The sequence below is a fragment of the Enterobacter vonholyi genome, assembly GCF_008364555.1.
GTDB classification, from domain to species: Bacteria; Pseudomonadota; Gammaproteobacteria; order Enterobacterales; family Enterobacteriaceae; genus Enterobacter; species Enterobacter vonholyi.
This window is the reverse complement of record NZ_VTUC01000011.1, coordinates 1-99,757: the sequence shown is the minus strand read 5'-3', so window position 1 is coordinate 99,757 and position 99,757 is coordinate 1. Positions and strand designations below refer to the sequence as shown.

The following is a 99,757-nucleotide window of genomic DNA, read 5'->3' as shown; positions in this document are numbered from 1 at the left end:
AGCGTTCAATCTGAGCCATGATCAAACTCTTCAATTTAAGTTTGATGCTCGTGAATTAAACTTCGTAATGAATTACGCATGTTCACTCAGAGACTTGGTATTCATTTTTCGTCTTGCGACGTTAAGAATCCATGTCACTTTGAGTGCCCACACAGATTGTCTGATAAATTGTTAAAGAGCAGTGCAACGCGGCTTTCGCTCACCGTTGCGAGGTCCCGTATATTACGTTTTCCTCGTTCAGAGTCAAGTGATTATTTTCGCTTTTCTCTGCTGGGGTTCATCTCTGAACCCCGCTAACCCGGCGGCCTGTAAGCCGTTGTTCCGTGTCAGTGGAGGCGCATTATAGGGAGTTCTCAGACGTTGACAACCCCTCTTTTAAAAAAAACTTTCAACCGTCTCTTTTTTGCTCAAAACCGTGCTATAGCGCCAGTTTTTCGAGCGTTTCAAAGCCATAACGGCGTAAAACGGGTAAAAGTTGCTCAGTCTCTTTCGTGATAGCCATACAAAACGCGATATTCGCATCGGTAGATTTCGCATCCGGCGCTTCGTGTTCCAGCAGCCAGGCAGTACGACGAGCGATAGCCGCACCCGAATCCACCAGGCGCGTCCCCTCCGGTAACACCTCCAATAACTCTTCCTGTAATAGCGGGAAGTGGGTACAGCCCAGCACAACGGTATCCGGAGGTTCGGGCATCCGCAGCCACGGACGAAGAATACGACGCAGCTCGTCGAGTGATACCGCCTTTCCATGCAGCTTCGCTTCGGCCATCTCCACCAGCTCGGCCGAGCCCAGCATCGCAATCTGACATTCGTTAGCAAAACGGTCGATCAGCTCGCGGGTATAAGGACGCTTTACCGTGCCTCGCGTTGCCAGCAAACCCACTATGCCGTTCGCCGTCAGACGCGCGGCAGGCTTTATTGCAGGGACGACGCCCACAACCGGGAACTGGAATTTTTCACGCAGGGCGGGAAGAGAAACGGTGCTCGCCGTATTACAGGCGATGACGGCCAGCGCAAGGGGATAGCGTTTTTGTACCGCAGTGACGATTTCAACTACACGCTCAACAATAAAATCTTCGCTCTTTTCCCCATACGGGAAAGCGACGTTATCGAAGGCGTAGATGTAATGGAGATCCGGCAGGAGATGCCGAATCTCATCATAGACCGAAAGCCCACCGACGCCGGAATCAAACACCAGCACGGTGGGACGCGGATTAGAAGGTGTAGCTGCCAGACAAGGTGTATTCCCGTCCTGCAGTTTGGTAGCCATAAACTGTCTCGTAATCTTTATCGAACAGGTTGGCTATTTTACCACGAACTGTAAGGTGTGAGGTGACAGGATACGAAACTGCGACATCCCACAGGCTTACACCGCCCATTTTCACGCGTTCTGACGAATAGGTGTCAGGATCAATCGCGACATCATAGCGGGTGCCCAGATAACGGTAGGCAAGGTTCCAGTCGAGATCCCATACCTGCCAGTCAAGCTGGTACTTAACCTGCTGCTTAGAACGGCGGGCCAGTACTTCGTTGGTTTTGGCATTACGCGGGTCGACATAATCATAGGAAATCTGATGTCCGACCGGGCCAGTATCGAACTGTGCCGTCGCTTCCACACCTTTAATACGTGCTTCGTCGACGTTGTAGTAACGATACGTATGCGGATCGCTGTTAATAAGATTATCAATGTCATTGCGATAGCCGGTGATACGCCAGTTGACCGGTCCCGTCAGACCTTCAAAGCCCCCTTCCCACTGTTTACTCTCCTCCGGTTTGAGGTCCGGATTACCGTAAGAAGCGCTGTGGATCTGGCTCATGGTTGGTGCTTTAAATGCGGTACCGTAGGAGGCAATCACGCGATAGCCATCCACAAACTCCCACGCCGCGCTGGTTTGCCATGTGCCATGGTTACCAAAGTTGGAGTTGTCGTCATTACGCGCCGCCGCTTCCAGCGTCACGCTGCTGAACTGCTGCATTGCCGAAACAAACACGCCGGTATTGCGTTGCTCGTAACCTTTATCCAGGTAGCCCGTTCCGGCCTGCGTCTTCTGCTTTAGCCAGTCCAGACCTGCGCCAATGTTGCCGTGACCGACCTCCACGGTATTGAGCCATTGGGTGGTGTACTGCTTCACGTCATCCATGGTGGCGGAATCAGCGTAACGCCCTTTCTTCGGATCATAGTTCTGATCTTTACTGCGACCGTAACCCGCGACCAGCTGTGACTGGAAAATCCCCTGGTTGTAACGCAGACCGGTATCCCAGTTCTGGCTATAGAGCTGGCGAGTATCAGGTCGTCCATCCACCATAAAGTTGTCGTCGTAGTGATCGTAACCGTCGTACGCGGTGCGGTTGTCATAACCAAAGCCACGGAAAAAGCCGCTCACGCTGTCGGTAATCTGCTGTTCCACAGAGCCGTACAGCGATTTACTCATAAAGCCATCGCGGTCCGGCTGGCGCGGAGCATCTTTGGCATCAATATCAAAACCACGGGTATAGGTGTAGTTACCCGCCATGGTGATTTTGGTTTTATCCAGCACCTGCTGGAAAGCGCCGTCATAGGTCTGATAACCCTTAGAGCCGACGCCCGCTGAGATTTCCGCACCCGGCTTGTCACGTCCGGTGATGATGTTGATCACGCCGCCAATCGCATCGGAGCCATACAGGGCCGAACGCGGACCACGGATGTACTCAATACGCTGAATCAGCGAGGTCGGGATTTGGCTCAGATCGGGAACGTTGCTGATCCCGGCGTTATTCAAAGGAATACCGTCAATCAGCACCAGCACATGGCGAGATTCCGTTCCGCGAATAAAAGTCGAAGAGTTCGAGCCCATTCCACCGCTTTGCGCGATATCCACGCCAGGCAGACGTGACATGATTTCCACCACGCTTCTGGCCTGCCAGCGTTCAATATCTTCGCGCGTCACCACGGACGTCGGTGCCAGAACAGTTTTTGCCGGTTGTTCAAAACGATTTGCCGTCACCACCAACGAGTCTGCGCTATCCTGCGCCCAGCCCGAAAATGCCGTGACGGACAACGCCGTCAACAGCGATACTTTTTTAATCATTGTTAAAGCATCCACAATATAAGAAGGATGCCGCAGGCCTCATCGATAGCACGCGATGATGAAACCAAATGCGACGTGATCCCGGCAGGTCTTCGGGCTAGGTGGCTATATAAGGATGAAGACTTCCCATTTTCACAGTGTCTACAACGCTCATCCCGCCAGTCTTTACCGCTGCGCGTCAGCTCCAGATTTACACTGGATTCCCTTTTCACTCTCAGGAGACCGGAAACAGAATGCTACAATTAGACACGTATGGATGTCCAGACAGCTATTGGCCATTAAATCTGGACATCCCCTGAACAATGCCTACAATCGCCGCGTAATTCTTTATCACTCAGGACGCATCATGACCCCAGAACACCTCCCGACAGAACAGTACGACGCGCAGCTGGCAGAAAAAGTTGTCCGCCTGCAAAGTATGATGACGCCTTTCAACGCGCCCGTTCCCGAGGTGTTCCGCTCTCCAGTCAGCCACTACCGCATGCGCGCCGAATTCCGCATCTGGCACGACGGTGACGACCTGTACCACATCATTTTCGATCAGCAGACGAAGTCCCGTATCCGCGTGGACAGCTTCCCGGCAGCGAGTGAGCTTATCAACCAGCTGATGACGCTGATAATGGACGGCGTGCGCAACAATCCGATGCTGCGTAACAAGCTGTTCCAGATTGACTACCTGACCACGCAAAGCAATCAGGCGATTGTTTCCCTGCTGTACCACAAAGCCCTGAACGACGAGTGGCGCGAGCAGGCAGAAGCGCTGCGCGATGCGCTACGGGCGCAGAACATCAACGTTCACCTGATTGGCCGGGCGACAAAAACCAAAATCATGCTGGATCAGGACTACGTAGACGAGCGCCTGCCTGTGGCGGGTAAAGAGATGGTTTATCGTCAGGTGGAAAACAGCTTCACCCAGCCGAATGCCGCGATGAACGTGCAGATGCTGGAGTGGGCGCTGAAGGCGACAGAAGGGTCAACGGGCGATCTGCTTGAGCTCTACTGCGGTAACGGCAACTTCTCGCTGGCGCTGGCGCATAATTTCGACCGCGTCCTCGCAACGGAAATCGCCAAACCGTCGGTTGCCGCCGCGCAGTACAATATTGCCGCCAACCATATCGACAACGTGCAGATCATTCGAATGGCCGCAGAAGAATTCACGCAGGCAATGAACGGCGTACGCCAGTTTAACCGTCTGGAAGGGATCGATCTGAAGAGCTACCAGTGTGAGACGATTTTTGTCGACCCGCCGCGCAGTGGCCTGGACAGCGAAACCGAGAAGATGGTGCAGGCGTACCCGCGTATTTTGTACATCTCCTGTAATCCGGAGACCCTGTGCAAGAACCTGGAAACGTTAGGCCAGACGCACAAGGTTGAACGTCTGGCACTGTTCGATCAGTTCCCGTATACGCACCATATGGAGTGCGGCGTACTTCTGACGGCTAAGTAAATATCCGGCATTTTTGGCAGGTGGAGCTTCGCTTACCTGCCCTACAAAATTCTCTACTCCGGTAACTGGCTCTTGCGGCTACGCATGCGCGAGCCAATCCAGAACACCAGCGCCACAGACAGTACCGCAGGGAAGAAGTTAGAGCCGATATCCGGATACTCCGCGCGAACCACGGTGCTATACAGCAATACGCCCAGAATAAAGCAGGCAGCGGCCAGCCCCGGTAACCCCACCGGCATGGTGCGGTTCAGGTAACGTTGATGCAGGCAGTAAACCGTCAGCACCAGCGCTATAAGCGGGAAAATCGAAAATGGAACGATTGAGCTAAAAATAGCGGCAAACGTACCATTAATGGATAAGCCAGCGATCAATGCCAGCAACAGCGTCCCTTTATCCTGACCTGACTGTTTCATTACTCACCTTCACTCTTCGGTTTGATGTGCCAGTTTCTCTTGCTCACGGCGATACCAGTAGTACGCGCCTTTGGAGATCATCCTGAGCTGCAATACCAGTCGCTCTTCAAGCTGCTTGCGTTGTTCAATGCTGACGTCCAGCGCTTCGGCACCCGCGCTGAACACTATCGTCACCATCGCCTCAGCCTGTGCTTCAGTAAAGGCACGCGGCATATGGTTTTCGAGTTCAAGATAGTCGGCAAGTTCCGCGATGAAGTGCTGAATTTCACGCGCGACGGCGGCACGAAACGCCGCCGACGTGCCCGAACGTTCGCGCAGAAGCAGACGAAACGCGTTGGGGTTATTGCCGATAAATTCCATAAATGTCGACACGGAGGTACGGATCACGCTGCCCCCTTTGGCGATACGCTGACGCGCCTGGCGCATCAGCTGACGCAGCATCAGACCGCTCTCGTCGACCATGGTCAGGCCCAGTTCATCCACATCACGGAAATGACGATAGAAGGACGTTGGCGCAATCCCGGCCTCGCGTGCGACTTCGCGCAGGCTCAAACTGGCAAAACTCCGCTCAGCACTCAGTTGACTGAATGCGGCTTCCACCAGCGAACGCCGGGTTTTCTCTTTTTGTTGTGCTCTTACGCCCATCACGATAGTTGAATCCTTCCAAAGGCCTGATGGCACTATACCAGAGAATAAAATTAATCTGTTTGTCTGGCTTTGTGAATGATTGTTTACGTGCGGTTTGTGCTCCACTGCCGGAAAAAAGCACAACGATAATTGGGTTACTCCGGCAATGATGTTATGATTCTGTTGCTTTTATGTATAAGAACAGGTAAGCCTTACCATGCCACATTCCTACGATTACGACGCAATAGTTATTGGTTCCGGCCCCGGCGGCGAAGGTGCTGCTATGGGTCTGGTGAAACAGGGAGCCAGAGTAGCGGTCATCGAGCGCTACCATAATGTCGGCGGCGGTTGCACCCACTGGGGGACCATCCCTTCGAAAGCCCTCCGCCACGCCGTTAGCCGCATTATCGAATTTAACCAGAACCCTCTTTACAGCGACCACTCCCGACTTCTTCGTTCCTCTTTTGCTGACATCCTGAATCACGCGGATACCGTTATTAACCAGCAGACACGCATGCGTCAGGGATTTTATGAGCGTAACCACTGTGAAATTTTGCAGGGCAACGCGCATTTTGTGGATGAACACACCCTGGCACTCGAATGCCACGACGGTTCGGTTGAAACCATCACGGCTGAAAAATTTGTTATCGCCTGCGGTTCACGCCCGTACCATCCCGCCGACGTCGATTTCTCGCACCCGCGCGTCTACGACAGCGATTCGATTCTGAGCCTGCACCATGAACCCCGCCACGTCATTATTTATGGCGCAGGGGTCATTGGTTGCGAATATGCGTCGATCTTCCGCGGGATGGACGTCAAAGTTGACCTGATCAACACCCGCGACCGCCTGCTGGCGTTCCTCGATCAGGAGATGTCGGACTCCCTCTCCTACCACTTCTGGAACAGCGGCGTGGTGATTCGCCACAACGAAGAGTATGAGAAAATTGAAGGCTGTGACGACGGGGTGATCATGCACCTGAAGTCAGGCAAGAAGCTGAAAGCAGACTGCCTGCTGTACGCCAACGGCCGTACCGGCAACACCGACTCCCTGCAGCTGGAAAACATCGGGCTTGAGACCGACAGCCGTGGTCAGCTCAAGGTCAACAGCATGTATCAGACCGCCCTGCCGCACGTCTACGCGGTTGGCGACGTGATTGGCTACCCGAGCCTGGCCTCTGCCGCCTACGATCAGGGCCGAATTGCCGCTCAGGCGCTGGTGAAGGGTGAAGCAACGGCGCACCTGATTGAAGATATTCCGACGGGCATCTATACCATCCCGGAAATCAGTTCAGTCGGGAAAACCGAGCAGCAGCTAACGTCAATGAAGGTGCCTTACGAGGTGGGTCGTGCGCAGTTTAAACATCTGGCGCGGGCGCAAATCGTGGGGATGAGCGTGGGAACGCTGAAGATCCTCTTCCATCGCGAGACGAAAGAGATCCTCGGTATTCACTGCTTTGGTGAACGCGCGGCGGAAATCATTCATATCGGCCAGGCGATAATGGAGCAGAAAGGCGGTGGTAACACCATTGAATACTTTGTTAACACCACCTTTAACTACCCGACCATGGCGGAAGCCTATCGGGTAGCTGCGCTGAACGGCTTAAACCGCCTGTTTTAACGCGCTGTCGAAATGGCCATCCATCGAACCACGGATGGCCTCTGCCAGCTGCTCATAGCGGCTGCGCAGCGGTGAACCCGGACGATAAACCAGGCCAATCGTACGACGCGGTTCCGGCTTAATGCACGGCAGATAGACCACGCCATCACGTTTACGCTCGTGCGGCACCGCCAGCGCGGGCAGAAGCGTAATACCGCTTCCCGCCGCCACCATATTACGCAGCGTTTCCAGACTGGTTGCCCGGAAATGGGTATCTTCATCGGCACCCGCTTCGAAGCAGAAGCCCATAGCCTGGTCGCGCAGGCAGTGGCCATCTTCCAGCATCAGCAGCTTTTCACCGGCCAGATCGGCCATCGGCACGCGATCGCGGTTCGCCCACGGGTGATCTTCATAGATCGCCAGCATCATTGGCTCATCGAACAGCGGCACTTCAATAAAGGCTTCACTCTCTTTTACCAGTGCCAGAATGGCGCAGTCGAGCTTGCCGCTGTCCAGCTGCGCCAGCAGCTGATGGGTTTGCGCTTCGTGCAGGTACATTTCGAGTTTCGGGAACGTCTGGTGCAGCATCGGAATGATGTGCGGCAACAGGTACGGGCCAACGGTTGGGATCAGGCCAATATGCAGCGGGCCGGACATTGCCTCCCCCTGCTGGCTTGCCATTTCCTTGAGCACTTTGACCTCGCGCAGCACGGTGCGCGCCTGATCCACCAGCAGAAGACCTGCCTGTGTGAACAGAACCTTACGGCTGGTGCGCTCCAGCAGCATCACGCCCAGCTCGTCTTCCAGCTTGCGGATCTGGCCGCTCAGCGTGGGCTGGCTGACGTGGCAGGAGTCTGCCGCGCGGCGAAAGTGACGATGCTCGGCTAACGCTACCAGGTATTCAAGATCACGAATATTCATTATTCATCCTCCGTCGCCACGATAGTTCATGGCGATAGATAGCATAGCAACGAACGATTATCCCTATCAAGCATTCTGTTGAATAATACACCATATAGACGAGGCGGCACGTGTTTGACCCTTGACGTCCCCGCACCGTCCGCGAGTTTCTCTCAAAACTCGAACAACTAAAGCCAACGTGAACTTTTGCGGACCCCGTGGTCCGCTTTTTTTTGCGTAAAAAAGGCCGGATATAAAAACAAAATGGCAACCGAAGCGATCATTTTTAATGTTTACTCCCTTTTCCCCATACTTTTTCATAAGCATCTCTTATCTGACGCAATGCGAATTAAATTTCGTAAATTGCCCACATTTATTCGTTTGCTGAACCGTTTTCGCAGCAATTGACGACGGGGGTTTTACGTGGCTTTATAAAGGGAGATGACAAAATAATGTCCAGAAAATTTTTGCCTGGGCATAAACAAAAATGATGGGGTGACTGGGTTTTTATGAACGAACAATATTCCGCGTTGCGTAGTAATGTCAGTATGCTCGGCAAAGTGCTTGGAGATACCATCAAAGACGCGTTGGGGGAGAACATCCTCGACCGCGTTGAAACCATCCGCAAGCTGTCTAAATCTTCCCGTGCCGGTAACGAGGCCAGTCGTCAGGAGCTGCTCACCACCTTGCAGAACCTCTCTAACGATGAGCTGCTGCCCGTTGCGCGCGCATTCAGCCAGTTCCTGAACCTGGCCAATACCGCTGAGCAATACCACAGCATTTCGCCGAATGGCGAAGCGGCAAGCAACCCGGAAGTCATTGCCCGCACCCTGCGTAAACTGAAAGACCAGCCAGACCTCAACGAGGCCACCATCAAAAAAGCGGTAGAGTCGCTTTCGCTGGAGCTGGTGCTGACCGCACACCCAACCGAAATTACCCGTCGCACCCTGATCCACAAAATGGTGGAAGTGAACAACTGTCTGAAGCAGTTGGATAATAAAGACATTGCCGACTACGAACGCAACCAGCTGATGCGCCGTCTGCGCCAGCTTATTGCCCAGTCCTGGCACACCGATGAAATTCGTAAGCATCGCCCAAGCCCGGTGGACGAAGCTAAATGGGGCTTTGCGGTGGTGGAAAACAGCCTGTGGGAAGGGGTGCCGAACTACCTGCGCGAGCTGAACGAACAGCTGGAAGAGAACCTTGGCTACCGCCTGCCGGTCGATTTCGTTCCGGTCCGCTTCACCTCCTGGATGGGCGGCGACCGCGACGGCAACCCGAACGTGACCGCGGAAATTACCCGTCACGTCCTGCTGCTGAGCCGCTGGAAAGCGACCGACCTGTTCCTGAAAGACATTCAGGTGCTGATCTCCGAGCTGTCGATGGTTGAAGCGACGCCGGAACTACGCGCGCTGGCAGGTGAAGAGGGTGCCAGCGAACCGTACCGTTTCCTGATGAAAAAACTGCGCGGTCAGCTGATGGCCACTCAGGCGTGGCTGGAAGCGCGTCTGAAAGGTCAGCGCCTGCCAAAACCAGAAGGCCTGCTCAGCCAGAACGAACAGCTCTGGGAGCCGCTGTACGCCTGTTATAAATCACTCCAGGCCTGCGGGATGGGCATCATCGCTAACGGCGAACTGCTCGACACCCTGCGCCGCGTGAAGTGTTTCGGCGTGCCGCTGGTGCGTATCGACGTACGTCAGGAAAGTACCCGCCATACCGAAGCGCTGGGCGAGCTGACCCGCTACCTCGGCATCGGCGACTATGAAAGCTGGTCCGAAGCCGACAAACAGGCCTTCCTGATCCGCGAGCTGAACTCGAAGCGCCCTCTGCTGCCGCGCAACTGGGAGCCAAGCAACGAAACCCGCGAGGTGCTCAACACCTGTAAAGCGATCGTGGACGCACCGAAAGGATCGGTGGCCGCCTATGTGATCTCAATGGCGAAGACCCCTTCCGACGTGCTGGGCGTTCACCTTCTGCTGAAAGAAGCGGGAATCGACTACGCCCTGCCGGTCGCCCCGCTGTTTGAGACCCTCGACGACCTGAATAACGCCAACGACGTCATGACCCAGCTGCTGAATATCGACTGGTACCGCGGCTTTATCCAGGGCAAACAGATGGTGATGATCGGCTATTCCGACTCCGCGAAAGATGCAGGCGTGATGGCGGCATCCTGGGCGCAGTATCAGGCGCAGGACGCCCTGATCAAAACCTGCGAGAAAGCCGGTATCGAGCTGACCCTGTTCCACGGACGCGGTGGCTCAATTGGCCGTGGCGGCGCACCTGCACATGCAGCCCTTCTGTCACAGCCGCCGGGAAGCCTGAAAGGCGGCCTGCGCGTCACCGAGCAGGGCGAGATGATCCGCTTCAAATACGGTCTGCCGGAAGTGACCATCAGCAGCCTGTCGCTTTATACCAGCGCTATCCTGGAAGCAAACCTGCTGCCGCCGCCGGAGCCGAAAGCGTCCTGGTGCCATATCATGGACGAGCTGTCTGACATCTCCTGCGATCTGTACCGCGGCTACGTACGTGAAAACAAAGATTTCGTTCCTTACTTCCGCTCGGCCACGCCTGAGCAGGAGCTGGGTAAACTGCCGCTGGGCTCACGTCCTGCGAAGCGTCGCCCAACCGGTGGCGTAGAGTCTCTGCGCGCGATCCCGTGGATCTTCGCCTGGACGCAAAACCGTTTGATGCTGCCCGCCTGGCTGGGTGCCGGTGCCGCGCTGCAAAAAGTGGTGGAAGACGGCAAACAGAGCGAGCTGGAGACCATGTGTCGCGACTGGCCATTCTTCTCTACCCGTCTGGGCATGCTGGAGATGGTCTTCTCGAAAGCTGACCTGTGGCTGGCGGAATACTACGATCAGCGTCTGGTGAAACCTGAGCTGTGGGCGCTGGGCAAAGAGCTGCGCGAACTGCTGGAAGGCGACATCAAAGTGGTTCTGGACATCGCCAACGACTCACACCTGATGGCGGACCTGCCGTGGATTGCCGAGTCTATTCAACTGCGTAACATTTACACCGACCCGCTGAACGTCCTGCAGGCAGAGCTGCTGCACCGTTCGCGTCTGGCGGAAGAAGAAGGGAAAGAGCCGGATCCGCGTGTTGAACAGGCGCTGATGGTGACGATTGCGGGCGTTGCGGCGGGTATGCGTAACACCGGCTAATGCTTTACGCCCGGCGGCGCTGCGCTTGCACGGGCCTACGATAAGTAGGCCGGGTAAGCGTTAGCGCCACCCGGCAATACCTGGTATCAACACCATGCACCACGACATTACCTACATCCTGAATGACCTGATCAACGGCACAACGCCGCTGCATGAGGTGCATTTTGCAAACCCCGCGACCTCCGCCCCCGAACTTGCCTTGCAGGTCGATTTTCCACGTCTGGAGATCGCGATCGAAGGATCTATGAAAGACCTGGCTGGCTGCGTATTACAGCAGGGGGATGTTTTATACGTCCCGGCTGGCGGCTGGAATAATCCACAATGGCAAGCCCCCGCAACAACGCTGAGCATCCTGTTTGGCAAACAGCAGCTTGGGTTTAGCCTTATACACTGGGATGGCGTAGACGTTCGTAACCTGGCAAAGCAGAACGTTGCCCGCCGTGGTCCGCGTATTGGATCGCTACTCTTACAGACGCTTCATGAAATACAGATGCAGCCCCATGAGCAACAAACCGCGCGGCTGATTATCGCCAGCCTGCTTAGCCACTGCGTCGACCTGCTGGGTAGCCAGATCCAAACCGCCTCCCGCAGTCAGGCTTTATTTGAAGCGATTCGGGTCTATATTGACGAACACTACGCCACCCCGCTTACCCGGGAATCCGTCGCGCAGGCTTTTTATATCTCCCCAAACTACCTGTCGCATCTGTTTCAGAAAACGGGCGCAGTGGGTTTCAATGAATACCTGACGCATACCCGGCTGGAACACGCTCGCCAGTTGCTGAAAGGGTATGATTTAAAAGTGAAAGAGGTGGCGCATGCCTGCGGATTTGTTGACAGCAACTATTTCTGCCGGTTATTTCGCAAGAACACGGAGCGTTCGCCTTCAGAATACCGTCGCCAGTATCACAGCCAGCTCACCGGGAAGACCGCTAGTCCAGAATGACCTGAGTATGCTGCGGAGCGGCTAATATCTTACGCACCGCCCCCATCACCTTTTGTGGATCACGTAAAAAGGCGCTAATACCGCACTTCACGTAGCGCGCATTCTCGAAACGCTCACTGCCCGCCAGTTCTATATCGGTAATCAGCAATACGACATCGGCACGCTGAATGTCGTCTTCCGTAAGCTCGCTCTCGATGCCCAGCGCTCCCTGCGTCTCGATGTTAACACTCCACCTCTCCTGCTGGCAGAGCTTGTCCAGCCGTTCGGCAGCCATATAGGTATGCGCGACGCCACTGACGCACGCGGTCACCGCCACCAGATGACGTCCCGTTATCACTGTCATATTCAGCCTCCCAGGGTAACATTGAAACCTTCTCGCTCTGCCCGTTGACGCATCGCTGACACCTCATCTTCTGTCGGAGGGATAACTTGCCGCATGCCCCACTTCTGTCCCAGCAGACGGTATTTTGGCTCCCCATACTGATGAAAGGGCAATAAATGCAGCTGTCGTATTCCTGAAGGTAGCAGGAAATCCAGTACGCGCGTCATGTTCGTTTCGTTGAGCGTATAGCCCGGAATAAGCGGCACGCGGGGAATCACGTTTATCCCGTCAGCCACCAGCTGGCGGAAATTATCCAGCACTCTGGGAAGATTCATTACCACAATCGATTGGGCCAGATCCGCGTCCATGATCTTCAAATCAAACAGCACTTCATCACACTGGCGAGCCAGCGGCATTAATCGGGACAAAGGGGCATCGCCTGCCGTTTCGATGGCCGTATGCACGCCGAATCGACGCAGCCTTTGTAGTAGCCGTGTCGCGAAAGGTGCCTGCAGCAATACTTCCCCACCCGAAAGCGTCACTCCGCCTCCCGAGGAACGAAAGAATACATCGTCTTTCATGACCTCTTTTTCCAGCTCATCCAGCGTAACGTCCCGCCCGATAGGCTCAAATGCGCCGGAGGGGCACTCATCAACGTCCCGTAAACAGGGGGCGCAGTTAAGACATTTACTCTCTCTGCGCACCATCTCGATTTTCGGCGAAATCGACTCTGGATTCGCACACCACGGACAGCGGTGAGGGCAGCCTTTAAAAAAGACAACCGTACGGATGCCGCGTCCGTCATTCAATGAGTAGCGCTGAATATTGAAAATACGCGCCACCTCGGCGCGCGCTTCAACCACGTCACAGCTGATGCGCTGTGCGGCGGATAATGTCATCCTGGATCTCCTTCGATAACTCAACAAAGAAGGCGCTGTAGCCAGCAACGCGTACCACCAGCCCGGCAAAATCCTGTGGACGCTGTTGCGCTTCACGCAATGTCTCCGCGTTCACCACGTTGAATTGGATATGCTGCAACTTAAGCTGGGTGAAAGCGCGAAGGAAATCAGCCAGCTTTTGCAGCCCGGCATCGCCTTCCAGCGTCGCAGGGGTAAATTTAACGTTTAGCAGCGTACCGTTAGATAGCAGATAGTTATCCAGCTTGCTTACCGATTTAAGTACCGCCGTTGGGCCCTGCATATCTTGCCCAAGCATCGGCGAAAGCCCACCGTCTGCCAGCTGTTCGCCGGCAAAGCGGCCATCGGGCGTGGCCCCCACCACCGCCCCGAGCGGCACGTGTGCCGACACGGTATAAGACCCCGGAGTGAAGTGCCCGCCGCGCGGGTTCCGGTATTTTTCGACCTCTTTACAGTAATGGCGCAGCAGTTCAGCGCTGATGTTGTCGACATCATCGATATCATTGCCGTATTTTTCGAAGCGATTAATCAACCGTGCGCGGATTTTTTTGCCCTCTGGCGTGGCAAAGTTAGCGTTCAATACGGCTAATAGCTCATCAAAACTTAAGCGATGCTGTTCAAAAACCAGCCCTTTCAGGGCGTGCAGTGAATCACTCAGATTGGCTATCCCGATCCCCTGAACGCCAGAAAAGTTATAGCGCGCGCCACCCTCGGTAATATCTTTCCCTGATTCCAGACAATCGCTTATGAATGAAGAGAGTAACGGCACCGGTGCCCAGTCGCGATGGCCGATATCGCAGATATTGCTCCCCTCAACCATTAGCGCAATATAGTGGTTAATTTTGGCGCGGATATGGTCCAGCAGGCCTTCATAACTCAGCGCTGCGTTACCTTCGTTCTCCTGCATCGCGATTTCCATTACCTTCAGCAGGTTAAACATCGCGATATCATGCAGACCGTAGGTTTTACCCGGAATCGACAGTTCTACACAGCCAACCACCGCGTAGTCGCGCGCGTCTTCCAGCGACACCCCCCGATTAAGGAAAGCAGGCACCACCACTTCATCATTGAAAATCTGCGGGATACCGGTGCCCAGGCGGATCGTCTCCGCCGTTTTAAGCAGGAAAGCTCGGTCGATAAGTTCGTTAACCCGTACGCCGAGGTTCGGCTGCGGAAGCTGAACCCTCTGGTAAGCATCCAGGCACAGGAAGGAAAGTACATTCACTGCGCTCCGACCGCTCTCCGTTAAGCCGCCCAACAACGCGGTATAACCCGTCGGAAAACCAGCAAAATAACGTGCGCTACTGGTCGAACGTAAAAGCACCACGTCATTGCATTTCACCCACAGCGATTCCAGTAGCTCTTTCAGAAATTCGGGATCGTCCCCCTGCGAGAGTGAAGCCTGATAAAACGGCAACATATACTGGTCGAAGCGCCCGATAGAAAGCGAGCTGGCGTTAGATTCGTATTGCAAAATGACGTTCATATACCAGAACAGCTGACACGCCTGCCAGAACGTTTGCGGCTTATGCTGCGCGTTATGACGCGAGATTTCGGCAATCTTACATAGTTCTTCACGCCGTGAAGCTTCATCACAGCCGGACGCAAGCCTTTCAGCCAGCGCGGCATAGCGCAGAATATGACGCTGGGAGGCTTCCAGCAGAATCAGCGCGGCGGCATAGAACGTGTTCTGCGCATCGCGGGCGCAGTGTTCGCGCAATTCCTCCACCAGCACACCCAGGCCATTATTGAGCAGGCGCGGATAATCAATAATGATATGCCCCTGCCCTTTGTCCGTCTGATTGACGCTGAAAATTTGCGTCCCCACGGCGGCTTTCACCTCATCCGTCATCTGGCTGTTGATGAAATCCTTCATCGACCGTTTTTCCCAGTAGGGATACAGCACGTCACGGTAGATCTGCTTATCCGCTTCGCCGATCTCGAAGCGGTCCTGCGGGCGTGTGGAAAACTGGTCCAGCTCCTTAAGCAGCCAGTACGGATCCATCTCAGGAGACATAATGCCCGCGCGCGGTTTAACGGTCCGGTTTCCCGCAATCAGTTCCTCATCACGAATCGCGATGTTCACATGGTCCAGAATGTACGCCGTGGCTTTTGCTCGCCTGAGGATAACCGGCTCGCCCTCCGTCTGCTGATGGCTGGCGGTATAGAGCAAAGCACGCTCAAGCGAGATTTCACGTGGACTGGCAAAAAGAGCGTCTTTCAAACGCTGGGTACGATTCGTCATGAGGGAACTCCTGTAACGGAAAACGAGCCCGCCCCTAAGGGCGGGAAAGCGTCAGGCGGTTTGCGCCAGGTGGGCATCAATTTTGTTCATGATGGCGTCAGCGCGTTTTACCGCGTCGCTGATATTGACGCGTACAATGGTTTTCCCGGCAAAGCGCTCTTCGAACTTAATGCCAATATCTTTGGTCAGGATCACCATATCTGCGGCGGCAACGTCTTCTGCCGTCAGTTCGTTCTCCAGGCCAATCGACCCCTGCGTTTCAACCTTCACTTCCCAACCTTTAGCTTTGGCGGCACTTTCCAACGCTTCGGCCGCCATGTAGGTATGAGCAACGCCTGACGGACATGCTGTTACTGCAATAATTCGGGTCATGTTCTCTTCCTCACTCAGTTAATTTCGAAATCCAGATCCAGGTCGTCCTCTTTTTCCACGACCTGTTTTGCATTCTTGCGGGCAATACTCTTCAGCACGTTAACGCTAATGGCCGTCACCACAGCCCCCACGGCAACCGCCGCGATGTAGCCGATTTTGCCCTCCACCACAGGGAGAACGATGAGCCCGCCCCAGCCGGCATAGCATTGCGCGCCCATCACGGCGGCCGTCACTGCGCCAGATGCGGAACCCAGCATGATGGAGGGAATGACACGCAGAGGATCGGCTGCGGCGAACGGAATGGCCCCTTCGGTGACCCCCACGCAGCCCATCACTAATGCGGCCTTACCCGCTTCACGCTCTTCACCGGTAAAATTCTTGCGATTAATCAGCGTCGCCAGGCCTAATCCCAGCGGTGGCACACAGATACCGACTGCCGCAATCGCCACCACGGTGTAGACGCCCTGTGCAACGCAGATCAGCATGAAGGCATAGGCGACTTTATTAATCGGGCCGCCCATGTCGAAGGCCAGCATCAACCCCATGATGACGGCCAACACTACGATGCTGCCCTGCTGCATCCCTTGCAGCCACTGGGTTAAGCCCGTCGTCAACGCGCCAACTGGTTCACCCAGACCCCACATCATGATGCCTGCGGTAACAAAGGTGCCGATGATAGGGATGATGAAGATAGGCATGACGGATCGCAGCACTTTCGGGACCGGCAGTTTTTTCAGATACCAGACGACAATCCCGCCGAGGATCCCGGCAATAATGGCGCCGAAGAAACCCGCACCGAAGCTGTTACCGACCCACGCGGCAATAGCGCAAGGCGCCAGCGCTGCGCGCTCGGCAATGGAATAGCCAATATAGGCGGCCAGGAAAGGCACCATCAGCGTCAACCCTGCTACGCCGATATCGAATAGCTTTTTGAGGTTGGGATCGGTTGCTGCATCCGGGACCGCACCCTTGCCGTACAGCATGACCGAGACCGCCAGCAAAATACCGCCTGCGACCACGAACGGGATCATGTGTGATACCCCGGTCATCAGATGCTGCCGCGTGTTCTTGAGAATATGCACCAACTCTTTCATATGTCGCTCCTGGCCTAAAACCATAAAGATGTTGTGGCAAACAATAGGCAATCAGGAAGACGGCTAACAGGAGACAAAAAGGCCATTTACTGGATTTTTGTAATGTCGAAATAAAAATGAGATCCGCCTCCACATTTCTGATCAATGGTACGCATAAGACAAAACACCACAACCTGTGAGTCAAATCTCACTTTTCACGTGATATTACATTTGTCCAGCTTTTGGCAGATTTGTCACATGGCGCGCGTCATCAACACACTCGTATGCTGTTGCCCAATGAATGAGGATTGATTTCAGGAGTGTGTATGGCTCTCGTAGTGGAATTTACCTGTGAATTACCCAACGGTGTTCACGCGCGTCCGGCAAGTCATGTGGAGACGCTGTGCAATACGTTTATCTCGCAAATCGAATGGCACAACCTGCGCACAGACCGTAAAGGGAATGCCAAGAGCGCACTGGCACTTATTGGTACCGATACGCTGGCAGGCGACGCCTGTCGTCTGGTGATCCATGGTGAAGATGAGCAGAACGCCCATCAACATCTGGAACAATGGCTCCGGGAAGAATTTCCACACTGTGATGCGCCGCTCGCAGAAGCCATCAATACTGGGCGCGATCCGCTGCCAGAATCTCTCGCACGCCTTAATCCAACGCTCTTTCGCGCCCTGCCTGTGTGCAGCGGTAGTGCCCAGGGCGTGCTGACGTTGCTGACCTCGCTGGATCTCAATGCACTGACGGATTTACCCGACGGGAAAAGCGTGGAAGATGAACAGTCAGCGCTGGACAACGGACTCACCCTGCTGGTGAAAAACATTGAACTTCGTGCGCTGGACAGCGACAGCACCGCCAGCGCAATTCTCGACGCGCACAGATCTCTGGCGACGGATACCTCTCTGCATCAGCATCTTCTTGCTGGCGTGAGCCAGGGGCTAAGCTGCGCGCAAGCGATAATCGCCACAGCCAACCATTTCTGCGATGCGTTCTCTCGCTCCAGCAGCAGCTACTTACAGGAACGTGTGCTGGATGTGCGCGATGTTTGCTATCAACTTTTACAACAAATTTATGGTGAACAACGCTTTCCGGCACCGGGACAACTCACTCAGCCGAGCGTCTGCCTTGCCGACGACCTCACGCCCGGCCAGTTCCTGGAACTCGATAAAACTTTGCTTAAGGGGCTACTGCTAAAAAGCGGTGGAACAACCTCGCACACCGTTATTCTTGCACGCTCCTTTAATATTCCGACACTAGTGGGCGTCGACAGCGAAAGCCTGCTGCAGTGGCGCAATAAGCCCGTATTTATCGATGGCAATGCCGGTGCGGTCGTGGTCAATGCCAGCGATGCGGTAACACGCTACTACCGACAGGAAGCACGGGTACAACAGGCACTACGCGAGCAGCAGGGCATCTGGCTTGACCGGGAAGCCAGAACCGCAGACGGCCTGCGCGTTGAGATTGCCGCTAACATCGCCCATGCGGTGGAAGCGCAGGCAGCATTTGCGAACGGCGCCGAAGGCGTTGGCCTGTTTCGCACCGAAATGCTTTATATGGACCGCAGCAGCGCGCCCGGTGAAAACGAGCTCTACAACATTTTCTGCCAGGCGCTGGAAAGCGCAAACGGGCGCAGCATCATCGTGCGGACCATGGATATCGGCGGCGATAAACCGGTGGAGTATCTGAATATCCCGGCCGAAAATAACCCGTTCCTCGGCTACCGCGCCGTACGTATTTACGAAGAATATGCAGTGCTTTTCTCCACCCAGCTTCGGGCGATCCTGCGCGCCTCTGCTCACGGCAGCCTGAAGATAATGATCCCGATGATCTCTTCCATGGAAGAGATCCTGTGGGTGAAAGAGAAACTTGCCGAAGCGAAACAACAGCTCCGCGCGGAACATACTCCGTTTGATGAGAAAATCCCGCTCGGCATCATGCTGGAAGTGCCTTCTGTAATGTTTATCATCGATCAGTGCTGCGAAGAGATTGATTTCTTTAGCATCGGTAGCAATGACCTGACGCAGTATCTGCTGGCCGTTGACCGCGACAACGCCAAAGTCACACGCCATTACAACAGCCTTAACCCGGCCTTCCTGCGGGCGCTGGATTACGCGGTGCAAGCCGTCCATCGCCAGGGTAAATGGATTGGCCTGTGCGGCGAACTGGGTGCAAAAGGTTCGGTGTTGCCATTGCTGGTGGGTCTGGGTCTGGATGAGCTGAGCATGGGGTCGCCCGCCATTCCGGCAACCAAAGCGCGCCTGGCACAGCTTGATAGCCGCGCCTGCCGCCAGTTGCTGAATCAGGCTATGGCGTGTCGCACTTCGCTTGAAGTGGAACACCTGCTGGCGCAGTTCCGCATGAATCAGCAGGACACACCGCTGGTCACACCACGCTGCATTTCACTGGACAATGACTGGAACAGCAAAGAAGAGGTCATGAAAGGAATGACCGATAACCTGCTGCTTGCAGGACGTTGCCGCTACCCCCGCAAGCTGGAGGCCGATCTGTGGGCGCGCGAAGCCGTCTTCTCCACCGGGCTCGGCTTTAGCTTTGCCATTCCGCACTGCAAATCGGAGCACATTGAGCAATCCACCATTAGCGTTGCACGCCTGAAAGCCCCCGTCACGTGGGGGGATGAAGAAGCACAATTCATCATCATGCTGACGCTGAACAAACATGCCGCGGGCGATCAGCATATGCGTATTTTTTCCCGCCTGGCACGCCGCATCATGCATGAAGATTTCCGCAACGCGCTGGTTAACGCCAGCTCCGGGGAGTCGATTGCTTCCCTGCTACAACACGAATTAGAACTGTAAAACGAGGAAGAGTGATGGAACTGTACCTGGATACCGCCAACGTGGCGGAAGTTGAACGCCTGACGCGCATTTTTCCCATAGCGGGCGTCACCACCAACCCGAGCATCATCGCCGCCAGCCGTGAATCCATTTGGGACGTGCTGCCGCGCCTGCAAAAAGCCATCGGGCCAGAAGGCACGCTGTTTGCTCAAACCATGAGCCGCGATGCCGAAGGCATGGTGGAGGAAGCCAAACGTTTGAGTAACGCCATCCCGGAAATTGTGGTGAAAATCCCGGTGACGGCTGAGGGGCTCATCGCGATTAAAGCATTGAAAAAAGAGGGGATAACCACGCTGGGAACCGCCGTTTACAGCGCGGCGCAGGGCTTGCTTGCCGCACTGACAGGCGCGAAATATGTCGCGCCGTACGTAAACCGCGTTGACGCTCAGGGCGGTGACGGCATTCGCATGGTCCAGGAGCTGCAATCCCTGCTGGAACTGCACGCGCCGGAAAGCAAAGTGCTGGCCGCCAGCTTCAAAACGCCGCGTCAGGCGCTGGACTGCTTGTTGACAGGATGCGAGGCAATCACGCTTCCCTTAGACGTAGCGCAACAAATGCTCGGCACGCCAGCGGTAGAGTCAGCCGTAGAGAAGTTCGAGCAAGACTGGAAAAACGCGTTTGGTAGCCTCAATCTCTAAGGGAGAACTGTTATGGACCGTATCATTCAATCGCCGGGAAAATATATCCAGGGCGCTGATGTGCTTACCCGTCTCGGCGACTATCTGAAACCCCTGGCCAATCGCTGGCTGGTTGTCGGCGATAAATTTGTGCTGGGTTTTGCCGAAGAGACCCTGCGTCAGAGTTTTAAAAATGCGGAACTCTATGCCGAAATAGCGCCATTTGGCGGCGAGTGTTCACAAAATGAAATCGATCGCCTGAAAAAACTGGCCGACGGCGCCGACTGCCTGGCAGTCCTGGGCATCGGCGGCGGTAAAACGCTGGATACCGCCAAAGCGCTGGCTCACTTTATGGACGTGCCCGTCGCCATTGCACCGACTATTGCCTCCACCGATGCGCCGTGCAGCGCCCTTTCCGTTATCTACACCGATAGCGGCGAGTTCGATCGCTACCTGATGCTGCCGCACAACCCGAACATGGTCATTGTGGATACCAAAGTGGTAGCAGGTGCGCCGGCACGTCTGCTGGCCGCCGGGATTGGCGATGCGCTGGCGACCTGGTTTGAAGCACGCGCCTGCTCGCGCAGCGGTGCGACCACCATGGCGGGCGGCAAATGTACGCAGGCTGCTCTCGCGCTGGCCGAGCTGTGCTACAACACGCTGATTGAAGAGGGTGAAAAGGCCATGCTTGCAGCGGAACAGCATGTAGTAACACCGGCGCTGGAACGCATTATCGAAGCCAACACCTATCTTAGCGGCGTAGGATTTGAAAGCGGCGGACTGGCGGCGGCACACGCTATTCATAACGGTATGACGGCGGTACCGGACGCGCACCACTTCTATCACGGTGAAAAAGTGGCGTTTGGTACGCTGACGCAGCTGGTGCTGGAAAACGCGCCGGTAGAAGAAATAGAGACCGTCGCGGCGCTTTGCCACAGCGTTGGGCTGCCGATTACGCTGGCACAGCTAAATATTAAAGAAGATATTCCGGCCAAAATGCGGCTGATCGCAGAGGCGTCCTGTGCGGAAGGAGAAACCATCCACAATATGCCTGGCGGCGTGTCGCCGGATCAGGTTTACGCGGCGCTGCTGGTGGCTGACCAGTATGGGCAGCGGTTCCTGCAGGAGTGGGAGTAACTGGCATGAATAAAAATCCCCGCATCGGCGGGGATTTTTTTGCCCGTAAGCCGGGTAAGGCGTAGCCGCCACCCGGCACAAGGGTTACTTCACGTCAAACCGGTCCAGATCCATCACCCTCGCCCATGCTGCAACGAAGTCGCGGACAAACTTCTCGTGTGCATCATCACTGGCATAAACCTCTGCCAGCGCGCGCAGGACGGCGTTTGAACCGAAGACCAGATCGGCGCGGGTGGCGGTATATTTCACTTCACCGCTGGCGCGATCGCTTCCGGCAAACAGCTCATTAGATTCGTCGGTCGCCTTCCACTGGGTATTCATGTCCAGCAGGTTCACGAAGAAATCATTGCTCAGCACGCCTTCGCGGTTGGTGAACACGCCGTTCTTACTGCCATCAAAGTTGGCACCCAGCACGCGCAGGCCGCCGATCAGCACCGTCAGCTCCGGTGCGGTCAGCGTCAGCTGTTGGGCTTTATCAATAAGCAGGGATTCCGTCGTGGACACATCCACCTGCGCACGATAGTTGCGGAAGCCGTCAGCAACCGGTTCGAGCAGGTTAAACATCTCGATATCCGTCTGATCCTGACGCGCATCCACGCGGCCCGGCGTAAACGGAACGTTGACGTAAACGCCTGCCGCTTTTGCGGCCTGCTCAACGCCTACCACGCCCGCCAGCACGATAATGTCGGCCAGAGAGGCTTTGTTGGTGGTGCGCTGGATAGCTTCCAGAGCCGGCAGCGCACGAACCGCTGCGGCGTTCACGTCCCAGTCACGCTGAGGAGCAAGCGCCAGACGCGCACCGTTGGCGCCGCCACGCTTATCGCCACCGCGGAAGGTCGATGCCGACGCCCAGGCCACAGAAACCAGCTCGCTCACAGAGAGGCCAGAGGCCGCAATTTCCGCCTTCAGGCTTTCAATGTCCTCTTTGGTAGGTTTGAATACCGCCTCCGGCAGCGGGTCCTGCCAGATCAGATCTTCTTTCGGTACTTCCGGGCCGAGGTAACGCGATTTTGGTCCCATATCGCGGTGGGTCAATTTGAACCACGCGCGCGCGAAGGCTTCGTTAAAGGCCTGCGGGTCGTTCAGGAAGCGGCGGGAAATCTTTTCGAATTCCGGGTCAAAACGCAGTGTCAGGTCGGTAACCAGCATCGTTGGCTTACGTTTTTTGGATGGGTCGAACGGGTCAGGCATGATTTCCGGCGCATCCACGGCTTCAAACTGAATCGCTCCCGCCGGGCTGCGGGTCTGTACCCATTCGAATTTGAACAGGTTCTCGAAGAAGTAGTTGCTCCACTGGGTCGGGGTTTGTGACCAGATGACTTCCAGACCGGAGGTAATGGCATCAGCGCCCACGCCCGTGCCGAGCGTGCTCGCCCAGCCGAGGCCCTGCGCTTCAATCGGTGAGGCTTCCGGGTCAGTACCCACATGGGTGGCTTCACCCGCGCCGTGGGTTTTGCCGAGGGTATGGCCGCCTGCAATCAGCGCCACGGTCTCTTCGTCGTTCATACCCATGTTGCCAAAGGTGGCGCGAATCGCTGCCGCCGCTGACAGCGGTTCGCCGCTGGCGTTTGGCCCTTCCGGATTGACGTAGATCAGGCCCATTTCGGTGGCAGCCAGCGGACGCTTCGCCAGCGCTTCCGGGTCACGGTGGGTCAGCCAGGCTTTCTCATCACCCCAGTTCACGTCCAGGTCCGGTTCCCAGACGTCTTCACGTCCGGCACCAAAACCAAAGGTGCGGAAACCCGAGTTTTCCAGCGCCACGTTACCCGCGAGGATAAACAGGTCAGCCCAGGAAATTTTTTGACCGTATTTTTTCTTGATGGGCCACAGCAGACGGCGCGCCTTATCCAGGCTTACGTTATCCGGCCAGGAGTTCAGCGGCGCAAAGCGCTGTTGACCGCGTCCAGCCCCACCGCGTCCGTCAACGGAGCGATAGGTACCCGCGCCGTGCCAGGCCATACGGATAAACAAGCCCGCATAGCTGCCCCAGTCGGCAGGCCACCACGGTTGAGAGTCGGTTAAGAGTGCTTTGAGGTCGCCTTTAAGGGCGGAGTAATCAAGTTTGCTGAATTCTTTGCGGTAGTCGAAGTCTTCACCCAGCGGGTTCGAACGATTGGAATGTTGGTTAAGAAGATCGATGCGGAGTTGTTTTGGCCACCAGTCGCGGCTGCCTGTACCTGCGCCCGCGCTGTGATCGACGCCGCCCTGGTGGAACGGGCATTTGCCGACTGATGCCGCTTTATTGGTCTCGTCTGACGTGCTCATCGCTATGCTCCCTTTTACAGTGTTACCGTTACGATATACACCACTAGCAATAAGTTATAGTTGAATTAATCCACAGATTCGATAGCTGATACCTTTTAACTTTTTGACCTATTAAAAAGCCCTCAATATAAGAGGGCTTTTGGTGTTTTACGCGGGGCGAACGCCCAGGGTATGGCAAATGGCGTAGCTCATCTCCGCGCGATTTAACGTGTAGAAGTGGAAATCTTTTACTCCTTCACGGCTTAAAATTTTCACCATGTCCATCGCGATATTAGCCCCCACCAGCTTGCGGGTTTCCGGGTCATCGTCCAGCCCTTCGTACATTTTGGACATCCACAGCGGAATACGGACATTGGTCATATCAGCGAATTTCTTCGCCTGCTTGAAGTTAGAGACCGGCAGAATACCCGGGATAATTTCAACGTCGATGCCCGCGGAGACGCAGCGGTCACGGAAGCGCAGATAGCTTTCGACATCGAAGAAGAACTGGGTAATGGCGCGATTCGCGCCGGCGTCCACTTTACGCTTGAGGTTAAGCAGATCGGCCTGGGCGCTTTTCGCTTCCGGATGCACCTCAGGATAAGCGGCAACGGAGATATCAAAATCAGCCACGTCTTTCAGCAGCGCGACCAGATCGGCGGCATACATGTCCGGCTTACCGCTGCCCGGCGGCAGATCACCGCGCAGTGCGACAATATGACGGATGCCGTTATTCCAGTAATCCTGGGCGATAGCCCGTAACTCGTCGCGGGTCGCGTCAATACAGGTGAGGTGCGGCGCAGCTTCCAGACCGGTACGATCTTTGATGCCTTTGATAATGCTGTGCGTACGATCGCGCTCGCCGGAGTTAGCGCCGTAAGTCACGGAAACGAACTTCGGCTTCAGGCTGCTGAGACGATCGATAGAGCTCCACAGGGTTTGCTCCATTTCACTGGTGCGCGGCGGGAAAAATTCAAAAGAGACGTTAATCTGACCGTTTACTTCGGCCAGGCTCTGATTCAGTGCTTCCCGCTGGTTGGCGTGAAAAAAGCTCATACCTTACCTCTATCAATCACATGTCGTTGTCTGTTGTCTTGTGAACTTCTATACGTTTAGACGTCCAGATGTAAAAATGACGGAAAAGCAGAGGGACGTCAACATAAATAATCAACAATAACGGTGAGGTTTGCTCAGACAAGATGAAGAAAGTTCATGATGGGGAGTGAGACATCCCCTGCCCAGGACCTTACTGCCCTTTGGGTAAAGGGGAAAAGACCGCACCAGGCAGTCTTCTCCCTATGGGGTGTTCGGTGCGGTTTTAATGCCAGCAGAAGTGATGCACAACCTGGGTAATCAGTTCACGGGTTGGCTTGATGAAGCGGGTTTCCAGATATTCATCCGGCTGGTGCGCCTGGTTGATGGAGCCGGGGCCCAGGACCAGCGTAGGGCAAAGCGTCTGAATAAACGGCGCTTCGGTGCAGTAGTTCACCACGTCGGTTTTCTCACCGAGCAGCTTTTCCACCACCTCAACCAGCTGATGGTCCGGCGGGCATTCGTAACCCGGGATCGGCGGATGCAGTTCGGAGACCGTCAGGCGGCCCGGCCAGCGCTCGCTCACCGGGGCCAGCGCCTCATTCAGCAGGCCGTCGAGATCGCTGAGGGTCATACCCGGCAGCGGGCGGATGTCCATATGCAGTTCGCAGCAGGCGCAGATACGGTTCGAGGCATCGCCGCCGTGCAGGCTGCCGAGGTTCAGAGTCGGATACGGCACGGTGAACGCGTCATAGTGATAGCGCTCTTTCAGATCGTCGCGCAGGGCCATGATGCGACCGATGGCGTCATGCATCAGCTCAATGGCGTTCACGCCGCGCGCCGGGTCGCTGGAGTGGCCAGACTGGCCGAGCACGCGCACGGCCGTAGAGATATGGCCTTTGTGCGCGCGAATAGGTTGCAACGACGTCGGCTCGCCGATGATCGCGCAATCCGGGCGAATCGACGTGTTTTCAGAAAAGTAGCGCGCGCCCGCCATGCTGGTCTCTTCATCAGCGGTCGCCAGAATGTAGAGCGGTTTTTTCAGCTTCGTCACGTCCACGTCACGCAGCGCGTCGAGGATAAAGGCGAAGAAGCCTTTCATGTCGGCGGTGCCCAAACCGTAGAGCTTGTTGTCGTGCTCGGTCAGGGTGAACGGATCGCGCGTCCAGCGGCCATCGTCAAACGGGACGGTGTCGGTATGACCGGCCAGCAGCAGGCCGCCCGCACCGGTTCCGGTGCTGGCGAGCAGGTTAAATTTGTGGCGGGTTCCGGGAACGGGCTGAACCTCAACATTAAACCCAAGATCGCTAAACCAACCCGCCAGCAGATTGATTAAAGACTCATTGCTCTGATCCAGCGCTTCTTCCGTTGCGCTGATGGACGGTGTGGCAATCAGGGCGCGGTAGATCTCGATAAATGGCGGTAAGTTCATTTTCATTGTTGACACACCTTAGGTCGTGATAGTATCAATATTCATGCAATAAATGTGAATAAAAATACATTAACGTTGAGCATAAAGGAACCCGATGTTGAATACGCTGATTGTAGGCGCTAGCGGTTATGCGGGCGCAGAGCTTGTAAGCTACGTGAATCGCCATCCACATATGACCATAACCGCTTTGACCGTGTCAGCGCAAAGCAATGATGCAGGAAAGTTAATTTCCGATTTGCATCCGCAGCTTAAGGGCCTGGTCGATCTGCCGCTGCAGCCCATGTCTGACATCAGCGAGTTTACCGACGGCGTCGACGTGGTGTTTTTAGCCACCGCGCACGAGGTCAGCCACGACCTGGCGCCGCAGTTCCTGGCGGCTGGGTGCGTGGTCTTCGACCTCTCCGGCGCGTTCCGCGTTAATGATGGCGCGTTCTACGAAAAATATTACGGTTTCACCCATCAGCATCCGGATCTGCTGGAAAAAGCGGTGTACGGCCTGGCGGAGTGGAGCGCAGACAAACTGAAAGAAGCTGACCTGATTGCCGTTCCGGGCTGCTACCCGACTGCGGCGCAGCTTTCCCTGAAGCCGCTGATCGACGCAGGCCTGCTGGATCTGAGCCAGTGGCCGGTGATCAACGCCACCAGCGGCGTGAGCGGTGCAGGCCGCAAGGCGGCGATCTCCAACAGCTTCTGCGAAGTGAGCCTTCAGCCGTATGGCGTGTTTAATCACCGTCATCACCCTGAAATCACGACGCATCTGGGCGCGGACGTCATTTTCACCCCGCACCTGGGCAGCTTCCCGCGTGGGATCCTCGAAACCATCACCTGCCGCCTGAAACCGGGCGTGACCAAAGAGCAGGTGAACGAGGCCTTCACGCAGGCGTATGCGGACAAACCGCTGGTGCGCCTGTACGACAAAGGCGTGCCGGCGCTGAAAAACGTGGTCGGTCTGCCGTTCTGCGATATCGGCTTTGCCGTTCAAGGTGAGCATCTCATCGTGGTGGCCGCAGAAGATAACTTACTGAAAGGCGCTGCCGCACAGGCAATGCAGTGTGCAAATATTCGTTTCGGTTTCCCGGAAACGCAGGCTCTTATTTAAGGTGTGATGATGAACCCATTAATTATCAAACTCGGTGGTGTACTGCTGGATAGCGAAGAAGCGCTGGAGCGTCTGTTTACCGCGCTGGTGAACTATCGCGAGTCACATCAACGTCCGCTGGTGATTGTGCACGGCGGCGGCTGCGTGGTGGATGAGCTGATGAAAGGGCTCAACCTGCCGGTGAAAAAGAAAAACGGCCTGCGCGTGACGCCTGCTGACCAGATTGACATCATTACCGGCGCGCTGGCGGGTACGGCGAACAAAACGCTGCTGGCGTGGGCGAAGAAACACCACATCGCGTCCGTTGGCCTCTATCTGGGCGATGGCGACAGCGTAAAAGTGACCCAGCTCGACGAAGAGCTCGGCCACGTTGGACTGGCGCAGCCTGGTTCGCCTAAGCTGATTAATACGCTGCTGGAAGGGGGTTTCCTGCCGGTGGTGAGCTCAATCGGCGTGACCGAAGAGGGCGAGCTGATGAACGTCAACGCTGACCAGGCAGCAACCGCGCTCGCGGCAACGCTGGGCGCGGATCTGATCCTTCTCTCCGACGTGAGCGGCATTCTGGACGGAAAAGGCCAGCGCATCGCAGAAATGACGGCAGAGAAAGCCGAGCAGCTGATTGCGCAGGGCATCATCACCGACGGCATGATCGTCAAAGTGAACGCCGCGCTGGATGCCGCGCGCACGCTGGGCCGCCCGGTGGATATCGCCTCCTGGCGTCACGCTGAACAACTGCCTGCGCTGTTCAACGGCACGCCGATTGGCACGCGTATTCTGGCGTAATCGATTTAACGTTTTGTAGGCCCGGTAAGCGCAGCGCCACCGGGCAATGAAATTCAAAGATATTAAGGAAGCATGTTATGGCACTTTGGGGTGGGCGTTTTACACAGGCAGCGGATCAGCGGTTCAAACAGTTCAACGACTCTTTGCGCTTCGACTACCGCCTGGCCGAACAGGATATTGTCGGCTCTGTGGCCTGGTCCAAAGCGCTGGTGACGGTTGGCGTACTGACCGCAGACGAACAATTACAGCTGGAAGAAGCGCTGAATAATCTGCTGGAAGAGGTGCGTCTTAACCCGCAGCAGATCCTCGAAAGCGATGCTGAAGATATTCACAGCTGGGTGGAAGGCAAACTTATCGACAAGGTCGGCCAGCTGGGCAAAAAGCTGCACACCGGACGCAGCCGTAACGACCAGGTCGCCACCGATCTGAAGCTGTGGTGTAAAGATACCGTTGGCGAACTGCTGGCGGCTAATCGTCAGCTGCAGAGCGCACTGGTGGAGACCGCGCAGAACAACCAGGACGCGGTGATGCCGGGTTATACCCACCTGCAGCGCGCCCAGCCGGTGACCTTTGCGCACTGGTGTCTGGCCTACGTCGAGATGCTGGCGCGTGATGAAAGCCGTCTGCAGGACACCCTTAAACGTCTGGACGTCAGCCCGCTGGGCAGCGGCGCGCTGGCCGGAACCGCTTACGAAATCGACCGTGAACAGCTGGCAGGCTGGCTGGGCTTTGCCTCCGCCACCCGTAACAGCCTGGACAGCGTGTCTGACCGCGACCACGTGCTGGAGCTGCTCTCCAATGCCTCGATCGGGATGGTGCATCTGTCGCGCTTTGCCGAAGACCTGATCTTCTTTAACTCTGGCGAAGCGGGCTTCGTCGAGCTGTCCGACCGCGTGACCTCAGGCTCATCCCTGATGCCGCAGAAGAAAAACCCGGACGCGCTGGAGCTAATTCGCGGTAAATGTGGCCGCGTGCAGGGCGCGCTGACCGGCATGATGATGACCCTGAAAGGGCTGCCTCTGGCGTATAACAAAGACATGCAGGAAGACAAAGAAGGATTGTTCGACGCGCTCGACACCTGGCTGGACTGTCTGCATATGGGCGCGCTGGTGCTGGACGGCATTCAGGTGAAACGTCCACGGTGCCAGGAAGCGGCGCAGCAGGGCTATGCGAACTCTACCGAACTGGCGGATTATCTGGTGGCGAAAGGCGTACCTTTCCGTGAAGCGCACCATATTGTGGGTGAAGCGGTAGTGGAAGCTATTCGTCAGGGTAAACCGCTGGAAGATCTGGCGCTGGCCGACCTGCAGAAGTTCAGCGCGGTTATCGGGGATGATGTGTATCCGATTCTTGCGCTGCAGTCTTGCCTGGATAAACGTGCCGCGAAAGGCGGCGTGTCGCCTAAGCAGGTGGCGCAGGCGATAGCGGATGCGAAAAACCGTTTGGTTTAATCTGTCCTGACTGGTGCCCTCTCCCCCTATGCGGGGAGAGGGCCAGGGTGACGAGTTACAGCAGCTTAGCCAGACGGTTGATGTCGGACTGAATGGCTCCTGCGGTGACATCGCGCCCGGCGCCAGGACCGCGGATCACCAGCGGGTTATCGCGATACCAGCGGCTTTCGATGGCGAAGACGTTATCGCACGGCAGCAGCGCCGCCAGCGGATGCTCAGGACGCACCGCCTCGACGCCGACTCGCGCTTTTCCGTTAGCCTCAAAACGCGCCACATAGCGCAGTACCAGCCCCATCTCGTTCGCCGCTTCCAGACGCTGAACCATCTGCTCGTTAAGCTCTTCACCATTTTCAAAGAAATGGTCCACAGAACCTTCTTCACAGCCGGCAGGCACCAGTGATTCGACGCGTACGGAATCCGGTTCGATGTCGTAACCAGCTTCACGCGCCAGGATTACCAGCTTACGCATCACGTCTTTACCGGAAAGGTCAACGCGCGGATCGGGTTCCGTTAAGCCCTGCTGCCACGCCTGATCCACCAGGTCGGTGAACGGTACGGTGCCGTCAAACTGCAGGAACAGCCAGGAGAGCGTGCCGGAGAAGATACCGCTCAGCGCCAGAATGCTGTCGCCGCTTTCAATCAGGTCACGCACGGTGTGGTTAACCGGCAGGCCCGCGCCCACGGTGGCGTTATACAGCCAGTGACGGCCAGTTTTTTCAAACGCGTCGTGGATCTGACGGTATTTATCGGTGCTGCTCGCCCCCGCCAGCTTGTTGGCGCTGATGACGTGGAAACCGTGGCTGGCGAAATCAAGGTACTGATCGGCAAGCTGTTCGCTGGCGGTAACGTCCAGCACCACCAGATCGTCATACGGGTGCGCACGCATCCACAGGAACAACGACTCTTCATCCTGCTCAACCGCTTCATCGTTAAAGAAGGCAAGCGCGCGGCTGGCGTCCAGCCCTTCGTAGTTCAGCAGGCTGCGGCGACTGTCTACCACGCCCGCAAGAATAAATTCAAACCCGGTACGCGCCGAGAGCGTCACCTGTTCGCGGGCAAACAGCTCAAGCCAGCGGGAACCGATATTACCTTTCCCGAACAGCACCAGGCCGATGCGTTTTTCCGCGCGGAACAGGGAGGTATGCAGACCCTGAATCAGGCTTTCGGTTGGCCCTTTGCGCAGAACGGCAACCAGGCTGATGCCCTCTTCCGACTGCCAGGTGAACTCCACCGGCTGCCCTTTCAGTTGCTGCCAGAAGCGGTGGCAGTGCAGAGGGTTACGGGTGACGCCCGCGCCCACCATCGCCACCAGCGCCAGCCCCTGACGCAGGCGAAGTTCGCCCGGCAGGCCTGCTTCATCCAGAATTTTCAGCGCGCTGTCCGCCACTTCTGCGGTATAGCAGAACTGCAGCAGCTGGCGGTCATTGTGAACACCCACGGCCAGCGGACGCACCTGAGCACGTTTCAGGATCGTGTCGATCTCTTTATGCGCCAGCTTGAAGTCCTGCCCCGCAGGCACCTGGAACTCAATCAGGCAGATGTCGTCATGACTGGTGACAATACGTGCCCCGGTACCGGACGCCAGCACGCGCTCAATGCGCGTGGAGCCTTGATCCGGGGTGTAACTGCAGCGCAGCTGGAGGTCGATATCGCTGCCGGAAACCGGCTGCAGCGTGCGCGCGTGCAGTACCGGCGCCGCCAGACGGGCCAGTTCACTGGCTTCATCCAGGCGCAGCAGCGGCAGCAGACAGGCATCCTTAACTTTACGCGGGTCCGCGCTGTAAACACCGGCCACGTCGCTCCAGATGGTGACGCGGGACACGCCCGCCAGGGCACCAATCTGCGTTGCCGAGTAGTCCGATCCGTTACGGCCCAGCAGCACGGTTTCGCCCGCGTTGCTGCGGCTGATAAAGCCGGTGACGACAATACGTTTGCCCGGGTGCTGCACCAGCAGCTGCTGCAGCAGCGGGTAGGACAACCCTTCATCCACCTGCGGCTGCGCGGCGCGTTCGGCGCGCAGGAAATCACGCGCGTCGAGCCAGGCCGCTTCCACGCCCAGGTGTTGCAGCACGGCGGCCATCAGGCGTGCGGACCACACTTCACCGTGGCCCACCACTTCGGCATACACCGCATCGGTAATACCGCTGTCCAGCAGGGCAGCCAGACGCTCAAGGTCATGGGTGAAGGCACCGATCAGCCCGTCCGCCACGTCCGCAGGCAGCAGGCCGGCAATCAGCTCGCTCTGGTAACGACGTAAGGACTGTTGCACCTGATGCGCAGAAAGGCGATCGGTCTGGCTCAGTTTCAGCCAGCTAATCAACTGGTTGGTGGTACTGCCCGCTGCCGAGACAACCATCATGTCACCCGGCTGTGAATATTCCGTCATGATCCCTGCAACGCGCAGGTAACATTTCACATCAGCAAGACTACTACCACCAAACTTGTGCAGCTGACGACCCTTCGCCCCTGCCTGCGCTATCACACTCATGATTACCCCTTGGCTGCGATCCGGAAGCCATTTTCCAGATCGGCAATTAAATCTTCAGAATCTTCAATGCCGGTTGAGATACGCAGCAGCGTCTCAGAAATCCCGGCGGCGGCACGTGCTTCCGGTGCCATACCTGCGTGCGTCATGGTTGCGGCGTGGGAGATCAAGCTTTCAACCCCACCTAAGGATTCCGCCAGCGTAAACAATGACAGCCCGCTCAGGAAGCGACGCAGCGTTTGCTCGTCACCATCCAGTTCAAAACTTAACATCGCGCCAAACCCTTTCTGCTGGCGCGCGGCAATCTCGTGCCCCTGATTTTCCGGCAGCGACGGGTGATAAAGCTTTTTCACCAGCGGCTGGGTTTTCAGGAAATCGACAATCGCCTGGGCATTGCGCTGCGCTACGTCCATGCGCGGCGAAAGCGTGCGGATGCCGCGCAACAGCAGATAGCTGTCGAAGGCGCCCGCGGTGACGCCAATGTTATTGGCCCACCATGCCAGTTCGGTGACAACATCCGGATCTTTGGCAATCACCACGCCTGCCACCACGTCAGAATGGCCGTTCAGATATTTAGTGCATGAATGCAATACCAGATCGGCACCCAGTGCGAGTGGGTTCTGAAGGGCCGGACTGAGGAACGTATTATCCACTACACTTATCGCTCCCGCATCCCTTGCGAGCTGACAAATTTTCGCAATATCGACAACGCGCAACAATGGATTACTTGGACTTTCCACCAGAACCAGCTTTGGTTTCTCTGCCAGAGCCTGTTTCAGCGCCTGTTCGTCGTTTTGATCGACAAACAGCACGCGATAGCAGCCGCGTTTTGCCAGGCTATCAAACAGGCGATAGCTGCCGCCGTAGCAATCGTGTGGGGCAACCAGCAGATCGCCCGGTTTCAGGAACACGGTGGTCACCAGGTGAATGGCGGACATCCCGGTATTGGTTAATACTGCCCCTGCGCCCCCTTCCAGTTCCGCAAGCGCGCGCTGGGTCACGTCACGCGTAGGGTTGCCACGACGCGAGTAATCATGCGCGCGGGGTTCATTAAATCCGGTGAAGTTGTAGGTACTGGAAAGATGAATCGGCGGGACAACGCAGCCGTACTGCTCGTCATCATTTAATCCGCTACGCACTGCAATAGTGGCCTGTTTACGCGTCATGGTGAGGGCTTCCTGGCGAATGAGGTGAAAAGTCAGGCACCAGAGTAAACATTGAAAGTATGGACGTCAATACATCTGGACATCTAAACTTCTTTGCGTATAGATTGAGCAATGCGCAAATAGCCGTTAAAATTATATGCTTTAGTGCACGCTGCAGCGGCAATATCCGTGCCACGGTATCGTCTCTACGGTAAACTAGACAAGATTGCGGTTCAAAACGGGTGGTTACAGGTTTTGCACCTTTAGATAAATGACTGAGAGGATTAAAGGTATCTCATGGCTGAATGGAGCGGCGAATATATCAGCCCATACGCTGAGCACGGTAAGAAGAGTGAGCAAGTAAAGAAAATTACGGTTTCCATTCCTCTGAAGGTGTTGAAGATCCTCACCGATGAACGTACGCGTCGTCAGGTGAACAACCTGCGCCACGCGACCAACAGCGAACTGCTGTGCGAAGCGTTTCTGCATGCGTTTACCGGTCAACCGTTGCCGAACGATGAAGATCTGCGCAAAGAGCGTAGTGATGAAATCCCGGAAGAGGCGAAGGTGATCATGCGTGAACTGGGTATTGACCCGGAGACGTGGGAATACTGAGAAGCGGATACAAAAAAGGCACCTTGCGGTGCCTTTTTTTCGGGAAACTTATTTAGCGCCCGGGATGCTGAAACGCTTGTTGAAGCGGTCAACACGGCCACCGGTTGCAACGTCACGCTGCTTACCAGTGTAGAACGGGTGGCATTTGCCGCACACGTCCAGGTTCAGATCGTGACCCACGGTAGAGCGGATCTGGATAGAGTTACCGCAAGAACAGTTTGCAGTAATCATTTCGTATTTCGGGTGAATATCTTTTTTCATGGGAGAACCTCAGTTAAGGCCGCGTCGCTCTTCCAGCCCTAACGCCAGACACCACGCGATGTTGATTGTAAGTTCTTTGGCGTAAAGTACACCAAAGGCGGCGAATCATACAGAATTTGACCAACGTATGCAAACTGATCCGCACGCCGCTTTTACTAATGTGTATACTAACGCGCCACTTTTCAAGTCAGGAAGATTCGATGCCCGTCGCTCACGTTGCCCTGCCCGTTCCGCTTCCCCGCACCTTTGACTATCTCCTGCCCGACAGCATGAGCGCCAAAGCGGGCTGCCGCGTGACCGTGCCGTTTGGCAAACAGCAGCGCGTGGGGATCGTCGTCTCCGTCAGCGATAAAAGCGAGCTACCGCTTAATGAGCTGAAATCAGTCGTTGAGGTGCTGGACAGCGAGCCGGTTTACTCCACCAGCATATGGCGACTGCTGCTGTGGGCGGCGGATTATTATCATCACCCGATCGGCGACGTCCTGTTCCACGCTCTGCCAATTATGCTGCGTCAGGGCAAGAGCGCCAGCCATGCGCCAATGTGGTACTGGTTTGCCACGGAGGAAGGCCAGGCCGTCGACATCAACAGCCTGAAGCGCTCGCAGAAGCAGCAGCAGGCGCTGGCGGCGCTGCGTCAGGGGAAAATCTGGCGGCATCAGGTCGACGAGCTTGAGGTCAGCGAAACGGCGCTACAGGCATTAAGAAAGAAAGGGCTAAGCGAACTGGCCAGCGAAGCGCCTGCTCTGAACGACTGGCGGGAGAGTTTCTCCGTTTCAGGTGATCGCCTGCGTCTGAATACCGAACAGGCCACCGCGGTAGGCGCGATTCATAGCGCCTCCGATCGTTTCTCTGCCTGGCTGCTGGCGGGGGTCACCGGTTCCGGCAAGACCGAAGTCTACCTGAGCGTGCTGGAAAACGTGCTCGCTCAGGGGAAACAGGCGTTGGTGATGGTGCCGGAAATTGGCCTGACGCCGCAAACCATCGCCCGATTCCGCGAACGCTTTAACGCACCGGTTGAGGTGCTGCACTCCGGCCTGAACGACAGCGAACGCCTCAGCGCCTGGCTGAAAGCGAAAAACGGCGAAGCGGCGATTGTGATCGGCACCCGTTCATCGCTGTTTACGCCGTTTAAAAATCTTGGCGTTATTGTGATCGACGAAGAGCACGACAGCTCCTATAAACAGCAGGAAGGCTGGCGCTACCATGCACGCGATCTGGCGGTCTATCGCGCGCACAGCGAGCAGATTCCCATTATTCTCGGCTCCGCCACGCCGGCGCTCGAAACGCTGCACAACGTGCGCCAGCGTAAATACCACATGCTGCGCCTGACGCGTCGGGCGGGGAATGCTCGTCCGGCCATTCAGCACGTGCTGGATCTGAAAGGTCAGCAGGTTCAGGCCGGGCTTGCGCCTGCACTGATTACCCGCATGCGCCAGCACCTGCAGGCGGGGAATCAGGTCATTCTGTTTCTGAACCGCCGCGGATTCGCCCCCGCCCTCCTGTGCCACGACTGCGGCTGGATTGCCGAATGCCCGCGCTGCGACCACTACTATACCTTCCACCAGGCCCAGCGGCATTTGCGCTGCCACCACTGTGACAGCCAGCGTCCGGTGCCGCGCCAGTGCCCGTCATGTGGTTCAACGCATATCGTGCCGGTCGGTCTGGGAACGGAACAGCTTGAACAGGCGCTTGGTCCCTTCTTCCCGGACGTGCCGATTTCGCGTATCGACCGGGACACCACCAGCCGCAAAGGCGCGCTCGAACAGCAGCTGGCGGAAGTGCATCGCGGTGGCGCGCGCATCCTGATTGGCACCCAGATGCTGGCTAAAGGTCACCATTTTCCGGACGTGACGCTGGTCGCCCTGCTGGACGTGGACGGCGCGCTGTTCTCGGCAGATTTTCGTTCAGCCGAGCGCTTCGCCCAGCTTTATACCCAGGTAGCCGGACGTGCAGGACGCGCCGGTAAACAGGGCGAAGTGGTGTTGCAAACGCACCACCCGGAGCACCCGCTGCTGCAAACCTTGCTGCACAAAGGCTATGACGCCTTTGCCGAGCAGACGCTGGCCGAGCGCCAGACCATGCAGCTACCGCCGTGGACAAGCCACGTCATCATCCGCGCGGAAGATCATAACAACCAGCAGGCGCCACTTTTCCTACAGCAGCTGAGAAACCTCCTGCAGGCCAGCCCGCTGGTGGATAGTCAGCTGTGGATTTTGGGCCCGGTGCCTGCCCTCGCGCCAAAACGCGGCGGCCGTTTCCGCTGGCAGATCTTGCTCCAGCACCCCTCGCGCATTCGTCTTCAGCATATTGTTAGCGGCGCGCTGGTGCTGATTAACACCCTGCCCGAAGCGCGAAAAGTGAAGTGGGTGCTGGACGTCGACCCCATCGAAGGCTGAAGCTGGATCGAAAAATTTAACTCTCCTCACATTTTTTATGAAAATTCTGTAACCGATTCCATTAACAATCTGTAAAAATGGTGATGTCAGAAGTTCGGTGTTCAGGCGAGGAGAAGACGTTGAAGTCCAGGAAAGAGGTTGCACCGGCGACCATGAAAGACGTTGCCCAGAAAGCACAAGTCTCTACAGCAACGGTATCCCGCGCATTAATGAACCCGGATAAAGTCTCCCAGGCGACCCGTAACCGGGTGGAGCAGGCTGCGCTGGAAGTGGGCTATTTCCCACAGGCGATGGGGCGTAACGTTAAACGCAACGAGTCGCGCACCATTCTGGTGATTGTGCCGGACATCTGTGACCCCTTCTTCAGCGAGATTATCCGCGGTATTGAAGTCACCGCGGCGGAACAAGGTTACCTGGTGCTGATTGGCGACTGTGCTCATCAGAATCAGCAGGAAAAAACCTTCATCGACCTCATTATCACCAAGCAGATCGACGGCATGCTTTTGCTTGGCTCTCGTCTGCCGTTTGATGCCAGCATTGAAGAGCAGCGTAATTTACCGCCGATGGTCATGGCCAACGAGTTTGCGCCAGAGCTGGAGCTGCCGACGGTCCATATCGATAACCTCACCGCCGCGTTCAACGCCGTAAATTATCTCCAGGAGCTGGGGCATAAGCGTATTGGCTGCATCGCCGGACCGGAAGAGATGCCGCTGTGTCACTACCGTCTGCAGGGCTACGTTCAGGCGCTGCGCCGTACCGGCGCTACCGTCGATCCGCACTACATTGCGCGCGGCGATTTTACCTTCGCTGCAGGCGGACAGGCGCTGGAGAAACTTCTGGACCTGCCTGAGCCGCCAACCGCCGTATTTTGTCACAGCGACGTGATGGCGCTGGGCGCATTATCGTATGCCAAACGCCGCGGCCTTCGCATACCTAAAGATTTATCGATCATCGGTTTCGATAATATTTCGCTTTCGGAATTTTGCGATCCGCCGCTCTCAACGGTCGCTCAGCCGCGCTACCAAATCGGCCGCGAAGCGATGCTTCTTCTGCTGGATCAGCTTCACGGTCAAACAGTTAGCAGCGGCTCGCGGTTGCTTGACTGTGAACTGATCGTCCGCGGCACTACCCAGGCATTGACTTAAAGTAAACGTCTTTCGGATACCCTTATCTGGTCAAAGCCCCGCCGCTTAAGTAACATGGCGGACTGACGAACGAATAAATACAGCGAAACGATAGTGGCACAACGAGATTATGTACGTCGCGGCCAGCCGGCACCTTCGCGACGCAAAAAGAGTAGCTCAAGAAAAAAGCAACGTAACCTGCCTGCTGTCTCGCCAGCAATGGTCGCTATTGCTGCGGCTGTAGTCGTCGCCTTTATTGGTGGCCTGTACTTTATCACGCACCATAAAAAAGAAGAGTCTGAGGCGCTTCAGGCAAGCAAAGTGGCCGGAAATGGCCTTCCTCCGAAGCCTGAAGAGCGCTGGCGCTATATCAAAGAGCTGGAAAGCCGTCAGCCTGGGGTACGTGCGCCAACTGAACCTTCTGCGGGTGGTGAAGTGCAGAATGCGAATCAGCTAACGGATGAACAGCGTCAGCTGCTGGCACAAATGCAGGCCGATATGCGCCAGCAGCCTACACAGCTGAACGAAGTGCCGTGGAATGAGCAGACCCCGGCACAGCGCCAGCAAACGCTGCAGCGACGTCAGGCGCAACAGCAGATCCAGCAGCAACAACAGCAACAGTGGGCACAAACCCAGCCGGTGCAGCAGCCTAAGGCACAGCCGCGGGTAACGGAACAGCCGTATCAGCAGCCGACGCGTACGGTGCAGTCTCAGCCTGTCCAGCAGCAGCCGAAAACTCAGCCGCAGAAACAGGCGGCTCAGCCGTATCAGGATCTGCTGCAGACGCCAGCGCATACTACCGCGCAGCAGCCAAAAACGCAGCAGGCCGCGCCGGTCACTAAAGAGACCGAGGCGCCGAAGCAGACGGCTGAGAAAAAAGACGAACGCCGCTGGATGGTGCAGTGCGGTTCGTTCAAAGGTGCAGAGCAGGCGGAAACGGTGCGTGCGCAGCTGGCCTTCGAAGGGTTTGATTCGCGTATTACCACCAATAACGGCTGGAATCGCGTGGTGATTGGGCCGGTCAAAGGCAAAGAAAATGCCGATGGCACCATTTCGCGTTTGAAAATCGCCGGTCACACAAACTGCATTCGACTCGCCTCCGGGGGTTGAAACCCCCAAAATCCCCCCCATCTATCATTTAATTCAGCCCTGAGCACAGGCTCAGGGCTTCTGTTTCCCGATTCTGTAACCAGGGGGTCTGCTCGTGACAACAATAGTAAGTGTACGCCGTAACGGCCATGTGGTAATCGCCGGTGATGGCCAGGCCACGCTGGGTAATACCGTCATGAAAGGCAACGTGAAGAAAGTGCGCCGTCTCTACAACGACAAAGTGATCGCCGGTTTTGCTGGCGGCACGGCGGACGCCTTCACGCTGTTTGAACTGTTTGAACGCAAACTGGAAATGCACCAGGGTCATCTGGTGAAAGCTGCCGTTGAGCTGGCGAAAGACTGGCGTACCGACCGCATGCTGCGCAAGCTCGAAGCGCTGCTGGCCGTGGCCGATGAAACCGCCTCGCTTATCATCACCGGTAATGGTGACGTCATTCAGCCGGAAAATGATCTGATTGCCATCGGCTCTGGCGGCCCTTATGCCCAGGCTGCAGCCCGCGCGCTGTTGGAGAATACCGACATGAACGCGCGTGATATCGCGGTGAAGGCGTTGGATATTGCAGGTGATATCTGCATTTATACCAACCACAACCACACCATCGAAGAATTGACCTCCAAAGCGTAAGGATCTCCCATGTCTGAAATGACCCCACGCGAAATTGTCAGCGAACTGAACAAACACATTATCGGCCAGGATAACGCCAAGCGTTCCGTGGCTATCGCCCTGCGTAACCGCTGGCGTCGTATGCAGCTTGATGAAGAGCTGCGCCACGAAGTGACCCCGAAAAACATTCTGATGATCGGCCCGACCGGCGTCGGTAAAACCGAAATCGCCCGTCGTCTGGCGAAGCTGGCTAACGCGCCGTTCATCAAAGTTGAAGCCACCAAGTTCACCGAGGTGGGCTACGTGGGTAAAGAAGTTGACTCCATCATCCGCGATCTGACCGACTCGGCAATCAAGATGGTGCGCGTCCAGGCAATCGAGAAAAACCGCTATCGCGCGGAAGAGATGGCCGAAGAGCGCATTCTCGACGTTCTGATCCCACCGGCAAAAAACAACTGGGGCCAGGCAGAACAGCAGGCTGAGCCTTCAGCCGCGCGTCAGGCGTTCCGCAAAAAACTGCGTGAAGGCCAGCTGGATGACAAAGAGATTGAGATCGATCTCGCTGCCGCGCCAATGGGTGTGGAAATTATGGCACCTCCGGGCATGGAAGAGATGACCAGTCAGCTCCAGTCCATGTTCCAGAACCTGGGCGGACAGAAGCAGAAAGCGCGTAAGCTGAAAATTAAAGACGCGATGAAGCTGCTGATTGAAGAAGAAGCGGCGAAGCTGGTGAACCCGGAAGAGCTGAAGCAGGATGCTATCGACGCGGTTGAGCAGCACGGTATCGTGTTTATCGACGAAATCGACAAAATTTGTAAGCGCGGCGGCAACAGCTCCGGCCCGGATGTGTCCCGCGAAGGCGTTCAGCGCGACCTGCTGCCGCTGGTAGAAGGTTGCACCGTCTCCACCAAGCACGGCATGGTGAAAACGGACCACATCCTGTTTATCGCATCAGGTGCCTTCCAGGTTGCCAGCCCGTCGGATCTGATCCCGGAGCTGCAGGGCCGTCTGCCTATCCGCGTTGAGCTGCAGGCGCTGACCACCGAAGATTTCGAACGTATCCTGACCGAGCCAAACGCCTCTGCTACAGTACAGTACAAAGCGCTGATGGCGACCGAAGGCGTGAACCTCGAGTTCACCGAAGACGGTATCAAACGTATTGCCCAGGCCGCATGGCAGGTGAACGAAACCACCGAAAACATCGGTGCGCGTCGTCTGCACACCGTGCTGGAACGCCTGGTGGAAGATATCTCTTACGACGCGAGCGACCTGAACGGTCAAACCGTTACCATTGACGCAGAATATGTGAGTAAACATCTGGATGCGTTAGTGGCAGATGAAGATCTGAGCCGTTTTATCCTATAATCGCGGTTACTGGATTCTCATCACGTTTAATGGGGGCTAATGCCCCCATTTTTATTGGCTAAATACTTATGACTGACATCAGCCGTACGCAGGCGTGGCTCGAAAGTCTGCGCCCTAAAACACTTCCTCTGGCCTTTGCCGCGATTATCGTCGGCACCGCCCTTGCCTGGTGGCAGGGTTATTTCGATCCGCTGGTTGCCGCGCTGGCACTGATTACCGCCGGCCTGCTGCAAATTCTCTCCAATCTCGCCAACGACTACGGCGACGCGGTAAAAGGCAGCGACAAGCCGGACCGCATAGGGCCACTGCGCGGAATGCAGAAAGGGGTGATTACCCAGGCGCAGATGAAACGCGCGCTGATTATCACCGTGGTGCTGATCTGCGTTTCCGGACTGGCGCTGGTAACGGTGGCGTCTAAAACCACCAGCGATTTTATTGGTTTCCTGGTGTTGGGTTTATTGGCCATTATCGCGGCCATCACCTACACCGTCGGCACGCGTCCTTACGGTTATATTGGACTCGGGGATATCTCCGTACTGGTGTTCTTCGGCTGGCTGAGCGTGATGGGAAGCTGGTACCTGCAGGCGCATACGGTGATCCCTGCCCTGTTCCTGCCCGCGACCGCCTGCGGTCTGCTGGCGACGGCTGTGCTCAACATCAACAACCTGCGCGACATCGACAGCGATCGCGAGAACGGTAAAAACACCCTGGCGGTTCGTCTGGGGCCGGTCAATGCGCGCCGCTATCATGCCTGCCTGCTCATTGGCGCGCTGGTTTGCCTGGCGCTGTTTAACCTGATTTCCTTGCAGAGCCTGTGGGGCTGGCTGTTTGTGCTTGCCGCGCCGCTGCTGATTAAGCAGGCCCGCTTTGTGATGCGTGAACTCAGCCCGTCCGCCATGCCGCCGATGCTGGAACGCACGGTAAAAGGCGCGTTGCTGACTAACCTGTTGTTCGTCATCGGGATTGTGTTAAGCCAGACGCTGCGTTAGCTGACAAATATCAATTAACAATTGATGATTTTGCCAACAACGCATTTCGCACGATATACTGAACACATTCGCAGCAACTGAGCGTTAAACCTATGAAATACGATACCTCCGAGCTTTGTGACATCTACCAGGAAGATGTCAACGTCGTTGAACCGCTGTTCTCCAACTTTGGTGGGCGGTCATCATTTGGCGGTCAAATCGTCACGGTGAAATGTTTCGAGGACAACGGGTTGCTGTACGATCTGCTCGAACAGAACGGCCGCGGCCGCGTTCTTGTGGTCGACGGCGGCGGTTCCGTGCGCCGGGCATTAATTGATGCTGAACTGGCCGGCATTGCCGTTCAGAATGAGTGGGAAGGCCTTGTAGTGTACGGTTCCGTGCGCCAGGTGGACGATCTGGAAGACCTGGATATCGGGATTCAGGCCATCGCAGCCATACCGGTAGGGGCGGCAGGTGACGGCATCGGCGAAAGCGACGTGCGCGTCAATTTCGGCGGCGTGACCTTCTTCTCAGGCGACCATCTCTACGCTGATAATACCGGCATTATCCTTTCCGAAGATCCGCTGGATATCGAGTAATAAAACCGTAAGCGTGGACCATAAAAAAACCGCCAACAGCAATGTGGCGGTTTTTTTGTCCCTGGTTTATCCCAGCGGGGATCACACTTCTTCCATACGTCCCAGCAGCGCCTGCAGGCGATCCTGCCAGCCGTTCTGTTGCTCGCGCAGCTGGTTGTTTTCGCGCTCCAGTTCTTCGCGGCCGTGCTGCGCGTTCTGAACTTCCTGCGCCAGGCTGTTGTTCTTCTCTTTCAGCTCTTCAATTTCCATCTGCAGCAGGGTGATGGTGTCAATCGCCTGCTGTACTTTCGATTCCAGTTTCTCAAACACTTCTAAAGACATGATGCTACCTCTCCTGAATTGCAAGGCGACGCTTTAACATAAACGCGCACGACATATACCGTCGATTGTATGGAGCGCGGCGCTCTGTGTCCAGCGACACACCGCGCAGATCGCGGTTTGCAACACTTTTAGGTCTGGTCCTGGTGTGTTCGCGTCATATACCCCTAAATTGTTAACTGATTCGTTAATGAAATGATTCAGCTCACATTCCTGCACTGATCCTGTACTGCTGCAAAAATGTGCTTTATGGCGCGAAAACGCTCATTTTATTGACGCAGACCACACATTTTGATTTCGATATTTCTCGTTTTTGCTCGTTAACGATAAATTAACACTATGTCTACAGGGCATCGTGGCTGTCACGGGCGGCCATGCTAACAATAAACATCAATTTCTTCAGGATTCCGATTATGAGTCAGACATCAACCTTAAAAGGCCAGTGCATTGCCGAGTTCCTTGGTACCGGGTTGTTGATATTCTTCGGAGTGGGCTGTGTCGCTGCACTGAAAGTGGCGGGTGCCAGTTTTGGTCAGTGGGAAATCAGTATCATCTGGGGTCTGGGCGTGGCGATGGCCATCTACCTGACTGCAGGGGTTTCTGGTGCACATCTTAACCCGGCGGTGACAATCGCACTGTGGCTGTTCGCGTGCTTTGACGGACGCAAAGTTGTTCCTTTCATTCTTTCTCAATTTGCCGGCGCGTTTTGCGCAGCGGCGTTAGTTTACGGGCTTTATTACAATCTTTTCATCGACTTCGAACAGACGCATCATATGGTGCGCGGTAGCGTCGAAAGTCTGGATCTGGCAGGCATCTTCTCAACCTATCCAAACCCGCACATCAATTTTGTGCAGGCGTTCGCAGTTGAAATGGTGATTACCGCTATTCTGATGGGCGTTATCCTGGCGCTGACCGACGACGGAAACGGCATTCCGCGCGGCCCGCTGGCCCCCCTGCTGATTGGCCTGCTGATTGCGGTAATTGGCGCATCCATGGGCCCGCTGACCGGCTTCGCGATGAACCCGGCACGTGATATCGGACCAAAAGCGTTCGCCTTTATCGCAGGCTGGGGCGATGTCGCCTTCACAGGTGGCAAAGACATTCCTTACTTCCTGGTGCCGCTGTTTGCGCCGGTTGTCGGGGCTGCGCTGGGTGCGTTTAGCTACCGCAAATTAATTGGTCGCCACTTACCGTGCGACACCTGTGTGGAAGATGAGAAGGAAACGACTTCTACCGCACAACAAAAAGCTTCGCTGTAATCTGACTACGGGACACATACCATGACCGAAAAAAAATATATCGTTGCGCTCGACCAGGGCACTACCAGCTCCCGCGCTGTCGTAATGGATCATGACGCGAACATCGTCAGCGTGTCACAGCGCGAATTTGAGCAAATTTATCCTCGTCCAGGCTGGGTAGAACACGACCCGATGGAGATTTGGGCGTCACAAAGCTCCACGCTGGTCGAAGTGCTGGCGAAAGCCGATATCAGTTCCGACGAGATTGCCGCGATTGGTATCACTAACCAGCGTGAAACGACGATCGTCTGGGAACGCGAAACCGGTAAGCCTATTTACAACGCCATCGTCTGGCAGTGCCGCCGTACCTCTGAGATTTGCGAACAGCTGAAGCGCGACGGTATGGAAGAGTACGTGCGCAGCGCCACCGGCCTGGTGGTTGACCCGTACTTCTCCGGCACCAAAGTGAAATGGATCCTCGACCACGTGGAAGGTTCACGCGAGCGTGCAAAACGCGGCGAGCTGCTGTTCGGCACCGTCGACACCTGGCTTATCTGGAAGATGACCCAGGGACGCGTCCACGTCACCGATTACACCAACGCCTCGCGTACCATGCTGTTCAACATCAACACCCTGGAGTGGGATGACAAGATGTTGGACGCGCTGGATATCCCACGTGCGATGCTGCCTGAAGTGCGCAAGTCTTCTGAGGTTTACGGCCAGACCAACATCGGCGGTAAAGGTGGCACCCGTATTCCTATCGCCGGTATCGCCGGTGACCAGCAGGCGGCGCTGTTCGGCCAGCTGTGCGTCAAGGAAGGGATGGCGAAGAATACCTACGGCACCGGCTGCTTTATGCTGATGAACACCGGTGAGAAAGCGGTGAAATCAGAAAACGGTCTGCTGACCACCATCGCCTGCGGCCCGCGCGGCGAAGTGAACTATGCCCTGGAAGGTGCTGTGTTCATGGCCGGTGCGTCTATCCAGTGGCTGCGTGACGAGATGAAGCTGATCAGCGATGCATTCGACTCCGAGTACTTCGCCACCAAAGTGAAAGACACCAACGGCGTGTACGTGGTGCCTGCATTCACCGGTCTGGGCGCACCCTACTGGGATCCGTATGCACGCGGCGCGATTTTCGGACTGACGCGTGGCGTGAACTCTAACCACATTATTCGCGCCACTCTGGAATCCATCGCCTACCAGACCCGCGACGTGCTGGAAGCGATGCAGGCGGACTCCGGCATTCGTCTGCACGCCCTGCGCGTGGACGGTGGTGCGGTAGCGAATAACTTCCTGATGCAGTTCCAGTCCGACATTCTGGGCACCCGCGTTGAGCGCCCTGAAGTGCGTGAAGTGACGGCGCTGGGTGCGGCGTACCTTGCCGGTCTGGCGGTAGGCTTCTGGCAGAACCTGGACGAGCTGCAGGAAAAAGCGGTTATCGAACGCGAGTTCCGCCCGGGCATCGAAACCACCGAGCGTAACTTCCGCTACAGCGGCTGGAAGAAAGCGGTGAAACGCGCCCTGGCGTGGGAAGAACACGAGGAGTAAGACAAACTTTCTCCTAACCCTAACCCTCTCCCCTTTGGGGAGAGGGGACTTAAAACACCCCTCCCCACACTGTGATAAACTTCGTGCAATTCCTTTTGATTGCACGAGTACCTCATGAAACGTGAACTTGCTATCGAGTTTTCCCGCGTCACCGAAGCGGCAGCCCTTGCAGGCTATAAGTGGCTGGGTCGTGGCGATAAAAATACCGCAGACGGTGCAGCCGTCCATGCCATGCGCATTGTACTTAATCAGGTCAACATCGACGGCACCATCGTGATCGGCGAAGGCGAGATCGACGAAGCGCCAATGCTCTATATTGGTGAAAAAGTCGGTACCGGCAAAGGCGATGCCGTGGATATTGCCGTCGACCCGATCGAAGGTACCCGCATGACCGCAATGGGTCAGGCCAACGCCCTGGCGGTGCTGGCCGTGGGCGATAAAGGCTGCTTCCTTAACGCGCCGGATATGTACATGGAAAAGCTGATTGTCGGTCCTGGCGCGAAAGGCGCAATCGACCTTAGCCTGCCGCTGGAAGAGAACCTGCACAACGTCGCCAAAGCCCTGGGCAAACCCCTTAGCGAACTCACCGTGACGATTCTGGCGAAACCGCGCCACGACGCCACCATCGCGCAGATGCAAAAGCTCGGCGTGCGCGTGTTTGCCATTCCGGACGGTGACGTTGCCGCCTCGATCCTTACCTGCATGCCGGACAGCGAAGTAGACGTGCTGTACGGCATCGGCGGCGCACCGGAAGGTGTGGTCTCTGCGGCAGTGATCCGCGCGCTCGATGGCGATATGCAGGCCCGTCTGCTGCCCCGCCACGAGGTGAAAGGCGACAGCGAAGAGAACCGCCGTATCGGAGAAAACGAGCTGGCGCGCTGCGAAGCGATGGGCATCGAGGCCAATAAAGTGCTCGCGCTGGACGAGATGGCCCGTAGCGATAACGTGGTCTTCTCGGCGACCGGCATCACCAAAGGCGATCTGCTGGACGGCATCACCCGCAAGGGCAATATGGCGACCACCGAAACGCTGCTGATCCGCGGTAAATCACGCACCATTCGTCGCATCCAGTCTATCCACTATCTCGACCTCAAAGACCCGGACGTACAGACGCACATTCTGTAAAACCGTTTGATCGATAGAGCTTTCCGGCCCTGACGGGCTGGAAATTGTCACCACAAGTACGGAAGATAGAACAGAGAAACAGCACAGGAGAAGATCATGGCGGACTGGGTAACAGGTAAAGTCACAAAGGTACAGTTCTGGACCGATGCGCTATTTAGTCTCACCGTACATGCTCCCGTTCACCCGTTTAAAGCCGGGCAATTTGCAAAGCTGGGACTGGATGTCGACGGCGAGCGCGTGCAGCGCGCCTACTCTTACGTTAACGCGCCTGATAACCCGGATCTCGAGTTCTATCTCGTCACCGTTCCTGACGGTAAGCTCAGCCCGCGCCTTGCCGCCCTTAAGCCCGGCGACGACGTGCAAATTGTGAGTGAAGCGGCAGGCTTCTTTGTGCTCGAAGAGATCCCGGATTGTGACACGCTCTGGATGCTGGCAACCGGTACGGCCATCGGCCCTTATCTCTCTATTTTGCAGTACGGCAAAGATCTGGAGCGCTTTAAAAACATCGTGCTGGTGCACGCTGCGCGCTACGCTGCAGACCTGAGCTACCTGCCGCAGATGCAGGCGCTGGAGCAGCAGTACGGCGGCAAGTTAAAGATTCAGACGGTGGTCAGCCGCGAAACCGTAGCTGGAACGCTGACCGGTCGCGTGCCGGCGTTAATTGAGAGTGGAGCCCTGGAAGAGGCGGTGGGTTTGCCGCTGAACGCTGAAACCAGCCACGTCATGCTGTGTGGCAACCCGCAGATGGTACGGGACACGCAGCAGCTTCTGAAGGATACCCGGCAGATGACGAAACATCTTCGCCGCCGGCCGGGCCATATGACCGCTGAACACTACTGGTGATCAGCGGTATTTCACCTCAACGGTATCTTTACCGTATTTGTTTTCGCTCTGGGTGCCGATAAACGCGCCCAGATCGACAATCATCATCACGAAGATGACCGAAGGCAGCAGCCTGCCCACAACCCACGGCAGGATGGACGGAAGCATCGCCCAGTTCCCCGCAACCAGCATCCACGCCAGAATAATCAGAAATGCCCACGCGCCGGAACGACCGCGGTCGTGCAGGCGTTTAACAACAACAGCCGCCGTTGGCCATAGCAGGCAGACCAGCGCGAAGGCCGCCGTTTGCGTGCTCAGCCATGCGTTGTAAGCAACGAAAAACAGAAGCAGCATGGCGACAACCCACGTCACCATCCAGATCCAGAAATCACGGCGTCCAATACGCCCTTTGAATGAAAACAGCCACTGCTGTATGGTCATGTAAGGTTCCTTATTATCGTATAGCGCGCATTTTACCCTGGAGTTGTGACCTTTTGACAAGCCGACCAGATATCGTTTTAATCATGAGCACTTACGGCCAGGGACAATGTTGATGAAAAGTTCGGCACATTCTCTTTTCCTGTGTTTAGCGGTGCTCAGCGCGGGTTTTCCCCTGCACGCCGCCGAAACCACTGCCCCCACCACAGCGCCGTATCTGCTGGCGGGCGCCCCGTCGTTCGATCAGTCCATCAGCCAGTTTCGTGAAGCCTTCAATCAGGCCAACCCCACGCTGCCGCTGGATGAGTTTCGCGCCATTGATGGCTCCCGCGATACCCCCACACTGACTCGTGCGGCAAGCAAGATTAATGAGAATTTGTATGCCTCGACGGCGCTGGAGCGCGGAACGTTAAAAATCAAAAGCATGCAAATCACCTGGCTGCCGATACAGGGGCCAGAGCAGAAAGCCGCTAAGGCGAAAGCGCTTGAGTACATGAGCGCGGTCCTGCAGGCGTTTACCCCGGCACTGACGAAAAAGCAAAGCCAGCAAAAGCTGCAGAAACTCCTCGCTGCCGGTAAAAACAAGCGTTACTACGCCGATACCGAAGGCGCGATCCGCTATGTTGTGGCGGACAACGGCGAAAAAGGACTGACCTTCGCTGTTGAACCGATTAAGCTGGCACTATCTGACACTCTCGGCGGGGCGAATTAATGACAAAAAGCAAAGCCTTTCGAGGGAAAATCTCTATACTGATTCACAGACCATGCTGCCCGACAGGGTGGCCATATTCCTTAATTCGCTTATTTAGCGTGGAGAATTGAAATGCGACATCCTTTAGTGATGGGTAACTGGAAACTGAACGGCAGCCGCCACATGGTAAACGAACTGGTTGCGAACCTGCGTAAAGAGCTGGCTGGCGTGACCGGCTGCGCGGTTGCTATCGCTCCGCCGGATATGTACCTGGATCTGGCTAAACGTGCCGCTGACGGCAGCCACATCATTCTGGGCGCGCAGAACGTTGACGTTAACCTGTCTGGCGCGTTCACCGGTGAAACCTCCGCTGAAATGCTGAAAGATATCGGCGCGAAATACATCATCATCGGCCACTCCGAGCGTCGCACCTATCACAAAGAATCCGACGAGTTCATCGCGAAGAAATTCGCCGTGCTGAAAGAGCAGGGTCTGATCCCGGTTCTGTGCATCGGTGAAACCGAAGCAGAAAACGAAGCGGGCAAAACTGAAGAAGTGTGCGCACGTCAGATCGACGCAGTGCTGAAAACCCAGGGCGCGGCAGCGTTCGAAGGCGCGGTTATCGCTTACGAGCCAGTCTGGGCGATCGGTACCGGCAAATCAGCAACCCCTGCACAGGCTCAGGCTGTTCACAAATTCATTCGTGACCACATTGCGAAAGCTGACGCCAAAGTCGCTGAGCAAGTGATTATCCAGTACGGCGGTTCCGTTAACGCTTCCAACGCTGCTGAGCTGTTCACCCAGCCAGACATCGATGGCGCGCTGGTTGGCGGTGCATCCCTGAAAGCGGACGCTTTCGCGGTGATCGTTAAAGCGGCAGAAGCGGCTAAACAGGCGTAATTGCCTTTGTGGCGGGTGGCGCTTCGCTAACCCGCCCTACGGTTCTGTAGGCCCGGTAAGCGTCAGCGCCACCGGGCTTTTTTACAGCCGTCCCAGCAGGCTAAACCACAGATAATCCAGCGGCAGCAGCACCAGATACGTTGCAATAGCCAGCGCCAGACAAAGCACCATCCCCGCCCTGGCAGGCACCTTTCCTAACCCCATCGCCACCACAATCGGCGACGCCTGATAGGGCAACAGCGGCGTGGAGTAACCCAGCACCTGAATCATGATCACCGACAGCAGCGGGAAACCGGTCGCGTCCGAAAAACTCTGCGCCAGAGTGGTATACAGCGCCGGAACGCCGTTGGCGGTCATAATGAAGTTGAGTGCGGTGGTAATACCGGTCAGCGCCAGGAAACTGGTGAACGGTCGGTCTGTATCCAGCGGCATAATGCGAAGCAACGCCTCGCCCACCGCTGTTCCGATACCGGTTTGCGTCACGACGATCGCCAGCCCCAGAATACCGGCAACGTAGATACAGGTGCGCATATTCACCCCCGCAGAAAACTCTTCCCCGGTAATGAAACCAATGCGCGGCAGCATAACGATGATCGACGCCGCCAGCCCCGTCCACGCGGGCCCCACGCCGTGCCAGCTCTCCGTCACCCACATCCCCAGCACCACCGCCAGCAGCCAGGCAAGACGCTTTTCGTCCCGCCCCATAGGCTCAGACGGCGCCTGTTCCTTAGGCGGTTTTGGGTTGCCAGGAAATAGCCAGCAGATGAGGCCAATCAGAATCAGGCCTTTGAGAATGCCCAGCACCGGCGTGTGCAGCAGCAGATAAGGGACATAGTTCAGATGGATGCCGTACGAACCTTCCGCCGCACCGCTCATAACCAGGTTAGGGACATTAGCGGGCAGAATCGTCGCCGAAAGCTGGAAAGTCCCAAACCCTACCGCCAGCGCCAGACCAAACCACGCGCAGGAGCCGTCTGAGATACCGGCGCGTTTCGCCATCGCGGCGACAATCGGCATCAGCAGCGCAATACGTCCCATATTCGACGGCATCACAAACGCCAGCGCGTAGCTCAGCAGCACCACGCTCGCCACCATCAACACCCAGGAGTCGGTGAGCCTTGCCGACAGCGCCCTGGCGGCCCTGTCTGCCAGTCCGGTTTTACGGATAGCCACGCCGAGCACGAATCCGCTGAAGACCAGCCAGAAAGCAGACGAGGCAAAACCGCCAAAGATGACCTCCGGCGGGGCGATCTTCGCAGTCATTGCCGCCGTGAAGAACAGCAGCGCGGTGATGAATTCCGGCAATAGCGACGTCGCCCACAGCACGATGGTGACGCCAACGATCAGTGAGGGCAGCAGCAGAGGATACGTTGACCAGAGCGACATACCTGTCTCCTGTAGTATTTTTGAGCAAGTCTACGGTGACAGGCAGCCCGAGTAAACGCGATTTATGGTGGGGTTACTTCAGGATAGCGCATTGATGATCCTGCAGTTCCTCCGCAGACGCGCGGTTAAGCGTGAGCAGGTTACGCTCGGTCGCCAGCAACACAAACGAACCATCAGACTGCTGCGCCATCGCCAGTGCGAAACGCCCCATATGGTCGCGCGCTTCCGGCAGCTCTTCTGCCAGCATCATAAACGGGCTGCGCTGGACCAGTTCATTCTCCGTCACCCGACGAGCAAGATACTCATGTCCTTCCAGTCCCCCAGGAAGAGGCAGCCACTGGGTGCTGATTTCTCCCTGTGCCGCGTTGAGCTTCTCGCGCACGTCCGGGCGAAGGCAGGAGATATGAATATGAAAGTGGTTCTGCGTGCGCCCTGTCGGGGAGTTAATCGTCAGCGAAATGGCGCTGTCAGGCACCTCGGCTCCACGCTTCAGGGTCATAAAGCTGCGCGACTGCCACGCCAGCCAGAAAAAGTTCGGCGTATGCGCTTCGGTCAACAGCGGGCTCTCGGTGCCGTTGATGCGATAGGTCGGCATCAGCAGGTATTGCAGCGGCCCGTTGCGGTCTTTAAATATCACATAGCCTGCATCCGTTTTCACCTGCGCACACGGTGCCGGGTTACGATTCTGGATCTGATTCGGCACACACTGGTCGAGAACGATATGTCTTAACGCATTCGGATTACCCGCCTTCATCCAGTACACACCGCCAGCGGCAAGGGCGATGACAAGGAGGATCAATAAGATAATTTTTTTCACAACGCGTTCCCTGTTTTCGATTGAGGCAAAAGAGTAACGCAAAATGATGACCAAATAAAAAACCCGGCGGATTTCTCACGCCGGGTCACCGTGTCACAGGCTAATGGTTAGCGCTGGCTGATTTGGTCGAAGGTACCGCCATTAGAGAAGTGCTCTTTCTGCGCTTTCGTCCAGCCGCCGAACTCGTCATCGATGGTGAAGAGTTTCAGTTTAGGGAATACGCTTTCGTATTTCTTCGCAACAGCCGGATCGCGTGGACGATAGAAGTTTTTCGCCGCAATTTCCTGGCCCTCTGGCGAATAGAGATACTTCAGGTAAGCTTCCGCCACCGCTTTGGTATCTTTCTTCTCAACCACTTTATCGACCACGGAAACGGTCGGCTCAGCCAGAATCGATTCGCTCGGGGTCACGATCTCGAATTTGTCTTTACCCAGTTCGTTGGTCGCCAGCAGCGCTTCGTTTTCCCATGCAATCAGCACGTCGCCAATCCCGCGCTCGACGAAGGTGTTGGTGGCACCACGCGCGCCGGAGTCCAGCACCTCAACGTTTTTATACAGCGCCTTCACGAACTCCTGCGCTTTGGCCTGGTCGCCGTTGTTGTGATGCAGCGCGTAACCCCATGCGCCCAGGTAGTTCCAGCGAGCACCGCCGGAGCTTTTCGGGTTCGGGGTAATCACAGAAACGCCAGGTTTGATCAGGTCGTTCCAGTCTTTAATTTGTTTCGGGTTGCCTTTACGCACCAGGAAGACGATGGTCGAGGTGTAGGGTGCGGAGTTATCCGGCAGGCGTTTGATCCAGTTTTTGTCGATGCGACCGCGCTCGGCGATCGCGTCGACATCGTAGGCCAGCGCCAGGGTCACCACGTCGGCTTCAATGCCGTTGATGACGGAGGTCGCCTGCTTGCCAGAACCTCCGTGAGACTGGCGAACTACGACATTATCGCCGGTTTCCTGCTTCCAGTGCGCCGCAAACGCTTTGTTGTATTGCTCGTACAGTTCACGCGTCGGGTCGTATGACACGTTTAATAACTGAATGTCCTTAGCCAGAACGCTGGTCGATGCCAGCAATAATGTTAAACCCACGCCCCATTTATTCATCGCCCAGCTCTCTTGTGTAGTGTTTTGATGAATGCAGCGTGCCAGAAAGCGAATCGAGGATTAAAGAATAAAAAAAGATTGGCTATAACGTAGTGGAATAAAAGAGGGGTATGAGCGGCATGATGCCCTCACCCCATCCCTCTCCCACGTGAGAGGGAGCAAACATAAAAAAAAACGGTAACCCAAGGGTTACCGTTTTGCATTTACCTTGCCGCCACCGGGCAACAGAGCCGATCAGTACAGTTTTTTCGCGCAGTCCAGCCAGTCGCCTTTGAACGGACGCTTCATGTTTTCAATCGCGTCGATGATGTCGTGGTGAACCAGTTTTTCGTTCTGAATACCGACGCAGCGGCCGCCGTGGCCCTGCAGCAGCAGATCGATCGCGTACGCGCCCATACGGGACGCCAGAATACGGTCGTAAGGGCCTGGGGAACCGCCACGCTGGATGTGACCCAGTACGGTCGCGCGGGTTTCGCGTTTGGTTTCGGCTTCGATGTACTTCGCCAGCTCGTCAACGTCACAGATGTGCTCGGTGATAGCGACGATCGCGTGTTTTTTACCCTTCGCGATGCCCGCTTTGATTTCAGCCACCAGATCTTCACGGCTAAATTCGACTTCTGGCACGACGATAAATTCGCAACCGCCCGCAATGGCAGCCGCCAGCGTCAGGTCGCCACAGTAACGACCCATCACTTCAACGATAGAGATACGCTGGTGAGAAGACGAGGTGTCACGCAGGCGGTCAATCGCTTCAACAACGGTACCGAGTGCAGTAAAGAAGCCGATAGTGTAGTCAGTGCCTTTGATGTCGTTGTCGATGGTGCCAGGCAGACCGATGCACGGGAAACCCATTTCGGTCAGACGTTTTGCACCCATGTAGGAACCGTCACCACCGATAACCACCAGGGCGTCCAGACCACGTTTCTTCATGTTTTCGATAGCCACTTCACGAACGTGTTCGTCGCGGAATTCCGGGAAGCGCGCAGAACCGAGGAAAGTACCGCCACGGTTGATCATGTCAGACACGCTGTAGCGGTCGAGCTGAACCATACGATCTTCATACAGGCCCAGATAACCGTCATAAACGCCAAAAACTTCCAGGCCTTCCGTCAGCGCTGCACGGACAACACCACGAATTGCCGCGTTCATGCCCGGCGCATCACCGCCGCTTGTCAACACACCGATTTTCTTAATCATGACTACCTCTGAACTTAGGAATGCAAAATTGAAATCTGTTGCCGGAAGAAACTTATCGACCAACGAATACTGCAAATAGTATATCAATCCCTTCCAGCTGAATTGATTCAGGTCAGACCAAACGGCGGTAATTTATACACAAAATGCTGGCCTGGCTCACTTTTTTACAACGAATTACGAAAGCCCAACATGACCGGGTACAACCGAGCAGGGATCCTGGTGAATGATGACGTCTGAACCAGGAAAACGCTGCAAAATCGCCTGCTCGACCTGCTCAGCAATAACGTGAGCCTGTACCAGTGGCAGGTTGTCTTCCATTTCAATATGAATCTGTATAAAGCGGGTCGGCCCTGACTGCCGCGTTCGAAGATCGTGTGCACCGCTGACGCCGGGCCAGGAGGTCACGATAGAAAAAATTTCATTACGTTCTGAGTCCGGTAGGGCGCGGTCAAGCAGTGATTGCACCGCTTCATACCCCATCCGCAGGGCGCTATATAAAATATAGATACCAATCCCTAACGCAAACAACGCATCGGCGCGATGCCAGCCATACCAGGCCAGACCGAGCGCAATAAGAATAGCCCCATTCATCATAACATCAGATTGATAATGAAGCATATCCGCCCGTACAGCCTGGCTTTGCGTTTTGCGAACAACCCAGCGCTGGAACGTTACCAGAACAAGGGTGCATATAAGCGCGACTATCGTCACAACGACGCCCACGCCGGGATCGTTCATCGGTGTTGGCGAAACGAGATGCTGAATGCCGGTTAAAAACAGGAACAGCGCAGAGCCGGAAATGAACATACTTTGCGCCAGCGCGGCCAGCGACTCCGCTTTGCCGTGCCCAAACGTGTGCTCTTCGTCCGCTGGCTGCAGCGAGTAACGCACCACCAGCAGGTTGGTCAACGAGGCGGCAATATCCATCAGCGAGTCCACCAGCGCCGCCAGAATACTGACCGAGCCGGTATACCACCACGCAAAGATTTTAATCAGTAACAGGCTGGAGGCCATGACGGTCGCCGCAATGGCGGCCCGGCTGACCAGTCTTCCATAGGATTGATTCATAAACGCTCCTGTCATGTTATGCCGCTAGTATAACGGAAGCATGGGGAGTCAAAGGATGAATAAACGGTTAACAGACGAGATGCGGGGCAAAAAAAAACCCCCACATCATGTGGGGGAAGACAGGGATGGTGTCTATGGCAAGGAAAACAGGGTTTACTGGTTACTACGGGTACTGCTATTGCTACTGAAAAACGTCGTTTCTGAGCTTCGCTGCATCCGTGCAACCTCTCGCAGCTGATCCATACGCTGCTGATGTCTGGTGTTCAAAACCGCTTGCTGCTCGGGCGTTAGCAGATGGAACATCTGGTTGCGGACCTTTGCCATCTCTACCTGGCGGGCAACCTGTTCCTGTGCCATTTTTTCGGCCTGAGCGCGTACAGCGCTTTCGTCAAAATTTTCTGCGGTGACAAGGCGATGCATTGTCTCCATTTCGCTAACATTAACAGGGGGCTGGTCGTGTCTTGCCCTCTGCATCAGATCTCGCATCTGTTGACGCTGATGTTCGGTTAAACTTATGCCGTCAAACATATGGCTTTGGCTGCTGTTCTGCGTTGCGCCCTCTTGTAAGGGACTGTTATCGCTGATGATAGCTTCAGCAGCCTGGCTAAACGCACTGAACGCCAGCGTTGAGGCCATGACGGCAGCGGTAACTTTGCGCATCACTTGCTCCCAAAAATCTTTCGTGTCGCGATTCAACGAGAGACAGTCTACGATTCAGGCTGCAAACATGCGTCAGGGGGTGTAAAACAACGTAAAGTCATGGATTAGACAGCCTTGATGTCGTAATTTCTGCCTCGGAGGTATTTAAACAATGAATAAAATCCTGTTAGTTGATGATGACCGAGAGCTCACATCCCTTTTAAAGGAGTTGCTCGACATGGAAGGTTTCAACGTCCTGGTTGCCCATGATGGCGAGCAGGCGCTGAGTCTCCTTGACGACAGCATCGATTTACTTTTGCTCGACGTGATGATGCCGAAGAAAAACGGTATTGATACGTTGAAAGAACTTCGCCAGACACACCAGACTCCCGTAATCATGCTGACCGCGCGCGGCAGTGAACTTGATCGCGTACTCGGCCTTGAGCTAGGCGCGGATGACTATTTACCAAAGCCGTTTAATGACCGTGAACTGGTTGCCCGTATTCGCGCTATCCTGCGTCGTTCCCACTGGAGCGAACAGCAGCAAAATACCGACAACAGCTCACCTACTCTAGAAGTCGACTCCCTGAGCCTCAACCCGGGCCGTCAGGAAGCGAGCTTTGATGGCCAGACGCTGGAACTAACCGGCACGGAGTTCACCCTGCTATATCTGCTGGCGCAGCACCTCGGCCAGGTGGTTTCGCGTGAACATCTAAGCCAGGAAGTGCTGGGCAAACGCCTCACCCCGTTTGACCGCGCTATCGACATGCACATCTCTAACCTGCGCCGTAAGCTGCCTGAGCGTAAAGACGGTCACCCATGGTTTAAAACCCTGCGTGGTCGCGGTTATCTGATGGTTTCCGCTTCATGATAGGAAGCTTAACCGCCCGCATCTTCGCCATCTTCTGGCTGACGCTGGCACTGGTTTTAATGCTCGTACTGATGTTGCCAAAACTCGACTCACGCCAGATGACGGAGCTTCTCGACAGCGAGCAACGTCAGGGCGTGATGATCGAGCAACATGTTGAAGCCGAGCTGGCAAACGATCCGCCGAACGATTTAATGTGGTGGCGCAGGCTGTTTCGCGCTATCGACAAGTGGGCCCCGCCCGGACAACGCCTGCTGCTGGTGACCAGCGAAGGCCGCGTCATTGGTGCCGATCGTAATGAAATGCAGATTATCCGCAACTTCATTGGCCAGGCGGATAACGCCGATCATCCCCAGAAGAAGAAATATGGCCGCGTAGAGATGGTGGGGCCTTTCTCCGTCAGGGACGGAGAGGATAATTATCAGCTCTACCTGATTCGCCCCGCGAGCAGCTCCCAGTCCGACTTCATCAACCTGCTGTTTGACCGCCCTCTCCTGCTGCTGATTGTTACTATGCTGGTCAGCTCGCCGCTGCTGTTATGGCTGGCGTGGAGCCTGGCAAAACCGGCGCGTAAGCTGAAGAATGCCGCCGATGAGGTGGCACAGGGTAACCTGCGACAACACCCTGAACTGGAAGCCGGACCGCAGGAGTTCCTTGCCGCCGGGACCAGTTTTAACCAGATGGTGAGCGCTCTCGATCGCATGATGACCGCACAGCAGCGCCTGCTGTCGGATATCTCGCACGAGCTGCGCACCCCGCTAACGCGCTTACAGCTTGGCACCGCGCTGCTGCGCCGCCGCAGCGGGGAAAGCAAAGAGCTGGAACGTATCGAAACCGAAGCTCACCGCCTGGACAGCATGATCAACGATCTGCTGGTCATGTCCCGCAATCAGCAGAAAAACGCGCTGGTTAGCGAAACGGTGAAAGCGAATCACCTCTGGCACGAGGTGCTGGACAACGCGGCATTCGAAGCAGAGCAGATGGGTAAATCCTTCACCGTCAACTTCCCGCCGGGCCCGTGGCCGCTCTACGGTAACCCCAACGCGCTGGAAAGCGCGCTGGAGAATATCGTGCGTAACGCCCTGCGCTACTCGCATACGAAGATTGAGGTGGCGTTCTCGGTGGATAAAGACGGGATCACCGTCATTGTCGACGACGACGGTCCTGGCGTCAGCCCGGAAGATCGCGAGCAGATTTTCCGTCCGTTCTATCGTACCGATGAGGCGCGCGACCGGGAATCCGGCGGCACGGGGCTGGGTCTGGCGATTGTGGAAACCGCCATGCAACAGCACCGCGGCTGGGTCAAAGCCGACGACAGCCCGCTGGGTGGGCTACGGTTAACGCTGTGGCTACCATTGTACAAGCGTTCGTAACCCCCTCACCCTAACCCTCTCCCCGAAGGGGAGAGGGCCGGGATGAAGGACACTACTTACCCCACAATCTCCGGGAGTTATCTTCGATTCTGCTGCTTAAACGTCGCTTCTGCATCGTTCTTGTCCAGCTGGTCGATAGCCCCGCCGCCGACAGCAGGCGATGATACTGCTCGTCATCAAACGGCATATGCCAGGCAATGGCGCAGGCGTCGTAAACAGACACCTCACTCAGGCGTGATACCAGCTCGAGCTGCGCATCTGCTGAGACCTGCCCTGCCAGCACCACCCGGTACAGCCAGCCGGTTTTACCCACGCTTTGCATCTGAGCCGACATGTCATGAATACCGAAATGGAAGTTGAGCTTGAAGCACGGCGAGCGCGGCTGCGTCACCTGGATCAGGGCATCGCCCCAGCGGTAGATATCACCAATAAACACGTTCTTTTCGGTGAGCCCTTCAGTGGAGAGATTCTCGCCAAACGCGGGGGCAACGAAGAGATCCGCCTGTTCGGGGAACTCGTTTTTCCAGTACTGATAGTGTTCGCGCGGATAGTGGCACAGCGCGCGCTCGAGCCCGCCGTGGATTTTCTTTTCTGCCTGCTCGTCACCCGCAAGCCCGAGGTCGGTTAACGTCAGCTCACCGTCGACCTGAATTTTGGCGATGGCGCTCGGGCGGCTGCCGTCGTACTCCCTTACCTTGCCTGTAAATACATTCACCGGATAATGCATCGCTGCCTCCATTACGCAGATACAAAAAAAGCGAGCCATCAGACTCGCTTCTCACAGGCGTCAATGCAACCTTATTTTTTAGCGGCGAAACGTGCTGCTGCTTCGTCCCAGTTAACCACGTCCCAGAAGGCTTTGATGTAATCCGGGCGACGGTTCTGGAATTTCAGGTAGTAAGCGTGTTCCCACACGTCCAGACCCAGGATTGGGAAGCCGGATGCGCCAGAGATCGCTTCACCCATCAGCGGGGAGTCCTGGTTAGCAGTAGAAACAACCGCCAGTTTGTCACCTTTCAGTACCAGCCACGCCCAGCCGGAGCCGAAACGGGTTGCAGCGGCTTTCTCGAACTCCGCTTTGAAGTTGTCAACGGAACCGAAGTCGCGCTCGATAGCCGCTTTCAGGTCGCCCTGCAGGGTGGTACCGGTTTTCAGGCCTTTCCAGAACAGGCTGTGGTTTGCGTGGCCGCCCGCGTTGTTACGCAGCACGGTTTTCTTGTCCGCTGGCAGCTGGTCCAGCTTGGTGATCAGCTCTTCAACAGGCAGGTTAGCGAACTCTGGCAGGCTTTCCAGCGCGGCGTTCGCGTTGTTCACGTAGGTCTGGTGATGTTTAGTGTGATGGATTTCCATCGTCTGCTTGTCGAAATGCGGTTCCAGTGCGTCGTAGGCATACGGCAGGGATGGCAGTGTATAACTCATAATCCTCTCCATTATTGTCGGGCGGCACAGCTGTTAATGCCGCGTAAGCAGTTGGTTCATTATAGTTAATTAAATGATATTGAAAATGATTATCAATGCCGTAGTTTTTATAAGGTTATTCATTTTTTGACCAACGCCGGAATAGTGAGTGGGTTCAGAGCGTTAATGGACTTCCAGCGCCTTATTGCCTGCCGCAATCTCCTCCCTGCTGCTGAGCGTAAACGCCGACACCACCGTAATCGCCAGCACGAAACAGCCCAGCATCAGGTATGTCTCCTGGAAACCGATCCGGTCATACATATTTCCGGCAAACGCGGAGAGGAAGATCGCTGCCGACTGTTTGGCAAACTGGAAGCCTATCAGGTAGATAGTCGCCGAAAGACGCGTATCAAACACCCCGGTGATGTACTTGAAGGCCCCCACCAGCAGGAACGGCACCTCCAGCGCGTGCAGCATCTTCAGGGCAATCACTTCTACGGCGGTGGTGGCAAACGACGAGCCGATAATGCGCGTCGCCATAATCACCCCGGCGATGAGCAGCGTGTTTTTCGCGCCGATGCGGTTAATGATCCACGGTGAACAAAACATGATGATCGCGTTGCAGATTTCCCCGGCAGTGGTCGCAAAACCAAAGGCGCGAGTGCCCTCCTGCGGCGTGGCGAAGAACGTTTTGAAGAAGGTAGCAAACTGCTGGTCAAAGACGTCATAGACGCAGGCCACGCCAATCACGTACAGAATAAACATCCACATCCTGCGCTGACGGAACAGGCTAAAGACCGTTTTCGCGGTGATCTGCGGCTGGTTGGCACCCAGCGCATTCATCACCTGCGCCGTCTGGTTAGGTTTTGGCTTCGCGACCACCAGCAGCAGCATCAACAGCAGCGCCGCCGCCGAACCCATCCAGAAAACATACGACGGATCGATGCCGAACAGGATCCCGCCCGTGGAGGCGCACAGCCCCCAGCCGAGGCAGCCAAACATGCGCGCCTTACCGTACTCAAAGAAACTGTTACGGCTCACGCGTTCAATGTACGCCTCAATGGCCCCTGAGCCCGCCGAAAAGACAAAGCCGATATACATGCCGCCGCTCAGCGCGCCCAGCCAGATGTTAGCTTTCAGTAACGGCGCAAAGACGTAGAGGAAGAAAGGGGCAAACAGGAACAGCAGCACGGAGATGATCCACAGCAGGTGTTTTTTTAGACCCAGTTTATCCGAGATCACCCCAAGCACCGGCTGGAAGGCAATGGCCGAGAGTGAGATGCAGGAAAAGACGATGCCGGTATGGGTTTTGTTCAGGCCGATGATATCCGACAGCCAGATCGGCAGGAACGGAAAGCAGGTGGCCATGATGAAGAAGTAGAGAAAGAAGAACAGCCCGAAGATCCAGAAGTTAGGGTTGTCTTTGTGGGTACAGGTTGTTGTGTTCATTATTTTTATCCTCAACGGAGGGCCGGCTGTCCGGCCCGTCACCTTTACACGCGTTCAACGCCAATCAGAACGGCGGTTTCCGGATCCAGAATCGGCAGCGCAATGCCCGCCTGCATCAGCCACTCGCCGCTCGCCGTTTGCGGTGTTTCCATCCATGCCGGCAGCTTGCGCATGGTATGGCCTCCTTCACCGGTAATGTGAATATCAGGGTGATCGAGCAGCGAAATACGATACTGCGCGCTGGGCTCAAGCCCCGGCATGCGCAGCGGCATCATCAACGTGTAGTCCGGCATGGCGAGCTGGCTGACGATAAACAGCCCCTGCGTTTTATCTTCGCTCACAATACCCTGTGCCAGCGTACTGGCATCCGGCATATCCACGCGCCATTGTGTGCCCTGATGAATAACCTCGCGCCACTGCCTGTACAGCGCGGCGTAACGGCGATAGCCTTCGCGCTCCTTCTCATCGACGGTGAGGGGATCAAGTTCCAGCCCCATATGGCCAAACAGCGCCGTTAGACCGCGAAATTCAATGCTGTGCTGGCGGAAGGTGGCGTGACATTTATGATGACCGATATGCGCCCCCATCACCTCAGGCGGAAAGAAATAGCTCATGCCGCGCTGGATGGTGTTGCGCTCCAGCGCATCGTTGTTGTCCGAAGCCCAGAATCGGTGGCAGCGCGTCAGCACCTCATAATCAATGCGCCCCCCGCCGGATGAGCAGGATTCAAATTCGATGTGCGGAAAACGTTCACCCAGCACGTCCAGCAGGCGATAAAACTGGCGGGTTTGCGCGTCAGCGGCGGCCTTCCCGTCGTGACCCGGCTGTACCAGCTCACGGTTCATGTCCCACTTCACGTAGTCGACTTCATGTTCACCCAGAAGCCAGCTCATGCGTTCCACAAGATAATCAAATGCTTCCGGGATACTCAGATTGAGCACCAGCTGGTGCCGCCCGGTGTGTTGTTTGTAGCCCGGCAGTGCCAGCATCCAGTCAGGGTGCGCGCGGTACAGATCGGAATCCGGGTTGATCATCTCCGGCTCAACCCAGATGCCAAACTCCATACCGAGCCGTTTGACGTGGTCGATCACCGGCGTCAGGCCGTTCGGGTATTTTTTCTCATCCAGATACCAGTCGCCCAGCGCGGCATGGTCGTCATTACGGCCTTTGAACCAGCCGTCGTCAATGATGAAGCGCTCCACGCCCAGGGCGGCAGCCTCGTCGGCCATGCGCATGATGTAGTCCGGATCGTGGTTGAAGTAGATCCCTTCCCAGGTATTGAGGTGCACCGGGCGCGGTTTGTTTTCCGGGAAGCGGATAACGTTGTTGCGCAGGTAGCGATGAAACGGCTGGCTCATGCCGTTCAGGCCATGCGTGGAATAGCTGGCATACAGGCGCGGCGTCCAGAGCGTATCGCCCTCCTCAACCGCCATTTCGCCCGGCAGGTAGAGGGCTTCAGCCTGCAGATAGCGGCGGCCGTCGGTTTTGGCTTCCGCACGCAGGCGGTGGTTGCCGCTCCAGCCCAGATGCACGCCCCAGACGTCGCCGTGCATTTCGCTGAACGACGGCGTCCCGGCAATCAGCGCCGGGAAGTGCTCGTGGGAGGTTTTACCCCGACGGTTTTCAATCACGAAGCTGTCGTGTTCAAGCTTTACGCGGTGCGGCTGAAATTCCCTGATCCAGCGTCCGTGGAAGGCCATCACCTCCTGCGCGCGTTCGGCCACCGGCAGCGTGACGGCGAAACGGTCCACCTGCCAGGGGATCGCTTTCAGGTTCGTTAAACCGTGACGAACCACCAGCACACCGCTGGCATCCAGCGCCAGTTCACTGGTCAGACGCAGGCCCGCATGTTCATCTTCCGCCGTCACCGTCAGGGTTTGTCCTGACTGCTGTACGTCTGTGGTGGTGAACATGGGTGAACCGTCCAGCCCCTGCCGATGCCCCTCAATGCCGGGAGCACCAAACAGACCGTGCCCCAGCTCGGCCATCAGCGTGACCGGGGAGTCGACGTCAAGCCTGCCGTTAGCAACAGGGCGCGCGAGCATAGCAACATCCTGTGGCGAAAAGTGCTGAAGGTGCGGCCCCCAGTAGAGAATTTCGGCGAACGGGTACGTTTTGATCACCACGTCTACCGTGTTGCTTTCAAGTCGTAAAACGGAATCTTGCATCAGACATCTCCTGTCATCGGGATGATCTGAGTGTTGATCCGAAACGTTTCGGATACAAACCAAAACGTTTCGGTTTTGTGATCGGCTTTAGAAAATGGAGAGATTTAGGCCGTCTGGCCGGGAGAGAATTCGGGCTGCCAGAGCACCTGAAGCCGTTCAATATCGTCGCCGTTAATCAGCTGACGCACCATATCGGCAATCTGTTTCCCGACGCCCTGGCGGGTGGACTGGATCACTGCCGCCACGTCGGCATCGACGATACTGTCCTGCGGGAGCCCGTCATAAACAACCAGCGCAACGGCGCTCTCGCCGGTCAGACGGCCCAGCTCTGCCAGCGCCATCGCCGCGCCGTCACCGTGAGTATTGCAGTCGGTAATGATGGCCGTGGGCGGCTGCGACAGCGAGAGAAGCTCTTTCGTGGTGGCATAACCCACGCGGCGCGAAGGGGGCATGGCGCGCAGCCATTCGCTGGAAAGCCCGGCTTCCCGCAACGCGTCCAGATAGCCCTGACGACGCTGGGTGATGAATGCCTGATTGTTGCTTTCGCCCAGTAGGGCAATGCGCTGATGGCCTTTCCCTATTAGCCAGCGTGTAGCATTGTACGTACCGGCATAGTTGTCGAAGTCGAACCACGCGTACGGCTGCGGTAGCTGACTGCGACCAAGCGCCAGAAAGGGAAATCCAGCGGCCTGCAGCTGCTCAAGTCGCGGATCGCGATCCAACGTGTGGGCCACAATCAGCGCATCCACGCGGCGGCTTTGCACCATGCGCATATAGCTGTGCTTATCCGCCAGATCGTCGTCGGCGATAAGCAATAAGTCGATCTCATGTCGCGCCAGTTCGTGGCTAATTTCGCCGACCATGTCCATAAATACGCTGTTATTGAGCGGAACAGGATGGACCGGGAACACCAGCCCAACGGCATCAATTTTGCCCATCTTTAGGCGGCGGGCGAAGGTATTAGGCCGATAGCCGCGTCGCTGGGCTTCCGCTTCTACGCGAGCGCGCGTCTCGGCGGAGACGTCGTCATATCCGTTGAGGGCGCGGCTGACGGTGGTGACTGACAGCCCCAGTTCTTTGGCAATGGCTTTAAGCGACATGAGTTTCCGTATCTCTGTTAGTTTTGTTCCGCCACCAGCAGCGCGTAAGTGTCTGGCTCCAGGGCCTTGAAGATGTGCGGCTGGTCGGCGGGATAACAAATGTAATCCCCTGCGCCGAGCTCTTCCGCCGCGTCGAGCAGGCCGACCAGCGCCCGGCCCTGCGTCACAATAATATGTTCAACAGAGCCCGGCGGATGCGGCTGAGAAATACGATCTGCGCCCGGTTGGGTCATCAGAAGATAGACATCGCGCCGCGCGCCGGGTGGGCATGCCGCCAGTAAAATGGCTTCATAATTAGCCTGTCCGGCGACCACTTTTGTCCCTTCACCACGGCGGATCACCTGCGTGGTCGGCAACTGCGGCTCAAGCAGGCGGGCGAAAGGAATATCCAGCGCCACGCAGAGCGACCACAGCGTTTCCAGGCTAGGGTTACCGTTGCCGGACTCCAGCTGGGAAAGCGTGGATTTAGCGATCCCGGCACGGCGGGCAATTTCCGCCAGCGAAAGCCCGGTGCGCAGACGTTCCCGCACCAGACTTTTAGCGATCAGGCTGATTGGCTGCGTCATATAACGGCCTCTTGTTCTATAAAACGAACGAATCGTTCGCCTTGAAAATCAGTTTCGTTGCGTTCATTATAATGGATACACGTTCGATATGGCTAAAAATGTATGAAGCAATATCTCTCTTGTCTGAAAGGCGACACCATAAAAGCAATCATCCTGGTCTGCCTCGCGGTGGGCGTGGTGGGAATGTCCTACGGCTCGCTGGCGATGGCCTACGGTTTCCCGGTCTGGGTGCCGTTTGTGCTCTCCATCACCGTACTCGCGGGCGCGTCAGAGTTTATGTTTATCGGCATTGTAGCAAGCGGCGGTAACCCGCTGGCGGCTGCAGCCGCGGGTTTGCTGGTAAACGCGCGCCACGTGCCGTTTGGCGTGACGGTGCGAGAACTGGTCGGTAAGCGCGGTCTGAGCCTGTTGGGCTGCCACATCATGAACGACGAAAGCGTGGTGTTTGGCCTGTCGCAAAAAACCGCCGAGCAGCGTAAAGCCGCCTACTGGCTGTGCGGTTTAGGCGTCGCCATCGTCTGGCCGCTTGGCGCGCTGCTGGGTGCCATGGTCGGCAAACTGCTGCCGGACCCGGAAACCATAGGCCTGGATGCGGTATTCCCGGCGATACTGCTGGCATTAGTGGTTCCCGCATTTAAAAACCGCACCACGCTGATACGCGCCTGCAGCGGTGCCGTTCTGTCGCTGGCCGCGGTGCCGTTTGCCCCCGTAGGTCTGCCGGTACTGCTCTCTTTACTCGGTCTTGCCGCGAGGAAAAAATAATGGAAAACATGACGTTCTTTATTCTCGGCATCGCCATTTTGTCTGCGGGAACCTATTTGATGCGTCTTGGCGGAGCGAAACTGGGCAGCAGGCTGGCATTGTCAGAGCGTTCACAGGCGCTGCTGTCAGATGCGGCAACGGTATTGCTGTTTTCCGTGGCGCTGGCGACCACGTTTTATGAGGGTGACCACTTTGCCGGCATGGCGCGCGTGCTGGGCGTGGCGTTTGCAGTGTTTTTGGCCTGGCGAAAGATGCCGTTAATTGTGGTGATCGTAGCGGCGGCAGTGGTAACCGCGCTGCTGCGCGTGGCGGGCATAAACTAAAAAAGCGCCCCGGGGGCGCTCTTTCGACGATTGGACAGCTTATTTAGTCAGTTCAGCGGTCATGTGTACGCGGTTACCTGAGAACGCCTGGGTAATTTTGTACGATGACGCGCCGGCTTCCTGAGCCTGAGCCGCGATTTTAGCTTCTGCGCCATCAATGGTAGAGGCGGTTGCGGTTACGGTCTGTGCAGCGAAAGAACCGAAAGAAGTAGCCAGAGCGATTACAGCGACAAAAGTTTTGATGCTTTTCATGATATAAACCCTTTCATTAAGTTGTTTTGGTAAGGCACCGTGCCTTGATGAGATAAATACTAGACCTCATCATGATCAACTAAAAGCGGAAGGATTTGCTATTATCATTCAAAATTACTGATCAACTATCAATCGTTGTGGATGGGTATAAATCGTCGCCCTTCCCGGCTTGCAGAAGCCCACCAGCGTCAGGTTGCAGCGCTCCGCCACCTTCACCGCCAGCGTTGTTGCGGCTGAGACCGCAAACAGAATTTCCACACCGCACATGGCGGACTTTTGCACCATCTCGTAGCTGGCCCGGCTGGAAACGAGTGCTGCCCCCTGCTTCCAGACCTCACTTTCACGAGCCCGGCGACCGAGCAGCTTATCCAGCGCCACGTGGCGGCCAACGTCCTCATGTCCCCCGGCAATATCCCCCGACGGCAACACCCATGCCGCCGCGTGCGTGCAGCCGCTCAGCTGGCCGATGGGCTGTACATCATTCAGGTGCTTAAGCGCATGGTCGAGGTGCGCCAGATTAAAGGTCTGAGTAAACGGCAATGGCGCAACGGGTTTACCAATATCATTGAGCTGCTCAACGCCACACACGCCGCAGCCGGTACGCCCGGCCAGCGCGCGACGGCGCTCTTTCAGCCCCATAAAGCGGCGGCTGGAGAGTTCGATTTGCACTTCAAGACCGTTGCAGGCCTGCACCACGTCCATACCGTAGATCTCCTGCGGATTCTCGATGATGCCTTCCGAGAGGGAAAAACCGATGACGAACAGCTCAAGATCTTTTGGAGATGCCATCATCACCACATGCGAGATGCCGTTGTAAACGAGCGCAACGGGTACTTCTTCCGCCAGAAAATCGGGTATGGCATCGGTTATGTGGGGCGGTCGGTGTACCGACAGTTCCACAATGCCGGCAGGCAGGGGTGACGAGTGGAGATCACGGTTTTGTTTAGACACAGCGGTATTCCTGAACAACCACGGAGGTGAGCGTGCTATTGCAGCATAAACCACAGGCTGTACGCATAGTATGGATCAACTTTTCGACAACCATTCTCCTACTCATTTAGCAGGGGTGCAACCTGCCACCGGCTACACCGCTTTAACATGCAGAGCCGTTAATGTGATCAATGTCACACTTTATAATCAACATGGTGATAATACGTTCACTTTGTATTAACGCCATTAGAACAGCGGTACCGACAATGTGGTATTCTGATGATATCCCTCGTGGAATTGAGGGATTAACGCAAATTTTTCTCTTTTGCGGTCAATTCTCAACCGCGAAGTCAAAACTACATATGTAAGCAATGTCGAAACAAGGAGTGACCCATGCAGGTCAGCAGAAGGCAGTTCTTTAAGATCTGCGCTGGCGGTATGGCAGGCACCACGGCAGCGGCACTGGGCTTTGCGCCCGGCGTAGCGCTGGCGGAAACGCGGCAGTATAAACTGCTGCGCACCCGTGAAACCCGTAATACCTGTACGTACTGCTCTGTCGGTTGCGGGCTGTTAATGTATAGCCTCGGCGACGGTGCTAAAAACGCCAAAGCGTCTATTTTCCATATCGAAGGCGACCCGGATCATCCGGTTAACCGCGGCGCATTGTGCCCGAAAGGGGCCGGTCTGGTGGACTTTATCCACTCCGAAAGCCGTCTCAAATTCCCTGAATATCGTGCGCCTGGATCCGACAAATGGCAGCAAATCAGCTGGGAAGAGGCGTTTGACCGCATCGCAAAACACATTAAAGAAGACCGCGATGCCAACTTTGTTGAGAAGAATGCCGACGGCGTCACGGTCAACCGCTGGCTCTCCACCGGGATGCTGTGTGCCTCCGCTTCAAGCAACGAAACCGGTTATTTAACCCAGAAATTTACGCGCGCACTCGGTATGCTCGCGGTCGACAACCAGGCGCGTGTCTGACACGGACCAACGGTAGCAAGTCTTGCTCCAACATTTGGTCGCGGTGCGATGACCAACCACTGGGTCGACATCAAGAACGCCAACCTCATTGTGGTGATGGGCGGTAACGCCGCTGAAGCGCACCCTGTCGGGTTCCGCTGGGCGATGGAAGCCAAAATCCACAACGGTGCGAAACTGATTGTGATCGATCCCCGCTTTACGCGTACTGCGTCAGTGGCGGATTTCTACACCCCTATTCGTTCAGGTACTGACATCACTTTCCTGTCAGGCGTATTGCTGTACCTGATGACCAACGAAAAATATAACCGCGAATACACCGAAGCCTATACCAACGCCAGCCTGATCGTGCGTGAGGATTACCACTTCGAAGATGGCCTGTTCAGCGGTTACGACGCCGAAAAACGCAAATACGACAAAACCAGCTGGAACTACGAGCTGGATGAAAAAGGCTTTGCGAAGCGCGACACCACCCTGCAGCACCCGCGCTGCGTGTGGAACCTGCTGAAAGAGCACGTTTCCCGCTACACGCCTGAGGTTGTCGAAAACATCTGCGGTACGCCGAAGGCGGACTTCCTGAAGGTGTGCGAGCTTATCGCCGAAACCAGCGCGAAGGACAAAACTGCGTCGTTCCTGTATGCCCTCGGCTGGACGCAACACTCCATCGGCGCGCAGAACATCCGCACCATGGCAATGGTTCAGCTCCTGCTCGGCAACATGGGGATGGCAGGCGGCGGCGTGAACGCCCTGCGCGGTCACTCCAACATTCAGGGTCTGACCGACCTCGGCCTGCTGTCTCAAAGCCTGCCGGGTTACATGAACCTGCCAAGCGAGAAACAGACCGACCTGCAAACCTACCTGACGGCCAGTACGCCTAAACCGCTGCTTGAAGGCCAGGTGAACTACTGGGGCAACTATCCGAAGTTCTTCGTCTCGATGATGAAAGCGTTCTTCGGTGATAAAGCGACGGCTGAAAACAGCTGGGGCTTTGACTGGCTGCCGAAGTGGGACAAAGGTTATGACGTTCTGCAGTATTTCGAGATGATGCACCAGGGCAAAGTGAACGGCTATTTGTGCCAGGGCTTTAACCCGGTGGCCTCGTTCCCTAACAAGAACAAGGTTGTTGAGTCGCTGTCGAAACTGAAGTTCCTGGTGACGATTGACCCGCTCAATACCGAGACCTCGACCTTCTGGCAGAACCACGGCGAATCGAACGACGTCGATCCGTCGAAGATTCAGACCGAAGTGTTCCGTCTGCCGTCAACCTGCTTCGCGGAAGAGAACGGGTCTATCGTTAACTCCGGACGCTGGCTGCAGTGGCACTGGAAAGGCGCGGACGCCCCGGGCATCGCCATGAACGACGGCGAGATCCTGGCCGGCATCTTCTTACGCCTGCGTAAGATGTATGCGGAAGAAGGCGGCGCGAACCCGGAACCCGTGCTGAACATGACCTGGAGCTACTCGACGCCGGAAAATCCTGCGCCAGAAGAAGTGGCGATGGAGAGCAACGGTAAGGCGCTGGCGGACGTTATTGACCCGGCCACCGGCACCGTACTGGCGAAGAAAGGCGATCAGCTCAGCACCTTCGCGCACCTGCGCGATGACGGTACCACCTCCAGCGGCTGCTGGATCTTTGCCGGTAGCTGGACGCCGAAAGGCAACCAGATGGCAAACCGCGATAACGCCGACCCGTCGGGCCTTGGCAATACGCTGGGCTGGGCATGGGCGTGGCCGCTCAACCGCCGTATCCTCTATAACCGCGCATCCGCTGACCCGCAGGGTAACCCGTGGGATCCGAAGCGTCAGCTTCTGAAGTGGGACGGCGCGAAATGGGGCGGCGTGGATATTCCGGACTACAGCACTGCCGCACCGGGCAGCGACGTCGGGCCGTTTATCATGCAGCCTGAAGGGATGGGACGCCTGTTTGCTATCGATAAGATGGCGGAAGGTCCGTTCCCGGAACACTATGAGCCGTTTGAGACGCCGCTGGGCACCAACCCGCTGCACCCGAACGTGGTCTCAAACCCGGCAGCCCGTATCTTCAAAGGCGACTTTGAAGCGCTGGGTAAAAAGGACAAGTTCCCGTACGTGGGCACCACCTACCGTCTGACCGAGCACTTCCACTACTGGACCAAGCACGCGCTACTTAACGCGATCGCGCAGCCGGAACAGTTTGTGGAGATCGGTGAGAAGCTGGCGAACAAGCTCGGCATTGCCCATGGCGATACCGTGAAGGTCTCCTCTAACCGTGGCTATATTAAAGCCAAGGCGGTGGTGACTAAGCGTATTCGCACGCTGAACGTTCACGGTCAGCAGGTGGATACCATCGGTATTCCGATTCACTGGGGCTATGAGGGCGTGGCGAAGAAAGGGTTCATTGCGAACACCCTGACGCCGTTCGTCGGTGATGCGAACACGCAGACGCCGGAGTTTAAGGCCTTCCTCGTGAACGTGGAAAAGGTGTAACGGAGACGACTTATGGCTTATCAATCTCAAGACATTATCCGTCGTTCCGCGACTAATGGTTTCACGCCCGCGCCTCAGGCGCGGGACCACCAGCAGGAAGTGGCGAAGCTTATCGACGTGACCACCTGTATCGGCTGTAAAGCCTGTCAGGTGGCCTGCTCTGAGTGGAACGATCTGCGTGACGAAGTGGGTCACAACGTCGGGGTGTACGACAACCCGGCGGACCTGACCGCCAAGTCCTGGACGGTGATGCGTTTCTCGGAAGTGGAGCAGAACGACAAACTGGAATGGCTTATTCGCAAAGACGGCTGTATGCACTGTGCGGATCCGGGCTGCCTGAAGGCATGTCCGTCAGAAGGGGCTATCATTCAGTATGCCAACGGCATCGTCGACTTCCAGTCCGAACAGTGCATCGGCTGCGGCTACTGCATCGCGGGCTGTCCGTTCGACGTACCGCGCCTGAACCCGGAAGACAACCGCGTCTACAAATGCACCCTGTGCGTTGACCGCGTAACCGTCGGCCAGGAACCTGCATGCGTGAAGACCTGCCCAACCGGCGCTATCCACTTTGGCTCCAAAGAGGATATGAAAACGCTGGCGGCAGAGCGCGTGGGCGAGCTGAAAACCCGTGGTTACGACAACGCGGGCCTGTACGATCCGGCCGGGGTTGGCGGTACGCACGTGATGTACGTGCTGCACCACGCCGACAAGCCGAATCTGTATCACGGTCTGCCGGAGAACCCGGAAATCAGCGCCACCGTGAAGTTCTGGAAAGGCATCTGGAAACCGCTGGCAGCGGTCGGTTTTGCTGCCACCTTCGCAGCGAGCATCTTCCACTACGTCGGCGTCGGTCCGAACCGCGCGGAAGAGGAAGACGACAACCTGCATGAAGAGAAAGACGAGGTGCGCAAATGAGAAAACGTGACACCATCGTGCGCTACACCGCGCCGGAACGCATCAACCACTGGGTCACCGCCTTCTGCTTCATGCTGGCGGCGATAAGCGGGCTGGGGTTCTTCTTCCCGTCCTTCAACTGGCTGATGCAGATCATGGGGACTCCACAGCTGGCGCGCATCCTGCACCCGTTTGTGGGCGTCATTATGTTCGCGTCTTTCATCATCATGTTTTTCCGCTACTGGCACCATAACCTAATCAATCGGGATGATATCTTTTGGGCGAAGAATATTCGTAAGATCGTCGTCAACGAGGAAGTGGGTGACACCGGGCGTTATAACTTCGGCCAGAAATGCGTATTCTGGGCGGCGATTATCTTCCTGGTCCTGTTGCTGGTGAGCGGCGTGATCATCTGGCGTCCGTACTTTGCGCCTGCTTTCTCAATCCCGGTGATCCGATTCGCGCTGATGCTGCATTCATTTGCCGCAGTGGCGTTAATTGTGGTTATCATGGTGCATATCTACGCCGCCCTTTGGGTGAAAGGCACCATTACCGCGATGGTGGAAGGATGGGTAACCAGTACGTGGGCGAAGAAACATCACCCGCGCTGGTACCGTGAAGTCCGCCAGAAACAGGAAAAGTCATCTGAATGAGTATTCGCATAATCCCGCAAGATGAGCTGGGGTCGAGCGAGAAACGCACGGCGGATTATATTCCGCCGTTGTTATTCCCCAGACTCAAGAACCTCTACAACCGCCGCGCAGAGCGTCTGCGCGAGCTGGCAGAGAACAACCCGCTGGGCGATTTTCTGCGCTTTGCCGCGCTGGTTGCCCACGCGCAGGAAGTGGTGCTGTACGACCATCCCCTGCAAATGGATCTGACCGCGCGTATCAAAGAAGCCAACGCGCAGGGCAAGCCGCCGTTGGACATTCACGTCCTGCCGCGCGACAAGCACTGGCAAAAGCTGCTGCATTCGCTGATTGCCGAGCTGAAGCCGGAGATGAGCGGAACCGCGCTGGCGGTCATTGAGAATCTGGAAAAAGCCTCTGACCTGGAGCTGGAAGAGATGGCGAGCGCGCTGTTTGCCTCCGACTTCGCTCTGGTGAGCAGCGATAAAGCGCCGTTTATCTGGGCTGCGCTGTCGCTTTACTGGGCCCAAATGGCGAGCCTGATCCCCGGCAAAGCTCGCGCCGAATACGGCGAGGCGCGCCAGTTCTGCCCGGTCTGCGGCTCCATGCCGGTATCGAGCATGGTGCAAATCGGCACCACTCAGGGGCTGCGCTACCTGCACTGCAACCTGTGTGAAACCGAGTGGCACGTGGTTCGCATCAAGTGCAGCAACTGCGAGCAGACCCGCGATCTGAACTACTGGTCGCTGGAAAATGAAGAAGCAGCAGTGAAAGCCGAAAGCTGCGGCGACTGTGGCACTTACCTGAAGATTCTGTATCAGGAAAAAGACCCGAAAGTCGAAGCGGTGGCCGACGATCTTGCCTCGCTGATTCTGGACGCGAAGATGGAGCAGGAGGGATTCGCCCGCAGCTCGATCAACCCGTTCCTGTTCCCGGGTGAAGGGGAATAACTCCCTGTGACAGTGCCGGGCGGCGCGTGCTTGCCCGGCCTGCAGTTCGACAGCATTACCCGCTGTCTTTCATGTCAGATGCTCTCCATTCTCGTTGAGAGACGCGTTATCGCCTTTGCGAGCCGCTTTCCAGATTGTTGCCCTCAACAATATTCTTGTTTTCTTTTGAATCAAACCAGGCTATAAAACTGTTTATCCATACAGTAAAAGGGAATTTTCATGGCGCTGGAACAGGGTATTGCACAGCTGATTCAGGGATTTATCGCTGCAGGGCGACCCTCGTCACGTCGCCAGAGCGTTGAGGTGCGACGAGCAGGCTATATTGCCAGCACGGGGCTTGCCGGGGAGACCGAAACGCGCGTACAGGTGGAGACGCTCGTTCTTGACGGTCTTACCATTCGGGTGTTTTCACCTCTCAATGCGCCTGAAATATTGCCTGCTGCCATTTACTATCATGGTGGATGTTTCATCAGCGGCGGCTTTGATACCCATGACAACCAACTCCGCCAGTTAGCCTGCTACGGCAATTGCCGGGTGATCGCGATTCAGTACAGGCTGGCCCCGGAGCATATTTTCCCCGCAGCACATGACGATGCGGAAAAAGGTGCAGATCTGGTCTGGCAATATGCGGACAAACTGGGCGTGGATAAAAACCGGATCACACTTTGCGGAGACAGCGCAGGAGGCCATCTTGCGCTGGTAACGTCATTGCGGCTCAACGCGAAAGGACGATGGAAACCCGCACAGCTCATTCTTATCTATCCCATGCTCGACGCCACCGCCAGTTTTGAAAGCTATGCCCTCAATGGCACGGATTACATTATTACCCGCGATACCCTGCTCAGCGGGTATGAAATGTACCTCGCCGACATCGACCGCCAGCATCCCGAAGCGAGCCCGCTGTGGCGCGATGATTTTTACGGACTTCCGCCAGTTCACATCATTACCGCAGAGTACGATCCGCTGTGCGATGAGGGAGAAATGTTATATCAGCATTTGACTGAGCAGGGTGTGAAGTGTACCGCTCAGCGCTGGCTGGGCGTCATCCATGGCTTCTTTCAGCTTGGCGGCGTTAGCCAGTCTGCGCGAGACGTTATGCGGGATATCGCCGGGCGGATTCAGCACGCCCGGATAACGTGAACAGAAGATTACTCCTCCTCGTTCCCACCCTCTTCATACGCGCCAAAAGGCTTCGCCGGAAGAACGATATAGGTGCCTTCAAACACCGCGCCCGGTGTTTTATCGCCAAATAGTTCAACCTGCATTTGTACGCGAGCCTTGCGGCCGCGTGCCAGGCGATCCAGATCGCCGCCCAGCGATCCCAGATCGGCCACCGCGCTCGGTTTACCGCTGATCGGTGCGCTATAGCGGATATGAGCATCAGCAAGAATGATGGTGCCACCCAGATGGCGCTCGCGCAGCATCAGCCAGATAAGTCCCCAGCCGGTGAGCGTGGCCAGTGAGAACAGACTTCCAGCAAAGAGGGTGTGGTGGGGGTTCTGATTGCCAGTTTCCGGCATGGTGGTAATAAATTTTTGTCCGGTGTACTGCTGAATGCGCACGCCCATTTTTTCGCTGAGCGGAATGTGCTGATACCAGGCCTGCTGCAGCTGTCCGCACCAGTCGGCGCGATGAAGAATATCATCCAGCGTGGCGATGGGTTTAATCATCAAAAAATGACGAATCGGGGTGGTTTGCGGGGTTGTGATTTCACCCTGATTCACAAAACCGAGTTTAGCGAAGAATTCCACGGCATCTTCGCGGGCGCTACAGGTAACGCGCTTAACGCCTTCCTGACGGGCGACGGATTCCAGGGTCATCGCCATTAGCGTCCCCAGACCTTTGTCCTGCACAGAGGGATGAACCGCCATAAAGCGAATAGACGCTTCGTTATCGGCGTTGATATACAAACGCCCGACGGCCACGAGGTTGCCCTCTTCGTCCATCACCATCTGATGGTGGGCCATCGCGTCCCAGGCGTCGCGCTCAGAGCCTTTTGGCTGATGTAATGGCTTGCGTAGCATTTCCCAGCGGAACTGGTAATAGGCTTCTAACTCTTCTTCCGTTTGCGGTACTCGAAGGTGATACATAGCTGTACTCTCTCTTGTTACCCGCGGCCATGCCGTAAGTATGCTCATACCTGGAGCCAGAATGTGACGGGGCCATCGTTCACCAGCGATACCTGCATATCTGCAGCGAATCGTCCGGTTTGCGTATTCATTTCCTGCTGGCGACAACGCTCAACAAAGTACTCGTAAAGTGCTTCTGCACGATCCGGCGCGGCGCCTTTCGAGAAACTCGGGCGCATGCCGCGCTCGGTATCCGCTGCCAGCGTAAACTGGGAAACCACCAGCACGCTGCCGCCCGCCTGCTGGACGTTCAGGTTCATCTTGCCTTCCGCATCGCTGAAAATACGGTAGCCCAGTACGCGCTCACACAAGCGGTTGGCTTTTTGCTCGTCGTCATCCTTTTCGACACCTAACAACACCAAAAGTCCTGGGCCAATTTCACCCGTCACCTCTCCCTCCACGGTGACGCTGGCACGGGTTACGCGCTGTATCAATGCAATCATGGTTGGTCTGCTTCTTGTTGTTTTTCAGCTTCTGCTGCTTTTTTAAGTTCGCGGTATACACCGAGAGTGACAGTTATTTCAGCACCAAGCAAGACGATACACCAGGTCCAGTAGACCCAGACAAACAAAATGGGGATCACCGCCAGCACGCCGTAAATCAGCTGATAGGACGGAAACATGGTGATGTAGAGGGCAAACCCTTTCTTACCGAGCTCAAAGAGCAATGCCGCCACCAGCGCCCCCACGACCGCATCGCGGTTGGGCACGCGCGTGGTCGGCACCACGCTATAGAGCAGCCAGAACGAGAGCCATGACAGGATCAACGGAAAGATGCGAAGCACATTATCAATAGCGCCGTTTAAATCACTCGCCCAGCGCAGGGAGAGCAGATAAGAACTGATTGCCAGGCTCGCCCCGGCCAGCAGCGGCCCCAGCGTGAGGATCATCCAGTACACGGCAAAAGAATAGACCTTTGGCCGCGCTTTTTTACTCCGCCAGATCGTGTTTAGCGCGTTATCGATGGCGTACATCAACAGCAGCGCGGTGATGATAAGACCGCACGCCCCCACTGCCGTCATCTTGCTGGAATTGGCAACAAACTGCTCAATGTAGTTCTGGATAACATCCCCGGTTGCCGGAATGAAATTCGCGAAGACAAAATGACGAAGCTGCACGCTGACGTCCGCAAACATCGGAAAGGCGGAAAACAGGGCAAAGATAACCGCCACCAGCGGCACTAACGAGAGCAATGACACGTAGGCGAGGTTACCCGCCAGCGTGGTCATATTGTCCTCATCAATCCGGTGCCAGAGCAGTTTCAGCCAGGCCCGCAGCGGGCGAGTATGGTGCGTGGCTTTTTGATGAACGGTTTTTAGCATAGCTGCTTCGCAAAGTAGTCAGGTATCGTCTCTTTTCCGGTCACCAGAATTGACGTAATACCCAACTGGTTAGCTCCCTCTATATTATCGGCGTTGTCGTCGAAAAAGACCGCATCGGCCGCGGTGAATCCTTCTGACTGCAGAACAGCCTGATAAATTCGCGCTTCAGGCTTACGCATGCCCATCTCCTGCGAGAGATAGATTTTATCAGCCGCCGCCTTAACTTCAGGGTATTCTTCAGGCCAGAACGTGGTATGCAGGCGGTTGGTATTTGATAGCACAACGACACCATGCCCCTGATCGCGCAGTTTGTGCATGATGTCGATCACTTCGGGCCGGATGGCGACAAATACCGCCTGCCAACCGTGGGAAAACTGTTCATAGCTTAACGAAAGCCCCATCTCCTGACAGAAACGTTCAGCGAACTCTTCATCGCTGATTTCGCCGCGTTCATGCTGGTGGAAAGTCTCGCCCATCGCGAAATTCTGCTTTAAGGTCGCCAGCGGCACGCGGCTAAAATCGCTCCATGCGCCCAACACGCGATTAAAATCGATATCGACGATGACGTTTCCTAAATCAAAGATATAAAGCATGTTTATCTCCTGCTCGCCGTGGAGAGGTAACTGTAGCGGGAAAGATAAAGTTTGGCTATGCACGAGATTCAGCTTAGAGGGAGCAGTATGAAGAACAAAAATTTAGCCAGGAAGATGATATTGGCTTACGGGCGATAGGCAGGGATGAGTTTTATTTAAGTTCGATTTTGCGAAGATATACGTTTTAGTTCATTCTGCAAAAAATTATAGAAAAACGCTTCCGTAATTTTTTTTCTCATCACCATATTCCCCCATTTTTGCCATGGCAATCCCATTTCGCGCGGCTTTGCTCGAAATCGCAACAAGCTCACTTTACTTAAATTTACATTTAGATACAAATGCTCTATTTATCTTCTTTTTTATAATGATAAGTTTACATTACTTTACACATGGAGCTGCACTTTCGTGAAGATTAAAAAGGGATACGTCCTCAGTGCCGTTTTAATAGCTTTACTCTGCGCTTTCGCTATTTATTCATACAATGCCTACCGATTTAAAAAAGCCAGCAGAGATATTTTATATCAACTCTCCAGCCAACTGATTGTGAAGCAAGGGCTTGAACCAAAACTTTCAACCCACCTCGTTTTTGATACGTTATATATCGACGGAAACATATCCAAAGATGATGACAAAATCATTGTGGGGCTTATCAGAAAAAATCTTATCCCTGTCAGAACGATATCCATAAACAGTGGTGGCGGCGATGTCGAAACTGCAATAAAAATAGCACAAGTTATTCATGATAAAGAAATTAACATTGAGGTCAGGCGATTATGCCTTTCTTCCTGTGCTAACTATCTTTTCCCAGCGGCAAAAAACAAAATCATCAATTATGGTTCCATTATTGGTTTCCATGGGTCGCCTAATTCTGATGACAATAAGTTAACAACTACGGTTAACGGAGAAATCAATACAGACACAACGATAACAGATCGCATTTTCTCAGAAATAAGAAAAACGGATAAAGCATTCTACAAAGATATAAATGTGTCATGGATGATGCCACTTTGCGGGCAAAAAGAAAATATTGGTGATCCAGACACAGGTCTGTCGACGTACAGCGAAAAGGATTTTACGCGTTTTGGCGTAAAAAACATTTCATTCACGGATGGTGAAATGGTATGGAAAAAGTCTATGGATATTATGGGTATACCTTTTGCTCACTATTGCAAGGAAAATTAATAATGCGTGAACTCAATGAAAGTGAATTAAGTAACGTCAGCGGTGCAGGAATGTGGGGTTCTATCGGTAGTGCGATTGGTGGGATGTTCGGTGGTGGTAGCGCTGGTTGTAATGGCAGCTATTCTCACACCAGCACCACTAACAAAGATGGTTCTCACTCTGAAAGCACATCCTTTAGCGGTGGTTGCTCGGTTAACGTTGGTGGTAAAAGCGGTGGTTCATCAAAAGGTAATGGTGGTTCGAAAAGTGGCGGTGGCCGCCAGGGTAATGATCACGGTAGACATTAATTCCTGAACCATTATAACTCATAGCCGCTGATATTTGGCGGCTATTTCCACCCCGCAAGAGGCCAGGTATGTTTCGCAAGGAAGCTATTGAATATCAGAGTACACGGTGGGAAGGGAAAGCTGTTCTTCTGCCGGGCATCCCTTTTGCTCTTATCATATTGCTCAGCATTTTTTTTATTGCTTCCATTTCTATTTTTATTACCAAAGGTTCCTACACCCGTCGCGTCATCGTTCACGGTGAAATAACCACTTTCCCTGGCTCAGTGAATATCTCTGCATCAATGCAGGGTACAGTCGTGCAGAGTTTTGTTAATGAAGGCGATCCCGTAAAAAAAGGTGATGCTCTCTTTCTCATTCATTCGGGTGTATCGACGCAATCAGGCCTGGTTGATGAGAATAAAAAAAAGGAGATCGCACTACAGATAAAGAGTATCAGCGTAATGATGGCAAATTTGAACTCTTCGAAAAACCGTACGCTCAACGCGCTGACGACTCAAAAAGATCATTATCAGTCCAGTTTTAATACCTCATCTGGGCTACTGATGCAGGCTGAGCGGGAACTGCATCAGATTGAGAAGAACGTTAACGATTACCGTGGTTATCAGGAAAAAGGTCTGGTCACAAAAGACCAGATGAGTAGCCAAAACGCACTACTCTACCAACAGCAGAGCAATGTTTCTGACCTGGTCGCCAGAAAATCACAGGACCAGGTTCAGATCGATGCGCTCAATCAGCAAATCCAGTCCCAGAGCGCTGATTATGACCAACAGATTTACCAACTTGAGCAAAAAATATACGAACTGCAAAAAGAAAAGTTAAATACAGAAGCGGAAGGTAATTATGTCATCGTGGCAACAGCCGATGGCTTAATCGACTCCATCAATACGGCGCAAGGTAAGATGATCGGCGCAGGCGATGTACTGGCGCGAGTTCAGCAGAATATCCATTCTCCATGCTATCTCGAAACCTGGGTTCCGGATGAAGTTCTTCCTTATCTGGCGATTGGCCAGCGCGTTAATGTTAGTTACGACGCCTTTCCTTATGAAAAATTTGGTCAGTTCAGGGCATCAATATCAGCAATATCCAGGCTTCCGGCATCGAAGCCAGAACTCCTGTCAAAGCAGACCATCGCACATGAATTCTATGACGATAAAAAGTCCTGGTACAAAATCATGATCAAACCTGACCTACAGTCTGTGCAAGTTCATGGAAAACAACTCTCACTGAGCCAGGGAGCCAAAGCGCAGATTTCTCTTTTCCTTGAAAAGAGACATATCTATGAGTGGTTATTATCGCCATTTTACGAAATGAAAATGAGCGTAACGGACGCAGGTAATGAATAATCTTTATACACTTGAGACGCTGCTGCGCAAGTTGGATCTGAAAATATTTAAACGCATCCCAGTTGTCTTTCAAACCGAAGCGTCCGAATGTGGCCTGGCCTGTCTTTCAATGATATGCAGTTTTTATGGTAAGCAGGTGGATCTACTGCAACTCCGGCAACAATTCAATTTGTCATCACGTGGGGTCAACCTCCATGCGATAAAAGCAATTGCCAGTGAACTGGAGATGTCGTCACGCGCATTGTCCGTGGACCTTCAGGAATTACATGACGTGCGTAAGCCCTGCATATTGCATTGGGATTTTAACCATTTTGTCGTACTGATTAAGGTCGATAAGAACAGCGCGGTGATCCACGACCCTGCGTTTGGACGACGGGTGATTAGCATGCCCGAATTGTCCCAACATTTTACTGGTGTTGTGCTTGAGGTATGGCCGGGAACCACTTTCTCAGTTCAAAAGAAGCAAAACAGGTTAAAAGCGACCACGTTATTAAAGAATATCAATGGACTGATGACATCACTGACGAAGGTATTTTTCTTATCGCTGGTGATTGAGTTGATCAGCCTGCTAATGCCAGTGGGGACACAATTAGTCACGGATAATGTGATTGCATCCGGAGATTACGGTTTACTTAATATCATCTGTCTTGGGTTGTTTATTCTGATTCTGTTACGTTTGACGGTCAGTGTCATACGCTCCTGGACCACGCTGGTACTGGGAACACTCATCGACGTCCAGTGGAGTTTTAGCCTCTTTTCTCACCTTATTAAGCTACCGACCACCTATTTTGAAAGACGCAAACTGGGGGACATTCAGTCTCGCTTCCACTCGCTTGATGTTATACGGGCCACTTTTACCACAGGTTTGACTGGTAGCATTATTGATACGCTAATGCTCATGGGTTTGCTGGTAATGATGTTTTTATACAACCTGCAGCTCAGCATGATAGTGGTCTCTTTTACCGCAATATACACCTTCATTCGGTTTGCTACCTATCGATACTATCGCCAGCTATCCGAAGAAGAGTTAATCAAGGAAGCACGCCTTAATTCTTATTTTATGGAAACCCTGTACGGTATCGCGACGATTAAGATTCAGGGGATGACTGACCTGAGAATCAATAACTGGTTTAATCTTTTTTCAGATAAGGTCAATACAGGCATTCGTTTGACGCGAATGGATCTTTTCTTTGGTGGCGTCGTCTCTTTTATCGCCGCCTGCGACCAAATTGTTATCCTGTGGGTTAGCGGCAGGCTGATGATGGATAGTCATTTAACCATCGGTATGTTTATCGCATTTAACACCTTCAGGAGTCAGTTCTATGACCGAATAAATGCCCTGATCAACTTTATCATTCAGCTGAAGATCATCAACTTACACAATGAACGCGTTGCCGATATTGCGCTGCAGGAAGCATCTTCTTCAACGGCCACCAGCCCGCTGCGTTTACCACACGGAGCCTTAACGCTCGAAACTCAGGATCTGACTTACCGTTATGATAACCATGCGGACCCTATCTTCAGCAAACTGAATCTGACCATTCATGCCGGAGAGAGTATTGCTATTACGGGCGTATCGGGTTCAGGTAAAAGCACCTTGATGAAAGTGTTGTGCGGTTTATTCGAACCGTCGAACGGCTGCGTCCGAATTAATGGCATTAATATTAAGCAACTTGGTTTCGAGCATTATGCTGAACGCATTGCCTGTATCATGCAGGAAGATAAGCTGTTTTCAGGCTCAATCAAAGAGAATATCGCCGGTTTTCGGCCTGACATTGACGAGCAGTGGATGGTGCAATGCGCTATCGCAAGCCATATTCATAATGACATTTTAAAGCTACCAATGGGTTACGAGACACTGATTGGTGAACTTGGGGAAGGGTTGTCCGGCGGTCAAAAACAGCGGATTTATATTGCCCGGGCATTATACCGTAAACCGGGTATTTTATTCATGGACGAGGCGACCAGCCACCTTGATAAAACCAGTGAAAGTCAGGTCAATCAGTCTATACAGGCGATGAACATTACGAGGATTATTATCGCGCATCGCGAAACCACGATTTCATCGGCAGATCGGGTGTTCGTGATAAATGGAGCAGAGTTACCCTAATCCGTGAATTTCGCAGGAAAAAGATAGCGTTGGGACATAACTCCCCCGGGTAATGAAGAATTCTGGCGATCATCGAATAAAAAAGCCGCTGAGGGATCAGCGGCTTTTTACCGGCCGGGTGGTACATGCGCTTACCCGACCTATAGATTGACCGTATTACTCTTCTTTCGCACCGCGCATTGCACGTTTACGATCGTTCTCGGTCAGGTGACGTTTACGGATACGGATAGACAGCGGAGTCACTTCTACCAGTTCGTCGTCATCGATGAATTCCAGAGCCTGCTCCAGGGTCATCTTGATCGGTGGAACCAGAACCGTTGCTTCGTCAGTACCGGACGCACGCATGTTGGTCAGTTTCTTACCGGTCAGGCAGTTTACGGTCAGGTCGTTAGAACGGCTGTGAATACCGATGATCTGGCCTTCGTAAACTTCAGCACCGTGACCCAGGAACAGCTTACCGCGATCCTGCAGACCGAACAGCGCAAACGCAACCGCTTTACCCTGACCGTTGGAGATCAGCACGCCGTTGTTACGCTGGCCAACTTCGCCCGGACGCACGTCGTCGTAGTGGCTGAAGGTGGAGTACAGCAGACCGGTACCGGAGGTCATGGTCATGAACTCAGAACGGAAGCCGATCAGGCCACGGCTTGGGATCACGTAGTCGAGACGTACGCGGCCTTTGCCATCTGGATTCATGTTTTTCAGGTCGCCTTTACGCTCACCCAGCGCCTGCATCACAGAACCCTGGTGCTGCTCTTCAACGTCCAGCGTCACGTTTTCGAACGGCTCTTGTTTACGGCCGTCGATTTCGCGGAAGATAACTTTCGGACGGGAAACCGCCATTTCGAAACCTTCACGACGCATGTTTTCGATCAGAACAGACAGGTGCAGCTCACCACGACCAGAAACGCGGAATGCATCAGCGTCTTCGGTTTCTTCAACACGCAGCGCAACGTTGTGCACCAGCTCTTTGTTCAGGCGGTCAAGGATCTGACGAGAGGTAACGAACTTACCTTCTTTTCCACAGAACGGAGAGGTGTTGACGTTGAAGAACATGGTAACGGTTGGTTCATCAACAGACAGGGCTGGCAGCGCTTCCACGTTCTGCGGGTCGCAGATGGTGTCAGAGATGTTCAGCTCGCCCAGACCGGTGATAGCGATGATGTCGCCCGCTTCAGCCAGATCGCTGTCGATACGCTCCAGACCCAGGTGAGTCAGCACTTTGCCAACTTTACCGTTACGGGTTTTGCCTTCGCTATCGATGATAGTAACCTGCTGGTTTGGCTTCACTTTACCGCGTTTGATACGACCGATACCGATGACGCCAACGTAGTTGTTGTAGTCCAGCTGGGAGATCTGCATCTGCAGTGGACCATCCAGATCAACATCCGGTGCCGGTACGTGATCGACAATCGCCTGATACAGCGGGGTCATGTCTTCCGCCATATCTTCGTGATCCAGACCCGCGATACCATTCAGCGCCGAAGCGTAAATGATAGGGAAGTCCAGCTGTTCGTCGGTCGCGTCGAGGTTAACGAACAGGTCGAATACCTGATCAACAACCCAGTCAGGACGTGCGCCAGGACGGTCAACCTTGTTGATAACAACAATTGGTTTCAGGCCATGGGCAAATGCTTTTTTGGTCACGAAGCGCGTTTGCGGCATTGGGCCGTCAAATGCGTCAACCACCAGCAGCACGGAATCCACCATGGACATCACGCGCTCAACTTCACCACCGAAGTCGGCGTGCCCTGGGGTATCAACGATGTTGATACGGTAGTCATTCCATTTAATCGCGGTGTTTTTCGCGAGGATGGTAATCCCACGCTCTTTCTCCAAATCGTTGGAGTCCATCACACGCTCTTGAGTTTCGGCACGCGCATCAAACGTACCGGATTGCTGCAGCAGCTTATCAACCAGGGTAGTTTTACCATGGTCAACGTGCGCGATGATGGCGATGTTACGCAAATTTTCGATCACAACTTTGCCTCAGGCATTAGAAATAGCGCGTTATTGTACACGGATTAATCGCACTACAAAACAGGATCACAAACATCCTCCGCAAACAAGTATTGCAGAGATGCTTTGTGATCGCTTTCACGGAGCGAAAAAGGGCACTTTAACGTAAATTGCACCAATATGGTGCTCAATGTTCACATTGAAGCACTATACTGGTGCAACAAATCCATCGTGGTGCAGCCCTTTTGCACTATGGTGCGCATGATAACGCCTTTTTGGGGTGATTTAAAAGTTGGCACAGATTTCGCTTTATAAAAATACATGGCAACAGCCAGTACAAACAGAAACTGAAGACCTCGTTACCACGACGACAATGACCAATCTGGAGAGTTAAGTATGTCCGCTGAACACGTTTTGACGATGCTGAACGAACATGAAGTGAAGTTTGTTGATCTCCGCTTCACCGACACCAAAGGTAAAGAACAGCACGTCACAATCCCTGCTCATCAGGTGAACGCCGAATTCTTTGAAGAAGGCAAAATGTTTGACGGCTCCTCCATTGGTGGCTGGAAAGGCATTAACGAATCCGACATGGTTCTGATGCCAGATGCGACCACTGCGGTCATTGATCCGTTCTTCGAAGAACCAACCCTGATCATCCGTTGCGACATCCTCGAGCCAGGCACGCTGCAGGGCTACGACCGCGACCCGCGTTCTATCGCTAAACGCGCTGAAGAGTACCTGCGTTCTACCGGCATCGCAGACACCGTTCTGTTCGGGCCAGAGCCAGAGTTCTTCCTGTTCGATGACATCCGTTTCGGTGCTTCTATTTCTGGCTCCCACGTTGCTATCGACGACATCGAAGGTGCATGGAACTCCTCCACCAAATATGAAGGTGGTAACAAAGGTCACCGTCCTGGCGTTAAAGGTGGTTACTTCCCGGTTCCTCCGGTCGATTCTGCACAGGACATTCGTTCCACCATGTGTCTGGTGATGGAAGAGATGGGCCTGGTTGTTGAAGCTCACCACCACGAAGTGGCGACTGCTGGTCAGAACGAAGTGGCAACCCGCTTCAACACCATGACCAAAAAAGCGGACGAAATTCAGATCTACAAATACGTTGTGCACAACGTTGCGCACCGTTTCGGTAAAACCGCGACCTTCATGCCAAAACCAATGTTTGGCGATAACGGTTCCGGTATGCACTGCCACATGTCTCTGTCCAAAAACGGTACCAACCTGTTCTCTGGCGACAAATATGCTGGCCTGTCCGAGCAGGCGCTGTATTACATCGGCGGCGTAATCAAACACGCTAAAGCGATCAACGCCCTGGCGAACCCAACCACCAACTCCTACAAGCGTCTGGTCCCGGGCTACGAAGCGCCAGTGATGCTGGCCTACTCTGCACGTAACCGTTCTGCTTCTATCCGTATCCCGGTAGTAGCGTCTCCTAAAGCGCGTCGTATCGAAGTACGCTTCCCGGATCCAGCGGCTAACCCATACCTGTGCTTCGCAGCACTGCTGATGGCAGGTCTGGACGGTATCAAGAACAAGATCCACCCGGGCGAAGCGATGGACAAAAACCTGTACGACCTGCCGCCAGAAGAAGCGAAAGAGATCCCACAGGTTGCTGGCTCTCTGGAAGAAGCCCTGCAGGCGCTGGACGCAGACCGTGAGTTCCTGACTGCAGGTGGCGTATTCACTGACGACGCTATCGATGCTTACATCGCACTGCGCACTGAAGAGAACGACCGCGTGCGCATGACTCCGCATCCGGTTGAGTTCGAACTGTATTACAGCGTTTAATTAAGTTGTTTTACCCGGCGTGACAAGCGCCGGGAGTAGTTGCCGTGGAAACTTTTAGCCCATCTCCGGATGGGCTTTTTTCTCCACCAACAATCTGATCTCACGCGCTTTTTACGCCGAAAACGCTATACTGCACTAAATTAGTGCAAACGACTCCAGGAGACTGCTGAATGGCAACTGGCACGCTGCCCGATGCTGGGCAGATCCTCAATTCTTTGATTAACAGCATCTTGCTGGTCGATGACGAGCTGGCCGTTCATTACGCCAACCCGGCGGCACAGCAGCTGCTTGCCCAAAGCGCACGTAAACTATTCGGTACCCCGCTTCCGGAACTCCTGAGCTATTTTTCGCTGAATATTGGCTTGATGCAGGAAAGCTTACAGGCAGGCCAGGGTTTCACCGATAACGAAGTGACGCTGGTGATCGACGGGCGCTCGCACATTCTGTCGCTAACCGCGCAACGTCTTCCCGAAGGCCTGATCCTGCTGGAAATGGCGCCGATGGATAATCAGCGTCGACTGAGCCAGGAGCAGCTTCAGCATGCGCAGCAGATTGCAGCCCGTGACCTCGTGCGCGGTCTGGCGCATGAAATCAAAAACCCGCTGGGTGGTTTACGCGGCGCGGCGCAGCTTCTGACCAAGGCGCTGCCTGACCCTGCGCTGGCGGAATATACCAACGTCATCATTGAGCAGGCGGACCGTCTGCGGAATCTGGTAGACCGTCTTCTCGGTCCGCAGCAGCCGGGAATGCACGTCACTGAAAGCATCCATAAAGTGGCTGAGCGGGTGGTGAAGCTCGTCTCAATGGAGCTGCCGGAGAACGTCACGCTGGTACGTGATTACGACCCAAGCCTGCCGGAACTGGCCCATGACCCGGACCAGATTGAGCAGGTCCTGTTGAACATTGTGCGCAATGCCCTGCAGGCGCTGGGACCTGAAGGCGGCGAGATTATTTTACGCACCCGCACCGCCTTCCAGCTCACGTTACACGGCGTGCGCTACCGGCTTGCGGCCCGAATCGACGTTGAGGATAACGGGCCCGGCATTCCATCGCATCTGCAGGACACCCTGTTCTACCCGATGGTCAGCGGCCGTGAAGGCGGAACCGGCCTGGGCTTATCCATTGCCCGCAGTTTGATCGACCAACACTCTGGAAAAATTGAATTTACCAGTTGGCCGGGACATACCGAGTTTTCGGTTTTCCTGCCGATTAAAAAATAAAGGTGACGTTTATGCAACGAGGGATAGTCTGGGTAGTCGATGACGATAGCTCCATCCGTTGGGTGCTTGAACGCGCGCTCACAGGGGCAGGATTAAGCTGCACGACGTTTGAGAGCGGCAGCGAAGTGCTCGACGCACTCACCACTAAAACGCCCGATGTTCTGCTGTCGGATATCCGTATGCCGGGCATGGACGGGCTGGCGCTGTTAAAGCAGATCAAACAACGCCACCCTATGCTACCGGTCATCATAATGACCGCGCACTCCGATCTGGATGCCGCAGTGAGCGCCTATCAGCAAGGGGCGTTCGATTACCTGCCCAAACCGTTTGATATCGACGAAGCGGTGGCGCTGGTTGAGCGCGCGATTAGCCATTATCAGGAGCAGCAACAGCCACGCCACGCGCCCGATTTTGGGCCAACCACCGACATCATTGGCGAAGCGCCGGCGATGCAGGACGTGTTTCGCATTATTGGCCGTCTGTCCCGCTCGTCCATCAGCGTCTTGATTAACGGCGAATCGGGCACCGGTAAAGAGCTTGTGGCGCATGCACTGCATCGCCATAGCCCGCGGGCAAAAGCGCCGTTCATCGCCCTGAATATGGCGGCGATCCCGAAGGATTTAATTGAGTCCGAACTGTTCGGCCATGAAAAAGGGGCATTTACCGGCGCAAATACCATTCGCCAGGGGCGCTTCGAACAGGCTGACGGCGGCACGCTGTTCCTGGATGAAATCGGTGATATGCCGCTGGATGTCCAGACCCGCCTGCTGCGCGTGCTGGCCGACGGGCAGTTTTATCGCGTGGGCGGCTATGCGCCGGTGAAAGTGGACGTGCGTATTATCGCCGCGACCCACCAGAACCTGGAACAACGCGTGCAGGAAGGAAAATTCCGTGAGGATTTATTCCACCGTCTGAACGTCATTCGCGTTCATCTGCCGCCGCTGCGTGAACGTCGGGAAGATATTCCCCGCCTGGCGCGTCATTTTCTGCAGGTGGCTGCCCGCGAGCTGGGCGTGGAAGCCAAGCAGCTTCACCCGGAAACCGATGCCGCTCTGACGCGTCTGGCGTGGCCGGGCAACGTGCGTCAGCTGGAAAACACCTGCCGCTGGTTAACCGTGATGGCTGCCGGTCAGGAAGTGCTGATTCAGGATTTACCGGCCGAGCTGTTTGAGGCGACCGCGCCGGAAAGCAGTAGCGGACACGCGCTGCCGGACAGCTGGGCGACGCTGCTGGCGCAGTGGGCCGACCGCGCGCTGCGTTCCGGTCATCAAAACCTGCTGTCTGAGGCTCAGCCTGAGATGGAGCGTACGCTGTTGACCACCGCGCTTCGTCATACGCAGGGTCACAAACAGGAAGCCGCTCGCCTGTTGGGATGGGGTCGCAATACCCTGACGCGCAAGCTGAAAGAGCTGGGAATGGAATGATCTCACGCCGCTGTGTAAAGGTTATTAATTGAACGCAAATCGTCGTTATTTTGCGCTTTACTGTTCCGATGAGTTTTGTATGATCGTGCCCGGAAATTGGGGGTGAACATCATGCTGGAAACATTCGTGAATATGCTCTCTAGCGGAGCCGCTGAAAGCCACACGCCACAAACAGCCGTTGCGGCTATGTTGTGCGCGGCGCTGGTTGGGCTGTTTAGCTAGCGAGTTGGCGATGAAAAGCCGGGTGACGCTTCGCTTACCCGGCCTACATTTCGCACTTTTGTAGGCCGGGTAAGGCGAAGCCGCCACCCGGCATTACAGTTTAAATCACTCGCGAGAACTGCTGCATTCGCGCTTTCTGACGCAGATACGCGTCAAAGCACATGCAGATATTACGGATCAACAGACGCCCTTTCGGGGTGACCTCTATCGCTCTCTCCGACACATCCACCAGCCCGTCTTTAGCCAGCGGCGCCAGAAGCTTCAGATCTTCCGCGAAATAATCGCTGAAGTTCAGTTCCCACTGCGCTTCCACATCGCTGAAATCGAGACGGAAGTTGCAGATAAGCGCCTTAATCACATCGCGACGGATACAGTCATCACGCGTTAACGCAATGCCGCGCCACAGCGCGTTGCCGGTCTCATCAACCTGCTGGTAATACAGCTTCAGCTCTTTCTGGTTCTGCGCGTAGCAATCGCCAATCATGCTAATGGCGGAGACACCCATTCCCAGTAAATCGGTATCGCCCTGCGTCGTGTATCCCTGGAAGTTACGGTGCAGGACCCCTTCGCGCTGAGCAACGGCCAGCTCGTCATCCGGACGGGCAAAGTGATCCATGCCGATAAACTGATAGCCGGTGTCGGTCAGCGAGGTGATGGTTTCCTGCAGGATATCCAGCTTCTGCTGGGCAGAAGGAAGATCGGCATCTTTGATTTTGCGCTGGGCGGCAAAGAGCGTTGGCAGATGCGCATAGTTAAAGACGCTCAGGCGGTCCGGGTTAAGTTCAGCCACGCGCTTCAGCGTGAAGGCGAAGCTTTCCGGCGTTTGCTTTGGCAGGCCGTAAATCAGGTCAATATTGGTCGAGGTGAAACCAATCTCACGCGCGTGGTTGAGTAAGGCAAAGATAAATTCTTCGTCCTGCTCGCGGTTCACCAGATGCTGAACCTCTTTATTGAAATCCTGTACGCCCATACTCAGGCGGTTGAATCCTTCTGCGCGTAAATGATCCAGGACATCCAGCTCAATTTCACGCGGATCGACTTCGATCGAGATCTCAGCGTCAGCATTAAAACTGAAATTGCTGCGCAGAAGCGCCATCAGGCGGCTTATTTGCGCTTTGTTCAGATAGGTTGGCGTACCGCCGCCCCAGTGGAGCTGGCTCACGTGACGGCCTTTAAACAGCGGCGCGCGATGCACAATTTCCTGTTCGAGCGCATCAAGATACTGGTCGGCTTTATGCTGCTGGCGGGTCACGATTTTATTGCAGCCGCAGAAGTAGCAAAGCTTGTGGCAGAACGGAATATGGACGTAGAGCGACAGCGGACGCTCAGGATAGCGCGCGACAGCCTGCTGGAAATCACGCTCTCCGAAGGCATCGGAGAACTCCAGCGCGGTGGGGTATGACGTATAACGCGGCCCGGAATAGTTATATTTCTGGATTAGGGCCAAATCCCAGTCGATAGTTGATGCTGACATGCTCACTCCTTCCGTTGGTGTCGCGTTCGTATACGGCGGCCCGTTCTGACCCCATTGCGGGCCATCATTCGGGTGCGCAGCCACTTCTGTCGCCGCGACAACCGCCGTAGTTTAACGAATAACCACACCAGATAACATATAACCGGAAGGGTTATAAGCAGGACTATCGTGCCTGCCGGGTGCAAATGTTAGTTTCCACCCTTCAGAAGACGCATCATATCTTCCTGCTTCTCGTCTTCTTCTTCATCTTCGTCATCGTCGTATGACAGGCCCAGCTTCTGCATCAGTTCATCAATACGATCCAGTTTGGCATCCACCCATGACTGCTCTTCAGCGGTCAGGGTTTCACCCTCTTCAAGACGTTCCAGCAGCGCGTCCAGGCGCTCATCGTTCTCCAGCAAATCCAGCTCAGCCTGCGGTGAAAGCATAGGTTTCTCGCTCTTTGGTTTGTGCTGCTTAGTGACCGGGGTGTCTGTCACGCCCAGTGGAATGGGAGTTTTACTGCCGATACGAGGATCTTTCTGCTGCTTGCCTTTTGCAGAAGCGCCCGCTGCACCACCACCGTTGGCACGGCTACCCGCAGCATGACCGCGATGTTTTTTGTCGCGTTTGCGGTCGCGCGCTTCCTGGTTCAGTTCTTCGCGCGTTTTGCGGCGTGCTTTTGCAGGGCGTTTCGCGCCCGCAGCGGAGGTTGGTTTTTTCATGATGTTTTATCTTTAAGTCGTTTTCTTCAGTATAGAATTGCGGCGAAATCTAGCAGAAAGCAAGCAAAGAAAAAAGGCGACAGAGCAATCTGTCGCCTTTTTTCCTGACTCACAACCCTTAGCGGGTCAGACATTCCATGTTTGCCAACAACAAACCCTGTTTATCCCTTGGCTAATACCGTCCGTGATACGGTTCCATTTCCTTTTAAAACGCCTCCAGGCGCTGGTCGTCCTGACAATCCTGCGTCTTCGCCTCCTGGCGCTCCTGACCCTAATCCTTAAGTCGATTTCCTGTTGGCTTCCTCGCCCTGACGCACACTTTACCTTGTTCCGTTAAACTAACAAGCAACGAAACGGTACAAAAAAGGATTTTCAGACAATTACCCGAAAATAAGCTTATGATTTAAAACAGTTTGGATTTTTTGACGCCTGCGAATTCTCTGAAATATCCCAGGGCATTACTGGCCGATCTCTCACACTGCCTGAGGCATTTGCCTACAGGTCATTAGCAATCAGAAAAGCCTTTTGCCTGCATTCGGGTATAATCCCCTTCAGATTACGATTTTGGAGACGACCACGTGACTACCTGGAACTACCAACAGACGCATTTTGTCACTAGTGCGCCCGATATTCGCCACCTGCCTTCTGATACCGGTATTGAAGTGGCCTTTGCTGGCCGCTCAAATGCGGGGAAATCCAGCGCCCTGAATACGCTGACCAATCAGAAGAGCCTGGCGCGTACCTCAAAAACACCTGGCCGTACCCAGCTGATCAACCTGTTTGAAGTCGCAGAGGGCAAACGCCTGGTCGACTTACCGGGCTACGGTTACGCGCAGGTACCGGAAGAGATGAAAATCAAGTGGCAGCGTGCGCTGGGTGAATACCTGGAAAAACGTCTGTGCCTGAAAGGTCTGGTGGTGCTGATGGATATTCGTCACCCGCTAAAAGATCTCGATCAGCAGATGATCGACTGGGCTGTAGCAAGCGATATCGCCGTACTGGTGCTGCTGACGAAAGCCGATAAGCTGGCGAGCGGCGCGCGTAAAGCGCAGGTGAATATGGTTCGCGAAGCGGTGCTGGCGTTCAACGGTGATGTACAGGTTGAGCCGTTCTCCTCGCTGAAAAAGCAGGGCGTGGACAAGTTGCGTCAGAAACTCGATACCTGGTTTAGCGAGCTGGAACCCGCGAAGGAAGCGGAAGAAGAGTAATACCGGGCGCGGCAATGTCCGCGCTTTTTTTGCCTGAACATTTCTTTGCCGCAATAAAAAACGCCCCAGTCATTACTGACAGGGGCGGCTAAAATATTCAGCCAAATCCGATTACGTGAAGTAAAAGGTCTGAAAGATAGAACATCTTACCTCTGTACCCTACGCCGATAACTCTACCCCTTTTTGTGCTGCAGAAAAAGCACTTTTTGTAGTTTTTTTTCATTCTTTACATAGGGAATTCTAATGATCGTCACAAAACGCGCGTTCTAATGTTGCAAACTTACATAAATAGCGCGTTATGCGAAGAATCGTTAGTGAGCCTGATCCCAGTTTTCACCACTTCCCACTTCCACCAGCAACGGCACATCAAGCGTCATGCTGTTTTCCATCAGTTCGTGGATCTTCTTCGACACGGCGTCGAGGTCGTCCTTGTGCACTTCAAATACCAGTTCATCGTGTACCTGCATGATCATTTTCACGCGAGGCTTCTCTTCTTCCAGCCAGGCATCAACGGCGATCATTGCACGCTTAATAATATCCGCCGCGGTACCCTGCATCGGGGCGTTGATCGCCGCACGCTCTGCGCCAGCGCGGCGCGCCGCGTTGCTGGATTTGATGTCCGGTAGGTAGAGACGGCGGCCATCCAGGGTTTCGACGTAACCTTTTTCCTTCGCCTGCGCGCGTGTGCGTTCCATATATTCCAGCACGCCCGGATAACGCTCGAAGTAGAGATCCATATACTTCTGCGACTCTTTACGTGGAATGTTGAGCTGGCGTGAAAGGCCGAACGCGCTCATGCCGTAGATCAGACCGAAGTTGATCGCCTTAGCACTGCGGCGCTGTTCGTTGGTCACGCTGTCCAGCGGCAAGCCGAAGACTTCCGCCGCGGTTGCCCGGTGGATATCCTTCCCTTCGGCAAACGCGGTAAGCAGGCCTTTGTCACGGGACAGATGCGCCATAATGCGCAGTTCGATTTGCGAGTAGTCAGCAGAGACAATCAGATAATCCTCTGGTGCGATGAAAGCCTGGCGAATACGACGGCCCTCTTCGTTACGTACCGGGATGTTCTGCAGGTTGGGATCGGTTGACGAGAGACGACCGGTCGCCGCGACAGCCTGATGATACGACGTGTGCACGCGACCCGTTTTCGGGTTGATCATAAGCGGAAGCTTGTCGGTGTAGGTCGACTTCAGCTTCGCGAGACCACGGTACTGCAGAATCACTTTTGGCAGCGGGTAATCCAGCGCCAGCTCTTCCAGCACCTCTTCAGAGGTTGACGGTGCGCCGCCAGGGGTTTTCTTCAGCGGCTTGATGCCCTGCTTTTCAAACAGAATGGTTTGCAGCTGCTTCGGTGAAGAGAGGTTAAACGGCTCGCCTGCAAGCTCATGCGCTTTTTGCTCAAGCTCGGTCAGGCGCTGCGCCAGCTCCCCGGAGTGGTTATGCAGCACCGTTGGGTCGATTTTCACGCCGTTGCGTTCAATGCGGGATAGCACGGGCACCAGCGGCATCTCGATATGCTGGAACACGTTCAGCGGACCTTCGTGCTTCTGCAGTTTTGGCCACATCTTCAGATGCAGCTGCAGCGTGACGTCAGCATCTTCCGCCGCGTAGCGACCCGCCTCTTCAAGAGCAATCTGGTTAAAGGTGAGCTGATTTTTCCCTTTACCGGCAATCTCTTCGAAGGTGATCGTTTTGTGCTTGAGCCAGCGGTCAGATAGGGAATCCATATCATGGCGGCCCGCAACGCTGTCCAGAATGTAGGATTCGAGCATGGTGTCGAAGGCGATCCCACGCAGTTCAATGCCGTAGTTTTGCAGAATGCCGCGGTCGTACTTGAGGTTTTGCCCAACCTTGAGCGCCTTTTCGTCTTCCAGGATCGGCTTCAGCAGCTCAAGCACGCGTTCACGGGAGAGCTGCTCCGGCGCATCCAGGTAATCGTGCGCCACAGGAACGTAGGCTGCAATACCCGGCTCTGTCGCAAATGACAGGCCAACCATATTGGCTGAGATGTTATCGAGACTGTCAGTTTCGGTATCAAAGGCAAAGACCGGCGCCTTTTTCAGTTTCTCGATCCAGGCGATCAGCTGTGACTCTTCAAGAATGGTTTCGTAGTTGTCGAATGAAAGCGCCACGGCTTCTTCTTCAGCCTGATCTTCTGCTTCAACAACAATCGTCTCCTTCGGCTTTGCAGCAGGTTTGGCCCCTTTTGCCTGTAGCCATTTACCGGCTTCCACGTCAGTGATCCAGCGCTTGAATTCGTATTTCTTAAACAGGCTCAGCAGATCGTCAGCAGAAGGCTGTTGCACCTCAAGCTGCTCACAGCCCAGCTCCAGTTCGACATCGGTTTTGATTGTAGCCAGCTTATAGGAGAGATAAGCCACCTCTTTGTTCTCTTCCAGTTTTCCGGCCATGGTTTTTGCGCCACGGAAGGAGAGCCCGGCGATTTTGTCTGATTCCGCGTAGAGCGTATCCAACCCGCCCAGCCCCTGAAGCAGCGCCTGCGCGGTTTTCTCACCAACGCCAGGGACACCCGGGATGTTATCCGAGGAGTCGCCCATCAACGCAAGGAAGTCGATAATCAGCTCAGGCGGCACGCCATACTTAGTGACAACCTCTTCAGGCCCCAGAATGGTATTGGTCATGGTATTAATCAGGGTGATACCTGGCGTCACCAGCTGCGCCATATCTTTATCACCGGTGCTGATCAGTACAGGACGACCCATCTTTTCTGCTTCACGCGCCAGCGTACCGATGACGTCATCGGCTTCAACGCCAGAGACGGCCAGCAGCGGTAGCCCCATCGCTCTTACCATGGTGTGCAGCGGCTCAATCTGCGCACGCAGATCGTCAGGCATTGGCGGACGGTGAGATTTGTAATGCTCAAACAGCTCATCGCGGAACGTTTTGCCTTTCGCATCAAAGACCACAGCCGCATGGGTTGGCTGGTACTGAAGGATCAGGCTGCGCAGCATGTTCAGCACGCCGTACATTGCGCCGGTGGGTTCCCCTGCGCTATTGGTCAGAGGAGGAAACGCATGGTATGCCCGATACAGGTAAGAAGAGCCATCGACGAGAATAAGAGGGTTTTCTGGGATCTGAACCATAATGTCCGTGCCTTTAATCAATTTATGGGTAAAGGATGCCACAGAAGGATGAAAACATCAGTTATTAGCGCCTGATACAGGAAAAGATTTTGCGATCGTGAGGATCGCTCGCAAAATTCAAACTGTGGATAAGTTTGTGCATATTTTCACTTCATATGAATAACAGACACAAAATACACATATGACTTATTTTTTATCTCTTAATTATCATGCAGTTATGGCATTAGATCTTATCTATATGGCCAACTGATGGCAATTTAGTCTATGTGGATATAAGCCTTGATAAGCGCGGAATCACAGTGAAATCGTCTACGACAGGGTAAAAGCGGCCAAATCATCACATGAAAGCGCCATTAATTTGTCCGTTTTCTGGTAAAATCAGCGCCCAGCGTCGAATAGCTGGCCGCTAACTTACAGCTAACTACCTGAAAAAGCTCATCATGTCGAGATTGCTCGCTGCAATAACATTACTGTTAAGCATCATTTTAACTATTCTGGTGACTGTCGCATGTTCTGTGCCAATCATCGTAGCCGGGATCATTAAACTGCTGCTGCCTGTCCCCATGGTGTGGCGAGCCGTGTCCGCATTTTGTAATTTCATGATGTACTGCTGGTGCGAAGGGCTGGCGATCCTGCTGTGCCTGAACCCGCATCTGAAGTGGGATATCAAAGGGCTGGAGAGTCTTAACAAGAAAAACTGGTATCTGCTGATCTGCAATCATCACAGCTGGGCGGACATCGTGGTGTTATGCGTGCTTTTTCGCAAACACATCCCGATGAACAAATACTTTCTGAAACAGCAGCTCGCCTGGGTACCTTTTATTGGGCTGGCCTGCTGGGCGCTAGATATGCCGTTTATGAAACGCTATTCGCGCAGCTATTTGATTCGTCACCCCGAGCGTCGCGGCAAAGATGTGGAGACCACGCGCCGTTCCTGCGAAAAGTTTCGCGCGCATCCAACGACTATCGTGAACTTTGTTGAAGGTTCCCGGTTTACGGAAGAGAAGCGCCAGCAAACTCGCTCTCCTTATCAGCATCTGTTGCCGCCAAAGGCAGCGGGGATTGCGATGGCGCTTAACGTGCTGGGAGCACAGTTCGATAAACTTCTTAACGTCACGCTCTGCTATCCGGAAAACGACAGGACGCCATTCTTCGACATGCTCAGCGGCAAACTGACGCGCATTGTCGTGCATGTCGACCTGGTTCCGATTGACGCTGAACTGCACGGTGATTACGTTAACGACAAGAATTTCAAACGTCGTTTCCAGCAGTGGCTTAATACGCTCTGGAAAGAGAAAGACGAACAGATAGGCAGGATTAAATCTTCATACAAAAACGCCGGTCAGTGACCGGCGTTTTTACATCAGTGAAATTACTTCTTCTCAACCAGGTATTTCACGGTATCAGCATACTGTTGTACGAAGATATCCATGCTGCTGGTGTCCATGCCCTGCATGTTCAGCTGATATTTGCCGTTAACAAACATCGCCGGAACGCCCTGAAGCTGGAGGTCAGCAGCCGCTTTTTCCTGCTGGGCAACCAGTGATTTCACCACGAAGCTGTTCCACGCGGCATCATACTCTTCACCTTTCACGCCGGCATCAACGAACACTTTACGGATATCCGCAGTGGTCTGAACGGTCTGTGTTTTCTGTACGGCTTCAAACATTGGCGAAGTGATCTTATCTTCCACGCCCAGTGCCATCGCCACCGCCCATGCCTGAGTCAGGTCTTTACCCAATGGGCCCAGGAACTCGACGTGGTACTTGGTCATTTTTGTGCCTTCCGGCAGCTTTTTCTTCACGTTGTCAGAAACATGCAGCACCTGCTCGAACTGATAGCAGTGTGGGCAATAGAACGAGAAGAACTCCAGAACCTGTGGCTCGCCAGCGACCGGCTTGTCCAGCGTGATGTACTGTTTGCCGTCGGTAAACTGCGCAGCAGAAGCGCTAAATGCCAGAATCATACCTGCCAGCGCCAGCCAAATTTTTTTCATGATTAACTCTCTCCTGGGTGTGTCCATTAATACATCGGCGTTAATTGCAGAGGGGGCTCCTGAAGAACCCTAACCTGCTCAGTAAATGTAGATATCTGGCTACGCCAGTAATCCTCTCCGGTAAGCCACGGGAAATTGCGAGGAAATGCCGGATCGTCCCAACGCCTGATTAACCATGCGAGATAATAAACAAAACGCATCGCACGTAAAGGCTCAATCAGGGCAATTTCGTCTGAATTAAACGGGCTAAATTCTTCATAAGCTTCAATAATGGTTTCAAGCTGCATGCGCTGCTCGGCTTTATCGCCATTGAGCAGCATCCACAGGTCCTGAACCGCTGCCCCCATGCGCGCATCGTCGAGATCGACAAAGAGCGGGCCGTCACGCCAGAGAATATTCCCGGCGTGACAATCGCCATGCAGGCGCAGGACGGAAATATCATCGCGCCAGCAGGTTTTCACTGCAGCAATAAGCTTATCGGTGGCGTTGAGGAAATCATCCTTTAGCGCTGCGGGGATCATTGCAGACGTTTCGAATACTTGGCGCGGTTCAAGAAGGTATTCCTGAATCCCGATAGTCGGGCGGGCAATAAAGGCTTTTTTGCGTCCCGTCTGGTGTATACGCCCAAGATAGCGGGCAACCCACTCCATCTGATCGATATTATCCGCTTCAAACTGGCGCCCCCCCAGGCTCGGGAATACAGCGTAGTAAAACCCTTCGTGCGTGAGGAGCGTTTGGTTATTGAATTTTAGCGGTGCGGCAACGGGAACATCGTCATCCAGCAGATCGTGAGCAAACTGATGCTCTTCCTGAATTTGTTCTGCGGACCAGCGTTCAGGACGATAGAACTTTACAACGAATCGCTGACGATCCTCGTCCTGAAATTGATAGACGCGGTTTTCGTAGCTGTTTAACGGTGTTAGCCCGGAATCCACCCGAATACCCTGTTCAAACAGGGCATCCATAATGGTGTCCGGGTGTAATGTCTGGAAAGTAAAAGCCTGGTCGTTCATCCGATCATCCGGAAATTATACGAATGATTCAGGATATCATCTTGTGGCGATTTCGGTGCCGCCGCTTACAAGCTTTTACTCTTTAATTACGCCTCGTGCGCGCAATAATGCGGTCTTAAAATCTTCCTCATAATCTTTCTGAATACCAGGAATAACAGCATCTTTGGCAGAGTCGCGCATTTTAAGGTGGTAGATCAGGATGTCGTCAGAAAGGTCAGCCAGATCGCCGTCAAAACCTGACTCTTTCGCCAGTTTCTGTAAAAATTGCATCAGATTTAGCTCTGGCTCTTTTTGCCAGGCGGGCTGTAGGAGTTCAATAACTTCATTCAGACGTTTACATTTCATGGTGGTGCTCCTTTCATTTAGAGTGACACGTTAGCAGGGTCAATCCCACAATAAAAGAGGCGATATTCGTGAATCTTAGCCAGGAAATCATCGGGGTCGTTCTGGCAGGCGGCAGAGCAACGCGAATGGGCGGAAAAGATAAGGGGCTTCAGCTTCTTAATGGAAAACCCTTATGGCAGCATGTCGCCGATACGCTCTCAGGCCAGGTGTCGACAATGGCCATCAGCGCTAACCGGCATATCGACACTTACCGAAGCAGCGGGTACGCCGTCTACCAGGATATCGTTGAGGATTACCCAGGACCGCTGGCCGGTATGCTTTCGGTCATACAACAGTCTCAAGGAGAGTGGTTTATCTTCTGCCCCTGCGATACCCCGTTTATTCCGTCCTGTCTTGCCGAGCGTTTATTACAGCTTCGCAGTACAGCTCCTGTGGTTTGGGTACATGATGGCGAGCGTGACCATCCTGCTATCGCATTGATGCACCGATCGCTAGCGCCTGCTCTGCAGAGCTATCTGGCTGCGGGAGAGCGCAGGGTGATGGTCTTCATGCGTGAGTCTGGCGGCCATTCCGTTGATTTTAGCGATTTAAAATCAGCGTTTGTGAACGTGAATACGCATGAAGATTTGCAGATGATGCAGGAGAAAAAATGATACCTATTTTAGCCATTTCCGCATGGAGTGGGACCGGGAAAACCACGCTGCTGAAAAAGCTCATTCCTGCGCTGTGTACCAGAGGTATCCGTCCAGGTTTGATTAAGCATACGCACCATAATATGGATGTCGATAAACCGGGAAAAGACAGCTTTGAGCTGCGTAAAGCGGGTGCTGCGCAAACGATAGTGGCAAGTTCTCAACGCTGGGCGTTAATGACAGAAACGCCGGACGAGGCGCCGCTGGATCTCGCTTATCTTGTCAGTCGGATGGATCACTCCACCCTGGATCTGGTGCTGATTGAGGGATTTAAGCATGAGGCAGTGCCTAAGATCCTGCTATTCAGAAGCGATGCCGGGCATGATTTTAGTGAGTTAACGCTGGATGAGCATGTGATTGCGGTGGTCAGTGATGTTGTATTGCCACTTGAAGTTCCGGTACTGGATTTAAATGATGTGGATGGGATTGCGGAGTTTATTATGGAGTGGAGTGCGATCTGACTTGCCGGGTGGCGGCTTTGCCTTGCCCGGCCTACAAAATTCGGTGGTTCCGAAACGCAAAAAGGCCATCCTTCCGGATGGCCTCTTCACTTGTTTGATGCCTGGCAGTTCCCTACTCTCACATGGGGAGACCCCACACTACCATCGGCGCTACGGCGTTTCACTTCTGAGTTCGGCATGGGGTCAGGTGGGACCACCGCGCTAAAGCCGCCAGGCAAATTCTGTTAAATCTGTATCAGGCTGAAATTGATTGTTCTGTCTCTTCGCCAAAACACCTTCGGCGTTGTAAGGTTAAGCCTCACGGTTCATTAGTATCGGTTAGCTCAACGCATCGCTGCGCTTACACACCCGA

General features: G+C 54.9%; 89 protein-coding genes, 1 rRNA gene and 1 riboswitch. Of the genes, 45 read left to right on the top strand and 45 right to left on the bottom strand.

What is annotated here, in order from left to right; genetic code table 11:
* Positions 1-418: 418 nt before the first annotated feature.
* Both murI and btuB read right to left on the bottom strand, forming a co-directional pair.
* Complete coding sequence (murI, locus tag F0319_RS16195) at positions 419-1,270, bottom strand: glutamate racemase (protein WP_023309660.1); 852 nt, start codon at positions 1,268-1,270, stop codon at positions 419-421.
* Positions 1,215-3,068 carry a TonB-dependent vitamin B12 receptor BtuB gene (btuB, locus tag F0319_RS16190; RefSeq protein ID WP_149367367.1) on the bottom strand — a complete coding sequence of 618 codons (1,854 nt, stop codon included), beginning with the start codon at positions 3,066-3,068 and terminating at the stop codon, positions 1,215-1,217. The genes murI and btuB overlap by 56 nt, the downstream gene beginning before the upstream one ends.
* Positions 3,069-3,134: 66 nt before the next feature.
* A riboswitch (cobalamin riboswitch) is annotated at positions 3,135-3,310 on the bottom strand.
* A gap of 104 nt (positions 3,311-3,414) precedes the next feature.
* Here btuB and trmA point away from each other — a divergent pair.
* Entirely contained in the window at positions 3,415-4,515 is a 1,101-nt protein-coding gene (gene trmA / locus F0319_RS16185; RefSeq protein ID WP_149367366.1) for a tRNA (uridine(54)-C5)-methyltransferase TrmA, read from the top strand.
* Positions 4,516-4,568: 53 nt separating this feature from the next.
* Here trmA and F0319_RS16180 read toward each other — a convergent pair whose 3' ends face one another.
* Together F0319_RS16180 and fabR are read right to left on the bottom strand one after the other, a co-directional pair.
* Positions 4,569-4,928 (bottom strand): YijD family membrane protein, encoded by a 360-nt coding sequence (locus F0319_RS16180; RefSeq protein WP_008501783.1) that lies wholly within the window; start codon positions 4,926-4,928, stop codon positions 4,569-4,571.
* A gap of 9 nt (positions 4,929-4,937) precedes the next feature.
* Entirely contained in the window at positions 4,938-5,576 is a 639-nt protein-coding gene (gene fabR / locus F0319_RS16175) for an HTH-type transcriptional repressor FabR (RefSeq protein ID WP_008501784.1), read from the bottom strand.
* A 196-nt stretch (positions 5,577-5,772) separates the two neighbouring features.
* Between fabR and sthA the strand changes: the two genes are divergently transcribed.
* Complete coding sequence (gene sthA, locus F0319_RS16170) at positions 5,773-7,173, top strand: Si-specific NAD(P)(+) transhydrogenase (RefSeq protein WP_008501785.1); 1,401 nt, start codon at positions 5,773-5,775, stop codon at positions 7,171-7,173.
* On the opposite strand, the gene oxyR is transcribed toward sthA, so the two are convergent.
* Positions 7,156-8,073, bottom strand: a complete 918-nt coding sequence (gene oxyR, locus F0319_RS16165) for a DNA-binding transcriptional regulator OxyR (RefSeq protein WP_133295340.1) — start codon at positions 8,071-8,073, stop codon at positions 7,156-7,158. The genes sthA and oxyR overlap by 18 nt on opposite strands.
* A gap of 488 nt (positions 8,074-8,561) precedes the next feature.
* Between oxyR and ppc the strand changes: the two genes are divergently transcribed.
* Together ppc and F0319_RS16155 are read left to right on the top strand one after the other, a co-directional pair.
* A complete protein-coding gene (ppc, locus tag F0319_RS16160; protein ID WP_047653049.1) occupies positions 8,562-11,213 on the top strand; it encodes a phosphoenolpyruvate carboxylase in 2,652 nt (883 codons plus the stop codon).
* Between the two features lie 94 nt (positions 11,214-11,307).
* Positions 11,308-12,156 (top strand): AraC family transcriptional regulator, encoded by an 849-nt coding sequence (locus tag F0319_RS16155; RefSeq protein WP_149367365.1) that lies wholly within the window; start codon positions 11,308-11,310, stop codon positions 12,154-12,156.
* Here the strand turns inward: F0319_RS16155 and F0319_RS16150 are convergent.
* From F0319_RS16150 to F0319_RS16130, 5 genes are read right to left on the bottom strand one after another with little or no spacing between them, the layout of a single operon-like run.
* Positions 12,143-12,499: a PTS fructose-like transporter subunit IIB gene (locus tag F0319_RS16150; RefSeq protein WP_111963975.1), complete on the bottom strand. Its 357-nt coding sequence runs from the start codon at positions 12,497-12,499 to the stop codon at positions 12,143-12,145. The two genes, F0319_RS16155 and F0319_RS16150, sit on opposite strands and share 14 nt — an antisense overlap.
* A gap of 2 nt (positions 12,500-12,501) precedes the next feature.
* Positions 12,502-13,377, bottom strand: a complete 876-nt coding sequence (locus F0319_RS16145; RefSeq protein ID WP_149367364.1) for a [formate-C-acetyltransferase]-activating enzyme — start codon at positions 13,375-13,377, stop codon at positions 12,502-12,504.
* Complete coding sequence (locus F0319_RS16140; protein ID WP_149367363.1) at positions 13,343-15,640, bottom strand: formate C-acetyltransferase; 2,298 nt, start codon at positions 15,638-15,640, stop codon at positions 13,343-13,345. Before F0319_RS16140 ends, F0319_RS16145 begins: the two co-directional genes overlap by 35 nt.
* A 51-nt stretch (positions 15,641-15,691) precedes the next feature.
* Positions 15,692-16,012: a PTS fructose-like transporter subunit IIB gene (locus tag F0319_RS16135; RefSeq protein WP_111963972.1), complete on the bottom strand. Its 321-nt coding sequence runs from the start codon at positions 16,010-16,012 to the stop codon at positions 15,692-15,694.
* 14 nt (positions 16,013-16,026) lie between these two features.
* A complete protein-coding gene (locus F0319_RS16130; RefSeq protein ID WP_149367362.1) occupies positions 16,027-17,106 on the bottom strand; it encodes a PTS fructose transporter subunit EIIC in 1,080 nt (359 codons plus the stop codon).
* Positions 17,107-17,411: 305 nt separating this feature from the next.
* Here F0319_RS16130 and ptsP point away from each other — a divergent pair, with 305 nt between their 5' ends.
* Genes ptsP through gldA form a run of 3 tightly spaced genes read left to right on the top strand, consistent with a single transcriptional unit; the run spans position 17,412 to position 21,706 of the window.
* Positions 17,412-19,913, top strand: a complete 2,502-nt coding sequence (ptsP, locus tag F0319_RS16125; RefSeq protein ID WP_149367361.1) for a phosphoenolpyruvate--protein phosphotransferase — start codon at positions 17,412-17,414, stop codon at positions 19,911-19,913.
* Positions 19,914-19,927: 14 nt separating this feature from the next.
* Positions 19,928-20,590 (top strand): fructose-6-phosphate aldolase, encoded by a 663-nt coding sequence (gene fsa / locus F0319_RS16120; RefSeq protein ID WP_149367360.1) that lies wholly within the window; start codon positions 19,928-19,930, stop codon positions 20,588-20,590.
* Between the two features lie 12 nt (positions 20,591-20,602).
* Positions 20,603-21,706: a bifunctional L-1,2-propanediol dehydrogenase/glycerol dehydrogenase gene (gene gldA / locus F0319_RS16115; protein ID WP_111963968.1), complete on the top strand. Its 1,104-nt coding sequence runs from the start codon at positions 20,603-20,605 to the stop codon at positions 21,704-21,706.
* An 84-nt stretch (positions 21,707-21,790) separates the two neighbouring features.
* Here the strand turns inward: gldA and katG are convergent, their stop codons facing one another.
* The 3 genes from katG to argE all read right to left on the bottom strand — a co-directional run bounded on the left by katG (position 21,791) and on the right by argE (position 26,420).
* A complete protein-coding gene (katG, locus tag F0319_RS16110; RefSeq protein ID WP_149367359.1) occupies positions 21,791-23,971 on the bottom strand; it encodes a catalase/peroxidase HPI in 2,181 nt (726 codons plus the stop codon).
* A 147-nt stretch (positions 23,972-24,118) separates the two neighbouring features.
* Positions 24,119-25,006, bottom strand: coding sequence for a methylenetetrahydrofolate reductase (gene metF, locus F0319_RS16105; protein ID WP_023309676.1), 888 nt, complete (start codon positions 25,004-25,006; stop codon positions 24,119-24,121).
* A gap of 262 nt (positions 25,007-25,268) precedes the next feature.
* Positions 25,269-26,420 (bottom strand): acetylornithine deacetylase, encoded by a 1,152-nt coding sequence (argE, locus tag F0319_RS16100; protein ID WP_047653031.1) that lies wholly within the window; start codon positions 26,418-26,420, stop codon positions 25,269-25,271.
* An 88-nt stretch (positions 26,421-26,508) separates the two neighbouring features.
* On the opposite strand from argE, the gene argC reads away from it, so the two are divergent.
* The 3 genes from argC (at position 26,509) to argH (ending at position 29,747) form a co-directional block, all read left to right on the top strand.
* The gene (gene argC, locus F0319_RS16095; protein ID WP_032662767.1) at positions 26,509-27,513 is read left to right on the top strand and encodes an N-acetyl-gamma-glutamyl-phosphate reductase; all 1,005 of its coding nucleotides are present in this window, start codon (positions 26,509-26,511) and stop codon (positions 27,511-27,513) included.
* 6 nt (positions 27,514-27,519) lie between these two features.
* Positions 27,520-28,296 carry an acetylglutamate kinase gene (gene argB, locus F0319_RS16090; RefSeq protein ID WP_090420882.1) on the top strand — a complete coding sequence of 259 codons (777 nt, stop codon included), beginning with the start codon at positions 27,520-27,522 and terminating at the stop codon, positions 28,294-28,296.
* Between the two features lie 77 nt (positions 28,297-28,373).
* Positions 28,374-29,747 (top strand): argininosuccinate lyase, encoded by a 1,374-nt coding sequence (gene argH, locus F0319_RS16085; protein WP_039264229.1) that lies wholly within the window; start codon positions 28,374-28,376, stop codon positions 29,745-29,747.
* Between the two features lie 55 nt (positions 29,748-29,802).
* Here the strand turns inward: argH and F0319_RS16080 are convergent, their stop codons facing one another.
* A complete protein-coding gene (locus F0319_RS16080) occupies positions 29,803-32,235 on the bottom strand; it encodes a bifunctional aspartate kinase/homoserine dehydrogenase II (RefSeq protein WP_115876989.1) in 2,433 nt (810 codons plus the stop codon).
* 2 nt (positions 32,236-32,237) lie between these two features.
* Positions 32,238-33,398, bottom strand: coding sequence for a cystathionine gamma-synthase (gene metB / locus F0319_RS16075; protein WP_045909121.1), 1,161 nt, complete (start codon positions 33,396-33,398; stop codon positions 32,238-32,240).
* Positions 33,399-33,674: 276 nt separating this feature from the next.
* Between metB and metJ the strand changes: the two genes are divergently transcribed.
* On the top strand, positions 33,675-33,992 hold the full coding sequence (metJ, locus tag F0319_RS16065; RefSeq protein ID WP_015966498.1) for a met regulon transcriptional regulator MetJ: 318 nt from the start codon (positions 33,675-33,677) through the stop codon (positions 33,990-33,992).
* Positions 33,993-34,040: 48 nt separating this feature from the next.
* On the opposite strand, the gene rpmE is transcribed toward metJ, so the two are convergent.
* Positions 34,041-34,253, bottom strand: coding sequence for a 50S ribosomal protein L31 (gene rpmE, locus F0319_RS16060; RefSeq protein WP_003862040.1), 213 nt, complete (start codon positions 34,251-34,253; stop codon positions 34,041-34,043).
* A gap of 200 nt (positions 34,254-34,453) precedes the next feature.
* Here rpmE and priA point away from each other — a divergent pair, with 200 nt between their 5' ends.
* The 7 genes from priA (at position 34,454) to rraA (ending at position 42,419) form a co-directional block, all read left to right on the top strand.
* Complete coding sequence (gene priA / locus F0319_RS16055) at positions 34,454-36,649, top strand: primosomal protein N' (RefSeq protein WP_149367358.1); 2,196 nt, start codon at positions 34,454-34,456, stop codon at positions 36,647-36,649.
* Between the two features lie 119 nt (positions 36,650-36,768).
* Positions 36,769-37,794, top strand: a complete 1,026-nt coding sequence (gene cytR, locus F0319_RS16050) for a DNA-binding transcriptional regulator CytR (RefSeq protein ID WP_024909190.1) — start codon at positions 36,769-36,771, stop codon at positions 37,792-37,794.
* A gap of 93 nt (positions 37,795-37,887) precedes the next feature.
* Positions 37,888-38,883: a cell division protein FtsN gene (ftsN, locus tag F0319_RS16045; protein ID WP_111963962.1), complete on the top strand. Its 996-nt coding sequence runs from the start codon at positions 37,888-37,890 to the stop codon at positions 38,881-38,883.
* Between the two features lie 94 nt (positions 38,884-38,977).
* Positions 38,978-39,508: an ATP-dependent protease subunit HslV gene (hslV, locus tag F0319_RS16040; protein WP_008501802.1), complete on the top strand. Its 531-nt coding sequence runs from the start codon at positions 38,978-38,980 to the stop codon at positions 39,506-39,508.
* A 9-nt stretch (positions 39,509-39,517) separates the two neighbouring features.
* A complete protein-coding gene (hslU, locus tag F0319_RS16035) occupies positions 39,518-40,852 on the top strand; it encodes an HslU--HslV peptidase ATPase subunit (RefSeq protein ID WP_023309685.1) in 1,335 nt (444 codons plus the stop codon).
* A gap of 68 nt (positions 40,853-40,920) precedes the next feature.
* Positions 40,921-41,841 carry a 1,4-dihydroxy-2-naphthoate polyprenyltransferase gene (menA, locus tag F0319_RS16030; protein WP_033146936.1) on the top strand — a complete coding sequence of 307 codons (921 nt, stop codon included), beginning with the start codon at positions 40,921-40,923 and terminating at the stop codon, positions 41,839-41,841.
* 92 nt (positions 41,842-41,933) lie between these two features.
* The gene (gene rraA, locus F0319_RS16025) at positions 41,934-42,419 is read left to right on the top strand and encodes a ribonuclease E activity regulator RraA (RefSeq protein ID WP_023309687.1); all 486 of its coding nucleotides are present in this window, start codon (positions 41,934-41,936) and stop codon (positions 42,417-42,419) included.
* An 81-nt stretch (positions 42,420-42,500) separates the two neighbouring features.
* Here the strand turns inward: rraA and zapB are convergent, their stop codons facing one another.
* The gene (zapB, locus tag F0319_RS16020; protein WP_010436935.1) at positions 42,501-42,740 is read right to left on the bottom strand and encodes a septal ring assembly protein ZapB; all 240 of its coding nucleotides are present in this window, start codon (positions 42,738-42,740) and stop codon (positions 42,501-42,503) included.
* A 410-nt stretch (positions 42,741-43,150) separates the two neighbouring features.
* On the opposite strand from zapB, the gene F0319_RS16015 reads away from it, so the two are divergent.
* From F0319_RS16015 to fpr, 4 genes are all read left to right on the top strand, one after another.
* Positions 43,151-43,996, top strand: coding sequence for an MIP/aquaporin family protein (locus F0319_RS16015; RefSeq protein WP_047174104.1), 846 nt, complete (start codon positions 43,151-43,153; stop codon positions 43,994-43,996).
* Between the two features lie 21 nt (positions 43,997-44,017).
* A complete protein-coding gene (gene glpK / locus F0319_RS16010; RefSeq protein WP_023309688.1) occupies positions 44,018-45,526 on the top strand; it encodes a glycerol kinase GlpK in 1,509 nt (502 codons plus the stop codon).
* A 114-nt stretch (positions 45,527-45,640) separates the two neighbouring features.
* On the top strand, positions 45,641-46,651 hold the full coding sequence (gene glpX, locus F0319_RS16005; protein WP_149367357.1) for a class II fructose-bisphosphatase: 1,011 nt from the start codon (positions 45,641-45,643) through the stop codon (positions 46,649-46,651).
* Positions 46,652-46,747: 96 nt separating this feature from the next.
* Positions 46,748-47,494 carry a ferredoxin--NADP(+) reductase gene (gene fpr, locus F0319_RS16000; protein WP_149367356.1) on the top strand — a complete coding sequence of 249 codons (747 nt, stop codon included), beginning with the start codon at positions 46,748-46,750 and terminating at the stop codon, positions 47,492-47,494.
* On the opposite strand, the gene F0319_RS15995 is transcribed toward fpr, so the two are convergent.
* A complete protein-coding gene (locus F0319_RS15995; protein ID WP_023293600.1) occupies positions 47,495-47,914 on the bottom strand; it encodes a DUF805 domain-containing protein in 420 nt (139 codons plus the stop codon). It lies immediately after the preceding gene.
* A 112-nt stretch (positions 47,915-48,026) separates the two neighbouring features.
* Between F0319_RS15995 and F0319_RS15990 the strand changes: the two genes are divergently transcribed.
* Entirely contained in the window at positions 48,027-48,623 is a 597-nt protein-coding gene (locus F0319_RS15990) for a DUF1454 family protein (RefSeq protein ID WP_149367355.1), read from the top strand.
* A gap of 111 nt (positions 48,624-48,734) precedes the next feature.
* Positions 48,735-49,502, top strand: a complete 768-nt coding sequence (gene tpiA, locus F0319_RS15985; protein ID WP_003862019.1) for a triose-phosphate isomerase — start codon at positions 48,735-48,737, stop codon at positions 49,500-49,502.
* A gap of 81 nt (positions 49,503-49,583) precedes the next feature.
* Here the strand turns inward: tpiA and F0319_RS15980 are convergent, their stop codons facing one another.
* The 6 genes from F0319_RS15980 to cpxP form a co-directional block, all read right to left on the bottom strand.
* Entirely contained in the window at positions 49,584-50,888 is a 1,305-nt protein-coding gene (locus tag F0319_RS15980; RefSeq protein WP_149367354.1) for an SLC13 family permease, read from the bottom strand.
* Between the two features lie 73 nt (positions 50,889-50,961).
* Positions 50,962-51,705 carry a CDP-diacylglycerol diphosphatase gene (locus F0319_RS15975; RefSeq protein WP_111963956.1) on the bottom strand — a complete coding sequence of 248 codons (744 nt, stop codon included), beginning with the start codon at positions 51,703-51,705 and terminating at the stop codon, positions 50,962-50,964.
* Positions 51,706-51,812: 107 nt separating this feature from the next.
* Complete coding sequence (locus F0319_RS15970; protein ID WP_029741703.1) at positions 51,813-52,802, bottom strand: sulfate ABC transporter substrate-binding protein; 990 nt, start codon at positions 52,800-52,802, stop codon at positions 51,813-51,815.
* A 234-nt stretch (positions 52,803-53,036) separates the two neighbouring features.
* A complete protein-coding gene (pfkA, locus tag F0319_RS15965; protein ID WP_023309696.1) occupies positions 53,037-53,999 on the bottom strand; it encodes a 6-phosphofructokinase in 963 nt (320 codons plus the stop codon).
* A 174-nt stretch (positions 54,000-54,173) separates the two neighbouring features.
* Positions 54,174-55,067 (bottom strand): CDF family cation-efflux transporter FieF, encoded by an 894-nt coding sequence (fieF, locus tag F0319_RS15960; protein WP_023309697.1) that lies wholly within the window; start codon positions 55,065-55,067, stop codon positions 54,174-54,176.
* 153 nt (positions 55,068-55,220) lie between these two features.
* Entirely contained in the window at positions 55,221-55,727 is a 507-nt protein-coding gene (gene cpxP / locus F0319_RS15955) for a cell-envelope stress modulator CpxP (RefSeq protein ID WP_024909200.1), read from the bottom strand.
* Between the two features lie 151 nt (positions 55,728-55,878).
* Here cpxP and cpxR point away from each other — a divergent pair, with 151 nt between their 5' ends.
* Complete coding sequence (gene cpxR, locus F0319_RS15950; RefSeq protein WP_006179159.1) at positions 55,879-56,577, top strand: envelope stress response regulator transcription factor CpxR; 699 nt, start codon at positions 55,879-55,881, stop codon at positions 56,575-56,577.
* Positions 56,574-57,947: an envelope stress sensor histidine kinase CpxA gene (cpxA, locus tag F0319_RS15945; RefSeq protein ID WP_045329509.1), complete on the top strand. Its 1,374-nt coding sequence runs from the start codon at positions 56,574-56,576 to the stop codon at positions 57,945-57,947. Before cpxR ends, cpxA begins: the two co-directional genes overlap by 4 nt.
* A 52-nt stretch (positions 57,948-57,999) precedes the next feature.
* Here the strand turns inward: cpxA and yiiM are convergent, their stop codons facing one another.
* The 6 genes from yiiM to F0319_RS15915 all read right to left on the bottom strand — a co-directional run bounded on the left by yiiM (position 58,000) and on the right by F0319_RS15915 (position 64,628).
* Positions 58,000-58,674: a 6-hydroxyaminopurine reductase gene (yiiM, locus tag F0319_RS15940; protein WP_149367368.1), complete on the bottom strand. Its 675-nt coding sequence runs from the start codon at positions 58,672-58,674 to the stop codon at positions 58,000-58,002.
* A gap of 71 nt (positions 58,675-58,745) precedes the next feature.
* The gene (gene sodA, locus F0319_RS15935) at positions 58,746-59,366 is read right to left on the bottom strand and encodes a superoxide dismutase [Mn] (RefSeq protein ID WP_003861999.1); all 621 of its coding nucleotides are present in this window, start codon (positions 59,364-59,366) and stop codon (positions 58,746-58,748) included.
* A 162-nt stretch (positions 59,367-59,528) separates the two neighbouring features.
* Positions 59,529-60,794 carry an MFS transporter gene (locus F0319_RS15930; protein ID WP_149367353.1) on the bottom strand — a complete coding sequence of 422 codons (1,266 nt, stop codon included), beginning with the start codon at positions 60,792-60,794 and terminating at the stop codon, positions 59,529-59,531.
* A gap of 44 nt (positions 60,795-60,838) precedes the next feature.
* Positions 60,839-62,962: an alpha-galactosidase gene (locus F0319_RS15925; protein WP_149367352.1), complete on the bottom strand. Its 2,124-nt coding sequence runs from the start codon at positions 62,960-62,962 to the stop codon at positions 60,839-60,841.
* Between the two features lie 104 nt (positions 62,963-63,066).
* Positions 63,067-64,062 carry a LacI family DNA-binding transcriptional regulator gene (locus F0319_RS15920; protein ID WP_127732649.1) on the bottom strand — a complete coding sequence of 332 codons (996 nt, stop codon included), beginning with the start codon at positions 64,060-64,062 and terminating at the stop codon, positions 63,067-63,069.
* A 17-nt stretch (positions 64,063-64,079) separates the two neighbouring features.
* Complete coding sequence (locus tag F0319_RS15915; RefSeq protein ID WP_023309744.1) at positions 64,080-64,628, bottom strand: helix-turn-helix domain-containing protein; 549 nt, start codon at positions 64,626-64,628, stop codon at positions 64,080-64,082.
* A 102-nt stretch (positions 64,629-64,730) separates the two neighbouring features.
* On the opposite strand from F0319_RS15915, the gene F0319_RS15910 reads away from it, so the two are divergent.
* The gene (locus F0319_RS15910; protein ID WP_149367351.1) at positions 64,731-65,390 is read left to right on the top strand and encodes an AzlC family ABC transporter permease; all 660 of its coding nucleotides are present in this window, start codon (positions 64,731-64,733) and stop codon (positions 65,388-65,390) included.
* Positions 65,390-65,713, top strand: coding sequence for an AzlD domain-containing protein (locus tag F0319_RS15905; RefSeq protein WP_111963949.1), 324 nt, complete (start codon positions 65,390-65,392; stop codon positions 65,711-65,713). Before F0319_RS15910 ends, F0319_RS15905 begins: the two co-directional genes overlap by 1 nt.
* 39 nt (positions 65,714-65,752) lie before the next feature.
* Here the strand turns inward: F0319_RS15905 and F0319_RS15900 are convergent, their stop codons facing one another.
* On the bottom strand, positions 65,753-65,965 hold the full coding sequence (locus tag F0319_RS15900) for a YdgH/BhsA/McbA family protein (RefSeq protein WP_023309747.1): 213 nt from the start codon (positions 65,963-65,965) through the stop codon (positions 65,753-65,755).
* Positions 65,966-66,079: 114 nt separating this feature from the next.
* Positions 66,080-66,916, bottom strand: a complete 837-nt coding sequence (fdhD, locus tag F0319_RS15895; RefSeq protein WP_149367350.1) for a formate dehydrogenase accessory sulfurtransferase FdhD — start codon at positions 66,914-66,916, stop codon at positions 66,080-66,082.
* A gap of 372 nt (positions 66,917-67,288) precedes the next feature.
* Between fdhD and fdnG the strand changes: the two genes are divergently transcribed.
* The 5 genes from fdnG (at position 67,289) to F0319_RS15870 (ending at position 73,952) form a co-directional block, all read left to right on the top strand.
* Positions 67,289-70,339 (top strand): formate dehydrogenase-N subunit alpha, encoded by a 3,051-nt coding sequence (fdnG, locus tag F0319_RS15890; RefSeq protein WP_149367349.1) that lies wholly within the window; start codon positions 67,289-67,291, stop codon positions 70,337-70,339.
* Positions 70,340-70,351: 12 nt separating this feature from the next.
* On the top strand, positions 70,352-71,254 hold the full coding sequence (gene fdxH / locus F0319_RS15885; protein ID WP_008501831.1) for a formate dehydrogenase subunit beta: 903 nt from the start codon (positions 70,352-70,354) through the stop codon (positions 71,252-71,254).
* Positions 71,251-71,886: a formate dehydrogenase cytochrome b556 subunit gene (gene fdoI, locus F0319_RS15880; protein WP_008501832.1), complete on the top strand. Its 636-nt coding sequence runs from the start codon at positions 71,251-71,253 to the stop codon at positions 71,884-71,886. The genes fdxH and fdoI overlap by 4 nt, the downstream gene beginning before the upstream one ends.
* Positions 71,883-72,812: a formate dehydrogenase accessory protein FdhE gene (fdhE, locus tag F0319_RS15875; protein ID WP_023309751.1), complete on the top strand. Its 930-nt coding sequence runs from the start codon at positions 71,883-71,885 to the stop codon at positions 72,810-72,812. Before fdoI ends, fdhE begins: the two co-directional genes overlap by 4 nt.
* Before the next feature lie 219 nt (positions 72,813-73,031).
* Entirely contained in the window at positions 73,032-73,952 is a 921-nt protein-coding gene (locus tag F0319_RS15870; protein WP_149367348.1) for an alpha/beta hydrolase, read from the top strand.
* An 8-nt stretch (positions 73,953-73,960) separates the two neighbouring features.
* On the opposite strand, the gene fabY is transcribed toward F0319_RS15870, so the two are convergent.
* From fabY to yihX, 4 genes are read right to left on the bottom strand one after another with little or no spacing between them, the layout of a single operon-like run.
* A complete protein-coding gene (gene fabY / locus F0319_RS15865; RefSeq protein ID WP_025759561.1) occupies positions 73,961-74,902 on the bottom strand; it encodes a fatty acid biosynthesis protein FabY in 942 nt (313 codons plus the stop codon).
* A gap of 44 nt (positions 74,903-74,946) precedes the next feature.
* Complete coding sequence (dtd, locus tag F0319_RS15860) at positions 74,947-75,384, bottom strand: D-aminoacyl-tRNA deacylase (RefSeq protein ID WP_008501836.1); 438 nt, start codon at positions 75,382-75,384, stop codon at positions 74,947-74,949.
* Positions 75,381-76,262: a virulence factor BrkB family protein gene (locus F0319_RS15855; RefSeq protein WP_111963943.1), complete on the bottom strand. Its 882-nt coding sequence runs from the start codon at positions 76,260-76,262 to the stop codon at positions 75,381-75,383. The genes dtd and F0319_RS15855 overlap by 4 nt, the downstream gene beginning before the upstream one ends.
* Entirely contained in the window at positions 76,256-76,855 is a 600-nt protein-coding gene (gene yihX, locus F0319_RS15850; RefSeq protein ID WP_149367347.1) for a glucose-1-phosphatase, read from the bottom strand. The genes F0319_RS15855 and yihX overlap by 7 nt, the downstream gene beginning before the upstream one ends.
* A gap of 405 nt (positions 76,856-77,260) precedes the next feature.
* Here yihX and F0319_RS15845 point away from each other — a divergent pair, with 405 nt between their 5' ends.
* From F0319_RS15845 to F0319_RS15830, 4 genes are all read left to right on the top strand, one after another.
* Complete coding sequence (locus F0319_RS15845) at positions 77,261-78,037, top strand: hypothetical protein (RefSeq protein ID WP_058841944.1); 777 nt, start codon at positions 77,261-77,263, stop codon at positions 78,035-78,037.
* A 2-nt stretch (positions 78,038-78,039) separates the two neighbouring features.
* Positions 78,040-78,324: a hypothetical protein gene (locus F0319_RS15840; protein WP_023309759.1), complete on the top strand. Its 285-nt coding sequence runs from the start codon at positions 78,040-78,042 to the stop codon at positions 78,322-78,324.
* A gap of 68 nt (positions 78,325-78,392) precedes the next feature.
* Positions 78,393-79,667, top strand: coding sequence for an HlyD family secretion protein (locus F0319_RS15835; RefSeq protein WP_149367346.1), 1,275 nt, complete (start codon positions 78,393-78,395; stop codon positions 79,665-79,667).
* Positions 79,660-81,777 carry a peptidase domain-containing ABC transporter gene (locus F0319_RS15830; protein ID WP_149367345.1) on the top strand — a complete coding sequence of 706 codons (2,118 nt, stop codon included), beginning with the start codon at positions 79,660-79,662 and terminating at the stop codon, positions 81,775-81,777. The genes F0319_RS15835 and F0319_RS15830 overlap by 8 nt, the downstream gene beginning before the upstream one ends.
* Positions 81,778-81,933: 156 nt before the next feature.
* Here F0319_RS15830 and typA read toward each other — a convergent pair whose 3' ends face one another.
* Positions 81,934-83,757 (bottom strand): ribosome-dependent GTPase TypA, encoded by a 1,824-nt coding sequence (typA, locus tag F0319_RS15825; RefSeq protein WP_008501854.1) that lies wholly within the window; start codon positions 83,755-83,757, stop codon positions 81,934-81,936.
* A gap of 375 nt (positions 83,758-84,132) precedes the next feature.
* Between typA and glnA the strand changes: the two genes are divergently transcribed.
* The 4 genes from glnA (at position 84,133) to F0319_RS15805 (ending at position 88,408) form a co-directional block, all read left to right on the top strand.
* Positions 84,133-85,542 (top strand): glutamate--ammonia ligase, encoded by a 1,410-nt coding sequence (glnA, locus tag F0319_RS15820; protein WP_008501856.1) that lies wholly within the window; start codon positions 84,133-84,135, stop codon positions 85,540-85,542.
* A 170-nt stretch (positions 85,543-85,712) separates the two neighbouring features.
* The gene (glnL, locus tag F0319_RS15815; protein ID WP_008501857.1) at positions 85,713-86,762 is read left to right on the top strand and encodes a nitrogen regulation protein NR(II); all 1,050 of its coding nucleotides are present in this window, start codon (positions 85,713-85,715) and stop codon (positions 86,760-86,762) included.
* A gap of 11 nt (positions 86,763-86,773) precedes the next feature.
* Positions 86,774-88,186 (top strand): nitrogen regulation protein NR(I), encoded by a 1,413-nt coding sequence (glnG, locus tag F0319_RS15810; RefSeq protein WP_008501858.1) that lies wholly within the window; start codon positions 86,774-86,776, stop codon positions 88,184-88,186.
* Between the two features lie 111 nt (positions 88,187-88,297).
* The gene (locus F0319_RS15805) at positions 88,298-88,408 is read left to right on the top strand and encodes a YshB family small membrane protein (RefSeq protein ID WP_136196048.1); all 111 of its coding nucleotides are present in this window, start codon (positions 88,298-88,300) and stop codon (positions 88,406-88,408) included.
* A 100-nt stretch (positions 88,409-88,508) separates the two neighbouring features.
* Here the strand turns inward: F0319_RS15805 and hemN are convergent, their stop codons facing one another.
* Both hemN and yihI read right to left on the bottom strand, forming a co-directional pair.
* On the bottom strand, positions 88,509-89,882 hold the full coding sequence (gene hemN, locus F0319_RS15800; protein ID WP_149367344.1) for an oxygen-independent coproporphyrinogen III oxidase: 1,374 nt from the start codon (positions 89,880-89,882) through the stop codon (positions 88,509-88,511).
* Between the two features lie 188 nt (positions 89,883-90,070).
* The gene (gene yihI / locus F0319_RS15790) at positions 90,071-90,586 is read right to left on the bottom strand and encodes a Der GTPase-activating protein YihI (protein WP_032644299.1); all 516 of its coding nucleotides are present in this window, start codon (positions 90,584-90,586) and stop codon (positions 90,071-90,073) included.
* A gap of 578 nt (positions 90,587-91,164) precedes the next feature.
* On the opposite strand from yihI, the gene yihA reads away from it, so the two are divergent.
* A complete protein-coding gene (yihA, locus tag F0319_RS15785) occupies positions 91,165-91,794 on the top strand; it encodes a ribosome biogenesis GTP-binding protein YihA/YsxC (RefSeq protein WP_111963937.1) in 630 nt (209 codons plus the stop codon).
* 97 nt (positions 91,795-91,891) lie between these two features.
* Here yihA and spfP read toward each other — a convergent pair whose 3' ends face one another.
* Together spfP and polA are read right to left on the bottom strand one after the other, a co-directional pair.
* Entirely contained in the window at positions 91,892-91,939 is a 48-nt protein-coding gene (gene spfP, locus F0319_RS22635) for a small protein SpfP (protein ID WP_071892919.1), read from the bottom strand.
* A 166-nt stretch (positions 91,940-92,105) separates the two neighbouring features.
* The gene (gene polA, locus F0319_RS15780) at positions 92,106-94,898 is read right to left on the bottom strand and encodes a DNA polymerase I (RefSeq protein ID WP_149367343.1); all 2,793 of its coding nucleotides are present in this window, start codon (positions 94,896-94,898) and stop codon (positions 92,106-92,108) included.
* 440 nt (positions 94,899-95,338) lie between these two features.
* Here polA and F0319_RS15775 point away from each other — a divergent pair, with 440 nt between their 5' ends.
* Positions 95,339-96,247: an acyltransferase gene (locus tag F0319_RS15775; RefSeq protein ID WP_111963936.1), complete on the top strand. Its 909-nt coding sequence runs from the start codon at positions 95,339-95,341 to the stop codon at positions 96,245-96,247.
* A gap of 23 nt (positions 96,248-96,270) precedes the next feature.
* Here the strand turns inward: F0319_RS15775 and dsbA are convergent, their stop codons facing one another.
* The 3 genes from dsbA to F0319_RS15760 form a co-directional block, all read right to left on the bottom strand.
* On the bottom strand, positions 96,271-96,894 hold the full coding sequence (dsbA, locus tag F0319_RS15770; RefSeq protein ID WP_045285687.1) for a thiol:disulfide interchange protein DsbA: 624 nt from the start codon (positions 96,892-96,894) through the stop codon (positions 96,271-96,273).
* Between the two features lie 26 nt (positions 96,895-96,920).
* Positions 96,921-97,907 (bottom strand): serine/threonine protein kinase, encoded by a 987-nt coding sequence (locus F0319_RS15765; protein WP_111963934.1) that lies wholly within the window; start codon positions 97,905-97,907, stop codon positions 96,921-96,923.
* Between the two features lie 75 nt (positions 97,908-97,982).
* A complete protein-coding gene (locus tag F0319_RS15760) occupies positions 97,983-98,252 on the bottom strand; it encodes a YihD family protein (protein ID WP_008501866.1) in 270 nt (89 codons plus the stop codon).
* 68 nt (positions 98,253-98,320) lie between these two features.
* On the opposite strand from F0319_RS15760, the gene mobA reads away from it, so the two are divergent.
* Both mobA and mobB read left to right on the top strand, forming a co-directional pair.
* Complete coding sequence (gene mobA, locus F0319_RS15755; protein WP_149367342.1) at positions 98,321-98,905, top strand: molybdenum cofactor guanylyltransferase MobA; 585 nt, start codon at positions 98,321-98,323, stop codon at positions 98,903-98,905.
* A complete protein-coding gene (gene mobB / locus F0319_RS15750) occupies positions 98,902-99,405 on the top strand; it encodes a molybdopterin-guanine dinucleotide biosynthesis protein MobB (RefSeq protein WP_149367341.1) in 504 nt (167 codons plus the stop codon). Before mobA ends, mobB begins: the two co-directional genes overlap by 4 nt.
* Positions 99,406-99,504: 99 nt before the next feature.
* On the opposite strand, the gene rrf is transcribed toward mobB, so the two are convergent.
* Positions 99,505-99,620: ribosomal RNA gene (gene rrf, locus F0319_RS15745) — 5S ribosomal RNA — on the bottom strand.
* Positions 99,621-99,757: the final 137 nt, after the last annotated feature.

Bases quoted from the DNA above. Each gene is read 5' to 3' on its own strand.
- yihI (WP_032644299.1), bottom strand. From the start codon at position 90,586: ATGAAAAAACCAACCTCCGCTGCGGGCGCGAAACGCCCTGCAAAAGCA.
- metF (WP_023309676.1), bottom strand. From the start codon at position 25,006: ATGAGCTTTTTTCACGCCAACCAGCGGGAAGCACTGAATCAGAGCCTG.
- murI (WP_023309660.1), bottom strand. From the start codon at position 1,270: ATGGCTACCAAACTGCAGGACGGGAATACACCTTGTCTGGCAGCTACA.
- gldA (WP_111963968.1), top strand. From the start codon at position 20,603: ATGGACCGTATCATTCAATCGCCGGGAAAATATATCCAGGGCGCTGAT.
- zapB (WP_010436935.1), bottom strand. From the start codon at position 42,740: ATGTCTTTAGAAGTGTTTGAGAAACTGGAATCGAAAGTACAGCAGGCG.
- argE (WP_047653031.1), bottom strand. From the start codon at position 26,420: ATGAAAATGAACTTACCGCCATTTATCGAGATCTACCGCGCCCTGATT.
- priA (WP_149367358.1), top strand. From the start codon at position 34,454: ATGCCCGTCGCTCACGTTGCCCTGCCCGTTCCGCTTCCCCGCACCTTT.
- polA (WP_149367343.1), bottom strand. From the start codon at position 94,898: ATGGTTCAGATCCCAGAAAACCCTCTTATTCTCGTCGATGGCTCTTCT.
- sodA (WP_003861999.1), bottom strand. From the start codon at position 59,366: ATGAGTTATACACTGCCATCCCTGCCGTATGCCTACGACGCACTGGAA.
- F0319_RS15760 (WP_008501866.1), bottom strand. From the start codon at position 98,252: ATGAAATGTAAACGTCTGAATGAAGTTATTGAACTCCTACAGCCCGCC.
- glpX (WP_149367357.1), top strand. From the start codon at position 45,641: ATGAAACGTGAACTTGCTATCGAGTTTTCCCGCGTCACCGAAGCGGCA.
- metJ (WP_015966498.1), top strand. From the start codon at position 33,675: ATGGCTGAATGGAGCGGCGAATATATCAGCCCATACGCTGAGCACGGT.
- fsa (WP_149367360.1), top strand. From the start codon at position 19,928: ATGGAACTGTACCTGGATACCGCCAACGTGGCGGAAGTTGAACGCCTG.
- argB (WP_090420882.1), top strand. From the start codon at position 27,520: ATGATGAACCCATTAATTATCAAACTCGGTGGTGTACTGCTGGATAGC.
- sthA (WP_008501785.1), top strand. From the start codon at position 5,773: ATGCCACATTCCTACGATTACGACGCAATAGTTATTGGTTCCGGCCCC.
- fabY (WP_025759561.1), bottom strand. From the start codon at position 74,902: ATGTATCACCTTCGAGTACCGCAAACGGAAGAAGAGTTAGAAGCCTAT.
- fieF (WP_023309697.1), bottom strand. From the start codon at position 55,067: ATGAATCAATCCTATGGAAGACTGGTCAGCCGGGCCGCCATTGCGGCG.
- btuB (WP_149367367.1), bottom strand. From the start codon at position 3,068: ATGATTAAAAAAGTATCGCTGTTGACGGCGTTGTCCGTCACGGCATTT.
- hslU (WP_023309685.1), top strand. From the start codon at position 39,518: ATGTCTGAAATGACCCCACGCGAAATTGTCAGCGAACTGAACAAACAC.
- F0319_RS15920 (WP_127732649.1), bottom strand. From the start codon at position 64,062: ATGTCGCTTAAAGCCATTGCCAAAGAACTGGGGCTGTCAGTCACCACC.
- metB (WP_045909121.1), bottom strand. From the start codon at position 33,398: ATGACGCGTAAACAGGCCACTATTGCAGTGCGTAGCGGATTAAATGAT.
- F0319_RS15765 (WP_111963934.1), bottom strand. From the start codon at position 97,907: ATGAACGACCAGGCTTTTACTTTCCAGACATTACACCCGGACACCATT.
- cpxR (WP_006179159.1), top strand. From the start codon at position 55,879: ATGAATAAAATCCTGTTAGTTGATGATGACCGAGAGCTCACATCCCTT.
- mobB (WP_149367341.1), top strand. From the start codon at position 98,902: ATGATACCTATTTTAGCCATTTCCGCATGGAGTGGGACCGGGAAAACC.
- F0319_RS15900 (WP_023309747.1), bottom strand. From the start codon at position 65,965: ATGAAAAGCATCAAAACTTTTGTCGCTGTAATCGCTCTGGCTACTTCT.
- F0319_RS15855 (WP_111963943.1), bottom strand. From the start codon at position 76,262: ATGCTAAAAACCGTTCATCAAAAAGCCACGCACCATACTCGCCCGCTG.
- argC (WP_032662767.1), top strand. From the start codon at position 26,509: ATGTTGAATACGCTGATTGTAGGCGCTAGCGGTTATGCGGGCGCAGAG.
- trmA (WP_149367366.1), top strand. From the start codon at position 3,415: ATGACCCCAGAACACCTCCCGACAGAACAGTACGACGCGCAGCTGGCA.
- fdxH (WP_008501831.1), top strand. From the start codon at position 70,352: ATGGCTTATCAATCTCAAGACATTATCCGTCGTTCCGCGACTAATGGT.
- F0319_RS15905 (WP_111963949.1), top strand. From the start codon at position 65,390: ATGGAAAACATGACGTTCTTTATTCTCGGCATCGCCATTTTGTCTGCG.
- rraA (WP_023309687.1), top strand. From the start codon at position 41,934: ATGAAATACGATACCTCCGAGCTTTGTGACATCTACCAGGAAGATGTC.
- F0319_RS15835 (WP_149367346.1), top strand. From the start codon at position 78,393: ATGTTTCGCAAGGAAGCTATTGAATATCAGAGTACACGGTGGGAAGGG.
- pfkA (WP_023309696.1), bottom strand. From the start codon at position 53,999: ATGATTAAGAAAATCGGTGTGTTGACAAGCGGCGGTGATGCGCCGGGC.
- F0319_RS15925 (WP_149367352.1), bottom strand. From the start codon at position 62,962: ATGCAAGATTCCGTTTTACGACTTGAAAGCAACACGGTAGACGTGGTG.
- F0319_RS16145 (WP_149367364.1), bottom strand. From the start codon at position 13,377: ATGACATTATCCGCCGCACAGCGCATCAGCTGTGACGTGGTTGAAGCG.
- F0319_RS15910 (WP_149367351.1), top strand. From the start codon at position 64,731: ATGAAGCAATATCTCTCTTGTCTGAAAGGCGACACCATAAAAGCAATC.
- F0319_RS15930 (WP_149367353.1), bottom strand. From the start codon at position 60,794: ATGAACACAACAACCTGTACCCACAAAGACAACCCTAACTTCTGGATC.
- F0319_RS16080 (WP_115876989.1), bottom strand. From the start codon at position 32,235: ATGAGTGTGATAGCGCAGGCAGGGGCGAAGGGTCGTCAGCTGCACAAG.
- yihX (WP_149367347.1), bottom strand. From the start codon at position 76,855: ATGCTTTATATCTTTGATTTAGGAAACGTCATCGTCGATATCGATTTT.
- F0319_RS16140 (WP_149367363.1), bottom strand. From the start codon at position 15,640: ATGACGAATCGTACCCAGCGTTTGAAAGACGCTCTTTTTGCCAGTCCA.
- argH (WP_039264229.1), top strand. From the start codon at position 28,374: ATGGCACTTTGGGGTGGGCGTTTTACACAGGCAGCGGATCAGCGGTTC.
- F0319_RS15870 (WP_149367348.1), top strand. From the start codon at position 73,032: ATGGCGCTGGAACAGGGTATTGCACAGCTGATTCAGGGATTTATCGCT.
- cpxP (WP_024909200.1), bottom strand. From the start codon at position 55,727: ATGCGCAAAGTTACCGCTGCCGTCATGGCCTCAACGCTGGCGTTCAGT.
- cpxA (WP_045329509.1), top strand. From the start codon at position 56,574: ATGATAGGAAGCTTAACCGCCCGCATCTTCGCCATCTTCTGGCTGACG.
- dsbA (WP_045285687.1), bottom strand. From the start codon at position 96,894: ATGAAAAAAATTTGGCTGGCGCTGGCAGGTATGATTCTGGCATTTAGC.
- F0319_RS16015 (WP_047174104.1), top strand. From the start codon at position 43,151: ATGAGTCAGACATCAACCTTAAAAGGCCAGTGCATTGCCGAGTTCCTT.
- dtd (WP_008501836.1), bottom strand. From the start codon at position 75,384: ATGATTGCATTGATACAGCGCGTAACCCGTGCCAGCGTCACCGTGGAG.
- glpK (WP_023309688.1), top strand. From the start codon at position 44,018: ATGACCGAAAAAAAATATATCGTTGCGCTCGACCAGGGCACTACCAGC.
- oxyR (WP_133295340.1), bottom strand. From the start codon at position 8,073: ATGAATATTCGTGATCTTGAATACCTGGTAGCGTTAGCCGAGCATCGT.
- F0319_RS15980 (WP_149367354.1), bottom strand. From the start codon at position 50,888: ATGTCGCTCTGGTCAACGTATCCTCTGCTGCTGCCCTCACTGATCGTT.
- glnL (WP_008501857.1), top strand. From the start codon at position 85,713: ATGGCAACTGGCACGCTGCCCGATGCTGGGCAGATCCTCAATTCTTTG.
- ptsP (WP_149367361.1), top strand. From the start codon at position 17,412: ATGGCTCTCGTAGTGGAATTTACCTGTGAATTACCCAACGGTGTTCAC.
- F0319_RS15805 (WP_136196048.1), top strand. From the start codon at position 88,298: ATGCTGGAAACATTCGTGAATATGCTCTCTAGCGGAGCCGCTGAAAGC.
- fdhE (WP_023309751.1), top strand. From the start codon at position 71,883: ATGAGTATTCGCATAATCCCGCAAGATGAGCTGGGGTCGAGCGAGAAA.
- F0319_RS16130 (WP_149367362.1), bottom strand. From the start codon at position 17,106: ATGAAAGAGTTGGTGCATATTCTCAAGAACACGCGGCAGCATCTGATG.
- F0319_RS16155 (WP_149367365.1), top strand. From the start codon at position 11,308: ATGCACCACGACATTACCTACATCCTGAATGACCTGATCAACGGCACA.
- F0319_RS16180 (WP_008501783.1), bottom strand. From the start codon at position 4,928: ATGAAACAGTCAGGTCAGGATAAAGGGACGCTGTTGCTGGCATTGATC.
- menA (WP_033146936.1), top strand. From the start codon at position 40,921: ATGACTGACATCAGCCGTACGCAGGCGTGGCTCGAAAGTCTGCGCCCT.
- yiiM (WP_149367368.1), bottom strand. From the start codon at position 58,674: ATGCATTATCCGGTGAATGTATTTACAGGCAAGGTAAGGGAGTACGAC.
- F0319_RS16135 (WP_111963972.1), bottom strand. From the start codon at position 16,012: ATGACCCGAATTATTGCAGTAACAGCATGTCCGTCAGGCGTTGCTCAT.
- glnA (WP_008501856.1), top strand. From the start codon at position 84,133: ATGTCCGCTGAACACGTTTTGACGATGCTGAACGAACATGAAGTGAAG.
- tpiA (WP_003862019.1), top strand. From the start codon at position 48,735: ATGCGACATCCTTTAGTGATGGGTAACTGGAAACTGAACGGCAGCCGC.
- fpr (WP_149367356.1), top strand. From the start codon at position 46,748: ATGGCGGACTGGGTAACAGGTAAAGTCACAAAGGTACAGTTCTGGACC.
- fdoI (WP_008501832.1), top strand. From the start codon at position 71,251: ATGAGAAAACGTGACACCATCGTGCGCTACACCGCGCCGGAACGCATC.
- F0319_RS15990 (WP_149367355.1), top strand. From the start codon at position 48,027: ATGAAAAGTTCGGCACATTCTCTTTTCCTGTGTTTAGCGGTGCTCAGC.
- glnG (WP_008501858.1), top strand. From the start codon at position 86,774: ATGCAACGAGGGATAGTCTGGGTAGTCGATGACGATAGCTCCATCCGT.
- F0319_RS15830 (WP_149367345.1), top strand. From the start codon at position 79,660: ATGAATAATCTTTATACACTTGAGACGCTGCTGCGCAAGTTGGATCTG.
- katG (WP_149367359.1), bottom strand. From the start codon at position 23,971: ATGAGCACGTCAGACGAGACCAATAAAGCGGCATCAGTCGGCAAATGC.
- F0319_RS15840 (WP_023309759.1), top strand. From the start codon at position 78,040: ATGCGTGAACTCAATGAAAGTGAATTAAGTAACGTCAGCGGTGCAGGA.
- rpmE (WP_003862040.1), bottom strand. From the start codon at position 34,253: ATGAAAAAAGATATTCACCCGAAATACGAAATGATTACTGCAAACTGT.
- F0319_RS15775 (WP_111963936.1), top strand. From the start codon at position 95,339: ATGTCGAGATTGCTCGCTGCAATAACATTACTGTTAAGCATCATTTTA.
- F0319_RS15915 (WP_023309744.1), bottom strand. From the start codon at position 64,628: ATGACGCAGCCAATCAGCCTGATCGCTAAAAGTCTGGTGCGGGAACGT.
- hemN (WP_149367344.1), bottom strand. From the start codon at position 89,882: ATGTCAGCATCAACTATCGACTGGGATTTGGCCCTAATCCAGAAATAT.
- F0319_RS15970 (WP_029741703.1), bottom strand. From the start codon at position 52,802: ATGAATAAATGGGGCGTGGGTTTAACATTATTGCTGGCATCGACCAGC.
- ppc (WP_047653049.1), top strand. From the start codon at position 8,562: ATGAACGAACAATATTCCGCGTTGCGTAGTAATGTCAGTATGCTCGGC.
- F0319_RS16150 (WP_111963975.1), bottom strand. From the start codon at position 12,499: ATGACAGTGATAACGGGACGTCATCTGGTGGCGGTGACCGCGTGCGTC.
- F0319_RS15995 (WP_023293600.1), bottom strand. From the start codon at position 47,914: ATGACCATACAGCAGTGGCTGTTTTCATTCAAAGGGCGTATTGGACGC.